The sequence below is a fragment of the Burkholderia sp. BCC0419 genome (assembly GCF_902830285.1).
Classification (GTDB): Bacteria; Pseudomonadota; Gammaproteobacteria; order Burkholderiales; family Burkholderiaceae; genus Burkholderia.
Map to the genome: position 1 here is coordinate 230,449 of NZ_CADESR010000003.1, position 112,957 is coordinate 343,405.

General features: G+C 67.1%; 104 protein-coding genes and 2 pseudogenes (2 of these 106 running past the window's edge). 48 read left to right on the forward strand and 58 right to left on the reverse strand.

The features are described 5' to 3' along the window. From HWW87_RS19280 to HWW87_RS19315, 8 genes are all read left to right on the forward strand, one after another. Window positions 1-1,160, forward strand: the 3' portion of a protein-coding gene (locus HWW87_RS19280) for an alpha/beta hydrolase (protein WP_175821680.1). The gene continues 124 nt to the left of window position 1, outside the view; only the last 1,160 of its 1,284 coding nucleotides appear in the window; the start codon falls outside the window, past its left edge; the stop codon is at window positions 1,158-1,160. A 63-nt stretch (window positions 1,161-1,223) separates the two neighbouring features. Continuing rightward, window positions 1,224-2,105: a VOC family protein gene (locus HWW87_RS19285; RefSeq protein ID WP_175821681.1), complete on the forward strand. Its 882-nt coding sequence runs from the start codon at window positions 1,224-1,226 to the stop codon at window positions 2,103-2,105. 21 nt (window positions 2,106-2,126) lie between these two features. Continuing rightward, window positions 2,127-3,794 carry an AMP-binding protein gene (locus tag HWW87_RS19290; RefSeq protein ID WP_175821682.1) on the forward strand — a complete coding sequence of 556 codons (1,668 nt, stop codon included), beginning with the start codon at window positions 2,127-2,129 and terminating at the stop codon, window positions 3,792-3,794. Beyond that, window positions 3,791-4,288 (forward strand): thioesterase family protein, encoded by a 498-nt coding sequence (locus tag HWW87_RS19295; RefSeq protein WP_175821683.1) that lies wholly within the window; start codon window positions 3,791-3,793, stop codon window positions 4,286-4,288. The genes HWW87_RS19290 and HWW87_RS19295 overlap by 4 nt, the downstream gene beginning before the upstream one ends. Continuing rightward, a complete protein-coding gene (locus HWW87_RS19300; RefSeq protein ID WP_175821684.1) occupies window positions 4,285-5,424 on the forward strand; it encodes an FAD-dependent monooxygenase in 1,140 nt (379 codons plus the stop codon). The genes HWW87_RS19295 and HWW87_RS19300 overlap by 4 nt, the downstream gene beginning before the upstream one ends. An 11-nt stretch (window positions 5,425-5,435) precedes the next feature. Further along, window positions 5,436-6,806, forward strand: a complete 1,371-nt coding sequence (locus HWW87_RS19305; protein WP_175821685.1) for an MFS transporter — start codon at window positions 5,436-5,438, stop codon at window positions 6,804-6,806. A 30-nt stretch (window positions 6,807-6,836) separates the two neighbouring features. Next, entirely contained in the window at window positions 6,837-7,589 is a 753-nt protein-coding gene (locus HWW87_RS19310) for an Asp/Glu racemase (protein ID WP_279608031.1), read from the forward strand. A 209-nt stretch (window positions 7,590-7,798) separates the two neighbouring features. Then, window positions 7,799-8,893, forward strand: a complete 1,095-nt coding sequence (locus HWW87_RS19315) for a porin (protein ID WP_175821686.1) — start codon at window positions 7,799-7,801, stop codon at window positions 8,891-8,893. Window positions 8,894-9,096: 203 nt separating this feature from the next. Here the strand turns inward: HWW87_RS19315 and HWW87_RS19320 are convergent, their stop codons facing one another. Genes HWW87_RS19320 through HWW87_RS19335 form a run of 4 tightly spaced genes read right to left on the reverse strand, consistent with a single transcriptional unit; the run spans window position 9,097 to window position 14,226 of the window. Then, the gene (locus HWW87_RS19320; protein WP_175821687.1) at window positions 9,097-11,370 is read right to left on the reverse strand and encodes a molybdopterin cofactor-binding domain-containing protein; all 2,274 of its coding nucleotides are present in this window, start codon (window positions 11,368-11,370) and stop codon (window positions 9,097-9,099) included. Continuing rightward, window positions 11,367-11,831, reverse strand: coding sequence for a (2Fe-2S)-binding protein (locus HWW87_RS19325; protein WP_175821688.1), 465 nt, complete (start codon window positions 11,829-11,831; stop codon window positions 11,367-11,369). The genes HWW87_RS19320 and HWW87_RS19325 overlap by 4 nt, the downstream gene beginning before the upstream one ends. A gap of 59 nt (window positions 11,832-11,890) precedes the next feature. Beyond that, entirely contained in the window at window positions 11,891-13,258 is a 1,368-nt protein-coding gene (locus HWW87_RS19330; RefSeq protein ID WP_175821689.1) for an MFS transporter, read from the reverse strand. Beyond that, window positions 13,255-14,226, reverse strand: a complete 972-nt coding sequence (locus HWW87_RS19335) for an amidohydrolase family protein (protein WP_175821690.1) — start codon at window positions 14,224-14,226, stop codon at window positions 13,255-13,257. Before HWW87_RS19335 ends, HWW87_RS19330 begins: the two co-directional genes overlap by 4 nt. Window positions 14,227-14,432: 206 nt before the next feature. On the opposite strand from HWW87_RS19335, the gene HWW87_RS19340 reads away from it, so the two are divergent. Then, a complete protein-coding gene (locus HWW87_RS19340) occupies window positions 14,433-14,942 on the forward strand; it encodes a MarR family transcriptional regulator (protein WP_174387530.1) in 510 nt (169 codons plus the stop codon). 432 nt (window positions 14,943-15,374) lie between these two features. On the opposite strand, the gene HWW87_RS19350 is transcribed toward HWW87_RS19340, so the two are convergent. The 4 genes from HWW87_RS19350 to HWW87_RS19365 form a co-directional block, all read right to left on the reverse strand. After that, window positions 15,375-16,565, reverse strand: a complete 1,191-nt coding sequence (locus tag HWW87_RS19350) for a M20 aminoacylase family protein (RefSeq protein ID WP_175821691.1) — start codon at window positions 16,563-16,565, stop codon at window positions 15,375-15,377. 84 nt (window positions 16,566-16,649) lie between these two features. Then, window positions 16,650-17,984 carry a DUF3100 domain-containing protein gene (locus HWW87_RS19355; protein WP_175821692.1) on the reverse strand — a complete coding sequence of 445 codons (1,335 nt, stop codon included), beginning with the start codon at window positions 17,982-17,984 and terminating at the stop codon, window positions 16,650-16,652. A gap of 48 nt (window positions 17,985-18,032) precedes the next feature. Then, window positions 18,033-19,550 (reverse strand): aldehyde dehydrogenase family protein, encoded by a 1,518-nt coding sequence (locus HWW87_RS19360; RefSeq protein WP_175821693.1) that lies wholly within the window; start codon window positions 19,548-19,550, stop codon window positions 18,033-18,035. A gap of 54 nt (window positions 19,551-19,604) precedes the next feature. Further along, the gene (locus HWW87_RS19365) at window positions 19,605-20,492 is read right to left on the reverse strand and encodes an NAD(P)-dependent oxidoreductase (protein WP_279608040.1); all 888 of its coding nucleotides are present in this window, start codon (window positions 20,490-20,492) and stop codon (window positions 19,605-19,607) included. 128 nt (window positions 20,493-20,620) lie between these two features. On the opposite strand from HWW87_RS19365, the gene HWW87_RS19370 reads away from it, so the two are divergent. Further along, on the forward strand, window positions 20,621-21,529 hold the full coding sequence (locus HWW87_RS19370) for a LysR family transcriptional regulator (protein ID WP_175821695.1): 909 nt from the start codon (window positions 20,621-20,623) through the stop codon (window positions 21,527-21,529). Between the two features lie 629 nt (window positions 21,530-22,158). Here HWW87_RS19370 and HWW87_RS19380 read toward each other — a convergent pair. The 5 genes from HWW87_RS19380 to HWW87_RS19400 form a co-directional block, all read right to left on the reverse strand. Continuing rightward, window positions 22,159-22,890 carry a DUF1963 domain-containing protein gene (locus tag HWW87_RS19380; protein ID WP_175821697.1) on the reverse strand — a complete coding sequence of 244 codons (732 nt, stop codon included), beginning with the start codon at window positions 22,888-22,890 and terminating at the stop codon, window positions 22,159-22,161. A gap of 93 nt (window positions 22,891-22,983) precedes the next feature. Further along, window positions 22,984-24,078: a potassium channel family protein gene (locus HWW87_RS19385; protein WP_175821698.1), complete on the reverse strand. Its 1,095-nt coding sequence runs from the start codon at window positions 24,076-24,078 to the stop codon at window positions 22,984-22,986. Window positions 24,079-24,139: 61 nt separating this feature from the next. Then, a complete protein-coding gene (locus tag HWW87_RS19390) occupies window positions 24,140-25,474 on the reverse strand; it encodes an FAD-binding oxidoreductase (RefSeq protein ID WP_175821699.1) in 1,335 nt (444 codons plus the stop codon). Window positions 25,475-26,107: 633 nt separating this feature from the next. Continuing rightward, the gene (locus HWW87_RS19395; RefSeq protein ID WP_175821700.1) at window positions 26,108-26,383 is read right to left on the reverse strand and encodes a hypothetical protein; all 276 of its coding nucleotides are present in this window, start codon (window positions 26,381-26,383) and stop codon (window positions 26,108-26,110) included. 174 nt (window positions 26,384-26,557) lie between these two features. Beyond that, window positions 26,558-26,767: a hypothetical protein gene (locus tag HWW87_RS19400; protein WP_174433832.1), complete on the reverse strand. Its 210-nt coding sequence runs from the start codon at window positions 26,765-26,767 to the stop codon at window positions 26,558-26,560. A 489-nt stretch (window positions 26,768-27,256) separates the two neighbouring features. On the opposite strand from HWW87_RS19400, the gene HWW87_RS19405 reads away from it, so the two are divergent. From HWW87_RS19405 to HWW87_RS19415, 3 genes are all read left to right on the forward strand, one after another. Continuing rightward, window positions 27,257-28,111, forward strand: coding sequence for a helix-turn-helix domain-containing protein (locus HWW87_RS19405; RefSeq protein WP_011547464.1), 855 nt, complete (start codon window positions 27,257-27,259; stop codon window positions 28,109-28,111). Between the two features lie 123 nt (window positions 28,112-28,234). Beyond that, window positions 28,235-29,902: an ATP-dependent helicase gene (locus HWW87_RS19410; RefSeq protein ID WP_175821701.1), complete on the forward strand. Its 1,668-nt coding sequence runs from the start codon at window positions 28,235-28,237 to the stop codon at window positions 29,900-29,902. A 374-nt stretch (window positions 29,903-30,276) separates the two neighbouring features. Continuing rightward, window positions 30,277-30,708 (forward strand): hypothetical protein, encoded by a 432-nt coding sequence (locus tag HWW87_RS19415; protein WP_244107308.1) that lies wholly within the window; start codon window positions 30,277-30,279, stop codon window positions 30,706-30,708. 161 nt (window positions 30,709-30,869) lie between these two features. Here the strand turns inward: HWW87_RS19415 and HWW87_RS19420 are convergent, their stop codons facing one another. Next, window positions 30,870-32,429 (reverse strand): methyl-accepting chemotaxis protein, encoded by a 1,560-nt coding sequence (locus tag HWW87_RS19420; RefSeq protein ID WP_175821702.1) that lies wholly within the window; start codon window positions 32,427-32,429, stop codon window positions 30,870-30,872. 231 nt (window positions 32,430-32,660) lie between these two features. Here HWW87_RS19420 and HWW87_RS19425 point away from each other — a divergent pair, with 231 nt between their 5' ends. Further along, window positions 32,661-34,187: an MDR family MFS transporter gene (locus HWW87_RS19425; protein WP_175821703.1), complete on the forward strand. Its 1,527-nt coding sequence runs from the start codon at window positions 32,661-32,663 to the stop codon at window positions 34,185-34,187. A 57-nt stretch (window positions 34,188-34,244) separates the two neighbouring features. On the opposite strand, the gene HWW87_RS19430 is transcribed toward HWW87_RS19425, so the two are convergent. Further along, window positions 34,245-35,243: a quinone oxidoreductase gene (locus HWW87_RS19430; protein ID WP_175821704.1), complete on the reverse strand. Its 999-nt coding sequence runs from the start codon at window positions 35,241-35,243 to the stop codon at window positions 34,245-34,247. Between the two features lie 131 nt (window positions 35,244-35,374). On the opposite strand from HWW87_RS19430, the gene HWW87_RS19435 reads away from it, so the two are divergent. The 5 genes from HWW87_RS19435 to HWW87_RS19455 all read left to right on the forward strand — a co-directional run bounded on the left by HWW87_RS19435 (window position 35,375) and on the right by HWW87_RS19455 (window position 38,888). After that, window positions 35,375-36,295 carry a LysR family transcriptional regulator gene (locus HWW87_RS19435; RefSeq protein WP_175821705.1) on the forward strand — a complete coding sequence of 307 codons (921 nt, stop codon included), beginning with the start codon at window positions 35,375-35,377 and terminating at the stop codon, window positions 36,293-36,295. Window positions 36,296-36,388: 93 nt separating this feature from the next. Continuing rightward, complete coding sequence (locus HWW87_RS19440) at window positions 36,389-36,949, forward strand: GNAT family N-acetyltransferase (protein ID WP_175821706.1); 561 nt, start codon at window positions 36,389-36,391, stop codon at window positions 36,947-36,949. Window positions 36,950-36,958: 9 nt separating this feature from the next. Further along, window positions 36,959-37,798, forward strand: a complete 840-nt coding sequence (locus HWW87_RS19445; RefSeq protein WP_175821707.1) for a MerR family transcriptional regulator — start codon at window positions 36,959-36,961, stop codon at window positions 37,796-37,798. 382 nt (window positions 37,799-38,180) lie between these two features. Then, the gene (locus HWW87_RS19450; RefSeq protein WP_011549079.1) at window positions 38,181-38,384 is read left to right on the forward strand and encodes a cold-shock protein; all 204 of its coding nucleotides are present in this window, start codon (window positions 38,181-38,183) and stop codon (window positions 38,382-38,384) included. Window positions 38,385-38,663: 279 nt separating this feature from the next. Next, complete coding sequence (locus HWW87_RS19455; protein ID WP_174390049.1) at window positions 38,664-38,888, forward strand: hypothetical protein; 225 nt, start codon at window positions 38,664-38,666, stop codon at window positions 38,886-38,888. Window positions 38,889-39,091: 203 nt separating this feature from the next. Here the strand turns inward: HWW87_RS19455 and speB are convergent, their stop codons facing one another. Next, window positions 39,092-40,060: an agmatinase gene (speB, locus tag HWW87_RS19460; protein ID WP_175821708.1), complete on the reverse strand. Its 969-nt coding sequence runs from the start codon at window positions 40,058-40,060 to the stop codon at window positions 39,092-39,094. 372 nt (window positions 40,061-40,432) lie between these two features. Between speB and HWW87_RS19465 the strand changes: the two genes are divergently transcribed. The 5 genes from HWW87_RS19465 (at window position 40,433) to HWW87_RS19485 (ending at window position 45,707) form a co-directional block, all read left to right on the forward strand. Beyond that, complete coding sequence (locus HWW87_RS19465) at window positions 40,433-41,104, forward strand: lysoplasmalogenase (RefSeq protein WP_175821709.1); 672 nt, start codon at window positions 40,433-40,435, stop codon at window positions 41,102-41,104. 247 nt (window positions 41,105-41,351) lie between these two features. Further along, window positions 41,352-42,935 (forward strand): NAD(P)/FAD-dependent oxidoreductase, encoded by a 1,584-nt coding sequence (locus HWW87_RS19470; protein ID WP_175821710.1) that lies wholly within the window; start codon window positions 41,352-41,354, stop codon window positions 42,933-42,935. A gap of 21 nt (window positions 42,936-42,956) precedes the next feature. Then, window positions 42,957-43,886 carry an SDR family oxidoreductase gene (locus HWW87_RS19475; protein WP_175821711.1) on the forward strand — a complete coding sequence of 310 codons (930 nt, stop codon included), beginning with the start codon at window positions 42,957-42,959 and terminating at the stop codon, window positions 43,884-43,886. Further along, entirely contained in the window at window positions 43,883-44,788 is a 906-nt protein-coding gene (locus HWW87_RS19480; protein WP_175821712.1) for a metal-dependent hydrolase, read from the forward strand. Before HWW87_RS19475 ends, HWW87_RS19480 begins: the two co-directional genes overlap by 4 nt. Before the next feature lie 4 nt (window positions 44,789-44,792). Further along, the gene (locus HWW87_RS19485) at window positions 44,793-45,707 is read left to right on the forward strand and encodes an alpha/beta fold hydrolase (RefSeq protein WP_175821713.1); all 915 of its coding nucleotides are present in this window, start codon (window positions 44,793-44,795) and stop codon (window positions 45,705-45,707) included. On the opposite strand, the gene HWW87_RS19490 is transcribed toward HWW87_RS19485, so the two are convergent. After that, entirely contained in the window at window positions 45,659-46,222 is a 564-nt protein-coding gene (locus HWW87_RS19490) for a putative glycolipid-binding domain-containing protein (protein ID WP_175821714.1), read from the reverse strand. The genes HWW87_RS19485 and HWW87_RS19490 overlap by 49 nt on opposite strands. Window positions 46,223-46,581: 359 nt before the next feature. On the opposite strand from HWW87_RS19490, the gene HWW87_RS19495 reads away from it, so the two are divergent. From HWW87_RS19495 to HWW87_RS19510, 4 genes are all read left to right on the forward strand, one after another. After that, entirely contained in the window at window positions 46,582-47,472 is an 891-nt protein-coding gene (locus HWW87_RS19495; RefSeq protein ID WP_175821715.1) for an urea transporter, read from the forward strand. After that, window positions 47,450-48,223, forward strand: a complete 774-nt coding sequence (locus HWW87_RS19500) for a class II aldolase/adducin family protein (RefSeq protein WP_175821716.1) — start codon at window positions 47,450-47,452, stop codon at window positions 48,221-48,223. The genes HWW87_RS19495 and HWW87_RS19500 overlap by 23 nt, the downstream gene beginning before the upstream one ends. Window positions 48,224-48,281: 58 nt before the next feature. Continuing rightward, entirely contained in the window at window positions 48,282-48,470 is a 189-nt protein-coding gene (locus HWW87_RS19505) for a 4-oxalocrotonate tautomerase (protein ID WP_006487223.1), read from the forward strand. Between the two features lie 189 nt (window positions 48,471-48,659). Next, window positions 48,660-53,507 carry an NAD-glutamate dehydrogenase gene (locus HWW87_RS19510; RefSeq protein ID WP_175821717.1) on the forward strand — a complete coding sequence of 1,616 codons (4,848 nt, stop codon included), beginning with the start codon at window positions 48,660-48,662 and terminating at the stop codon, window positions 53,505-53,507. Window positions 53,508-53,529: 22 nt separating this feature from the next. Here the strand turns inward: HWW87_RS19510 and HWW87_RS19515 are convergent. The 4 genes and pseudogenes from HWW87_RS19515 to HWW87_RS19530 all read right to left on the reverse strand — a co-directional run. Continuing rightward, window positions 53,530-53,760, reverse strand: a pseudogene (locus HWW87_RS19515) (SAM-dependent methyltransferase); the annotation flags it as partial. 64 nt (window positions 53,761-53,824) lie between these two features. After that, entirely contained in the window at window positions 53,825-54,655 is an 831-nt protein-coding gene (locus HWW87_RS19520; protein WP_175821718.1) for an arylamine N-acetyltransferase, read from the reverse strand. A gap of 126 nt (window positions 54,656-54,781) precedes the next feature. Further along, on the reverse strand, window positions 54,782-55,468 hold the full coding sequence (locus HWW87_RS19525; protein WP_174431546.1) for a hypothetical protein: 687 nt from the start codon (window positions 55,466-55,468) through the stop codon (window positions 54,782-54,784). A 357-nt stretch (window positions 55,469-55,825) separates the two neighbouring features. Further along, on the reverse strand, window positions 55,826-57,310 hold the full coding sequence (locus HWW87_RS19530) for an amidase (RefSeq protein WP_175821719.1): 1,485 nt from the start codon (window positions 57,308-57,310) through the stop codon (window positions 55,826-55,828). 349 nt (window positions 57,311-57,659) lie between these two features. On the opposite strand from HWW87_RS19530, the gene HWW87_RS19535 reads away from it, so the two are divergent. The 3 genes from HWW87_RS19535 to HWW87_RS19545 all read left to right on the forward strand — a co-directional run bounded on the left by HWW87_RS19535 (window position 57,660) and on the right by HWW87_RS19545 (window position 59,427). Next, entirely contained in the window at window positions 57,660-58,094 is a 435-nt protein-coding gene (locus HWW87_RS19535; RefSeq protein ID WP_175821720.1) for a universal stress protein, read from the forward strand. Window positions 58,095-58,568: 474 nt separating this feature from the next. Further along, entirely contained in the window at window positions 58,569-58,817 is a 249-nt protein-coding gene (locus HWW87_RS19540; RefSeq protein WP_006478739.1) for a hypothetical protein, read from the forward strand. A 136-nt stretch (window positions 58,818-58,953) separates the two neighbouring features. Then, window positions 58,954-59,427: a nuclear transport factor 2 family protein gene (locus tag HWW87_RS19545; RefSeq protein WP_175821721.1), complete on the forward strand. Its 474-nt coding sequence runs from the start codon at window positions 58,954-58,956 to the stop codon at window positions 59,425-59,427. Between the two features lie 22 nt (window positions 59,428-59,449). On the opposite strand, the gene HWW87_RS19550 is transcribed toward HWW87_RS19545, so the two are convergent. Then, window positions 59,450-59,692, reverse strand: coding sequence for a hypothetical protein (locus tag HWW87_RS19550; protein ID WP_244107309.1), 243 nt, complete (start codon window positions 59,690-59,692; stop codon window positions 59,450-59,452). A 262-nt stretch (window positions 59,693-59,954) separates the two neighbouring features. On the opposite strand from HWW87_RS19550, the gene acnB reads away from it, so the two are divergent. Beyond that, window positions 59,955-62,540, forward strand: a complete 2,586-nt coding sequence (acnB, locus tag HWW87_RS19555) for a bifunctional aconitate hydratase 2/2-methylisocitrate dehydratase (protein ID WP_175821722.1) — start codon at window positions 59,955-59,957, stop codon at window positions 62,538-62,540. A gap of 114 nt (window positions 62,541-62,654) precedes the next feature. On the opposite strand, the gene HWW87_RS19560 is transcribed toward acnB, so the two are convergent. The 18 genes from HWW87_RS19560 to HWW87_RS19645 form a co-directional block, all read right to left on the reverse strand. Beyond that, window positions 62,655-63,167: a DUF4274 domain-containing protein gene (locus HWW87_RS19560; RefSeq protein WP_175821723.1), complete on the reverse strand. Its 513-nt coding sequence runs from the start codon at window positions 63,165-63,167 to the stop codon at window positions 62,655-62,657. 75 nt (window positions 63,168-63,242) lie between these two features. Beyond that, complete coding sequence (locus HWW87_RS19565) at window positions 63,243-63,656, reverse strand: PPC domain-containing DNA-binding protein (protein WP_175821724.1); 414 nt, start codon at window positions 63,654-63,656, stop codon at window positions 63,243-63,245. 74 nt (window positions 63,657-63,730) lie between these two features. Beyond that, window positions 63,731-64,282, reverse strand: coding sequence for a GNAT family N-acetyltransferase (locus HWW87_RS19570; RefSeq protein WP_175821725.1), 552 nt, complete (start codon window positions 64,280-64,282; stop codon window positions 63,731-63,733). A gap of 173 nt (window positions 64,283-64,455) precedes the next feature. After that, a complete protein-coding gene (locus HWW87_RS19575; RefSeq protein ID WP_175821726.1) occupies window positions 64,456-65,856 on the reverse strand; it encodes an MFS transporter in 1,401 nt (466 codons plus the stop codon). Window positions 65,857-65,893: 37 nt separating this feature from the next. Continuing rightward, window positions 65,894-67,138, reverse strand: coding sequence for an FAD-dependent oxidoreductase (locus tag HWW87_RS19580; protein WP_175821727.1), 1,245 nt, complete (start codon window positions 67,136-67,138; stop codon window positions 65,894-65,896). After that, on the reverse strand, window positions 67,135-68,097 hold the full coding sequence (locus HWW87_RS19585; protein WP_174387913.1) for a VOC family protein: 963 nt from the start codon (window positions 68,095-68,097) through the stop codon (window positions 67,135-67,137). The genes HWW87_RS19580 and HWW87_RS19585 overlap by 4 nt, the downstream gene beginning before the upstream one ends. Before the next feature lie 18 nt (window positions 68,098-68,115). Then, window positions 68,116-69,606: an aldehyde dehydrogenase gene (locus HWW87_RS19590; RefSeq protein WP_175821728.1), complete on the reverse strand. Its 1,491-nt coding sequence runs from the start codon at window positions 69,604-69,606 to the stop codon at window positions 68,116-68,118. Between the two features lie 72 nt (window positions 69,607-69,678). Continuing rightward, window positions 69,679-70,494, reverse strand: a complete 816-nt coding sequence (locus HWW87_RS19595; RefSeq protein ID WP_175821729.1) for an aspartate dehydrogenase — start codon at window positions 70,492-70,494, stop codon at window positions 69,679-69,681. Beyond that, window positions 70,487-72,154, reverse strand: coding sequence for a thiamine pyrophosphate-binding protein (locus tag HWW87_RS19600; RefSeq protein ID WP_174387910.1), 1,668 nt, complete (start codon window positions 72,152-72,154; stop codon window positions 70,487-70,489). The genes HWW87_RS19595 and HWW87_RS19600 overlap by 8 nt, the downstream gene beginning before the upstream one ends. Further along, window positions 72,147-72,944 carry an SDR family oxidoreductase gene (locus HWW87_RS19605; RefSeq protein ID WP_175821730.1) on the reverse strand — a complete coding sequence of 266 codons (798 nt, stop codon included), beginning with the start codon at window positions 72,942-72,944 and terminating at the stop codon, window positions 72,147-72,149. Before HWW87_RS19605 ends, HWW87_RS19600 begins: the two co-directional genes overlap by 8 nt. Beyond that, window positions 72,941-73,798: an IclR family transcriptional regulator gene (locus tag HWW87_RS19610; protein ID WP_175821731.1), complete on the reverse strand. Its 858-nt coding sequence runs from the start codon at window positions 73,796-73,798 to the stop codon at window positions 72,941-72,943. Before HWW87_RS19610 ends, HWW87_RS19605 begins: the two co-directional genes overlap by 4 nt. After that, window positions 73,795-74,706, reverse strand: a complete 912-nt coding sequence (locus HWW87_RS19615; protein ID WP_175821732.1) for an alpha/beta fold hydrolase — start codon at window positions 74,704-74,706, stop codon at window positions 73,795-73,797. The genes HWW87_RS19610 and HWW87_RS19615 overlap by 4 nt, the downstream gene beginning before the upstream one ends. Window positions 74,707-74,724: 18 nt before the next feature. Beyond that, complete coding sequence (locus tag HWW87_RS19620) at window positions 74,725-75,252, reverse strand: cupin domain-containing protein (RefSeq protein WP_031399108.1); 528 nt, start codon at window positions 75,250-75,252, stop codon at window positions 74,725-74,727. Window positions 75,253-75,286: 34 nt separating this feature from the next. Further along, window positions 75,287-76,057: an SDR family oxidoreductase gene (locus tag HWW87_RS19625; RefSeq protein ID WP_175821733.1), complete on the reverse strand. Its 771-nt coding sequence runs from the start codon at window positions 76,055-76,057 to the stop codon at window positions 75,287-75,289. Continuing rightward, window positions 76,050-77,120: an aromatic ring-hydroxylating dioxygenase subunit alpha gene (locus tag HWW87_RS19630; RefSeq protein WP_175821734.1), complete on the reverse strand. Its 1,071-nt coding sequence runs from the start codon at window positions 77,118-77,120 to the stop codon at window positions 76,050-76,052. The genes HWW87_RS19625 and HWW87_RS19630 overlap by 8 nt, the downstream gene beginning before the upstream one ends. Before the next feature lie 60 nt (window positions 77,121-77,180). Next, window positions 77,181-77,492 carry a recombinase-like helix-turn-helix domain-containing protein gene (locus HWW87_RS19635; RefSeq protein ID WP_175821735.1) on the reverse strand — a complete coding sequence of 104 codons (312 nt, stop codon included), beginning with the start codon at window positions 77,490-77,492 and terminating at the stop codon, window positions 77,181-77,183. Window position 77,493: 1 nt separating this feature from the next. Next, complete coding sequence (locus HWW87_RS19640) at window positions 77,494-77,811, reverse strand: non-heme iron oxygenase ferredoxin subunit (RefSeq protein WP_174387903.1); 318 nt, start codon at window positions 77,809-77,811, stop codon at window positions 77,494-77,496. Then, on the reverse strand, window positions 77,804-78,136 hold the full coding sequence (locus HWW87_RS19645) for a hypothetical protein (protein ID WP_175821736.1): 333 nt from the start codon (window positions 78,134-78,136) through the stop codon (window positions 77,804-77,806). Before HWW87_RS19645 ends, HWW87_RS19640 begins: the two co-directional genes overlap by 8 nt. 119 nt (window positions 78,137-78,255) lie before the next feature. Between HWW87_RS19645 and HWW87_RS19650 the strand changes: the two genes are divergently transcribed. Next, window positions 78,256-79,335: a porin gene (locus tag HWW87_RS19650; protein ID WP_175821737.1), complete on the forward strand. Its 1,080-nt coding sequence runs from the start codon at window positions 78,256-78,258 to the stop codon at window positions 79,333-79,335. 123 nt (window positions 79,336-79,458) lie between these two features. Here HWW87_RS19650 and HWW87_RS19655 read toward each other — a convergent pair whose 3' ends face one another. From HWW87_RS19655 to HWW87_RS19675, 5 genes are all read right to left on the reverse strand, one after another. Further along, the gene (locus HWW87_RS19655) at window positions 79,459-80,352 is read right to left on the reverse strand and encodes an IclR family transcriptional regulator (protein WP_059836029.1); all 894 of its coding nucleotides are present in this window, start codon (window positions 80,350-80,352) and stop codon (window positions 79,459-79,461) included. Window positions 80,353-80,641: 289 nt separating this feature from the next. Further along, a complete protein-coding gene (gene tecA, locus HWW87_RS19660) occupies window positions 80,642-81,121 on the reverse strand; it encodes a type 6 secretion system effector deamidase TecA (protein WP_175821738.1) in 480 nt (159 codons plus the stop codon). A 345-nt stretch (window positions 81,122-81,466) separates the two neighbouring features. Next, window positions 81,467-81,673 (reverse strand): hypothetical protein, encoded by a 207-nt coding sequence (locus tag HWW87_RS19665; protein ID WP_175821739.1) that lies wholly within the window; start codon window positions 81,671-81,673, stop codon window positions 81,467-81,469. 305 nt (window positions 81,674-81,978) lie between these two features. Next, window positions 81,979-82,578, reverse strand: a complete 600-nt coding sequence (locus HWW87_RS19670) for an alpha-ketoglutarate-dependent dioxygenase AlkB (RefSeq protein ID WP_175821740.1) — start codon at window positions 82,576-82,578, stop codon at window positions 81,979-81,981. A gap of 236 nt (window positions 82,579-82,814) precedes the next feature. After that, window positions 82,815-83,960 (reverse strand): metallophosphoesterase, encoded by a 1,146-nt coding sequence (locus HWW87_RS19675; protein ID WP_175821741.1) that lies wholly within the window; start codon window positions 83,958-83,960, stop codon window positions 82,815-82,817. Window positions 83,961-84,147: 187 nt separating this feature from the next. On the opposite strand from HWW87_RS19675, the gene HWW87_RS19680 reads away from it, so the two are divergent. The 6 genes from HWW87_RS19680 (at window position 84,148) to HWW87_RS19705 (ending at window position 91,369) form a co-directional block, all read left to right on the forward strand. Beyond that, on the forward strand, window positions 84,148-85,050 hold the full coding sequence (locus HWW87_RS19680; protein ID WP_175821742.1) for a LysR substrate-binding domain-containing protein: 903 nt from the start codon (window positions 84,148-84,150) through the stop codon (window positions 85,048-85,050). 381 nt (window positions 85,051-85,431) lie between these two features. Continuing rightward, window positions 85,432-85,725 (forward strand): hypothetical protein, encoded by a 294-nt coding sequence (locus HWW87_RS19685; RefSeq protein WP_175821743.1) that lies wholly within the window; start codon window positions 85,432-85,434, stop codon window positions 85,723-85,725. Then, entirely contained in the window at window positions 85,722-86,771 is a 1,050-nt protein-coding gene (mdtN, locus tag HWW87_RS19690) for a multidrug transporter subunit MdtN (RefSeq protein WP_175821744.1), read from the forward strand. The genes HWW87_RS19685 and mdtN overlap by 4 nt, the downstream gene beginning before the upstream one ends. Beyond that, window positions 86,752-88,827 (forward strand): FUSC family protein, encoded by a 2,076-nt coding sequence (locus HWW87_RS19695; protein ID WP_175821745.1) that lies wholly within the window; start codon window positions 86,752-86,754, stop codon window positions 88,825-88,827. Before mdtN ends, HWW87_RS19695 begins: the two co-directional genes overlap by 20 nt. Next, the gene (locus HWW87_RS19700; RefSeq protein ID WP_175821746.1) at window positions 88,814-90,358 is read left to right on the forward strand and encodes a TolC family protein; all 1,545 of its coding nucleotides are present in this window, start codon (window positions 88,814-88,816) and stop codon (window positions 90,356-90,358) included. The genes HWW87_RS19695 and HWW87_RS19700 overlap by 14 nt, the downstream gene beginning before the upstream one ends. A 303-nt stretch (window positions 90,359-90,661) precedes the next feature. After that, window positions 90,662-91,369: an MgtC/SapB family protein gene (locus HWW87_RS19705; RefSeq protein ID WP_069619275.1), complete on the forward strand. Its 708-nt coding sequence runs from the start codon at window positions 90,662-90,664 to the stop codon at window positions 91,367-91,369. Window positions 91,370-91,418: 49 nt separating this feature from the next. On the opposite strand, the gene HWW87_RS19710 is transcribed toward HWW87_RS19705, so the two are convergent. Then, a complete protein-coding gene (locus tag HWW87_RS19710; protein WP_175821747.1) occupies window positions 91,419-92,138 on the reverse strand; it encodes an autoinducer binding domain-containing protein in 720 nt (239 codons plus the stop codon). Window positions 92,139-92,227: 89 nt separating this feature from the next. Here HWW87_RS19710 and HWW87_RS19715 point away from each other — a divergent pair, with 89 nt between their 5' ends. The 3 genes from HWW87_RS19715 to HWW87_RS19725 all read left to right on the forward strand — a co-directional run bounded on the left by HWW87_RS19715 (window position 92,228) and on the right by HWW87_RS19725 (window position 94,306). Further along, the gene (locus HWW87_RS19715) at window positions 92,228-92,671 is read left to right on the forward strand and encodes a DUF4902 domain-containing protein (RefSeq protein ID WP_175821748.1); all 444 of its coding nucleotides are present in this window, start codon (window positions 92,228-92,230) and stop codon (window positions 92,669-92,671) included. 210 nt (window positions 92,672-92,881) lie between these two features. Then, window positions 92,882-93,490: an acyl-homoserine-lactone synthase gene (locus HWW87_RS19720; RefSeq protein ID WP_175821749.1), complete on the forward strand. Its 609-nt coding sequence runs from the start codon at window positions 92,882-92,884 to the stop codon at window positions 93,488-93,490. Between the two features lie 51 nt (window positions 93,491-93,541). Further along, on the forward strand, window positions 93,542-94,306 hold the full coding sequence (locus HWW87_RS19725; protein WP_175821750.1) for a hypothetical protein: 765 nt from the start codon (window positions 93,542-93,544) through the stop codon (window positions 94,304-94,306). Window positions 94,307-94,509: 203 nt separating this feature from the next. On the opposite strand, the gene HWW87_RS19730 is transcribed toward HWW87_RS19725, so the two are convergent. Next, window positions 94,510-94,800: a hypothetical protein gene (locus tag HWW87_RS19730; RefSeq protein ID WP_175821751.1), complete on the reverse strand. Its 291-nt coding sequence runs from the start codon at window positions 94,798-94,800 to the stop codon at window positions 94,510-94,512. Between the two features lie 300 nt (window positions 94,801-95,100). Between HWW87_RS19730 and HWW87_RS19735 the strand changes: the two genes are divergently transcribed. Next, complete coding sequence (locus HWW87_RS19735; RefSeq protein ID WP_175821752.1) at window positions 95,101-95,487, forward strand: VOC family protein; 387 nt, start codon at window positions 95,101-95,103, stop codon at window positions 95,485-95,487. A gap of 274 nt (window positions 95,488-95,761) precedes the next feature. Here HWW87_RS19735 and ribA read toward each other — a convergent pair whose 3' ends face one another. Further along, window positions 95,762-96,412: a GTP cyclohydrolase II gene (gene ribA / locus HWW87_RS19740; RefSeq protein WP_175821753.1), complete on the reverse strand. Its 651-nt coding sequence runs from the start codon at window positions 96,410-96,412 to the stop codon at window positions 95,762-95,764. A gap of 177 nt (window positions 96,413-96,589) precedes the next feature. On the opposite strand from ribA, the gene HWW87_RS19745 reads away from it, so the two are divergent. Further along, window positions 96,590-97,051, forward strand: a complete 462-nt coding sequence (locus tag HWW87_RS19745) for a CBS domain-containing protein (protein WP_174431480.1) — start codon at window positions 96,590-96,592, stop codon at window positions 97,049-97,051. A gap of 159 nt (window positions 97,052-97,210) precedes the next feature. On the opposite strand, the gene HWW87_RS19750 is transcribed toward HWW87_RS19745, so the two are convergent. Then, complete coding sequence (locus HWW87_RS19750; RefSeq protein WP_174387856.1) at window positions 97,211-97,540, reverse strand: DUF4148 domain-containing protein; 330 nt, start codon at window positions 97,538-97,540, stop codon at window positions 97,211-97,213. A 514-nt stretch (window positions 97,541-98,054) separates the two neighbouring features. Between HWW87_RS19750 and HWW87_RS19755 the strand changes: the two genes are divergently transcribed. After that, complete coding sequence (locus HWW87_RS19755) at window positions 98,055-98,453, forward strand: GreA/GreB family elongation factor (protein ID WP_006486027.1); 399 nt, start codon at window positions 98,055-98,057, stop codon at window positions 98,451-98,453. Between the two features lie 176 nt (window positions 98,454-98,629). On the opposite strand, the gene HWW87_RS19760 is transcribed toward HWW87_RS19755, so the two are convergent. Next, complete coding sequence (locus tag HWW87_RS19760) at window positions 98,630-99,751, reverse strand: porin (RefSeq protein ID WP_175821754.1); 1,122 nt, start codon at window positions 99,749-99,751, stop codon at window positions 98,630-98,632. A gap of 584 nt (window positions 99,752-100,335) precedes the next feature. Here HWW87_RS19760 and HWW87_RS19765 point away from each other — a divergent pair. Continuing rightward, entirely contained in the window at window positions 100,336-100,707 is a 372-nt protein-coding gene (locus HWW87_RS19765; RefSeq protein ID WP_175821755.1) for a YXWGXW repeat-containing protein, read from the forward strand. A 235-nt stretch (window positions 100,708-100,942) separates the two neighbouring features. Here HWW87_RS19765 and HWW87_RS19770 read toward each other — a convergent pair whose 3' ends face one another. Continuing rightward, window positions 100,943-101,329 (reverse strand): helix-turn-helix domain-containing protein, encoded by a 387-nt coding sequence (locus HWW87_RS19770; RefSeq protein WP_175821756.1) that lies wholly within the window; start codon window positions 101,327-101,329, stop codon window positions 100,943-100,945. 330 nt (window positions 101,330-101,659) lie between these two features. Here HWW87_RS19770 and HWW87_RS19775 point away from each other — a divergent pair, with 330 nt between their 5' ends. Further along, window positions 101,660-102,136, forward strand: coding sequence for a nuclear transport factor 2 family protein (locus HWW87_RS19775; RefSeq protein WP_175821757.1), 477 nt, complete (start codon window positions 101,660-101,662; stop codon window positions 102,134-102,136). A gap of 113 nt (window positions 102,137-102,249) precedes the next feature. On the opposite strand, the pseudogene HWW87_RS19780 reads toward HWW87_RS19775, so the two are convergent. The 3 genes and pseudogenes from HWW87_RS19780 to HWW87_RS19790 form a co-directional block, all read right to left on the reverse strand. After that, window positions 102,250-102,859, reverse strand: a pseudogene (locus HWW87_RS19780) (cysteine hydrolase family protein). 177 nt (window positions 102,860-103,036) lie between these two features. Continuing rightward, window positions 103,037-104,287, reverse strand: coding sequence for an MFS transporter (locus tag HWW87_RS19785; protein ID WP_175821758.1), 1,251 nt, complete (start codon window positions 104,285-104,287; stop codon window positions 103,037-103,039). Between the two features lie 150 nt (window positions 104,288-104,437). Next, window positions 104,438-105,754, reverse strand: a complete 1,317-nt coding sequence (locus tag HWW87_RS19790) for an MFS transporter (RefSeq protein ID WP_175821759.1) — start codon at window positions 105,752-105,754, stop codon at window positions 104,438-104,440. A 315-nt stretch (window positions 105,755-106,069) separates the two neighbouring features. Between HWW87_RS19790 and HWW87_RS19795 the strand changes: the two genes are divergently transcribed. Further along, window positions 106,070-106,987 (forward strand): LysR family transcriptional regulator, encoded by a 918-nt coding sequence (locus HWW87_RS19795; RefSeq protein WP_175821760.1) that lies wholly within the window; start codon window positions 106,070-106,072, stop codon window positions 106,985-106,987. Window positions 106,988-107,151: 164 nt separating this feature from the next. Here HWW87_RS19795 and HWW87_RS19800 read toward each other — a convergent pair whose 3' ends face one another. The 4 genes from HWW87_RS19800 to HWW87_RS19815 all read right to left on the reverse strand — a co-directional run. Further along, window positions 107,152-107,799, reverse strand: coding sequence for a glutathione binding-like protein (locus tag HWW87_RS19800; RefSeq protein WP_175822115.1), 648 nt, complete (start codon window positions 107,797-107,799; stop codon window positions 107,152-107,154). 273 nt (window positions 107,800-108,072) lie between these two features. After that, window positions 108,073-108,528 carry a MarR family transcriptional regulator gene (locus HWW87_RS19805; RefSeq protein WP_175821761.1) on the reverse strand — a complete coding sequence of 152 codons (456 nt, stop codon included), beginning with the start codon at window positions 108,526-108,528 and terminating at the stop codon, window positions 108,073-108,075. A gap of 159 nt (window positions 108,529-108,687) precedes the next feature. Further along, entirely contained in the window at window positions 108,688-110,211 is a 1,524-nt protein-coding gene (locus HWW87_RS19810; protein ID WP_175821762.1) for an efflux transporter outer membrane subunit, read from the reverse strand. Beyond that, on the reverse strand, window positions 110,208-112,957 hold the 3' portion of the coding sequence (locus tag HWW87_RS19815; RefSeq protein ID WP_175821763.1) for a multidrug efflux RND transporter permease subunit. It continues 424 nt past the right edge of the window; only the last 2,750 of its 3,174 coding nucleotides appear in the window; the start codon falls outside the window, past its right edge — the gene reads right to left on this strand; it ends in the stop codon at window positions 110,208-110,210. Before HWW87_RS19815 ends, HWW87_RS19810 begins: the two co-directional genes overlap by 4 nt.

Sequence of the window (112,957 nt, forward strand, 5' to 3'; positions counted from 1 at the left end):
CCGACCAGGCGGCCACCGGCGGTTCCCTGTACCGCCCGTCGACGGCGACGGACACCGTGGTATGCGTGATGCATCCGCGCGAGTTCATGGCCTGCCATTACCTGATTCCGGATATCGTGGGCGCCGGCTACGCCGCGTGGTCGCAGTCGCCGCGCTCGGTCGGCAACGACCTGCGGCTGGAGCACGAATTCGCGCTGCACGACGTGGCCGCCGGGCTGCAATACCTGCGCGCGGCGGGCTTTCGGCGCATCGTGCTGCTCGGCAATTCGGGCGGCGCGGGACTGTATGCGCTGTACGTACAGCAGTCCGCGCTGCCCGGCGCGCAGCGCATCGCGCGCACGCCGGGCGGCCGCCCGACGCAACTGGCCGAGCTCGACATGCCTGCCGTCGACGGCTTCGTGCTGGTCGGTCCGCACCCCGGACAGGGCGCGCTACTGCTCAACTGCATCGATCCGAGCGTCACGGACGAGAACGATCCGCTGTCCGTCGATCCGTCGCTCGATCCGCTGTCGCCGGCCAACGGCTACGCGGGCAAAGGCAACACCCGCTATAGCGCCGAATTCGTCGAACGGTACCGTGCCGCCCAACGGGCACGCGTGGCGCGCCTCGACGCACACGCCCGAACGCTGATCGCGCGCCGGCAGGATGCTCGCCGGCGGGTGAAGGAAAACGGCGCAAACGGCATCGACGTCACGCCGGAAGACCGGCGCGTCGCCGCCCACACGCCGATCTTCAACGTCTGGCGCACGGACGCCGACCTGCGCTGCTTCGATCTCGGCCTCGATGCGTCGGACCGCAAATTCGGCTCGCTGTGGGGCGCCGACCCGTACGCGTCCAATTACGGCGCGGTCGGATTCGCGCGGCAGTGCACGCCGGAAAGCTGGCTGTCGACGTGGTCGGCGCTGTCGTCCAACGCATCGCTGGCCAGCACCGCGCCTTCGATCGTCCAGCCCGCGCTCGTCATTGAATACACCGGCGACCAGGCGTGCTTTCCGGGCGACGTGCAACGCATCGTCGATGCGATCGCGTCGCCGTCCAAACGCCACCACCGCGTACGCGGCGATCACCATGGCCGCGCATTGACCGCAGACGAAGCACCCGGGCGGCTCGAGGCCGGCCGCCTGCTCGCGCAATGGTTGCGCGAACAATTTTCGCGCTGACCGGGCCGCCTGCGTTCCCGGCCCCTTCATCGCCATCACGACCCTTCACGGACGACACGACTCATGCCTGCTCACCCCCTTCCCCCGCTGACGCTGCACGGCGTCGACCACACGGCGCGCCCCACCTGGCGACTGCGCGAAACCGTCGAGTTCTATCGCGACAAGCTCGGGCTGCCGCTCGTACACGTGATTTCCGCACGAGGCTGGGGACCGGCGACACACCCGGACTTCCTGCATTTCTTCTTCGACAGCGGCAACGGCAGCACCATCGCGTTTTTCTATTACCTCGGCAGCGACGAGCCGGCCGAGATGGCGGCGCGAGCATCCGCCCGCCCGCTGCCGGACGACCACGTCGCCGACGCCACGCATACCGCGTGGCTCGTCGACGGCCCGGACGCGCTGCGCGCCTGGAAACGGCATCTCGATGCGCAAGGGCTGGACGTGTCGGTGGAAACCCGGCACGAAGTGATCGAATCCGTCTACGTGCGCGACCCCAACGGCTACTTCGTCGAGTTCACGCACAAGCTGCGTCCGCTGGCGGCCGTCGATGCGACCGACGCGCAGCTCACACTCGAAGCGGCGATGACGCTGGAAGACGCAGCCCGCGCGGCCGGACGCCCGCTGGATAGCGTCGACGCGATCTGGAACCGCAAGGCGGAACTGGTGGCCGAACGCGGCGACGCCGCCACCGCACCGGTGCGTATCTCGGTTCCCCGCGTAGCGGAATTCGCGCCGCTGGTACGCGCCGCGCTGCAGCATCCCGATTGCCGCGTGCACGAAGGTAAGGAATACGATTCAATCGAAGCCGACGGCCCGATAGAATTCGAGCGCCGGGCGCTCGGCTTCAAGCCCGCGCTCTGGTACGGCATGCTGACCGGCGGCCTGCACGGGCGCATCGAGCGGTTCGACCGCGACGTCCTGCGCATCGCGCCGGTACGGTCCTGAGCCGCGACGGGAGGAGACATGATGGAGATTCGAATCGAACAGCCGATTACCGGTGTCGTCTACCCCGGCCGCGTCAGGGCGGAAGCCGCACTGGCCAACGGCGCGTGGATCGGCAGCACCGTCGGCGACGCGTTGCGCGCCACCGCGCAGCGCCACCCGGAACGCATCGCGTTTATCGGTCACGACCGCACGATCGGCTTCGCCGAACTCGACGAGGCCACCGAGCGCCTCGGCGCCGCGCTGCTCGCGCTGGGCCTCGCGCCCGGCGACCGCGCGATCTTTCAACTCGGCACCACGGTGGAGACCACGATCGCGCTGCTCGCCTGCTTCAAGGCCGGCATCGTGCCGGTATGCTCGCTGCCGCAGCATCGCGAGGTCGAAATCGGTCAGCTCGCGCAACTGTCCGGCGCACGCGGCTACTTCGTGCAGGCGGATTTCAGCACCCGCTTCGACTTGCCCGCCTTCGCCGAATCGATGGCGGCGCGTCATCCGTCGCTCGCGCATCGGGTGATCGTGCGCGGCGAACGCACCGGCGCGGCCGGCATGCAGGCGCTGATCGACGACATGCCGCTCGCCCAGGCCCGCGAACGTCTCGCACGCGTGTCGATCGGCCTGTCGGACGTACTCAGCTTCCAGCTCTCCGGCGGCACCACCGGCGTCCCCAAGATCATCCCGCGGTTTCACGCCGAGTATCTCGGTCACTCGGCAGGCTGGATGCGGCGCTATCGCGTCGACGCCAACAGCCGGCTGATCTGGTCGCTGCCGCTGATACACAACGCCGGCCAACTCTACGCGCTGATTCCGGCCGTGCTCATCGGCGTGCCGGTCGTCCTGATGCCGCAGGTCGACATTCCGCTGATGCTCGATCTGATCGGCAGGCACCGCATCACGCATGCGCTGTCGATCGGCCCGATCGCGCCGCAACTGATGGCCTACCCGGATATCGCGCGTCACGACCTGTCGTCGCTCGAGCTGTTCTCGACGCTGAGCCGCGCCGATACGCTCGAGGCTCATCTCGGCGTGCCGTGCTCGAACCTGTACGGCATCACGGAGGGTCTGCTGCTCGGCTCGCCGGCCGATGCGCCGGCCGAGGTGCGCCATCGGACACAAGGGCGCTCCGGTTGCGCCGACGACGAGATCCGTCTGCTGGAACCCGGCTCGGAGCAGCCCGTCGCGCCCGGCCAGATAGGCGAACTGTGCTTTCGCGGGCCGTCCACGCTGACCGGATACTTCGCGAACGACGAGGCCAACGAGCAATCCTTCACGTCCGACGGCTTCTACCGCACCGGGGACATGGCCACGGCGCACGCAATGGACGGCGCGCTGTACTACACGTTCGAAGGGCGCTTGCGCGACAACATCAACCGCGGCGGCGAAAAGATCGGCTGCGAGGAAGTCGAAAGCCACGTCAGCCAGCATCCGTCGGTCGCCGACGCCAAGCTGGTGCCGATGCCCGACCCGTTCTACGGCGAAAAAGGCTGCATCTTCATCATCCCCCGCCCGGGCATGCAGGCGCCCGACGTACAGGCGCTCGGGCAATTCCTCGTCGAACGCGGGCTGGCCCGGTACAAGTGCCCCGAGCGGGTCGAGGTGGTCGACGCATTTCCCGTCACGCGCGTCGGCAAGGTCGACAAGCCGGCGATGAAACGGCTCATCGGCGACATCCTCGCGCAGGAGGCCGGACAATGAGCGCGCCCGCACCGATCGAATACCTGCTCGGCGAACGACCGCTCACGGTGCGCCGGCGGGTGAAATGGGGCGAATGCGATCCGGCCGGCGTGGTGTATACCGCGACCTTCGCCGACTACGTGATCTGCGCGGCCGAACTGTTCTACGGGGCGCTGCTCGGCGGTACGCCGCAGCGTGCGAAGCGCGCACTCGGCTTCGGCACGCCGAGCCGGGCGCTGTCGTTCGATTTCATCGGTTCGCTGTGGCCCGACGACGAATTCGACATGACCGTGCAAGTGGCGGACGTACGCCACCGCTCGTACGTGCTGGACATCGTGGCCCGCACGCCGCAGGGCTCGGCCGTCTTCAACGCACGCCTGACGCCCGTATGCGTCGCGCACGACGAGCGCAGGTCGATCGATATCCCGCCCGCTTTCCGCCAGGCGTTGCTGGACTACCAGCGCGACTGTGCCGAAGCCGCTTCGAGTTCATTCATCCAGGACGACGCATCATGAAAATCGACATCGTCGGTGCCGGCCCGGCCGGCATGTATTTCGCACTGCTTATAAAAAAGCACGATCGCTCCCATCGAATCACGATTTACGAACAGAACCCGCAGGGCGCGACCTACGGCTGGGGCGTGGTGTTCTCCGATATCGGGCTGTCGTTCCTGAAGGAAGCCGATCCGGCGTTTTTCGACGAGTTCATCGCGCATCACGAACGTTGCAACTACATGGAAATCGTTCACCGTGGCACGCACGTGCAGGTCCACGGCAATCATTTCTCGCGCACGTCGCGCATCGACATGCTGCGGGTCCTGCAGCACGCCTGCGAACGCGAAGGGATCCGGATCGAATACGGCCAGCGCATCGAGGATGCGCGCGCTCTCGCGTCCGACTGCGACTTGCTGGTGGCGGCCGACGGCGGCAACAGCGCGATACGCACCCAGTTGGCCGAACACTTCCGCCCGCAGTTCGTCCGGCGCCGCAACAAGTTCGCGTGGTACGGCACGCACCAGCGCTTTCATCCGGTTTCGCTGATCTTTCGCGAAACCCCGCACGGCGTGTTCATCGCGCACTGCTACCAGTACGGCCCCGACCTGTCGACCTTCCTGATCGAAACGGACCCCGACACATGGCAGCGCGCCGGGCTCGACCACGCCAGCGAGGACGAAAGCCGCCGCTTCTGCGCCGATGTGTTCCGCCCCGAGCTCGGCAGCAACGAACTGCTGACCAACCGCTCGCTCTGGTTCGAAGCCAACATCGTCAGCAATGCGAACTGGCATCACGACAACATCGTGTTGCTCGGCGACGCATTGCGCACGGTGCACTTCTCGCTCGGCTCCGGCACCCGCATGGCGATGCAGGACGCGATCGCGCTGCACCGTGCCGTAGCGGCGACGCCCGGCGACCTGCCGGCTGCGTTCGCCGCTTTCGAGGCCGAGCGTCGGCCCGCGTCGTCCAGCTTCCAGGGCGCGGCGGCAAAGAGCCTCGACTGGTACGAGAACGTCGCCGGCAAGCTGCATCTCGACCCGGTCAGCTTCGCCTACGACTACATGTGCCGCACCGAAAAGGTCACTCACGACGACCTCAGGCAACGCGACCCGCTGTTCGTCGATGCCTACGACGCACTGCGGACCAGTGCCCTTTAAAGGACTGCACCATGACCACCACCACCGTCAATGTCGTCGACGTCATCGGCCGCAGCCGTCTCGGCGCCTTGCAGTATCTCGTACTCGGTCTGTGCACGCTGTGCCTCGTGATCGATGGTTACGACGTGCAGGCGATCGGCTATGTCGCGCCGGCCATCATCAAGCAGTGGGGCATCGCCCGGGCCGATCTCGGACAGGTGTTCGGCGCGGGCCTGGTCGGCATGACGATCGGCGCACTGCTGCTCGGCCCCGTCGCGGACCGCATCGGTCGCCGTCCGGTGCTGATCGGCGCGATGCTCTGTCTGGCCGCGTGCACGTATGCGACGGCGCAAGCCGGCTCGGTGCCGCAGTTGCTGCTGTTGCGCTTCGCGGCCGGGCTGAGCATGGGCGCGATCATTCCCAACGCGGTCGCGCTCGCGGGCGAGTTCAGCCCGGCGCGCATTCGCGTCACGACGATGATGATCATCTCGTCCGGATTCATCGTCGGCGGTGCGATCGGCGGCGCCATTGCCGCGGCGATGATTCCGGCGTTCGGCTGGCAGTCGGTGTTTATCGCCGGCGCGGCAGCCCCGCTGCTGGTGGCCCTCGTGATGATCGCGGGCATGCCGGAATCGCCGCAATTCATGGCGATGCAGCAGCGCGGCCGGGACCGCGTCCGGGCGCTGTTGCGGCGCATCGATCCCGCACTCGCGATCGATGCGCACGTCGAATTCGTCGTGCCCGACAAGAAGACGAGCGGCGTGCCGTTCGTGCATCTGTTCCGCCATGCGCTCGGCACCGGCACCGTGCTGCTGTGGATCCTGAATTTCACGAACCTGCTCGCCGCCTACTTTCTCGCGAACTGGCTGCCGATGATCATGAACGGCGCGGGCCACGCCACGTCGCAGGCCGTGCTCGCCGGCATGATCTTCTGGGTCGGCGGCATCGCCGGCAACCTGCTGCTCGGCTGGCTCGTCGACCGGTACGGCTTCGGACCGACGCTGGCGCTGACCTTCGTCGGCTCGGCGCTGGCCGTTGCCGCGATCGGTCAGGTGGCCGGTTCGCTGGCGACCGCATTCGTCGCGATCGCGATCGCCGGCTTCTGCGTGCTCGGCGGGCAAACCGCGCTGAATGCGCTGGCCGCCGTGTATTACCCGACCGCGCTGCGCTCCACCGGCATGAGCTGGGCGCTCGGCGTGGGCCGGCTCGGCTCGATCCTCGGCCCCGTGATCGGCGGCGAGCTGGTGCGATTGCACTGGCCGTCCTCCAGCCTGCTCGTCGCCGCGGCCGTGCCGTGCGTCGCGGCGCTACTCGCGATTCTCGCCTTCTGGCGCGCCGGCAACCTGCCGGCGCCGGCGCACGCGGTCGAACCGGCGCCGGGCGACGCCGCCTCCCGCATCTGATACCCCACACCGCAAGAAAAGGACTATGCCGTGACCAGACACTTCCGTATCGGGCAGATCGTGCCCAGCTCCAACACGACGATGGAAACCGAGATTCCCGCGATGCTCCGCGCTCGCGAGGCGGTCCGTCCCGACGCGCGTTTCACCTTCCATTCGAGCCGCATGCGCATGCACAAGGTCACGAAGGAGGAACTGGCCGCGATGAACAGAGAAGGCCTGCGCTGTGCCGCCGAACTGGCCGACGCGCGCGTGGACGTGATGAGCACCGCGTGCCTCGTCGCGATCATGGCGATGGGCCTCGGCTATCACCGCGAGACCGAGCGGGAACTGACCGAGGTCGCGCGAGCCAACCATTGCCTGGCCCCGGTCATGACGTCGGCCGGCGCGCTGGTGGACGGGCTGAAGACGCTGGGCGCCCGCCGCATCGCGCTGATGGCGCCATACATGAAGCCGCTGACCGACCTGGTCGTCCAGTACATCGAGCACGAGGGCATCGAGGTCGTCGATGCGATCTGTTTCGAGATTCCCGACAACCTCGAAGTCGGCAGGCGCGACCCGTTGCAATTGCTGGACGACGTCAAACGCCTGGATACCACCGGCGCCGACGTGATCGTCGCCTCCGCTTGCGTGCAGATGCCGTCGCTGCCCGCCGTGCAACGCATCGAGGATGCGACCGGGATTCCGACGGTCTCCACCGCGGTGTGTACCGTCCGCCGGATGCTCGACCATCTGGGCCTGGAACCCGCGATCCCCGGTGCGGGCGCCCTGCTGCAGGCACGCTGACCCGTCGCAAGCCGGCATTCCGGCCGGCATGAACCCGGGCGCGTCTCCCCGGTGAGTCACGATCGATCCGGACAGATCGTCCGGAACAAATTCAATTGTACTAATTTATTGACATGAGCAGCCACACGGAATGCGGGTGACGAACGCGCAGCCAAACCAGACATATTTCAAACAAGGCGTTGCAGCGCCGAAATGGAGACAGGACCGTCATGAAGATCAAATGGAGCGCCGCCGCGTTGGCCGCGGCGTCGGGGCTCGCATACGGGCAAAGCAGCGTCACGCTCTACGGTATCGTCGATACCGGCGTGTCGTATTACAACCACGCGACCGCGCACGGTGGATCGTGGGTCGGCATGCCCGTTCTGACCGGCGAATTACCGTCCCGCTTCGGCTTCAGGGGTAGCGAAGACCTCGGCGGCGGCTACCGTGCGTTCTTCGTGCTCGAATCGGGTTTCCAGCCCGGCACCGGCGCACTGAATTACGGCGGCCGCCTGTTCGGCCGGCAGGCGAACGTCGGGATCGGCAGCGATGTCGGTACACTGACGCTCGGCCGGCAGATGAACATGACCACGTACGCGCTGGCGAAGGCCGACGTGCTCGGGCCGTCGATTCATTCGCTGTACGTGTTCGACGGGTATCTGCCGAACGCGCGCAGCGACAATGCGATCGGCTATCTCGGCCGTTTCCGCGACATCACCGTCGGAGCGACATACAGCTTCGGGCGCGATGCGGCGGGCCCCGCCGGCCCGGGCGCGACGAATTGCGCCGGGCAGGTGGCGGGAGACATCCTGGCGTGCCGGCAATACACGGCGCTCGTCGCCTACGACACCGCGCGCTTCGGCGTGGCGGCGTCCTACGACGTGATGCGCGGCGGCACCGGCGCTTCCGCGCCATTGAACCGAAACACGTATACCGCGACGCGCAATATCGTCGACGGCTATCTGGTCGCGGGCCCGGTCAAGATCGGTCTCGGCTGGATACGCAACAACATGGCAGCCGCCACCCACCTGCAATCGGACATCTTCTTCGCCGGCGCAACGTATTCGATCACGCCGGCCTTCTCCGTCGATGCCCAGGGCGTCCGCTACCTTCAGCGCGGCCGGGACGAAGGGACCCACGGCGCGAACTCGACGCTGCTCGCCGCGCGTGCGAACTACGCGTTGTCGAAGCGCACGATCGCGTATACGTCGCTCGGCTACATGTTCAACAGCAAGCTCGCTGCCAACCCGGTTGCCGCAGGCGGAACGGTCGGGACCGGGATGAACCAGCTCGGCGCCATGGTCGGCCTTCAGCAGAAGTTCTGACGCCGATGCGCGCGCGAGCGCGTGTCGGCGGGCCAGCTTCGACAAGCCATCCGCGATCGTGGAGAAGCACTATCGGCGCCTGAGGCCGGCCCAATTTCCATCCCGATCTTAGTTGGAGAATTCCGACTCTTCGGGGCGGGCCGAATCGGCCCGATCGGTGCACTGGCGGGCGAATTCCGCCGTCGCAACGCGTGGCTGGCGACTCAAGCCGCGCCGAACGCCGCCTTGACGCGCTGTGGCGTCATCGGCAAATCACGCACGCGGCCGCCTGTCGCTGCGGCTACCGCATTAGCGAGCGCCGCCGCGGCGGGGCCCACCGAGAACTCTCCCGCACCTAGCGACGGCATCTCCGGTCTGTCGATCAGCACGATGTCGACCGGCGGCACGTCCTCGAACGTAAAGATCGGATAGTCGGCCCAGCCGCGCGTCGTGATCTCGCGCCGGTCGAAATTCACGCGCTCCTTGAGCGACCAGCTGAGCGCCTGCAGCGCACCGCCCTCGATCTGGTTTTTCGCGCCATCGGGGTTGATGACACGACCGAGATCGGCCGCAATGGTGACGCGCGTGATCTTCACCACACCGCTCTCGCGCTCCACGTCTACGTCGACGACCACCGCCGCATACGCCTGAATGCTCTTGTAGCGCGAATAGGCGAGACCGCGCCCGCGCCCCGGCGGCAACTTCTCGTCCACGCGCCAGTTCGCCTTCGCGAGCGCCGCATCGAGCACGGCGAGCGCGCGCGGATCGGTCAGATGCCTGCGTCGGAACGTCGCGGGATCGACATTCGCGATGAGCGCGAGTTCGTCCATGAACGACTCGATCGCGAAGATGTTGCCGAACGCGCCGAGTGTGCGCAGCGAACTCGTGCGAATCGGCGAATCGAGCAGCAGATGATTGACGACGCGCTGCCGTGGCAACGCATACACCGACACCGCATTGCGATCGCCGTTACCGTACGGTTGAGGAATGCGCAGGAACGGGGACGGCGTGAAAGGCTTGTACAGATGCCATGCCGCGAGCAGATTGATGCCGCCGTGCTGACCCGGACGCGCCGCATGCGTGTTGCTCCATACGTCGTACTGCCAGTCGGCGATGCGGCCTTGCGGCGTCAATGCGGCGCGGATGCGCATGGACATGGCCGGACTGATCGGCGCCCACGCAAACTCATCGTCGCGCATCCATTGCAGCTTCACGGGCCGGCCCGCGACCGCGCGGGCGAGGAGCGCCGCATCGAGCGCCACGTCGTCCGCGCCGTTGTGGCCGTAGCAGCCCGAACCCGGCACGTGCACCACATCGACAGAATCGACGGGCATGCCGAGCACCGTCGCAAGATCGCCGCGCAGCGGATACGCCCCCTGTGTGTGCGACCACACTGTCATGTGCGCGCCCTTGAACCAGGCGACCGCACAGGAAGGTCCGATCGACGCCTGCGACAGATAAGGCCGAGAATAATTTGCCTCGATCCAGCGAACATCCGAGGGAACCGGTACGTCCTGACCGGTTGCCGCCGCGACCATGTCTTCGCTGTGCCAGCTGCGCAGCGCAGCCGGCAATGCGTCGACATCGGGAAGATCGGCGTGGGCATCGCTCCAGCGGGCGGTATTCGCGAGCACTGCACGCGCGGCGATTGCCTGTTCTTCGCGTCCGGCGGCGAGCGCGAGAAAGTCCCCGTCGCGGACCACTACGACGACGCCCGGCATCGACCGCGCTCTCGCGAGATCGACATCGATCAGATTGGCGCCCGCGCGAGGCGGCCGCACGACGCGACCGAACAACATGCCGGGCAAGCGCATGTCCTGCACGAAGGCAGCCTCGCCCGTGAACTTTGCCGGCAGATCGATGCGCGCAATGGAACGGCCAATCAACCGGTAGTCGGCGGGCCGCTTGAGGGGCGCATCGGCTGTCACCGCGCCCTCCAGCAGCGATCTTGCGCCGCGCGCGAGATCGCCGTAGCGTACGGTGCGGCCATCAGGCGCGTAGATTACGCCGGCACGAACAGTGAGCCCGTCCGCTGGAACGCCGAGTTGCCGTGCCGCAGTGCCGACGAGCACCGCGCGCGCCTGCGCGCTGGCAGCCTGTAATGCCGCACCGCTTTGTTCGACGGACTGACTGCCATATGTATAGCCCTCGTTCGGGCCTCGCGACGTGTCGGCAGAAACGATCGATACGCTCGCAAAGTCGACGTCCATTTGTTCCGCGGCGATTTGCGCCAGCGCGGTCAGGATGCCCTGTCCGAGTTCAGCCTTGCCGGTGAACACGGTCACATGCCCTCGTTCGTCGACGCGAATCCAGCCGTCGAGTCGCGGGTTCTCACGAAAGCTGACCGGCAGGGGCGCCTTCTGCACGGTCTGCAGAGGCGTTTGCGCACGCGCAGCAAACGGCGCAAGGGAGAACAGCGCCACCAACGCGCCCGCCTGTTGACCGAAGCGGCGGCGCGGCGCTGAAAATTCCGGGGATCGCATTGTTCTAGCTTTCATGAACGCATCGCCTCCGCGGCGCGCAGCACGGCGCGCACGATCCGATTGTGCGCGCCGCAACGACACTTCTGGCCCGCCAGTGCGCTGCGCACGGCCGTCTCGTCTGCGTGCGGGTCCGCGTCCAGCAATGCCTTGGCCGCCATGAGCATGCCGCTCGAACAGTAGCCGCACTGCGCCGCCTGTTCGTCGAGGAAGGCCTGCTGCAACGGGTGCAAATGCCCTGGCGAACCGAGCCCCTCGACGGTCGTGACCGACTGCCCGCGCAACGCGCCGACCGGAAATACGCACGACCGCACCGGCGTCTCGCCGAGCATGACCGTACACGCGCCGCATTGCGCCTGTCCGCAGCCGAACTTGGCGCCGTTCAGCCCCAGATCATTGCGTAGTACATAAAGCAGAGGTGTGTCGGGCGACGCGGGGACGGTGCGCCGTTGCCGGTTCACCAGCAGCGAAATCGTCATCTGAATACTCCAGTGGTACAGCAGAAAACACGACGGCCGCGCCAGTGGCGCATTCGGGATCAGGCGGCTTCCGTCGATGGCTTGCGCGTCGGCGCGAGGCGGCGCTCGCGCGACATGGCGTACAACATCACGGCCGACAGGAGCGCCGGGACGGCCGCCGCGCAGAACAGTTGCTGCGCGCTCCAGTGCAGTTGCATCAGCGCGCCCGCCACGATCGGTCCGACGATCGACCCGGCGCGGCCGATGCCGAGGCTCCAGCCGACCCCGGTCGCGCGCAGCGTCACCGGATAGAGCGCCGCGGAAAGCGCGTTGTTCGCGGGTTGTCCGCCGACGATCGTGAAACCACTCGCCGCGACGACCGCCAGCAGCATCGCGAGCGAGACAGCGGCGACGTGGCTGATGGACAGGATCGTGACGGTCGCGACCAGATACGCCGGTACGAGCACGCGAAAGAAGCCCCAACGGTCGATCAGCGGCCCCATGACGAGCGTGCCGATCACGCCGCCGACCTGCAATGTCGTGCCGATGACAGCCGCCTCGGCGAGGCCGTAGCCGAAGTCGATTGCCAGGGTCGGCAGCCAGTTCGCCAGGAAGAACAGGTTCAGCAGGTTCATGAAGTTGACGCCCCACACAAGCACCGTGACGCGTGCTCGACCGTCGGCGAAGAGCGCGGCGACGGCGTTTCCGTCGTGGGTGCGCGCCGGCGCGATGAAGCGCGTGTGCGCAGCCACGTGTACGGCAGGCGCGACGCGTTGCAACAACACGCCGATACGTTCGGCATGTGCACCGCGCGCGATCAGGAATTGCATCGACTCGGGCAGTGCAAACATCATCGCCGCGGCGATCAGCAGCGGCACCGCACCGCCGAGCGCAAACACCGCGCGCCAGCCGGCAAGCGGAATCAATACCGCCGACACGACGCCGCCGAACGCCGCGCCGAGCGTGAAGCCGCACGACACCCACATCGTCAACGTCGCGCGCTTGCGCGCCGGGCTGTACTCGCTCACGAGCGCAACGGCGTTTCCCATGATTCCGCCGAGGCCGCAGCCGGTCAGGAAGCGCAATGCGAGCAGATGCGCGAGCGAGCCCGCGAACGCGGTTGTGATCATCATCGCGCCGACGAACGCCGTGCAGCCGAGCAGCACGGGGCGACGACCGACGCGATCAGCGAGGGGCCCCATCGCGAGCGCGCCGATCAGCATGCCGACGAGGCTCGCGCCGAATACCGGCCCCATCGCCGCGCGCGACACGTGCCACGATGCGATCAACGCCGGTGCGACGAAACCCATCGACTGCACGTCGTATCCGTCGATCACCACGCACAGTGCGATCAATGCCATCAGCCGCTTCTGGAAAGCGCCGATGGGCTGCGCGTCGATGGTGGCCGCGACGTCGATTGCGTCCGGCTTTTGCGCGTATATGCTCATGCAAGACCAAACAATCGGCGTGCGTTGTCCCGGCCGATCTTGCGCCGGTCGTTCTCGCTGATTTCGCAGCGATCGAACCAGCGCGCCGCGTCCTCGTGCTTCTCGAACGGGTAGTCGACCGAGTACATGATCCGGTCGCTGCCGACCTCGAGCATCGTCGAAAGAAGGGTCGGCGTACGGAAATTGCCGCTTGTCGTGATGTACACGTTCTCGCGCAGGTAGTCGCCGATCTCACGTTCGCACGGCATGCCGCGGCGGCCTTTGCGCAGGATGTGATCGACGCGCCAGACGTTGAACGGGATGCCTTCGCCGAAATGTCCGAGGATCATCTGCAACCGCGGATGACGGTCGAAGAGCCCGCTCGACAGCAAGCGCAGCGCATGCATGCTGGTTTCCGCCGCGAATGCCCACGTCGGCCCGGTCAACCAGTGCGCGCCGTCGAACACCTTCGCGTGCGCCAGAAGAGGATCGCGCGGATGCATGTAGAACGGCCGGTTCAGCGCAGCGGCGCGCGCCCAGAATCCATCGAAGCGCGGATCGTCGTAGTAGACGGCCGTGTCCGTGTCGCCGACCTGCGAAAAACCGTTGACGAGAAAGCCGTGAAACCCCAGCTCGTTCACGCAGCGTTCGAGTTCCCGAGCGGCGAGTTCGGGATCCTGCATCGGCAACGCGGCAAAGCCGCCGAAGCGCGTCGGGTGACGGCCGATCTGTTCGGCGAGAACGTCGTTGGCGCGGCGCGCGACATCGTTGGCGCGGCCGGCATCCGGAATCGCCTGCACCGCTGGCGAATTCAACGACAGGATCGAATACGCGGTGCCCCACTCTTCCATCTGCTCGAGGCGCTGCTGCTCGAAGTCGAGCAGGTTTGCGCGCAGCGTCGTCCATACCTCCGGACGCGCATAGACCTGCGAATCGCCGATGGTCTGCTCGATGGCGAAGTGTTCTTCCAGCGCGATCTTGTCTTTCATGGCATGCGTCCACGGAAATTTACTTGAAAAATCATCTAAACTGCTGGCGAGTATATACTTGATTTTTCAACTATGCACTGGGGACTACCCGAACGGCATCACGCTGGACCAGCTCATTTCTCGCTTAATCAAGACAGGATATCCGTGAGAACAGCCGCACCGGAGACGGCAGTATATACTTGAGCCTTCAACTATTAAGTCGCCTGATGGACATGAAGAAACCGAACCCGCCGCTCATCGAACACGATCTCGAACGCGCCATTCCGTACCTGGTCGCGCGCGCGGGCAGCCGGATGGGCAGTTCGTTCTCGAAAGTGCTGCGCGGCTACGGTCTGTCGCTTAGCGAATGGCGCGTGTGCGCGTCCCTCGGTCATCGCCCGCATCAACGCCTGTCGGAGCTGGTCGACCGTGCCTGCGTCGACATGTCGGCGCTGTCGCGGATCGTCGATCGCCTCATCGCGCAAGGCTTGGTGCTGCGCGAGAAAAGTTCGTCGGACGGGCGAGCCGTGCAGCTATCGCTCACCGCCGAGGGCGCGAAGCTGACACGCAAGATCGTGCCGCTCGCGAAGCACTTCGAGGTCACGGCGCTGAACTGCTTCAGTCAGGTGGAAATCGACTTTCTGCGCGATCTGCTGGAGCGCCTGTATGCGAACGCCGAGTCGCTCGAGCATTTCACCGAGGTTCCGATGGAAACGGCTGCAGAGTCGAACCGGTAGCCTCGACTTCCCCGCGAACGCCGCCCGCGCTCACTGCCCGCGTCTTCAGAAGCAGTGCGTGCGATATGACGATTGCCGTCGACGAATGTCCGGACAGGCGCTTGAACGCGTTACTGAATGCGCTTACGGACGAATAGCCGAGTGACGGCACTCATCGCATGCGTCATCGGCCGTCAGCATCGGCTGCGCCACGGGCCATCGCGCACGCCCGCAATCGGTACAGGCACTTTCGCATCAGGCTGACATGGCGCTCTATCGCGCGAAGCGCGAAAGGTCGAACTCGGGGTTGTTGCGCGGAAGCTGAACCGTTCGTAGGCTCGGCGTGATCGGCTCCGGTCGAATCAAGATTTTCCAACGAGCGCCACCCATACCGAGATCACCCCGGCGGCGCTCGTTCATCACGAACTGACACGAAAAGTCGGCGCCGCCTCCCTACCGCCCCAAAATCCGCTCCACCAACCTCACGAAATAACTCGCGCCCACCGGCAGCAACGCATCGTTGAAGTCATAACTGGCGTTATGCAGCAGGCAAGGCCCGCCGCCATGCCCATTCACGCGATGATCGCCCACTCCATTCCCGAGGAACGCATAGCAACCCGGCTTCTCGCGCAGCATGAACGAGAAATCCTCCGCCGCCATGGTCGGATCGACGGCCGCGTTCACATGCGCGTCGCCCACCAGCTCGCGCATCACCGCCACCGCCACCGCTGTCTGTTCGACGTCGTTCACGGTAGCCGGATACTGGCGCTGGAAATCCACCTCGCTGTCGCAGTCGAAGGCCGCGGCCGTCGCGGCCACCACGGCGCGCATGCGCGTCTCGATCAGGTCGAGCGTCGCATCGGAGAAGGTCCGCACCGTGCCGCCGAGCCAGGCATCGGTCGGCACCACGGTCATCGCCTCGCCCGCATGCACCTGCGTGACCGACAGCACCGCGCCGTCGATCGGATTACGGTTGCGCGTGACGATCCCCTGCAGGGCGCTCAGCACCTGCCCCGCCGCGAACACCGGATCGCGGCCCAGGTGCGGCATGGCCGCGTGGCAGCCGGCACCGCGCAAGTCGATCCGGAACAGGCTGGTCGAGGCCATCAGCGGCCCCGGCCGCACCGCGAAATCGCCGGCCGCGATGCCGGGCCAGTTGTGCAGCCCGAACACGGCATCCACCGGGAAACGCTCGAACAGGCCGTCCTCGATCATCGCGCGCGCGCCGCCGCCCGACTCCTCGGCCGGCTGGAAGAACAACTGCACGGTGCCGTCGAACTCGCCATGCCGCGCCAGATGGCGCGCGGCCCCCAGCAGCATGGCGGTGTGCCCGTCGTGGCCGCACGCGTGCATCGCACCGGCCACCGTCGAACGATGCGCGAAGGTGTTGGCCTCCTGCACGGGCAGCGCATCCATGTCGGCGCGCAGGCCGATCGCACGCGCGCTGCCGCCGCGCTTCAAGGTGCCGACCACGCCGGTGCGGCCGACGCCACGCGTGACGGCATAACCCCATTGCTCGAGCCGCTCGGCGACGAGTTCAGCGGTGCGGAACACGTCGTAGCCCACCTCGGGATGGGCATGGATATCACGGCGTATCGCCGTCAGTTCGTCGGCGTGCGCGACGATGGAATCGATCAGTTTCATGCGGATGGGAACGCGCTTGTCGGTCGTCGCGGCACGGCGGCGGGCCGGTCCATGCCGCCCGCCGCCGTGCCGCGAGAGGAGAGATCAGATATGGAACAGCTGCGCCACCAGGGTCGCGCCGATGAAGGTGCCGGCATTGGCCACGAAGGACACCAGCACGATGCGCCAGCCGAGCCGGCGGAAGGCCGGGATGTCCTTGGCGATCGACAGCCCCGCGAACACCAGCATCGGCGTGGTCACCCCGAGGAAATCGTTGTGCGAGCTGAGCGCGGCGATCTGCGACGCCCACGGGCACCACGGCGAGGTCAGGAACATCGCCACCACCGATACCCAGCAGACCGCCGGAATCCGCCGCCCCGTCACGCGCGCCAGCGCATCGCCGACGATCGTCGCGCACACCATGATCGCGATTCCCGGCAGTCCCGCCAGCGGTGTGGTGCCGTGGGCGATCCAGTCGCACACCAGCGCCATCGCGGCCGTCACGATCCAGGCCAGCAGCTTGCCGCTGTAGCCGAGCGCGGGCGCCTCGGTCCGCACTTCGCCCAGCGACGGGCTGGCCGCTTCGGGCTGCGCCGACGCCTTGGTGGTGCGGCCGATCAGCGGCTCCAGCACGCGATAGCCCCAGACCGCGAGCGGCAGCGAGATGAACAGCGTGAAGTAGGTACCGATGGTGGTGGTGATCAGGTTGCTGGCCGCGGCGAAGGCGAGCACCGATTTCGCCGTCTCTGGGTCCTGCTGCGCGGCGATCGCGCCCGAGGCGGCCGCCATCATGCTGCCCGAGCCGACGCCCGAACCCATCGCCAGCGCGAGCGGATCGAAGATGCCGAGGCTGCTCACGAAACCCGCGAACACGGCGATGAACACCGCACCGAACACGGTGCCGGTCAGGTACTCGGCCAGCACGCCGCGGCCCTCGGCCGAATCCATGCCGTACTTCTCGCCGATGATCGCCAGGCTCGGCTCGCGGCCCACCGAGAAGGTTGCGCCAATCGCCTCGCGCTTGATGCCGAGCAGCAACGCGAGCGGCAGGCCGAGCAGGATGGTGCCGACGAAATGGCCGAATTCCTGGAAGGCCAGTGCCCAGCCCGCCGATGCCAGCTTGGGCAGCGCGCTACCCACCATCAGCCCGAGCTTGGAGACGAACAGCAGCAGCGCCGGCTGCAGGATCGCGGCCGCGAAGAACTGGTCGGGCACGCTCAGGCGCGCGCTGCTGTTCCAGCGCGCGCTGGCCAGCCCCACCGCGGCGCCGAGCAGCAGCGCCCAGATCATCGGCAGCAGCACGACCTTGCCCGGTCCGAGCTTGAACGTGAACGAGCCGATCCATTCGGCGACCAGCAGGATGCCGGCCGCGTAAAGCAGGACCTTGGCGGTGGCTGCGCCGCCAAGCTCGCGGCGCTCGATACCCAGTGCGTGTTCCATGACGAGTCTCCCCTTGAAGCCCGGCTGCCGTCGAATGCGGGCCGGTAGTTACAGATAACCGAACGCGGTGGGCGGCGCTTCGGCCGTCTCGACCCACACGCTCTTGGTCTGCGTGTATTCGTACAGCGCCTCGACCCCGCTCGAGCGGCCGTAGCCGCTCATGCCGTAGCCGCCGAACGGGGAAGCCACGTTGATGGTCTTGTAGCCGTTGACCCAGAAGGTGCCGGCATTCACCTGCGCGGCCACGCGATGCGCGCGCGCCACGTCGGTGGTCCAGGCCGCGCCGGCCAGGCCGAAGTCGGTGTCGTTGGCGATCGCGATCGCCTCCTCCTCGGTGTCGAACGGGATGGCGGCCACCACCGGCCCGAAGATCTCGGTGCGCGCCACCTCCATCGCGTTCGACACGCCGGCCAGCACGGTGGGCGCCACGAAGTAGCCGCCGCGGCCCTCCCCGACGCGCTCGGCCGAGCCGCAGGCAAGCGTGGCGCCAGCCTCCACCCCGCGCGCGATCATCGACATCACGTGGTCGTACTGCTTGCGATTGTTGATCGGGCCCACCTCGGTCGCATCATCAAGGGGCGCGCCGACACGGATCTTCTTCGCCCCGGCAGCCACCATCGCGACGAATTCGTCGTAGACGGCGCGCTGCACCAGCAGACGCGAGCCGGCCACGCAGCTCTGGCCCGCGCCGGCGAAGATCGCCGCCTGGGCGGTCAGCGCGGCGCGCTTGAGGTCCGCATCGGCGAACACGATATTGGCCGACTTGCCGCCCAGCTCCAGCACGCAGGGCAGCACGCGGCGCGCGGCGGCCTCGGCGATGCGCGCGCCGGTGGCCGGCGAGCCGACGAACACCACCTTGCTCACCACGCGATGCGCGATCGCGGCCTGCCCGGCGGTGTGACCGAAGCCGGCCAGCACGTTGACCAGGCCGCGCGGCAGCCCGGCCCGCTCGCCGAGCCTGGCGACCGCCAGCGAGGTGAAGGGCGTCAGCTCCGAGGGCTTGAGCAGCACGCCGTTGCCCATCGCCACCGCGGGCGCCACCTGCCAGCCGCAGGTGAACACCGGCGCGTTCCAGGGCGTGATCTGCAGCACCACGCCGGCCGGCTCGCGGCGCGTGTAGTTGAGGTGCGAGGTCGGCACCGGGATCACGCTGCCGTAGAACTTGTCGGTCCAGCCCGCGTAGTACTCGAACATCTCGGCGACCTTGGCCACCTCGCCCCGGCAGTCGCGGATCGGCTTGCCCGAGCCCAGCGCCTCCAGCCGCGCGATCGCCTCGGCCTCGGCGCGGATCGCACGCGCCACCTCCTGCATCACGCGGCCGCGCGCGGCATGCGTGAGCGCCCACCATTCGCGCTGCGCGCGGCGCGCGCTTTCGGCGGCATGGTCGATCACGGCTGCGCCGGCGTCGCGATAGGCGAGCGTGGCCTCGCCCGTCGCCGCATCGTCAAGCTGGATCGTGTCGCCCTGGCCGGCGACGAGCTCGCCGTCGATATACGAGCCGATCGTGGCGGCACCGGGGAAGAAATGCGCGAAGGCGGCGAGCAACTGGTCTGCGTGCTGGGTCATGTCGGGTTTCCGTATAGGTGGGTCGAGCGGGATCGTGACGCGGGCTGCCCGGCCTCAGGCAGGGTCGACGAAGTCGACGATGCGGTTGAAGTCCTCGCCGTCGGCGACGGATACCTCGCTGGCGGCCCACACGCGCGCCGCCTCGCGCGCCACCGGCGCGATGCTGTCGAACTGGTCGAGCAGCCCCAGCGCGAGCCGCACGTCCTTGCGCATCAGCTTCATGGTGAAACCGGAATCGAACTTGCCGTTGAAGATCCAGGTCGGGTAGTTGGTCAGCGTCGCGCTGTTGCGGCCCGAGCCGCCGTTGAGCGCCTCGACCAGCTTTTCCGGATCGACGCCGGCCGCGCGCGCGGTGCGCACCGCCTCGCTGGCGGCCAGCAGGTGCACGCCGGTCAGCAGATTGTTGAGCAGCTTGGTGACGTGGCCGGCGCCCACCGGGCCCACATGCACGCGCTTGGCGCTGATCACCGCGAGGATCGGCTCGATGGCCGCGATATCGCTGCCCGAGCCGCCCAGCACCATGGTCATGGTGGCGGTGGCCGCGCCCTTCGGGCCGCCGCTCACCGGGCCGTCGACGAAGCCGATGCCGCGCTCGGCCAGGGCCGCCGCCACGCGTCGCGTGCTGTCCGGATCGGCCGTGGTGGTGTCGATCACGATGCTGCCCGGCCTCACGTTCTCGAGCACGCCGCCTGCGCCCAGCACCACCGCCTCCACCACCGCCGAGGTCGGCAGCGACAGCAGCAGCACGTCGGCGTCGCGCGCGATCTCGGCCACCGAATCGCGCGCCGACAGCACCGCCTGCCCGGCCAGCGCGAACGCCACGCCGGGCGCCGCGTCGTAGCCGAGCACCGTATAGCCGCCGCGCCGCAGCGAACCCGCCATGCCGCGCCCCATGTTGCCCAGACCGATCACGCCCACCGTTTTCATCCGACGACTCCTGATAGCAGTTGGTTCGAGGCCGGCGCGCCAGCTTGCGCCCACCTTGCATGGTCACGATGTTCGATCCGGCGATCCGTATAATCAATCAACGCCAATATTGAGATTGTTCTCTTTTTTAGAACACCAGAATCATGAGCGATACCCTTACCGACAGCCGGATCGTCTATTTCTACGAGGCCGTGCGCTGCGGCACGATCCGCGCCGCGGCCGACTGGCTCGACGTGGCGCCCTCGGCCGTGAGCCGCCAGATCGGGCTGCTGGAGAAGGAGCTCGACGCCACCCTGGTGGAGCGCCACGCGCGCGGCGTGACGCCCACCGAGGCGGGACGCTGCGTGATCGAGTATTTCCGCGAGCAGCTCGCGCACCGCGACGACCTGATCTCGCGTCTGCAGGAGCTGCGCGGGCTCAAGACCGGCCAGGTCAGCCTGGTGCTCGGCGAGGGTTTCGTCTCGGACCTGCTGGCCGGGCCAATGCAGCAGTTCTGCCGGCAGTTCCCCGGGATCCGCGTCAACCTCGACGTGGGCAGCACCAACGACGTGATCCGAAAAATCTCGAACGACGAGGGCGAGATCGGCCTGGTCTACAACCCGCCCGCCGAGCCCAAGCTGGTGTCGCGCGCCTCGAAGCGGCAGCCGATGATGGCGATCGTCGGCCCCGACTTCCCGCGCCGCAGCCACAAGGTGCTGACGGTGCAGCAGCTCGCCACCTACCCGATGGCGGCCACCCACCCGTCCTACGGCACGCGACAGATGATGGAGGCGGTGGAATACGCCGAGCGCGTACGGCTCGCGCCGATCATCACCACCAATTCCTTCGCGATCCTGAAGGAATTCGTGAAATCCGGGCTCGGCATCTCGGTGATGCCGGCCTTCGCGGTGACGGCCGAACTGCAGGCCAGGGAGTTGTTCGCGATCGAGATCGCGCATCCGATCCTCGAGAACGCCGAGGCGCACATGGTCACGCGCGTGGGCCGCAAGCTCTCGGTGGCTGCCAACAAGATGCTGCAGATGATGACGGGGCAGATGCGGGCGTTCCGCTAGCCGGGCCTGCCCAGGCCCTGGTCCTGGCCCGTGCTCCTGCCCGCGACGCGAGCTCACCTTCTAAGCAACGAGAAGGTTAACAGGGACGATCGAAAGTAAACAACCCCAAGCGTCATTTTGTTAAGGCTTCCTAGCCCTGACGTCCAGGTCATGGCCGGCCCCGTGACCGGACAGGGCCGGCCACGCTTCTTACCGCCTGCAGGGGTAAGCAGTCTTCAATGCCTGTGTGATCATGGTCGCAGCCGGGGCGTCCAGGTCGCGCGATGGAAGCTTGGTCAGATACCCGTAGGTCGCGACAACCAGCTCGGTTGTTGCCATCTTGGGCGGCGGGCACCATGCCTTACCGGCGGTCGTGTCGGCCACTCCGTAGATAAAACTCGTGGCCCTGTTCGTCGAGATGGTTCGTTGCCTCACCTCTCCTTCTTCGGCGCCTGCCAGCGTGCCATTGTCGATTCCGGAGAGCAGAGCCTCTGCCGTTAAAGGACGATAAACGTCTGCGGATGGCGTTGCCGCCCTTGCCTGCGTAATCGGAACGAATCCGCTGAACGTAGTTGCGGCCACCATTGCTACAGATAGTCGAGTGCACCAACGCATTGGATCTCCCTATTGGGTGAGGGGCGGATTTGGGGTCAGTCGCACTGATAGAGCGATTGCGCCTTGTCGAAGCGATGACTCAGCAGGTCGTCGCGTTGAATCATGAGGTAGGTGGTCCCGTCTCCACCGGAGGGCGCGTGCATCCGCCGGGTGCCTGCGTAGTATTCGCCGCCCCAGGAAAAGAGGTGACGAATCCTGTCGTCCGTCAGATCCTCGAACAGGCTGAGAACGCCGCGCCGGGGTAAATCGCGGTCGAAGCCCGATTCATTCGACAAAGCGCCGAGGTTGATCTGTGCAAGAAAAGCCAGCGGGAATTCGCGGCCCAAAGCAACTGCCATCAGGTCGTCGTAACGATCCTCTTGAGCGTGGATGGCCCTGAGCTTGTCTGGATCGGGGCGGCTGGCTTCTATCGAGCGAAGCCACGCATCCCGCTCGTGTTCCGACAGCAAGACCAGGATATCGTCACTGGGCCGTTGCGATCTGGACGAGGCCGAGCGCTCCCGATGGCGAATGCGCTGTTCGCGCAATGCACGAATCCGTGTATCGGCATCCGCCGGCGATTGCCGGTGTGGCCAGGCGAAGCCCGGAGGCAGATCGGGAAGGCCGCCGATCTTGCTCGTGCCAGGCGGCAGTGCGTCGTCGGGCTGCTGTCGGCGAACGAACTGAATGGCGGGACGCATCGTCGCGACGATCCGGTCCGCCAACGCGTCCAATCCGGCCTCGCTCAATGCGTGCCGAAGATCTTGTTCGGTGCGGAATGTGCTCATTCGGTAATCCTTTCTATAGCCGGCCAAAAGTTGAGTCAGCGGCCGCTCGTAGCCAGCGAGGCCGGATCTTTCGCTTCGAACAGGCTATCGCCCTCAAACATCCGGATCCGGAATCCGCGCAGACTGAATCACCACCAGCGTATCGCCCGCCTCGATCCTGCACGGCGGATCCTCGTAAAACGAATAGATCTTCCCGCATCGATCGAGCCCGACCACGATCGCGCCCGGCACGACGTTCGTCAGGCAGCCGATTTCATGCGGCAACGCCTCGCGCTCCAGCAGCGTCGCGCGACCGCGCGTCGACAGCATGTCGTTCACGAACGGCACGATGTAGCGGCTATAGACCGCATCCGCCAGCAACAGCGCGCCGATCTTCGTCGACGACACGATCACGTCCGCGCCGGCCTGCCGCAGTTGCCGCTGGTACAGGTTCTCCTGGATCCGCACGACGATCTTCGTATCGGGCGCGATGCTGCGCACCGACAGCGTCAGCAGGATCGCGGTCGGATCGTCGGTCACCGAAATGATCACGGCCTTCGCCGCGCGCACCTGCGCCTGCTGCAGCAGATCCTCGTGCGCCGGATCGCCGAGCAATCCCGTCACGCCGAGCGACGTCGCCGCCTCGAGGGCCTGCTGCTGCGAATCGATCACGATGATCGCCGCCGGATCGACGCCGCTCTCCAGCAACTCGCGCACCGCGATCGACCCCGACAGGCCATAACCGCACACGACGATGTGATCGGACAGTTGCTTCTGCAGGCGTTTCATGCGGAATTCCTCGACGACGCGCTGGATCACGAACTGATACGCCGTGCCCAGGAAAATGAACCAGATGCCGATGCGGATCGGCACGATGAAGAATGCATCGAGCAGGCGCGCCCGCGCCGTGACGGGCACGATATCGCCGTAGCCGACCGTCGCGACCGTGACCATCGTGAAGTACACGAGATCGGCCACGGTCATCGGCGTGCTCTTGGTCGAATCGCGCAGGCCGTCGCGGTCGAGATACAGCACGAGAAACGCAAGCGTGCACAACAGCACGACCGCGCCGAGACGGAACAACAGCGTGCGATGCGGCGATGTCGCGGGGCGCGTGAACAGCGTGCGCGTACGCGGCGCCTGCCACGGATTGCGGGCGCGACGCAGGCGCTGGCGCAACGAGCGGCGCTGATCGGATGGCGTTGCCAACGGAAAGTCTCCTGAAGGATGCGGGCTCGATTCTACGACGGGAACGCATGCACCCGGCCAGTCACAGCATGCTGCGCGGCCGCACCATCGTCCCGTCGACGAAACGCCGCGCGCGAAACGCCGACAGGTCGAGCGACGGCGCGCCCGTGTCGATCCATTCGGCGAGCAGCCGGCCGACGATCGGCCCCATCGCGAAACCGTGCCCGCAGAACCCTGTCGCAATCGCGAGCCCCGACGGCGTGCCGGGCGCATCGATCACCGGAATGCCGTCGGGCAGCACGTCGATCAGGCCGGCCCACGCCTCGACGACCTGCGCATCCTTCAGCGCGGGAAAGATCGCCTTGAGCTTCGCGAGCGCGCGCGGCGCATGCGCGCGATTCGGCTGCGGCTGCGGATCGCGCGGCTCGATCGGCCCGGTCGCGCCGTTGATGCGCGCGAGCACGTCGCGCCAGGCGGACGCATTCAGGTGCAGCCGGAATTTGTCGCGCTGCGACCAGAATTCCGGCCAGAAGAGGCTCAATCCACGCAGGTGGCCGAGCGTCAGATCGACGTCGACCTGCATGTCGTCGGCGAGATTGATCGCGCCGTTCTTGCGCTGCCGGATGCCTAGACCATGGCCCCACACCGTCGCCGCGGACACCGGCGGAACCACGTTGGTGCGCATGCAGGTGCCGCGCACGGCCTGCTGCGGCAGCCGGATGCCAACGCCGTCGAGCAGCCTGAAACTGGTCGCGCCGGCCGCGCAGATCACGCGCCGCGTGCGGATCGTGCCGCGTTCGGTCGCGACGCCGACGACCGCGCCGCCCGCCGTCTCGATCGCGGTCACGCCGCAGCCTTCGAAGAAACGCGCGCCGGCCTCGGTCGCGCGCGCCGCGAATGCGGCGGCCACGCGACGCGGCTCGGCCTGCCCGTCGGTCGCCGTATACAAGCCGCCGAGCGTACGCGCCTGCGTCGATAGCCCGCTCACGCGTTCGTCGATCTGCGCGCGCGTCAGCGTGCGCGTGTCGAGCCCATGCTCGCGCGCGACGGCGAGCCATGCCTGGAACGACGCCCAGTCGTCTTCGTTGTCCGCCATGTAGAGGCAGCCGCCCTGCCGCCATTCGAGATCGAAGCCGAGTTGTTGCTCCAGGCCTTCCCAGATCCGCATGCCGGCCATCATCAGCGGCACTTCGGCGGATTCGCGCCCCTGCTGTCGCACGAAGCCCCACGCGCGCGTCGATTGCTGGCCGGCGATGCGCGACTTGTCGAGCACGACGGCTTTCAGGCCGCGCAGGCCGAGGTAGTAAGCGGCCGCGCAGCCCATGATGCCGGCGCCGGCGATCACGACGTCGGCTTCGGGCGGAAACGCCGTATCGGCGTGGCTCAATGCGTCGTGCAGCGGATAGGTGGTGGTCATTGTTTTCTGTCGGGTGTCGATGCATGACCGGCAAAGCTTATCGCGGCCACGTCGCCACATGAAGCGATAAATTGCGGAAGCCGGTCATTCGGCCATCTCTTCCGGGTCCACCATCGCATTGACGCCGACTGCGGTGACGTGGCCTGCCGAAGCCACGGCGCCGGAACCGCGTGTTGCACCGACGGTTGCCGCCGCTTGCGCGTCGATACCGGCAGCGGTGGAATTGTCGGCCGATGCCGGCTCTCCGACACCCAACGCCGTTGCGGAAATTCCATTCGACGATGCGAGGTCGCAGAGCGCAACGCGAACTGCTGCGTCGAAATGGACTCGACGCCCGACGCGATCATCTCCTCGCGCATCCGGATTTTTTATCGATCAGGACTACAAATGTAATGACAGGCAATGCCCGATCGATGCCTGAGCTGTTCGCGCAGGATCAGCTCCGGCGGCTGTGGTCCGTCGAGCGAGACGACGGCGAGCCGTTCACGTATATACGGACGTAGCGCGAACGCGCAATCAATGCGTGTCGGCTCGACGGCGTCGACGGCGACATGTCGAACGCTCGATAAACCACGCGGCCATTCAGCCAGGACTTCGCGGTCTGCACGGGAGGCCGCCGCTACGCCAGCGTCCTCAGTGCGAATAGCGCGTTTGAGTACCTGCCGTGCGTTCGAACGGCTGCAGCCTCGCAAGCTGCTCGATCGACATCGAGACGACTTCGAGAACATGCCGCGCGATTTCGTCGTCGGCCATGCCGGCGTTGACGTACCGCTCGATGCTCATCGTGCGGGGCGGATAGCTGCCGGCTTCGTCACCGATGATGTCGATCCTGGCGGTACGCTGCTCGGGCGACAGCACGATCTGGACAGTTTTGCCGTGAACGACGGTCTGCATGCACAAAGTGGACATTCGCAGTCTCCAAATTGCGTTGCCTTCGGACGATCGATACCTCACAACAGGAGTCATCAATCTACAAATTTCCCGACGCATTCGCAATATCCAGGCAGGAATTCCAGTCGCTCGGGGCGCCGCACCGCCGGTCACCCCGATGTCTGCATTGCACGGGCGTGGGCACGCGCCGCGCTACGCATAGCGGCTCAGCCACTCTTCGGAGAATTGTTTCGCGTACGCGACCGCTTCGGCCTCAGTCTCGAATTCACCCAGCTTGCGGAACGCAGCCTCACGGCTGAAACCCACCTTCGTGACCTCGACCTGCGCGGCATATTTGCCGGCCTCCGTCACGCGTGGCTCGCAGTTCATTTCGTATCCGCGCATCAAGAATTTCTTCTGCATCGGTTCAACACTTTTTTGAGACGGCGAAATCGTAGCACGCAGCTGCGCTGGCTTAAAAAATGTATCTATGTTGGTTACACTAGAGGAAACCGTCGATCGATCGATCGTCCTGCAAGGGTCTCGGCCGGCCGTCGCGCGATATCCTGCAAAATGGGTCGGATACATCGGTCCGGGCGAGTACGCGCCCTGCGTTGGTGCATCGTGCGACGATTACCTGTCGCCCCGTGCGGAATCGCATCCCGGTCGTTGAAATCCCGACCTGAAGGTGTCGAACGTACGTTCGCGCACACGCGCCGAGGCGGGCCGAGCGTAACTTCATGACACACCTTTCACACAAACGCACCTTTCACAACACTGAATGACGACCATTTTGCGGTAAAGTTATCTTTTCCGTGCGTGGCCGGTCGGCTCGCCCCTGGACGTCATGAAGACTGTCCGCCGAGACTGCCGCAAGGCGTCGTTCTGAACGTCACGATCCGTTCCCGTAGCATGACCACTGAAGCAATCACCACGGATTCCCTCGCGGTTGCCGAGCGCGTGCGCGAGCTGATGACCCGCAACGGCATCGGCAAGCGCCAGCAGACTACCGAGCTGTGCCGCATCCTCGACCTGAGTTTCTCGCAAGGCCACCGCAAACTGCGCGGCAGCAGCCCCTGGACGCTCGCGCAGATCAAGAAAGTCGCCGAAGCGTACGGCGAACCCGCCGCGCAGTTGTTCGGCGCGCAAACGCTCGACCCCGGCATGGTCGGCGCCTATTCCCAGGAAGCCGTCCTGTATGCGGGCGTCGCCGAGATTCCGTGCACCGCCTGGATCGGCGCGCCGCTCGAAGCCGGCGCGCGTCCCGAGTTCGTCGCGTACGAACAGAACGGCCGCTGGCGCGTGCTGCGCCATACCGGCGTGCTGTACCAGAACGCGTACGACGTGCACAAGATCGAGATCTACCCGCGCCGCGCGGAGAGCGACAAGCTCGTCGTCGCGGTGATCGATCCCGATCGCGTCAGCGCGACCGAGCTGTGCCGCTATCTCGAACGGCAGGGTTTCGCGACGGCCGCGTTCGACGGGCTCGCAGCGTTCGTCGACGCGCTGCAGGGCCAGGCCTTCGACGCGGTCCTGACCGAATGGCTGTTCGACGACGGGACGGCCGCCACCGCGATCAAGGCCGTGCGCACGTCCGACAACCCGGGCGCGCCGATTTTCGTGCTGACGGGCGACCTGCTCACCGGCCGCGCGAGCGAAGCCGACATCAGCGAAGTGATTCGCGCGTTCGACGTGGTGTGCTACGAAAAACCCGCGCGCATGGCGATTCTCAGCGCCGATCTCGCGAAGCGGCTCACGCGCGGCTGACGTCCGCCGGGCCGGCCGCCCGTCGAATGGCCAACGCACGCGCGTCGCCGCGGGCATGAACCGGTTCCTCAGTACAATAGCCGTACCCGTTCACGCCCACGCCGACATCCGCCGCCCGACGCCATGGCCCGCCTCATCCCCGACGACTGGAAAAGCCTCGCCGCGACCGGCGCGGCCGAACGCGAGCGCGAAACGCTCGCCGCGCTCGAACACGCGCTGCCCGATAGCTACACCGTGTATCACGGCGTCCACTGGACGCGCGCCGACCAGGCGTTCTCGGTGTTCGGCGAAGCCGCGTTCGTCGTCGTGAGCCCGGCCGGCCGCGTGCTGCTGATCGAGCAGAAGGCCGGCTTCCTGCGCGAAACCCCGAAAGGGCTCGTGAAGGTCTACCTGCAGAAGGAGCGCAATGTCCCGATCCAGCTCGCGCGCACGCAGGAGACGCTGCACCGGCGCCTGACGGCCGCGCTCGGCGCGGGCGTCTACGGCGTCGAGGCGCTGCTGTACTGCCCCGACTACTCGATCCGCGACGCGTCGATCGCCGGCGTCGCGCCCGACCGCATCGTCGATGCGTCGAGCAAGGCGCAGCTCGCGCAAGTGATCCTGCAGATCCTGCCCGAAGACGACGAGCACTTTCCGAATGCGCCGAAGCTCCACCATTTCCTTGCGGACGAGCTCGCGCTCACGCCCGACACGAGCGCGCTCGTCGGACAGGCCGGCACGCTCGTCACCCGGCTGTCGGGTGGGCTCGCCGCATGGGCGCGCCAGCTCGAATTCACGCCGTTCCGGCTGCGCGTCACCGGCACCGCCGGCTCGGGCAAGACACAGCTTGCGGTGCAGGTGATGCGCGATGCCGTCGCGGCCGGCCAGCGCGTGCTCTACGTATGCTTCAACCGGCCGCTCGCCGATTACATCGCGCGCATCGCGCCGCCCGGCGCGAAGATCGCGAACTACCACCAGCTGTGCGACTGGGTCGCGCGCGACGGCGGCTATACGCCCGACTTCCAGGTGCCCGGCGAATTCGAACGGCTCGAGGCGCGCTTCGCGCAAGCGCCGATTCCCGAACGCTGGCGCTTCGACGTGCTGGTCGTCGACGAAGGGCAGGATTTCCATGCGCCGTGGGCGGCCGCGCTGGAGCGCTTGCTCACGCCGGACGGCGCATGGTGGTGGCTGGAAGATCCGCTGCAGAACCTGTACATGCGCGAACCCGTCGCGCTGCCCGGGTGGGTCACGCTCAAGGCGCTCACGAATTACCGCAGCCCGCGCGACCTGCTCGAATTCGTGCGCGACGTCGTGGGCCGGGCCGAGCCGCTCGCGGCCGAACTGCGCTCGGGCAGCCCGTTCGACGGCTCCGATCCGTCGGTGTCGGCATACGGGGACGATGGCGCGTCGGGCGACGCATTGGCGCAAGCCTGCATCGACGCGACCAAGCGTGCGATCACGCATGCGCTGTCGCTCGGCTTCCGCAAGCAGGACATCGCGGTGCTGTCGTACCGCGGCCGCGAAGGCTCGGTGCTCGCCCCGCTCGACCAGCTCGGCCCGCACCGGATCAAGCGCTTCACCGGCAAGTACGACCTGTTCGGCAACCCCGAGTATCGCGAAGGCGACGTGCTGCTCGATTCGATCTACCGCTTCAAGGGCCAGTCGGCGCCGTGCGTGATCCTGACCGAAGTCGACTTCGACACGCTCGACGCGCGTGCCGCGCGCAAGCTGTTCGTCGGCGCGACGCGCGCGACGATGAAGCTGCTGATCGTCGCGTCGTCGCGCGCGGCCGCGCAGCTCGCGGCGGGTTGACGCGGCGGGCGATGCGACCGGGCCGCAATCGAGCCGGGACGATCCCCGACATCATGGTCGTCGACACAATCGGGCACATTTCTCGATGCTCCGGGCCCTTGTCCACGCTCATTTCGACCTGTTTCGGCAACACCTGATGGTTTGTTCGTTTACAGCCGACTTTTACGATGCCAGGCCATTCGTTGCAAACGGAATAGTCCATGGCCGACGTAAAAAAGCTGCCTTACTACAAACCGAAAAAGGGATTGTTCGGATCGGAGTTGAGGGAATACAAGGGTTCCCAAGGTTGCATCCCGCTTGATACGCAAAGGAGCGTATCCAAGTCCAGTCTATTTGAAGCTGAAGAAGCCGATCGACCTGGATCTTGGTGAGATATGCAGAATAGAACCATCAGATACATTGGCTTAGCCATTGCCATTTACGTATGCGCAGGTTTTATCATTCATTTCAATCGCCCCGCCTACGCACGATGTGACTTCTATGATCGCCCGGATACATTAGATGGCGGCATAAAAAACATGAATGGCGTTTGGTATCGATTCAAGCTGTGTGGCACTGGCGGGAATGATCAGGACGCGACCGACGACAACATCGAACTAAGCGTGTTTAGTGAAAATGGCGAGCTTCTTGCGAGACGATATTTCTCCGTCAACTGGTATCACGGAGATAGCTCTCACCCGCCCCTGCGTTACGAGGGCAACCTGGTTCGCTATATCGACTTGACCGATGAATCGAATATAAAAAAACATCTGATGATCCCCCCCTCCAAGTGGGATTGGCTTCGCGCCAGATTGCCTTTGTTTTAAAGGTTACAACCTAAGTTTTTGATTTATAAAAAACAAAGCCCCGCTAGCGGGGCTTTGTTTCTCGACAGACTGCGCGCTCGGATCACCGACGAGAGCATCGACCAACCCGTAAAACAGGTCACATCAGCCGACAAATCCGCGGCGACTCACCTCGAACCCGCTCAAGCCACCCGAAACGCCCCCACCGTGCGACGCAGCCCATCCGCCTGTTCCTCGAGCGACGCGGCAGCCGCGGCCGCCTGCTCGACCAGCGCCGCGTTCTGCTGCGACACCTGATCCATCTGCGACACCGCGCGGTTCACCTGCTCGATCCCGTCGCGCTGCTCGCTCGAGGCGGCCGCGATCTCCGTCATGATGCCCGTCACGCGCCCGATCGCCTGCTGGATGTCCTGCATCGTCGCGCCGGCCGTACCGACGAGCCGCGAGCCGGTCGCGACACGTTCGACCGATTCGCCGATCAGCGTGCGGATTTCCTTCGCCGCGGACGCCGAGCGTTGTGCCAGCGTGCGCACCTCGCCCGCGACCACCGCGAAGCCGCGGCCCTGCTCGCCCGCGCGTGCGGCTTCGACCGCCGCATTCAGCGCGAGGATGTTGGTCTGGAACGCGATCCCCTCGATCGTGCCGATGATGTCGGCGACCTTCTGCGAGCTCCGGTCGATCTCGTTCATCGTGCCGATCACCTCGCCGACGACCGTCGCGCCGCGCGTCGCGATCTCGCTCGCGCTGTCCGCGCACGCCTGCGCCTCGAGCGCGTGGTCGGCGTTCTGCTTCACGGTTGCCGTCAATTGCTCCATGCTCGCGGCCGTCTCCTGCAGCGCCGACGCCTGTTCCTCGGTGCGCTGCGACAGATCGGTGTTGCCGGCCGCGATCTGGTGCGTCGCCGTCGAAATCGCTTCGGAACCCTGGCTCACCTGGCGCACCGTATCGGCGAGGCTGCGCTGCATGCCGGTCACGCCCTTGACCAGTTCGGCCATCTCGTCGCGCGACGCCCAGCGCAATTCCGACGTGAGGTCGCCGTCCGACAGCCGGCGGAAATGCGACAGCAGGCGATTCACCGGTTGCGTGATCGCGAAATGCAGGCCGATCGCGCAACCGAGGCACGCGGCCAGGCCAAATGCAATGCCCGCGATCGCGCCCATGCGCATCCAGCCGTAATAGGTCTGCGCGGTGTCGTACACGTCCTTGCCGCGGGCGGCCTGGTACGCATCGAGCGCATCGGTCGCCTGCGTGAGCGCGACCGACAGCGGTGGTGCAACCGTCATCAGCAACCGGTCGGCTTCGTCGCGCCGCCCTTCGCGGATCGCATCGATCATCGGCTTCAGCGCCTGTCCGATCAGCGCCTGGCGCGCGGCATCGAGGCGGCTCGCGAGCGGGCCTTCGTCGTCGCCGTGCGGCATCGCCGCGTAGTTGCGCCAGGCCGTGTCGGCCTTCGCGAGATAGCCGTCGGCCTTCTTCACGAGATCGGGCACCTCCGGCGCTTCCGGATGCAGCAGCGCACGGTCGAGCGTCGTGCGCACGATCGTCAGGTTCAGGCTCGCCGCGGACAACGCGGTCTTCGCCGCCAGTTGCCGCGTATAGGCCTCGTCGAGGGCGCGGTTCGAGCTCTGCATGCCCGCGAGGCCGATCAGCCCCGACACGACGAGCAGCGCGGCAACGAGGCCGAGCGTGGAGAAGATCCGCGTACGGATCGAGAAACGGGAAAACAGGGCGTTCAGGTTCATGACGGGACGTGAGCGATGAAAAATGCCGCGGCAATCGGTCCGCGGCACTCTGTATTACGGTTTGCCTGCGAAAAACTTGAGTCCGCCCCTGCTTTGCAGCTGATCGTGGTCAATTTTGCGGGCGGGCAATCTCCTGTTACGACTGCAACATATAGAGGCTGGGCAGAAATTGACTAGTCAATCATTCGTGGCTATATTTCGGCTCAATTCCCTGCCATGGCAGATATTTCGATGACAACGAACACCCTCCTCACTCCGCCGGCCGCCGACGCGGCCCGCCGCGACGCGCCGACCGGGCTGATCGTCGCCGCGCTGCTGCTCGTCATGCTGCTGTCCGCGCTCGACCAGACGATCGTGTCGACCGCGCTACCGACGATCGTCGGCGAACTCGGCGGGCTCGACCAGTTGTCGTGGGTCGTCACCGCGTACCTGCTGTCGTCCACCGTCGTGCTGCCGCTGTACGGCAAGCTCGGCGACCTGTATGGCCGCAAGATCGTGCTGCAGGCGGCGATCGTGCTGTTCCTCGCCGGCTCCGCGCTGTGCGGCATCGCGCTGGACATGACGCAACTGATCGTGCTGCGCGCGCTGCAGGGGCTCGGCGGCGGCGGCCTGATGGTCGTCACGATGGCCGCGATCGGCGATCTGGTCCCGCCCGATCGCCGGGCGCGCTACCAGGGGATGTTCGGCGGCATCTACGGCCTCGCGACGATCGTCGGCCCGCTGCTCGGCGGCTTCCTGGTCGAGCATCTTTCATGGCGCTGGATCTTCACGATCAACCTGCCGCTCGGCTTGCTCGCGCTCGCGGTGATCGGCATGGCGTTCCGGCCGCACACCGCGCACGTAAAGCACCGGATCGACTACATGGGCGCCGCGTTCCTCGCGACCGCCCTCACCTGCGTGATCCTGTTCACGAGCGAAGGCGGCTCGCTGCTGCCGTGGACGTCGCCGCAGCTGTGGATGACGCTCGCGCTCGGCCTCGTCGCGATCGGCGGCTTCATTTATGAAGAGCGCGTCGCGGCCGAGCCGATCATGCCGCTCGACCTGTTCCGTCATCGCACCTTCGTGCTGGTCAGCCTGATCGGCTTCGTGGTCGGCATCGCGCTGTTCGGTTCGGTCACGTTCATCCCGCTCTACCTGCAGGTCGTAAAAGGCTCGACGCCGTCGCAGGCCGGCATGCAGTTGCTGCCGATGATGGGCGGGATGCTCGTGACGTCGATCGCCAGCGGGCGGCTGATCTCGCGGCTCGGCTCGTACCGGCTGTTCCCGATCGCGGGGACGCTGACCGGCGGCGTCGCGATGGCGCTGCTGTCGACGCTGACGCTCGATACGCCGCTGCACACGATGTACGCGTACATGGCGTTGCTCGGGATCGGACTCGGGATGGTGATGCCCGTGCTGACGCTGGCCGTGCAGAACACGGTCGAATTCCGGCACATGGGGGTGGCGACGTCGGGCGCGACGCTGTTCCGCTCGATCGGCGGCTCGATCGGCGGCTCGCTCGGCGTCGCCGCGTTCGGCGCGCTGTTTTCGCACGGGCTGCAGTCGCGCATGATGCACGCGCTGCCGGCCGGCACCGAGCTGCCGCCCGCGCTCGGCCCGGCCGCCGTGCACCAGTTGCCGGATGCCGTGCGCGACGCGTACCTGCACGCGTTCGCCGGCTCGCTGCACGTCGTGTATCTGTCGGCCGCGACGGTCATTGCGATCGCGTTCGTGCTCGCGTGGTTCGTCGAGGATGCGCCGCTGCGCAAGCACAACTGAGCGCCCGCGGCTCGCGACACGACCGTGAGCCGCCTCGCGATCCGCCCGCGCCCGCCGTCACGCCAGCAGCACGACCCCGCCCGTCGTCGCGCGCGACTCCAGCAACCGGTGCGCGTCGGCCGCCTGCTCGAGCGGCAGCCGCGCGCCGATCTCGACGTGCATCCCGCCCGCCAGCCGGTCGAGCGTCACACGAGCGGCGTCCCGATACGCGCCGACGTCGCGCGCGATGAAACCGAGCACGCTCGGCCGTGCAAGCGCAATCGAACGGGCCGGGCCCAACTCGTCGAGGTCGAACGTCTGCCGCGCGCCGATCGCGGCCACCTGCCCGATGCTCGCGACCATGCCGAACAGACGAATCGCCCCGAGCGTGCGGGTCAGCACGTCGCCGCCGATTCCGTCGATCGCGTAATCGACGCCCGCCCCGCCGCCGAACGCACGCGCGGCCGCGACGAAATCCTCCTCGCGATAATCGACCACCGCTTCGGCGCCGTGCGTGCGCACGAGCGCGGCTTTCGCGGCCGAGCCGACCGTGCCGATCACCCGCGCGCCGAGCGCACGCGCCCACTGCGTCGCCAGCAGCCCGACGCCGCCGGCCGCCGCATGCACGAGCACCGTATCGCCGGCGCCGACCTGCCGGACACGATGCAGCAGCATGTAAACGGTGATCCCCTTCAGCAGCCCGGCGGCGGCGGCTTCGTCGCTCAGCCCGTCGGGAATCGGCAGCACGCGCTCGGCCGGCATCGTGCGCAGGCTCGCATAGCTGCCGGTCGGCATGCCGGCATACGCGACGCGCTGACCGGGCACGAGATCCGTCACGCCCGGCCCCACCGCGTCGATCACGCCGGCCGCCTCGACGCCGAGCGCCTCCGGCAGCGCGGGCAATGCGTGCGCGCCCGTCCTGAAATAGATGTCGACGAAATTCACGCCGATCGCGGTCTGGCGAATCCGCACTTCGCCGGCCCCCGGCGGCGCGACGGGCGCATCGACGCGGCGCAGCACGCCGGCGTCGCCGTAACGGTCGATCCCGATCCGGATGGCATGGGCAGTTTGGGTCATGACGTTCCTCGCTATCGAATGAAGTGACACGATCATCCCATCGTGCATAATCGAACGGAATTCACGTTGAACGCCCATCTACTGTGCAAAATTCGACCGATCACGATTCTGTCGCCGCCCCCGCGCTGCCGATGAGCTGGGACGACATCCGCTACTTTCTGGCGGTGATGCGCGGCGGCAGCCTGTCGGCCGCCGCCCGGGCACTGCAGGTCCAGCATTCGACGGTCGCGCGGCGCATCGACGCGCTTGAGTCGGCGCTCGGGATCCGGCTGTTCGACCGGCTGCCGCGCGGCTGGCCGCCGACCGACGAAGGGCTGCACCTCGCCGAACACGCCGCGCGCCTCGAAGCCGACGCGCATGCGTTCGCGCGCGCGGCGCAGGGCGCGGCCGCGCTCGACGGCGTGGTGCGGGTATCGGCGTCGCCGGTATTCGCCAGCCATTTCCTCGCGCCGCGCCTTGCCCGTGCGCAGCGCGCGTGGCCGGCGCTGCGGATCGACCTGATGGGCGAAATGCATGCGGCGAACCTGTATGCGCGCGAAGCCGATCTCGCGGTGCGGCTGTCGCGGCCGAGCGAACCGGGGCTTGCCGCGCGCCGGCTCGGCACGATGCGCTTCGCGCTGTGCGCGTCGCCCGACTGGGCCGCCGTGCCACCCGACACCTGGGCGTTTCTCGGCTACGACGACGCGCTCGCGCAAATGCCGCAACAGCAGTGGCTCGAACGCTTCGCGGCCGGGCGCCGGTTTGCGTTCATCGCCAACGATCTGGCCGCGCTGCATCGCGCGTGCGTGGCCGGCGCGGGGATCGCGTTGCTGCCGCGCTTTCTCGTCGACGATTTGGCGACGAGCGCAGATGGGGGCACGGGCGCGCCGGCCGCGGCCGCTGCGTCGTCGTCGGTGCCAACACCGCTCGTCGAGTTGACGTCCGCGCCCCGGTGCGATGTCGAGCGCGAGATCTGGCTCGTCGTCCACCCCGACGTGCGGCGCTCGCCGCGCGTGCAGCGCGTCGCGGACGCGATCGCCGACGCGGTGCGCGATGCGGACGGCCACCTGTAGGCCGAGCTCTGCAGGTACACAACGCGGTCGACGCCTTTACCGCGCCACCCGATGGCCGGCATAGTAACGGTTTCATCCGCCCACTCCGCCACCATGCCTACCGCTCCCGCCTGCGTCGTCCGCGACGCGACCGATGCCGATCTCGACGCCATTCACGCGATCTATGCGCACCACGTTCACCACAGCGTCGCGTCGTTCGAGGAAACGCCGCCCGACGTCGCCGAACTGCGCGCACGCCGCGACGCGGTGCTGCGCCACGGGTTGCCGTATCTCGTCGCCGAATGCGACGGCCGCGTGGCCGGCTACGCATACGCGACGCCGTACCGCACGCGCAGCGCGTACCGCTTCGCGATCGAGGATTCGATCTACATCGACGACGCGCAGCGTGGGCGCGGAATCGGCCGCGCGTTGCTCGCGGCGCTGATCGCGCGCTGCGAAGGCGGCCCGTGGCGACAGATGATCGCGGTGATCGCCGACGGCGGCACCGGCGGCTCGACGGCGCTGCATCGCGCGTTCGGCTTCGAACCGGCCGGCCTGCTGAAAGCGGTCGGTTTCAAGCACGGCCGCTGGATCGACACGGCGCTGCTGCAGCGCCCGCTCGGCGACGGCGCGGACACGCGCCCCGCCTCGCCCGAGCCTGCCGCGGCGCGCTAAAATGGCCGCATGTCAAAACAGACTCATTCCACGCCTGACGAGGCCGCGCCGGATTCCCGCAACGAGTACACGGTCGACGAACTCGCGCGCGTGTCCGATACCACCGTGCGCAACGTCCGCGCCTACCAGGATCGCGGGCTGCTCGCGCCGCCGGAGAAACGCGGACGCGTCGGTATCTACGACGACACGCACGTCGCGCGCCTGAAGCTGATCAACCATCTGCTCGCGCGCGGCTACACGCTGTCGAACATCCAGGACCTGATCAAGGCGATCGACGAAGGCCACGACCTGCGCTCGATCCTCGGCCTCGAAAACGCGATCGGCGGCCGCTGGTCGCACGAGCTGCCGAAAACCTATTCGCTCGCCGCGCTCGCGCAGATGTTCGGCCCGCAGGCGACCACGCAACTGTCGCGCGTGACCGAGCTCGGGCTGCTCGAACGGCGCGGCCTGTCGTTCGTCGCAAAAAGTCCCGCGCTGCTCGAGGCGGCGGCCGCGATGACGAAGGAAGGGATTCCGCCGCGCGAGCTGCTCGACGTGATCAGCCTCGCGCGCCCGCATTTCGACGCGATCGCGCGGCTGCTCGTCGATCTCGTCGTGAAACGGCTCGACCGCTACGACGCCGGCACCCTGCCGCCGGCCACCGACGTGCCCGAACTGGTCGACGCGATCTGGCGCCTGCGCCCGCTCGCGGCCGTGTTCGTCGAAGGCGAGACGAACCGCGCGCTCGAAACCGCGGCCAGCGCATATCTCGGCGGACGGGTCGCGACGATCCTCGACAAGAAGCTCAGCGACGAAGCGGCGCGGCAGTCCGGTACGAGCGATACGCAAGGCGACGGCGACAACTCCTGAGGCCACCGTCGTCATGCATGCGTCGGCTTGTCGCTACGACGCGTGCGCATCCGGTTCGCGGAAAAACCAACGACCGTTGCCGGTGACAACCGCCGCTCGCATGGGTCAGCGAATGGCCGGCAGCGCCGTTCGGCCCTCGTTCCAGCCAGACGACGCCGCATCGCTCCGCCCACAGTAACCGGCCGCGCCGCGAAACAGTTACAAGTTATCGGTTGACGCGAACCCGCCCGGCGGTTAATGTTTGCGCCGAAGTCCAAGAAGTTAGATTGCTGTTCATCAATTGCTCGCTCCTCCCAGCGGTATTCGTTGTCCTCTCCCTCCTTGACGCTTCAGGCGCTCTTCAACAGAGCAAATCTTCGTATATTTTTCTCAAGGAATCTTCATGGATACCGGTATCGTCAAGTGGTTCAACGACAGCAAAGGCTTTGGCTTCATCACTCCGGACAAGGGCGGCGACGACCTGTTCGCTCACTTCTCCGAAATTCGCGCCGACGGCTTCAAGACGCTGGCTGAGAATCAAAAAGTGAGCTTCGAAACGAAGCAGGGCCCGAAGGGTCTGCAAGCGGCCAACATCAAGCCGCTGTAAAGTTTGAAGGGCCCGGCCTCCCGCGACGGACGCCGGGTCGCAGCGACATCCCCACGGAGCTTCGTCTCCTAAAGTTGGCGCGATCGGCTTGAGCTGCATCTGTTTAGTTAGCAGCTTGCCAGACGCCACACGTCTCGTTGCACTTCATCCCCCCCTCTGGCCGCAACGCCTTATTTTCGCTTTCCGACTGCGTCAGATTCCGCTCGCAATGGCGTTGAATCGGCGTACCCGTGCGTATTTCGCACGGCACGCGCGCACTCGATCATCATTAAAATTAAAATGCATAACCAACGAATTCAACAGTACAACGGCTACGCCGTCCAACCCTCGGCGCATCGCCTGCCCGACGGGCGCTTTTCATCCAACCTGCTGCTCGAACGTGCCGATAGCACACGCGACGAAGGCCGCTACCAGTTCTATTCGCTCGATTACTTCGCGAGCGAAGCGCAGGCACTGGCGCATTCGGCACGCTGGGCACGCAACTGGGTCGATACGCGCGGTTAACGGCAGCGCCCCTATACCGGCACGCATCGCGTATGAGTCATCGGTGCGGTCGGTTCGAACTCCCGGATCGCCCCTCCGACGTCGTCGTCAAGCTGCGCCCTCTCCGCGTGGACGTTGACGACGTCCCTGCGATATCAGCGTAGCTGACAGGCATAAAAAACGGCGGGCAACCTGCCCGCCTTTTGCACTGCACGCCCGTTCACCTACTTCACTGCCCCCGCCACCTTCTTCTGCCGCCACAAGCACAGCAGATCGCAAGCTACATGCGCGGCCGCGATCGCCGTGATGTCCGCGTGATCGTACGCAGGCGCCACCTCCACCACATCCGCCCCGACCAGGTTCACCGCCCCGAGCCCCCGCACGATCGCCAGCGCCTGCGCTGACGACAACCCGCCCGCCACCGGCGTCCCCGTTCCCGGCGCGAATGCGGGATCGAGACAATCGATATCGAACGTCAGATACGCAGGCCGCGCGCCGACGATCTCGACGATCCGCTCGACCGCCGCCCGCGAACCATGGTCATGCACCCACGCGGCATCGAGCCGCTCGATCCCGAGAAAGTCGTCGTTCCACGTGCGGATCCCGACCTGCACCGACGTCGCGGGATCGATCAGCCCTTCCTTCACCGCCTTGTAGAACATCGTCCCGTGATTGAGGCTGTCCGGATCGTCGTCGGCCCACGTATCGCAGTGCGCGTCGAAATGGATCAGCGACAGCGGCTTGCCGTAGCGCTCCGCGTGCGCGACCAGCAGCGGATACGTGATGTAGTGGTCGCCGCCGAGCGTCAGCATCTTCGAGCCCGAGCGCAGGATCGTGCGCGCATGCTCGACGATCGCCGGCTTGATCGACAGCGGGTTGTGCGCGTCGAACCAGCAGTCGCCGTAGTCGACGGCCGCGAGATCGTCGAACGGATCGAAGCCCCACGGATACGGATTGAGTTCCGCGAGCTGCACGCTCGCCGCGCGGATCGCGGCCGGCCCGAGCCGCGCACCGGAACGATAGGTCGTCGCGAGATCGAGCGGCACGCCGGAGATCGCGACATCGACGCCGTCGAGCGCGCGCGAGTAATTGCGGCGCATGAACGACAGTACGCCCGCATAGGTATTTTCGATCGACGAACCGTACGGCGTCGTGCGACGGATCGCACCGTCGCCGTGGAGAAGTTCGGTCATGGTCGGACCTGTTTTCGTGGTGACCGGGCCGCCCCGCTTCGACTGAGCGCGCGGGCCGGGCACGGCGGGGATTCATCGGGCATGCACCGGCTCGCGCATCCAGTCGCGACGCGAGGCGGGACATCGACAGCGGCAACGGCAACGGCAACGGCAATACCGCGGCGATCATAGCAAGCCGATTCGCAGCCGTTGCCCCGGTTCAGCCGGGGCAACGCGCGGAAAAATCCGGTGGCGGCATCGCGGCCCGTCGCCGTCGTTTCCTAGAAGGATTCGCCGGTTTTCGCGCACCCGTTCTTCCGGATAATGGCCGGCAGCCGCGCCGTCGAGCGCGCGCCGTCCGCCGCCGACAACAACAAACCGGAGACACCCGCCTTGATCGCCACGCTTCCCGCCACCTACCGCCGGCTCTGGCCGCTCGCCATCGCCGCGGCGCTGCTCTACGGGCTGTCGCTCGCCGCCGCGCCCTATCCGGGCCAGGCCGCCGCGAAAGCCGCAATGGGCATCCTGCTGCTCGCGGCGGGCAGCACCTGCGGCGCGGCGCGCGAACGCGCGTGGCTGTGCGCGGCGCTCGCGACCGCCGTGCTCGGCGACGTGCTGCTCGCGCTGCCAGACTGGCCGCTGTCGTTCGTCCTCGGCCTCGGCGCATTCCTGCTCACGCACCTGTGTTATTGCGCGATCTTCTTCCGATGGCGCGCGCGGCCGCACGGCTGGCGCATCGTTGCGCTCGTCGGGCTGTGGATCGCCGCGCCGGCGTTCTACGTGGCGTTCTTCCCGCACCTCGGCGAGCTGCTGGCGCCGGTCGCCGTCTACATGCTCGTGCTGTGCGTGATGGCGAGCTTCGCGCTCGCCGCCCGCACGCATGGCCCGCTGGTCGCCGTCGGCAGCCTGATCTTCGTCGGCTCCGACACGCTGATCGGCGTCGGCCGGTTCCTCGGCGGCTTTCCGGGCATCGACTATCTGATCTGGGGCCTCTATGCGCTCGCGCAGGTCACGATCGTGGCCGGGGTTTTCCATGAGACGGCCACCCGATCGATCCATCCCTGATACCGTTTCAAACAGACCGTCGCGGGGCCGGCGGTCCTGCTTCTTTCCTGTCTCGCCCTGCCGACGGCCGGTTCCGCTCATCCCGCATCGCGGAAACCGGACCGTTCCAAACCCCGCTCAGCCTTTCCCCGCTTGGTTTCCGGCCCTTAGAGCGCCGCTTCTAGCCTCTTGCGGTTTCCGGGTTCAGCCACTATCGTTACATCAACCAATGTAACATTAAAAAATGAGCCAAATCGGAGACACCCGGATGAATGCTCGCACGTTGCCTTTCGGTCCACCCGGCCATGACGGTCTGGACGAAACCATCGACATCGCCATCATCGGCACCGGCTTCGCCGGTCTCGGGATGGCGATCCGCCTGAAACAAACCGGCGTGACCGACTTCGTCGTCCTCGAGAAGGCCGCGTCGGTCGGCGGCACATGGCGCGACAATCATTACCCCGGATGTGCATGCGACGTGCAATCGCACGTCTATTCGTTCTCGTTCGCACCGAACCCGCGCTGGACGCGCATGTTCGCGCCGCAGCCGGAGATCCGCGCGTATCTGGAAGACTGCGTGCAGCGCTTCGGCGTCGGCCCGCACCTGCGGCTGAATCACGAGCTGCAGCGCGCCGAGTACGACGAAGCCGCGCAGCGCTGGCGCCTCACGTTCGCGAACGGCAAGCGGCTGTCCGCACGCGTGCTGGTGTCGGGAATGGGCGGCCTGTCGCGCGCCGCGCTGCCGGCGATTCCCGGCGTCGAGAATTTCCAGGGCCGCGCATTCCATTCGCAGCAGTGGGATCACGACTACGCGCTCGAAGGCAAGCGCGTCGCTGTGATCGGCACCGGCGCGAGCGCGATCCAGTTCGTGCCGCAGATCGCCCCGCGCGTGAAGGCGCTCGCGCTGTTCCAGCGCACGCCGCCGTGGATCATGCCGAAGCCCGACCGCAACCTGACCGGCGTCGAGAAATGGCTGTTCCGCACGCTACCGTTCACGCAGAAGATCGTGCGCGGCGGCATCTACTGGATGCTCGAATCGCGCGTGCTCGGCTTCGCGATCCATCCGTCGCTGATGAAGAACGTGCAGAAGCTCGCGCTGCGCCACATCCGCAAGCAGATTCCCGATCCGGAACTGCGCAAGACGGTCACGCCGAACTACACGCTCGGCTGCAAGCGCGTGCTGATCTCGAACGACTACTACCCGGCGCTGTCGCGCAAGAACGTCGACGTGATCACGACCGGCATCGACCACATCGAAGCCGACGCGGTCGTGACGACCGACGGCAAGCGTCATGAAGTCGACTGCCTGATCTACGGCACCGGCTTCCAGGTGGCCGACCCGTATCCGCGCGGCGCGATCATCGGCCGCGGCGGCCTCGACATCGTCGACGCGTGGCGCGACGGCGCGCACGCGTATCTCGGCACGACGCTGCCCGGCTACCCGAACTTCTTCATGATCGTCGGCCCGAACACGGGCCTCGGCCACAACTCGATGGTGTTCATGATCGAGTCGCAAATCGAATACATCCTCGGCGCGCTGCAGGCGATGCATCGCGAACGCGCGGAGGCGATCGAGGTGCGCCCGCTCGTCGAGGCGCAGTTCAACAGCGACCTTCAGGGCAAGCTCAAGAAGGCGATCTGGTCGACGGGCGGCTGCAAGAGCTGGTACCTCGACCCGCGCACCGGCAAGAACACGACGCTGTGGCCGGGCTTCACATGGCGCTTCCGCCAGGCCACCGCGCGCTTCTCGATCGCCGATTACCACGCGTATCGCGCACCGCAACACGACACGACCGCGCGGCCCGTCGCCGCGCCGGCCGCTTCCGCTTCCACGTCCGCCGAAGCGGCCTGAGCCAGACAAGGAGCCACCGACATGAGAGATTTCGCCAACAAGGTCGCCGCGATCACGGGTGCCGGCTCGGGCATGGGCCGCGCGCTTGCGATCCAGCTCGCGCAGGCCGGCTGCCACGTGTCGCTCGCCGACAAGAACGGCGTCGGCCTCGCCGAAACCGAACGGATCGTCCGCGCGATCGCGCCGAACGTGCGCGTGTCGACACGCGTGCTCGACGTCGGCGATCGCGACGCGATGTTCGCGTGGGCCGACGACACCGCGCAGGAGCACGGCAAGGTCAACCTGATCTTCAACAATGCGGGCGTCGCGCTGTCGAGCACGATCGAAGGCATGGAATACAGCGATCTCGAGTGGATCGTGAACATCAACTTCTGGGGCGTCGTGCACGGCACGAAGGCGTTCCTGCCGCACCTGAAGGCATCGGGCGACGGCCACGTGATCAACACGTCGAGCATCTTCGGGATCTTCGCGCAGCCGGGCATGAGCGGCTACAACGCGACCAAGTTCGCGGTGCGCGGCTTCACCGAATCGCTGCGCCAGGAACTCGACATGATGAAGTGCGGCGTGTCGGCCACCTGCGTGCATCCGGGCGGCATCCGCACGAACATCGCGCAGTCGAGCCGCGTCGCGAAGAACATGGTCGGCTTCATCGTCGAGAGCGAGCAGCAAGGCAAGGACAGCTTCGAGAAGTTCTTCATCACGACCGCCGACGACGCCGCCCGCACGATCCTCGCCGGCGTGCGCAAGAACAAGCGCCGCGTGCTGATCGGCCGCGACGCAAAGGGCGCGGACTGGATGGCGCGCATCCTGCCGGCCGCCTACCAGGCGCTCGTCGTGCTCGCGACGCGCCGCGAGGCCGCGAAAGCCCGCCGTGCCGCACGCGGCAGACCGGCGCCGGCGCCGGTGCACGCCACCTACAACAATGCAGGCAATCAGGGAGAACAATCATGACGACACCGAACATGATGCCCGTACGGCGCGACATCCGTTTCGCGCTGCCGCCCGAACGCGCGAAGGACTGGCACGTGCAGGGCGTGCCGGTCACGCACTTCATGAACGCGCTGTCGCTGCTGTTCCCGGCCGGCGAACGCTTCTTCATGGATTCGGTGCGCCACTACCGCGACCGGATCGAGGATCCCGAGCTGAAGAAGCAGGTGCTCGGCTTCATCGGCCAGGAAGCGATGCACACGCGCGAGCACATCGAGTACAACGACCTGCTGCAGGCGTCTGGCCTGCCCGCGCACAAGCTCGACAAGCGCCTGTGGACGATCCTCGGCTGGTTCAAGAAGGTGCTGCCGCACTCGATGCAGCTGGCGATCACGATCGCGCTCGAGCACTACACGGCGATCCTCGCGAACCAGTTGCTGTCGGGCCACGAGCACCGGATCGACGGCTCGGTCGAAGGCTACCAGCAGATGTGGATGTGGCACGCGATGGAGGAAACCGAGCACAAGGCGGTGTCCTACGACGTGTGGCGCACCGTGATGAAGCCGGGCCTCGGCAGCTACCTGCTGCGCACCGGCACGATGCTGACGACGACGGTATTCTTCTGGGCCATCGTGTTCGACTTCCACGTGCGGCTGATGCGCGCGCACCGTCGCGAACATGGCAAGTTCGGCGGCATGTGGCGCCTCGTGAAGTATCTGTACAGCCCGAAGAACGGCGTGTTCCCGAGCATCGCGCGCGAATGGCTCGACTACTTCCGCCCGGGCTTCCACCCGTGGGATCACGACAACCATCAGTACCTGCAGGAGCTCGACACGCTGCTCGACAACATCGACGCGACCAACGCGCGCTATGCGGCGCAAGCCGCCCCGCGCCGCGTGCCGCTGCATTCGGTGGCGCAGGCATGACGCCATGGCGCGCGCTCACGAGATGCTGACCGTCCAGTCCGGCGACGTGAAACTCGCCGTCTACGTCAGCGGGTCGCGTCGCGCGCCGCCGCTGATCCTCGTGCATGGCTATCCGGACTCGGCGGCCGTGTGGGCGCCGATCCGCGCGCGGCTCGCGAAGCGCTATCGCGTGATCGCATACGACGTGCGCGGCGCCGGCGCATCGGATGCGCCGCGCCGCCGGGCCGACTACACGCTCGAACGGCTCGCCGGCGACCTGAAGGCGGTGGCCGATGCGACCTGCGGCGGCCGGCCGTTCCACCTCGTCGGCCACGACTGGGGCTCGATCCAGTGCTGGGAGGCCGTGACCGACCCCGCGTTCCGCGGCCGCATCGCGTCGTACACGTCGATCTCCGGCCCGTGCCTCGATCACGTGTTCCGCGCGAAGATGCGGCTCAAGCAGAGCCTGAAGTCGTGGTACATCGCGTTCTTCCACCTGCCGCTCGTGCCGTCGCTGGTATGGCGGCTCGGCGGCGCCGCGCTGTGGCCGCGCTGGCTGCAGTTCACCGAACGCGTGCGCGCCGAGCGCGATCCCGTGCAACTGAAGAACGCGCTGAACGGGATGCAGATGTACCGCGCGAACTTCGTCGCGCGCGCCCGCAAGCCGCGTGAACGGTACGCGCAGGCGCCGGTGCAGATCCTGGTTCCGGTGCGAGACCGCTACGTGACGCCCGAGATGTCGGCCGACCTCGATCGCTGGCTCGGCGAACACGTGCGCGAGGAAATCGACGGCACGCACTGGATCGTGCTGCGTCACCCGGACCTGATCGCGTCGCGAATCGACCGCTTCGCGTCCGCGCAGGAGCGGCCGGCAGTGACGAACGCCGCGGTTCAGCGCGCCGTCGGCGGCGCCGGCAGGCGTCTGAACAGCGTCTCGTAATCGACGACGAGCCCGTCGTCGTCGATGTCCATCTCCGCGGTGAAATTCCGGAAGATCCCTTCGTAGCGATAGCGGCGGCCCGGTTCGAGGCACGCATAAGCCTGCTTGACCGGCGTGACCGTCAGGTCCGGCGTCGAGATGTACGCGACGTCGATCGGCCGCCGCTCGCCGCGCGCGAGCCCGAGGCGGCCGATCGGCAGCGAATTCGTGAACGGCGTCGCGGCGATGTCGATGTCGATGCAGCCATCCAGTTCCGGCAGTGCACGGCCTGCACCGTCGCGCCAATGCCCAGCCCCGTCGCCGTGCAGTTCGAGCGTGCCGCCGCCCATCACCTTGAGCACCGCGTAGGTCACGCGCCATTGTGCATCGCACTCGACGCGATACGCGAGCCCGTATGCGCGACCGTACCGCTGGCCGACCACCGCGCTTTCGACGACGATCGCGCCGCCGCTCCGGTCGAACGTCAGATGCTCGACCCCGTCGCCTTCGAGCGACGCCCACCGCACTTCACGCACGTCCCGCCTCCTTGGTATCCCGCGTCGGGGCATCGTCACATAAATCCTCGTTATCCGGAATGCCCCAGTCGATGAGCACAGCGCTCAGTGTCCAGCCTCTCGAACGGCGATCGGTCGCTGGCGCTGTGAAACCGACGTGCATGGATGAGTTGCACACGAAAACAATAGCGATGGCCCGAATTTGGTATTGAATCGCCAAAATCTCGCGAAAACGCTAAAAAACATCTCGAATACGCGTGTTGGGCCTCTCCGCGCCTCAATTTGGGGCATCCACCCCAAATCCCGACTATCCAGAATTCCCTATTCCGGTGCATGGGATTGTGTCCTATGCTCGCGGCTCGTCCTGCTCCGCCGCGATCATGCCTACCGCCCGCCCCGCCTCGCCGTCGATCGACCTGCGCATTCTGCTGCGCGGCATCGGGCAGATCGTGCTGCAGGCGAACGCGCTCACCGGCGCGCTGCTGCTCGCCGCGCTGGCGCTGACCGATCTGCGGCTCGCGTGCGCGGCGCTGGTCGGCTCGGCCGCCGCGAGCATGACGGCGGTGCTGACGGGCGCCGAACGCCGCGACGTCGAACAGGGGCTGCATGGCTTCAACGGTGCGCTGGCCGCGCTGATCGCGGTGCTGTTCGCGCCCTATCCACTCGCCGCCGTCGCGCTGGTGCCGCTGGTGGCGGTCGGCGCGGCGCTCGTGCAACGCGCGATGCGGGTGTCGCTCGCCCGCTGGCGCCAGTGCCCGTATTCGAGCCCGTGCCTCGCTGTCACCGCGCTGTGGCTGCCGTTTGTCGCGTTGCAGCATGCGGACGGCGCGACTGCCGTCCCGCTGCTGACGCTCGCTTCCGCAGCCGACGCGCTGCTGTCGGGCGTCGCTCAGACCACCTTCGCGCAAGGCGCGTGGGCCGGCGCGCTGGTCGTCGCCGGCCTCGCCGTCGCGTCGCGCCGCGCGGCCGCGTTCTCGCTTGGCGGCGCGATCGTGTCGACCGTGCTGCTGGTCGCGCTCGGCGCAAGCGACGCGTCGTTCGCCGACGGCCTGCTCGGCTTCAACGGCGCGCTCGCCGCGCTCGCGCTGATGCCGCGCGGCCCGCGTGCGGCGCTCGCGGCCGCCGCACTCGCCGCGCTGATCCAGTGGCTCGCGATGCGCGCGGGCATCCCCGTGTTCACGGCCCCGTTCGCGCTCGCGTCGTGGATCACGGTGGCCGTCGCGCGCCGCCTCACCCTCGGAGAACCCGATGTCATTCGCACACCGTCCTGATGCCGTAAAGCCCGGCGGCCCGATCTCGGACGCCGAGCGCCGACTGCGCGTCGACCTCGCCGCCGCCTATCGCCTCGTCGCGCTGAACGGCTGGGACGACCTGATCTACACGCATCTGTCCGCGACCGTGCCCGGCGAGCCCGGCCACTTCCTGATCAACCCGTTCGGCCTCACGTTCGACGAGGTTTGCGCATCGAATCTCGTGAAAATCGACCTGGCCGGCCATCGGATCGGCGACGGCGAGCACGCGGTCAACGTGACCGGCTTCGCGCTGCATGCGGCCGTGCATGCCGCGCGCGCCGACGCCGTCTGCGTGATGCACCTGCACAATACGGCCGGCATCGCCGTGTCGATCCAGCGCGACGGGCTGTTACCCGCGTCGCAGCACGCGTTGCGCTTTCATGGCGATCTCGCGTACCACGACTACGAAGCGCTCGCGTTCTCGCCGGCCGAAGGCGCGCGGCTGACCGCGAGCCTCGGCGCGAAATCCGCGATGCTGCTGCGCAATCACGGCACGCTGACGGTCGGCCGGACCGTCGCCGAAGCCTACGTGCTGATGGATACGCTGATCAAGGCGTGCGACATCCAGTTGCGCGCGCAGGCAGGCGGCGGGCCGCTCGTGCTGCCGGAGCCGGCCGTCGCCGACCGCACCGCCGAACAACTGCGCGACGGCGGCGCGATCGAAGGCGAACTGGAATGGCCGGCGCTGCTGCGCCGGCTCGACCGGATCGATCCGTCGTATCGCGACTGACGCCGCCGCCGCACCCGACCGAATCGTCAATCGTTCAATCCCAACCGGAGCATGTGTCATGCCGACTTTCAATATCCAGCTGTTCGAAGGCCGCACCGTCGACCAGAAGCGCGCATTCGTCGAAGCAATCACGCGCGTCACGTGCGAGACGCTCGGCTGCGCGCCGGGCTCGGTCGACATCATCCTGACCGACGTAAAGAAGGAGAACTGGGCGACCGCTGGGAAGCTGTGGAGCGACGAGCGCTGAGCGCCGAGGGCAGCGTCGCTTCGGCGTCGCCTGCCCTGCGCTGAACCACACACCGCGGCGCGCGCGACGGGCGCTGCACGCGGGCGGCTCCGCCCGCCTCCGTTGTGCGCCCGCACATCGCTTTGTCACGCAATCGGCGCATAATGCCGGACAGACGCAGCAGCCAATGGCCACCCGACGGAGACCGCCATGGAAGCGAAGAACGAGGAAGTCGTCGCACACCTGCTCTCCGATGTCGTCGAATTCGCGCGCGCTCGCCTGCCCGAAGCCACGTTCCGGATCGTCGAACCCTTCCTGCGTCATTACTACGACTTCGTCGATGCCGACGATCTGCAGAACCGCGGCATCGCCGACCTGTACGGCGCCGCGATGGCGCACTGGCAGACCGCCCAGAAATACGTGCCGGGCAGCGAACGCCTGCGCGTGTACAACCCGATCCTCGAACAGCACGGCTGGCATTCCGACCACACGGTGATCGAGAGCGTCAACGACGACATGCCGTTCCTGGTCGACTCGGTGACGATGGCCATCAACCGTCTCGGGCTCGCGCTGCATTCGGCGCTGCATCCGGTGTTCCGCATCTGGCGCGGCGCCGGCGGCGGCATCGAGCGGGTCGACGCGGGCGGCGTGACATCCGGCTCCGGCGACGGCCAGTCGCAACTCGCGTCGTTCATCCATTTCGAAGTCGACCGCTGCGGCGACGCCGCATTGCTCGACACGCTGCGCGAGGACATCGCGCGCGTGCTCGGCGACGTGCGCGCGTCGGTCGAGGACTGGCCGAAGATCGTCGACATCGCCCGCGCGACGATCAAGGAGATGAAGGCGCGCGAATCGACCGCGGAGGACCTCGAGGCGCGCGCGTTCGTCGAATGGATGGCCGCCGATCACTTCACGTTCCTCGGTCAGCGCGACTACGCGCTCGTATCGGACGGCACGGGCTTCGGCCTGCGCGGCATCGAGGGCTCGGGCTTCGGCATCCTGCGCGAATCGCTGCGCACGTCCGGCGCGCCCGACGTGACGCCGCTGCCGCCCGCCGCCGCCGAAATCATCACCGGCCCCTGGCCAATCTTCCTGACCAAGGCGAATTCGCGCGCGACCGTGCACCGCCCCGGCTATCTCGACTACGTCGGCGTGAAACTCGTCGGCGCCGATGGCAAAGTGATCGGCGAGCGCCGCTTCATCGGGCTCTACACGTCGACCGCGTACATGGTGTCGAGCGCCGAGATCCCGATCGTGCGCCGCAAGTGCGCGAACATCGTGCGGCGCGCGGGCTTCTTGCCGAAGGGGCATCTCGGCAAGACGCTCGTGACGGTACTCGAAACCTATCCGCGCGACGAACTGTTCCAGGCCGACGAGGACCAGCTCTACGACATCGCGCTCGGCATCCTGCGCCTGCAGGAACATCAGCGCACGCGCCTGTTCGTGCGCCGCGACCGGTTCGACCGCTTCGTGTCGTGCCTCGTGTTCGTGCCACGCGACAAGTACAACACCGACCTGCGCCGCCGCATCGCGAAGCTGCTCGTCGACGCGTACAACGGCGTGAACGTCGAATTCACGCCGCTGCTGTCGGAATCGGCGATCGCGCGGATTCATTTCGTCGTCCATGCCGAACCGGGCACGATGCCCGACGTCGACACGCGCGAACTCGAAACGCGGCTCGTGCAGGTCGCGCGCCGCTGGCAGGACGATCTCGCCGACGCGCTGCTCGACGCATTCGGCGAAGAGCAAGGCAACCGGCTGCTGCAACGCTATGCCGATTCGTTCCCGGCCGGCTATCGCGACGACTATCCGGCGCGCACGGCCGTGCGCGACATCGAGCTGATCGAGCGCGTGAAGGATTCGGGCCAGCTCGCGATGAACCTGTACCGGCCGATCGAGGCCGAGCCGCGCGCGTTCCGCTTCAAGGTGTATCGCGCGGGCGACCCGATCGCGCTGTCGCGCAGCCTGCCGATGCTCGAACATCTCGGCGTGCGCGTCGACGAGGAACGGCCGTACCGGATCCAGACGCAGGACGCCGCGCACGCGTGGGTGCACGACTTCGGCCTCGAGCTCGCCGACGATACCGAATTCGACATCGAGCGCGTGAAAGGCCTGTTCGAGGATGCGTTCGACCGGATCTGGAGCGGCCGGATCGAGAACGACGACTTCAACCGTCTCGTGCTGCGCGCGCACCTGAGCGCACGCGAAGTGACGATCCTGCGCGCGTATGCGAAATACCTGCGGCAGGTCGGCTCGACCTTCAGCGACGCGTATATCGAACGCGCGCTCACCGGCAATCCGGCGATCGCGCGGCAACTCGTCGAGCTGTTCCTGCTGCGCTTCGACCCACGCATCGGCGACACGCGCGACGTGCAGGCCGAACGGCTGCTGAAGGCGATCGAAGGTGCGCTGGACCAGGTGCCGAACCTCGACGAGGACCGCATCCTGCGCCAGTTCCTCGGCGTGATCAACGCGACCGAGCGCACGAACTACTTCCTCGCCGACGCGAACGGCGAGCCGAAGCCGTACCTGTCGTTCAAGTTCAACCCGGCGAAGGTGCCCGGCCTGCCCGAACCGAAGCCGATGTTCGAGATCTGGGTGTATTCGCCGCGTGTCGAGGGCGTGCACCTGCGCGGCGGGCGCGTCGCGCGCGGCGGCCTGCGCTGGTCGGATCGCCGCGAGGATTTCCGCACCGAGGTGCTCGGGCTGATGAAGGCGCAGATGGTGAAGAACGTCGTGATCGTGCCGGTCGGCTCGAAAGGCGGCTTCGTCGTGAAGAACCCGCCTTCGCCGAGCGATCGCGAAGCATGGATGCGTGAAGGCATCGCGTGCTACCAGACGTTCCTGCGCGGGCTGCTCGACCTCACCGACAACCTCGCCGGCAACACGATCGTGCCGCCGCCCGACGTGGTGCGTCACGACCCCGACGATCCGTACCTGGTCGTCGCCGCCGACAAGGGCACGGCCACCTTCTCCGACTACGCGAACGCGATCTCGCACGAATACGGCTTCTGGCTCGACGATGCGTTCGCATCCGGCGGCTCGGTCGGCTACGACCACAAGAAGATGGCGATCACCGCGCGCGGCGCGTGGGAATCGGTGAAGCGGCACTTCCGCGAGATGGGCGTCGACACGCAGACCACCGACTTCACCGTGGTCGGCGTCGGCGACATGTCGGGCGACGTGTTCGGCAACGGGATGCTGCTGTCGCCGCATATCCGGCTCGTCGCCGCGTTCGATCACCGGCACGTGTTCCTCGATCCGAACCCCGATCCGGCGACGAGCTTCGCGGAGCGTGAGCGCATGTTCGCGCTCGAACGCTCGAGCTGGGCCGACTACGATACGTCGGTGATCTCGCCGGGCGGCGGCGTGTATCCGCGCACCGCGAAGACGATCCCGCTGTCGCCGGCCGTACAGGCCGTGCTCGGCATCGACGCGCACGCGCTGCCGCCGACCGAGCTGATCCGCGCGATCCTGCAGGCGCCGGTCGACCTGCTGTACAACGGCGGTATCGGCACCTACGTGAAGGCGGCGCGCGAAACTCACGCGCAGGTCGGCGACCGCGCGAACGACGCGGTGCGCGTGAACGGCGCGGACCTGCGCTGCAAGGTCGTCGGCGAAGGCGGCAACCTCGGCTGCACGCAGTTCGGCCGCATCGAATTCGCGCAGCGCGGCGGCCGCATCAACACCGATGCGATCGACAACTCGGCCGGCGTCGATTGTTCGGATCACGAAGTCAACATCAAGATCCTGCTCGGGCTCGTCGTATCCGACGGCGAGATGACCGAGAAGCAGCGCAACGCGCTGCTCGCCGAGATGACCGACGAAGTCGGGCTGCTCGTGCTGCGCGACAACTACTACCAGACGCAGGCGCTGTCGATCGCGGGCCGCTATGCGGTCGAATTGCTCGACGCCGAGGCACGCCTGATGCGCTGGCTCGAACGCGCGGGCCGCCTGAACCGCGTGATCGAATTCCTGCCGACCGACGATGAAGTCGCCGAGCGGCAGGCCGCGAAGCTCGGCCTCACGTCGCCGGAGCGCGCGGTGCTGCTCGCGTACAGCAAGATGTGGCTCTACGACGCGCTGCTCGAATCCGACGTGCCCGAGGATCCGCTGGTGGCCGCGATGCTCGTCGACTACTTCCCGAAGCCGCTGCAACAGCGCTTCAGCGAGCCGATGCGCCGCCATCCGCTGCGCCGCGAGATTCTCGCGACGCACCTGACCAACGCGCTCGTGAACCGCGTCGGCTGCGCGTTCGTGCACCGGCTGATGGAGGAAACCGACGCGAAGCCTGGCGACATCGTGCGCGCGTGCATCATGGCGCGCGACGTGTTCGACCTCGATGCGGTATGGCGCGACATCGACGCACTCGACAACCGCGTCGCCGACGACGTGCAGGCGCGCATGTTCGTCGACGTCGCGCGGCTGCTGGAGCGCGCGGCGCTGTGGTTCCTGCGGCATCTGCAGTCGGGTGCGGTGACCGACGGCGGCGTCACCGGATTGATCGCGCGCTGCCGCGACGCGGTGCAGCGCATCGCGCCGCAACTGCCGTCGCTGCTGCCGGCCGACGATCTCGATGCACTGTCCGAGCGGCAGCGCGTGCTGGTCGACGCCGGCGTCGACAGCGCGCTCGCGATACGCGTCGCGAGCGGCGACATCTCGGCCGCGCTGCTCGACATCGCCGAAGTGGCGGCGACCTGCAACCGCAGCCTCGAACTCGTCGCCGGCGTGTACTTCTCGCTCGGCACGCTGCTCAATTACGGGTGGATCGGCGAACGCGCTGCGACCCTGCCGACGCCGACGCACTGGGACATGCTCGCGCGCGCCGCCGCACTCGCGGAAGTCGCTCGGTTGAAGCGCACGCTCGCGACCAGCGCGCTCACGGAATCGCCGGATTCGACCACGCCGGATACGATCGTCGGCGCGTGGCGCGCGCGCCGCGAGGCCGCGCTTGAGCGCTACGAGCACCTGCTCGCGGACCTGCGCGCATCCGGCGGCGCGAGCCTCGCGGTGCTGCTGGTGGTCGTGCGGGAAATGGCCGTGCTCGAACGGGCGTGACGAGCGTGACGAGCGCGACGGGTCAGACCGTCGCGACGAGCAGTTCTTCCGCGCGGTTCGGCGGCCGCAGGCCGTCCGTACGATCGGCGAAATAACGGCGCGTCAGCTCGGCGGCCGACACGTGTTCGGCCTTCGCGAAGCCGGCCTCCAGTGCAAGCGCCTGGATCTCGTCCGGCATGAAGAAGCTGATGAACGGCGTGCCGCTCGCCCGCGCGCCCTTCGCGGCCATTTCCATCCCCGGGCGCACGTCCGGACGGAGGTGGCCGACTCGGGCGCGGCCCGTGTCCGGGCGCCCATCGGGGTTTCGTGCGTCCGCGTTACCTCGCGGGACGCGCCGCGAGCCGCGCGAACAGCGCGTCGAGATCGAATCCCGCCGTATTGATGCCGATCGTGTCGCGCAGGCACGCCGCCCAGTCGGCTGCATTGTCGAACGTGATCGTGCGCCCGGCCCCCGCCGCGTCGCGCAGCGTCAGCACGGTGTTGAGCAGCGCCGCGCGGCCGTCCGGCAGCACGCGGCACGCGATCAGGTCGTTCACGAAGATCGATTCGGGATACGTCGACGTGAACCAGTTCGCGGCCTCGTAATCGATCCATTCGGCCGGCTTCAGCGAGAAGCGGTAGGTCGTCTGCCAGCCGTCGGGAATCTCGAACTGCATGTCGAATTCGCCGTCGACCGGCGCGGCGATCACGCGAAACGCGCCGTGCGGCGTCAATTGCCGCTCGCCCGGCACGAAGCGCAGCGGCGCGGTCAGCGTCGCGCTGCCGAAGCCGATGTCCGCGAGCCACGCCGCGCCGTCGAGGTCGATGCGCAGCAGCATGTGCGTCTGCGCGGTGACGATCTCGGGCGGCCGCATCCAGCGCACGCGCGCGATCAGCGGCGTCACGCGAAAACCGATCGTCGTGAGCGCGGTGTAGAACAGCTTGTTGAGTTCGAAGCAGTAGCCGCCGCGGCGGCGTTCGATCACCTTGTCGACGATCGTGGGCAGGTCGAGCGCGACGCGCGCGCCGGTCAGCGGATTGAGGTTTTCGAACGGAATCGCCTGCGGATGCAGCAGATGCAGCCGGCGCAGCACGTCGAGCGTCGGCTCGGCCGGGCCGTCGTAGCCGATGCGGGAGAAATAGCGCGAGAGGTCGAACGAGTCAGTCATGAACCGGCACCGATAACAGGGACCCGTCACGATAGCATCGCGCGAAATCCCCATGTTGTGCGGGACCATGGTTCGTCGCAGGCGTGCGCGATGCCGGCCACGCATCGCGCACGCCTGCGCCCCGCGTTACGGCAGCAGCTTCAGCGCGGACGACGCAACCGACGGCACCGAAATACCCTGGCTCGTCGCGAACTGCACGGCCTGGCCGAGCGTCGCGGCAAGCGACTGCAACTGGCCCGGCGCGCTTTGCGCGATATACGACGCGGCCTGCATGTTCTGCGGATTCAGGCCCGATTGCAGCAGCGACGCGGCGCTCGTCGAGCCGAGATTGCCGAGCCCCGATTGCAGTTGCGAATACTGCGTGAGCCCCTGCCCCAGCGACGCGAGGCCGTTGCTGAACGCCTGCTTGTCGATCGGGCCGTGCGTGGCGCCGCCGCTCGCGAACGCCTGGCCGAGCGCCTGCGACACCGATTGCTGCGCGCCGCCCATCTGCGACAGCGTGGCCGGCGACAGCGCATCGCCGCCGGACAACTGGCTCGCGGCCTGCTGCGCCTGCCCGGCCGCCCCCGTCAGCCCCATCGCCGACGCGAGCGACGACTGGCCGTTCAGCACCTGCTGGTTCGCACCGACATAGGCCTGCAGCAACTGCGCGACACCGCCCTGCGCAGGCGCCGCCTGCTGCTGCCCGCCGCCGAGCAGCGACGCGCCGATCGACTGCAGGTCGAGCTGCGCGTGTGCGGCGCCGCTCACCAGGATGCCGAACGCGATACCTGCCGAGGCCAGATGCCGGCCCGTCGCGCGAATGTGCTTCATGTGTTTCCCTCGTGCCCGAATTGTCGAGGCGATATTGTCGAAGCGCGTCGCGCACCGCCGCAACGACTGAAACACCTCGAAACGAAATCGGGCCGCGCCGCCGCTTGCAATTCGGCGGCCGACGGGCCCCGTCGCGCAGATTCGCGTGCGTTTGCCGCGCGATGCCGCGCACGTACCGCGATTCTTTCTCCGGTTGCATCAATGGATGCCGGTTCCTGCCCGCGCCGGCGACGCGACGAAACGCATCCGCCGGCGCGCTTCGCGTCGAGCGATACAAAACGAAACGGGCAGCGCGTCGCTGCCCGTTTCGTCATCCGGCCGCTACCGGCTGCTACCGACTGCCTGCCGGCGACGCCGTTACGCTGCCATCCACGCCGGCACCCGCCGGGCCACCCAGTCGGCCGCCCGCTCATAGCCGCGCGCAAGCTGCAGCACGGCGAGATCGGCGCGCGGGCGCCCGATCAATTGCATCCCCATCGGCAACCCCGCGTCGTTGAAACCGACCGGCACGTTGATCACCGGGCAGCCGGCCAGCGTCCACGGCACGACCGTTTCCATCCAGCGGTGATACGTGTCCATCGCGCGGCCCGCGATCTCCTTCGGCCAGCGCTGGTCGACGTCGAACGGGAACACCTGCGCGGTCGGCGCCGCGATGAAGTCGTAACGGTCGAAGAAGCTCAACACCGCCTGATGCCACGCGGTCCGTTCGACGCTCGCGTCGAACACGGCCGCGCCCTGCATCGCGAGCAAGCCTTCGACCTCGTAGATCGCCTCGGGCTTCAGCAGCGCGCGGCGCGCCGGGTCGCGATAGTGCGCGAGCAGCCCGCCGCCCGACAGCAGGTGCCGGTGCGCGAGCCACAGGCGCCAGATCCGGTCGGGCGCGAACGCCGGCAGCGCGGCATCGACGTCGCAGCCGATCTCGCGCAGCGTCGCCAGCCCGTGCTCGCACTGCGCGAGCACGCCGGCCTCGGTCGCGAGATAGCCGTTCCAGTCGCCGACCCACGCGACGCGCTTGCCGCGCAGGTCCGCGTCGAGCGGCTGCGCAAACACGGCAGGATCTTCCGCGAGCGACAGCGGATCGTTGCGGTCGTAGCCGGCCTGGATCGCGAGCAGTTGCGCGACGTCGCCGACGGTGCGGCCCATCGGCCCTTCGATGCCGAGCTGCTGCACGAACACGTCGACGCCCGGCCAGCGCGGCACGCGGCCCTGCGACGGACGGAAGCCATAGATATTGCAGAACGCGGCCGGATTACGCAGCGAACCGCCGAAATCGCTGCCGTCCGCCACCGGCAGCATCCGCGACGCGAGCGCCGCCGCCGTGCCGCCGCTGCTGCCGCCCGCGCTCTTCGTCAGGTCGTACGGGTTGCGCGTCGCGCCGTAGACCTCGTTGAACGTGTGCGAACCGAGCCCGAACTCGGGCGTATTGGTCTTGCCGATGAAGATCGCGCCGGCCGCGCGCATCCGCGCGACGCCGACGGAATCGGCCTGCGGCACGTTCTCGCGGAAGATCGGCGAGCCGTAGGTCGTCCGCAGCCCGTTCGTCATCGCCAGATCCTTCGGCGCCTGCGGCATCCCGTGCAGCCAGCCGCGGTACTCGCCGCGCGCCAGCTCCGCATCCTTTTCCGCGGCTTCGGCCAGCAGCGCATCGCGGTCGCGCAGCGCGACGATCGCGTTGACCGCGCCGTTCACGCGCTCGATGTGATCGAGATACGCACGCATCGTCTCGACGCACGAAACCGCCTTGCTGCGGATCGCCGACGCGAGCTCGCCGGCCGACAGGCGCACGATCGGATCGACGGAAATGGAAGCGGGAGCGAGAAACTGCGGGGCGCCGTGCGGCATGCGGGGTCTCCTGGGAAGCGGTATCGGATGGCGCGCCGCCGGGTGGCGGCCGACGCTCTACTCTACGCGACGCCATCCGGGCGACCTCCGATATTTTGCGGCGCAATTCATTGCGGATCCGACTGAATCGCGATGGTGCGGACAGCCGGCGACGACCGGGCCGGGCCGGCGCCGCCGCTCGCTGCCGTTTATGCGCATAAACTTAAATTTCTTATATTTTTAGTCGGTACGTCACAGAACCAGACCCGCGCACGTTAACGACATTTTTATGCGGCCGGCCGATCTCTTTAGATCGTTTCGTCCGGCCGCCCGCTACGCTGGAAGCACTTCGTTTCCGGGTTTATCGTCCATGCTCAAGCTGCTGGTTCCGGTCGGCCATTCGCCGCGCTCGCTTCAGGCCGTCCGGCACGCGACGTTTCTGTATCGCGAGCGCTGCGCATCGGAGATCGTGCTGATCAACGTGCAGGCGCCGCTGGAATCGACGCGGCTCGAGGCCTATCACCCGCTGTCGCGGTTGCGCGCGATCGAGACACGATTCGCGGAGGACGATCTCGCGATGGCCGAGCGGATCCTGCGCGATGCGGACGTGAAGTTCAGCGTCGTGATGAAGGTCGGGCCGGTGGCCGATACGATCGCGGCCGCGGCGGCCGAAACCGGGTGCGACGAGATCGTCGTGGCCGGGCCGAGACGCGATCCGCTGCACGCATTGATGTCGGTGTTCCGGCGCAGCGTGATGGCCCGGCTGGTGCGGATTTCGAATGTGCCGGTGACAGCGGTGCAATGACCGGCACGGCACGTCGCGCGTGCGCACCGGGCGCACGCTGTCGCGCAGCGCTTAGTCGATGACCTTGCGCCAGAACACGAAATAGGCGGCCGCCGAAGAAGCCAGCAGCAGGATGGCCCACATCGGGGCAAGGCTGATCAGGACGGAAGAGACGTTCAACATTTGGATTCCTCACTATTTCGACAGCGATATTCAACACCTGCCTGCTTGCCGGACCCGGTGCGTTGACCCGCATCCCGCCCCGTCAAATCATGCATTCATGCTATCGCCTTGAACGGCCGCGCGACCGCCGCCGCCCGCCCGCACCCTGACATTCGTCAAACTCGCGCGCATTGCCCGCCCGTCGAGCGGGGACGGAAAAACAGGACAGGATCGTCCTGCCCGCCACGGCTTTCAGCAGACGTTTACCGGGGGAAGCCCCAAGTGCTTCGTCGAACGTGTCCGCGTTACGCTTGAGCAACGAGGAGACGAACCATGAGACGAGCCGTACATATCGCTGTTTTCGCCCTGCTGGCCTATCTCATCGGCGATCGCGCGATCCTGCACGCGCAGGGTCGCGACGCCAGCCCGCTCGCGTGCGAGCAAGGCGCCGCGCAGGTGAAGGCCGACGCGCTCGGTCGCGGCTTCGGCGAAGCCGCCGCCGGCAGCCAGAGCGAGGCCTTCATGTCGGGCTGCCTGGTGACGGGACGGGGCAATCAAGACGTCGCGATGGCGGCCCGCTGACGCGTATCATCCGGCGGCGAGCCAGCTACGCCCGAAGTCGCAAGCACGGGCGCCGGTTCGTGTTGCCTGCCGCCACGTCCCGATCGACGTTTCGACGGACGTCACCGTCCGCCCTCCCTTCCCCGTTACGCCCGACATGACTGATCCGAACACCGCGTTGATCCAGCGCTTCTACACGGCCTTCCAGCAGCGCGACATCGACGCGATGCTCGCGTGCTATGCCGACGACATCGTGTTCAGCGATCCCGCGTTCGGCGAACTGCGCGGCGAGCTCGCGCGCGACATGTGGCGGATGCTGGTCGCGCGGGCCCAGGAGTTCTCGCTGACGTTCGGCGAAGTCGCCGCGGACGAGCAGGCCGGTCGTGCGACGTGGAGCGCGCACTACCGGTTCGCCGCGACCGGACGAAGGGTGGTCAACCGGATCGATGCGCGCTTCCGGTTTCGCGACGGACGCATCGTCGAGCATCGCGACCATTTCGACCTGTGGCGCTGGGCGCGTCAGGCACTCGGGATGAAAGGCGCGCTGCTGGGCTGGACGCCGTTCATGCAGCGCGCGATCCGCGCGCAGGCCCGGAAAAATCTCGACGCGTATCGCGCCAAACGCAAATAAGCCGCGCGCCGCGGCACCCCCTCTACGGGTTCATCGTCGCGTCGATCAGATCGTAGGCCCTCTCCGGCAACACACCGTCCGGATTCTCTAGGCCGTTCTGGCGATACCCGTTTTCATCGACCTCCGGATGCGGGCCGGCGCGGCCGACGCGCCCCTTGCCGTCACGGTACGTGACGGCCGCGATGCCCTTGTTCGGATAGGTCGCCGGCACGACCCCGCCGGCGCCGGCCGGCGCGGCCGGCAGCATCGCGCCCCTGTGTACCATTTCCTGCGGGCTTGTGCAGATATGTGCGACGCCTGCCGCCTGAACCGACACCCTGCATCCGCGCGCCGCGCCATGCCCGACAAGGCCGGTTCCTCCATCCCGCCGCGCCTTCCGTCTTTCGCGCCATCAACTCTTATATAAGACATAAGACATTTGACGTTCCACACCATTGAGATTAGAATCCCGCTCAAAGCAGTGCCTGGAATAGCCCCGGAGTGCCGGCAAGGCCTTCCCCTCAAACGCAATATCAGCAGGTCTCCCCATGCTTGAAAACTTTCGTGCTCACGTGGCCGCCCGCGCCGCGCTCGGTATTCCTCCCCTGCCGCTGACGGCTCAGCAAACCGCCGAACTGGTGGAACTGCTGGCGAACCCGCCCGCCGGCGAAGAGCAGACGCTGCTCGACCTGATCACCTACCGCGTGCCTGCCGGCGTCGACGAAGCCGCCCGCGTGAAGGCCGGCTTCCTGGCCGCCGTCGCGAAGGGCGAGACCGCCTGCCCGCTGATCTCGCGCGAACGCGCGACCGAACTGCTCGGCACGATGCTCGGCGGCTACAACATCCAGCCGCTGATCGAGCTGCTGTCCGACGAAGCCGTCGCCGCGGTCGCCGCCGACGCGCTGAAGAAAACCCTGCTGATGTTCGACCAGTTCCATGACGTGAAGGAACTCGCCGACAAGGGCAACGCGCACGCGAAGGCCGTGCTGCAGAGCTGGGCCGATGCCGAATGGTTCACGAGCCGTCCGGAAGTGCCGCAAAGCCTGACCATCACCGTGTTCAAGGTCACGGGCGAAACCAACACCGACGACCTGTCGCCGGCGCCGGACGCCACCACCCGCCCGGACATCCCGATGCACGCGCTGGCGATGCTGAAGAACGCACGCCCGGGCATCACGCCGGAAGAAGACGGCAAGCGCGGCCCGGTCAAGTTCATCGAATCGCTGAAGGAAAAGGGCCACCTGGTCGCCTACGTGGGCGACGTGGTCGGCACCGGCTCCTCGCGCAAGTCGGCCACCAACTCGGTGCTGTGGTTCACCGGCGAAGACATCCCGTTCGTCCCGAACAAGCGCTTCGGCGGCGTGTGCCTCGGCGGCAAGATCGCCCCGATCTTCTACAACACGATGGAAGACGCCGGCGCGCTGCCGATCGAGCTCGACGTGTCGCAGATGGAAATGGGCGACGTGGTCGAACTGCGCCCGTACGAAGGCAAGGCGCTGAAGGACGGCAAGGTCATCGCCGAATTCCAGGTGAAGTCCGACGTGCTGTTCGACGAAGTGCGCGCCGGCGGCCGCATTCCGCTGATCATCGGCCGCGGCCTGACCGCGAAGGCGCGTGAAGCGCTCGGCCTCGCGCCGTCGACGCTGTTCCGCCTGCCGCACCAGCCGGCCGACAGCGGCAAGGGCTTCTCGCTCGCGCAGAAGATGGTCGGCCGCGCCTGCGGTCTGCCGGAAGGCCAGGGCGTGCGCCCGGGCACGTACTGCGAACCGAAGATGACCTCGGTCGGCTCGCAGGACACCACCGGCCCGATGACCCGCGACGAACTGAAGGACCTCGCGTGCCTCGGCTTCTCGGCCGACCTCGTGATGCAGTCGTTCTGCCACACCGCCGCGTATCCGAAGCCGGTCGACGTGAAGACGCACCAGACGCTGCCGAACTTCATCAGCACCCGTGGCGGCATCGCGCTGCGCCCGGGCGACGGCGTGATCCACTCGTGGCTGAACCGCATGCTGCTGCCCGACACCGTCGGCACCGGCGGCGATTCGCACACGCGCTTCCCGATCGGCATCAGCTTCCCGGCAGGCTCGGGCCTGGTCGCGTTCGCGGCCGCCACCGGCACGATGCCGCTGGACATGCCGGAATCGGTGCTGGTCCGCTTCAAGGGCAAGATGCAGCCGGGCGTCACGCTGCGTGACCTCGTCAACGCGATTCCGCTGTACGCGATCAAGCAAGGCATGCTGACGGTCGCCAAGCAGGGCAAGAAGAACATCTTCTCGGGCCGCATTCTCGAAATCGAAGGCCTGCCCGACCTGAAGGTCGAGCAAGCGTTCGAGCTGTCGGATGCGTCGGCCGAGCGTTCGGCAGCCGGTTGCACGGTGCACCTGAACAAGGAACCGATCATCGAATACCTGAACAGCAACGTCACGCTGCTCAAGTGGATGATCGCGCAGGGCTACCAGGATCCGCGCAGCCTGCAGCGCCGCATCGCGGCGATGGAACAGTGGCTGGCCGACCCGCAACTGCTGTCGCCGGATGCCGACGCCGAATACGCGGCCGTCATCGAGATCGACCTCGCCGATATCCACGAGCCGATCGTCGCCTGCCCGAACGACCCGGACGACGTGAAGACGCTGTCGGACGTCGCCGGTGCGAAGATCGACGAAGTGTTCATCGGCTCGTGCATGACCAACATCGGCCACTTCCGTGCCGCGTCGAAGCTGCTGGAAGGCAAGCGCGACATTCCGGTCAAGCTGTGGGTCGCGCCGCCGACCAAGATGGACCAGAAGCAGCTGACGGAAGAAGGTCACTACGGCGTGTTCGGCACGGCTGGCGCCCGCACCGAAATGCCGGGCTGCTCGCTGTGCATGGGTAACCAGGCACAGGTGCGCGAAGGCGCGACGGTGATGTCGACGTCGACCCGCAACTTCCCGAACCGCCTCGGCAAGAACACGAACGTGTATCTCGGCTCGGCGGAACTGGCGGCGATCTGCTCGCGTCTGGGCAAGATCCCGACCAAGGACGAGTACATGGCCGACATGGGCGTGCTCACCGCCAACGGCGACAAGATCTACCAATACATGAACTTCGACCAGATCGAGGATTTCAAGGAAGTGGCCGACACCGTGCAGATGTAAGCACGCAGTCGGGCTGCGGCGGGTGGTCGACGTCGCAGCGCACTGAAAGGCGCCGCGGGCCGAAAGGCCGCGGCGCTTTTTTTCATGCGTTCGCGAACGGAAGCGCCCGCCCGGTCAGTCGTACAGCGCGTGTAGCCGCTCGACCACGTCGAACGGCAAGCCTTCGTCATACCCGTCCGCTTCGTCGAGATCGACGTACTCGCGGCCGTCGGTCGGCTGCAGCATCAGTGCCGGCACGGGCCGCGCGACCGGTACGTCCGGATAATCGTTCGGCCCCGCGCCATCGAAGTCATGCGGATCGAACCAGATTCCGTGATTGGCGTAATAGCCATCGGCGTAACGTTGCTCGATTTCGCGAAGCAACCGGAACGTATCGAGTTGATACGACGCGTCGCCCAGATCGCTTTCGTTCGCATACTGCACGAACCACGCGGCGCCGAGATTCCAGTAGATCAGCAGCGCGGTCGCGCGATCGACGTTGCGGTTGTCGAGCAGCCAGCGCAACGCGCGGCCGTTGCCGTCGTAATTGGAACGTGCGGCGAACCGGTGCCACTGCTCGGGCGTCGCGCCTTCGAGCCAGGCCCGGACGATGTCCCACGCCTTCTGTTCGATTTCAGAGTCGTCCATGGATTGCGTCTTGCGGAATGAGCGGTAACGGGAAGGTCTTCGATGACCGGCGATTCTAGCGCCGCTACGCGACACTCATGCGACGTCGCCGCCCGGCTCGCGACGGATCACCAGTTCGTTGAAGCCGGTGCCTGCATCGGGTTCGCGCGAGAAACGATGCGCGGGCAGCAGCGCGAGCAGGATCTCGGCCGTCGTGCGCACCACGCAGCCGCTCGCGACATGGCCGCCCGTCACGCGGCCGGCTGCATCCGAGATCGACATATGCAGATGCGCGCCGTCCGGCGACACCGAGCCGGCCAGCGTCAGGATTTCGAGGTCGCCGCGCAGCTCGGTCGGCTGGTCGACGCCGGCGAAGCGCAACTGCGCGACGCTCAGGCTGCCGATGCCCTGGATCACGAAGGCCGCGTGCAAATCGTGGCGACGCAACGCTGCTTCGATCGCGCCGCGCAGATCGTCGCCGGGGGAAAGACGCAGAGGATGAGCTTGCATGGTCGAGAACCTGTTGATCGATCGTGGTGTCGACCAAGCGTACGTTCACTCGGCGAATCCGGCAAGTCGGCCACTTACGCGCCGCGATCGCTCGCCAGCAACCCGTACAGCGCGCTGTCCGACACTTCGTCGCCGACGATCCAGCGTTCGCGCAGCAGCCCTTCCCGCACGAAGCCGAGCCGTTCGAGCAGCCGCGCCGACGCGGCGTTGCGCGGATCGATATCGGCCTCGATCCGGTTCAGCCGCAGCGTGCCGAATGCATGCTCGATCACGGCCGACGCCGCTTCGCGCATGTATCCGCCGCGCCAGAACGTGCGCCGCAGGCTGAAGCCGATCTCGGCGCGCCGGCACTGCTCGTTCGCGTGGAACAGCGAGCACTCGCCGAGCGCTTCACCGGTTTCCCGCAGTTCGAGCACGCAGATCAGGCCCTGCCCGCTCGCGGACGTCTTCAGGTTGCGCGCGACGCGCTCCGCCGCCTGCTCGATCTGCGTCATCGGCGAGAATGAGAAATAGCGCATCGCTTCCGCATCCGACCAGATCTCGAAGAACGCCTGCGCATCTGCTTCGCGAAGCGGGCGCAGGACGAGGCGGGAGGTAGTCAGCGTGACGGGTTCGAACAGGGGCATGGCAATCGTCTGACGAAATCGGGATCGTGAATTAGAACACGTGAGCCGTGCGACAACAATCGCGCGACCACTCGGCACCCTGCACGCCACTGCGGGAGTGCCCCGAAACAAAAAGACCCGGCGCACATCGCCCGGGCCTTTCCGTTCACTTCATCCACCGCTGCGGAATACGCTTACGCCTCGAGCGCTTCCAGCACCTTCCCCTTCGTCTCGATCCCGACGAAGTGCACGGTCAGCGCCGCGATCAGCGGCACGATGCCGATCAGGTAGAACGCCGGCGCGAGATTCCCGCCGATGATCGCGTGCGGGACGATCATCGGCGCGGCGAACGACGCGATCTTCAGCCACGCGCTGCCGAGCCCGCAGCCGGACGCGCGGATGCTCGTCGGATACTGTTCCGGCGTGTAGACGTACGCGGTAATGAAACCCGATGCCATCAGCCCGAGCGACAGCGAGCAGAAGATCGCGACCACATACACCGACGACGCGTGATAGATGCCGGCGAGCGCCAGCGACAACGCGCACAGCACGAACGACCACACGATCACCGGCTTGCGGCCGAGCTTGTCGACCAGCAGCGCGGAGGCCAGCGACCCGAGCACGCCCATCACCGAGCCGATCACCGCGAGGTTCAGCGCGAGCTGCAGCGGCGCGTGATAGAAGTTCTTGTAGATCGTCGGCAGCCACGTCGACAGCCCGTACTGGATGAATCCGCAGGTCGCCCACAGCGTCGCCACCGCGAGCGTGCGCTTGCGGTACGCGGCGCTGAACAGGTCGCTCATCCGGCGCTTCGGATGCTGGCGCACCATCTCGTCGAACGCGGCCACCTGCGTGACCGGCGGCAGCTCGCCGCGCACCGACCCTTCGAACACGCCGACCGCGCGCCCGGCTTCCGCGAACCGACCACGCGACGCGAGCCAGCGCGGCGATTCCGGCACGAGGCGCGTGAGCACGAGCGACAGGATCAGCGGCAGCCCGCCGACGAAGTACATGATCTCCCAGCCGAAGCGCGGCACGAGCCACGCGCCGAGCGCCATCGACACGAGCAGGCCGATCGGGAACACGATCTCGTACAGCAGCACGAAGCGGCCGCGGCCATGTGCGCGCGTGATCTCGTTGATGTACGTCGCGGCAACCGGTAACTCGCCGCCGAGCCCGAGCCCCTGCAGGATCCGCAGCAGCACGAACACCTCGAACGTCGGCGCGAACCCGCACGCGATGCTCGTGATGCCGATCACCGCCGAACTCCACGCGATCGCCTTCACGCGGCCATGCTTTTCCGCGAGCGCGGGAAACAGGAACGCGCCGATCAGCTGGCCGATCGCGCCGGACGCGATCAGCATGCCGATCTGTGTCGGCGACAGCCCCCATTTGTGAATCAGCAGCGGCAGCGTCGCCGCGATCGTGATCACGTCGAAGCCGTCGAAGAACGTCGCGGTGCCGATCAGCACGCGTGCGCGGATCTGCATCGCGTTGGCCGGAAGCCGCTCGAGCCGCGCGATGATCGCGCCGGGCGTGGAGGCGGCAGCTTCCATCGTGGCCCTGCCGGCCACGACGTTGTCGAAAGTGCTCATGCGGGGTGTCTCCTGGATCTCTTTCCGGTTGGGCCGGTCAGGCAAGCGCTCGGGTCGTGTCTGCCAGGGCTTCCGTATCCACTGCCCGGCCCTGGTTCATCCACTTGCGCGCGAGCTTCAGCTCGCGTGCGTTGTTGACGGCGATGACACCTCTCACATGCCCATCGCCCAAGAAAAACAGCGTCGCGCGGCGCGCGGCGAGATCGCCGCGCACGACGAGCTGCGCATCGGCCGGCAGATCACCGAGGATCTGCAGGTTCACGTCGTATTGATCGGACCAGAACCATGGAATCTCCGCGTACGGTGCGCGCACGCCGAGCACGGCTTTCGCCGCCGCGATCGCCTGGTTCTGCGCGTTCGCCCACGATTCGAGCCGCACGCGCCGCTTCAGCCAGCCGTTGTGATGGTTCGCGACGTCGCCGCACGCGAAGATCGCCGGGTCGCTGGTCGCGCCGTATTCGTCGACGACGATGCCGTCGTCGAGCGCCAGCCCCGCATCGCTCGCGAGCGACGCGTTCAGCGCGAGACCGATGCCGGCCACCGCGAAATCGGCGTCGATCGTCGTGCCGTCGGCGAGCGTCGCGCGCACCTTCGACGCGTCGTTCGGCTGCGGGTCGAGCGACGCGAGCGCCGCGCCCGTCCGCACGTCGACACCGTTCGAACGATGCAGGTCGAGCAGGAAGTCGGACACGATCTGCGGCACCGAGCGGCCGCACAGCCGCGGTGCGCCTTCGACCACGACGGCTTCGACGCCGAGCTTGCGCGCGGTCGCCGCGACCTCGAGGCCGATCCAGCCGCCGCCGATCACGAGCACGCGCCGGCTCGCGCGCAGCTTCTCGCCGAGCGCGGCCGCTTCGTCGAGCGTGCGCAGGTAATGCAGGTTCGGCGTGTTGACGATCGCATCGGGCAAGCGGCGCGACGTGCCGCCGGTCGCGATCACGAGCCGGTCGTATTCGATCTGGCGGCCGCTTTCGGTTTTCACCACGCGGCGTGCGCGATCGATCGAGGCCGCGCGTTCCGGCTGCCACGCTTCGACGTTCAGCGCGTCGAATTCGTCGGAGCGCACGACGCGCACGGTTTCGATGTCGGCGTCGCCAGCCAGCACGGCCTTCGACAGCGGCGGGCGCTCGTACGGCAGGTGCGGCTCGTCGGCGATCATCACGAGGCGGCCCGCGAAACCTTCCGCGCGCAACGTCTTCAGCACCCAGCCAGCGGCCTGGCCGCCGCCGATCACGACGACCGTGCTCGGCGCGGGTTGCGCGGGCGTATTCGCTTCGGTCATGATTTCCGCTCCGTCATGAACTTGCCTTCCGGCGCCTTCGCGTTCTTCTGCCGGCGCGTATTGCCGTCGAGGCCGCCGTCGACGGCCCACTCGGCGAACACGGTCGGGCCCGGCTCGAATTCGCGCGGCTGCCATTCGGGCGTCAGCACGTCTTCATCCGCGTAGTACTCGATCAGCGCGCCGGCCGGATTCTGGAAGTACCAGAAGTACGCGGACGACACCGGGTGACGCCCCGGGCCGAGCTGCGTTTCCCAGCCGCAGCGGTCGATGTGCATGCCGCCGCCGAACACTTCGTGGATGTCGCGCACGGTGAACGCGACGTGGTTCAGGCCGCGTTTGCCATTCGGCAGCGCGAGCAGGAACAGGTCGTGATGGCCGCCGTGCGGCGCGCAACGCATGAACGCACCGCGGCCCGGATAACGGTCTGACGTCTCGAAGCCGAGCAGCGCGTGATAGAACTTTTCCTGCGCGTCGAGGCAGTTCGTGAAGAACACGACATGCCCGACCTCGACCGGCTCCGCACGTGCATAGATCGGGCTCGGCTGGTCGACGCGCAGCGTCTGGCCCCACACGTTCGACGGCGAGCCGGTGATGTCGAGTGCGCGCTTGCGCGTCACTTCGATGCGAATCGCCATCCCGTTCGGATCGATGCAGCCGACCGCATCGTCCTGCGCGTAATAGCCGGGCTGGCCGGCCAGCTTCGTGCGCAGCGCGTCGAGTTCGCCCTGCGTCGCGACGCCCCACGTGACTTCCCGCAGCGTCGGGCCCGCTTCGAATGCGGGCGGCAGCGACGGATCGTCGGCTTTCACGACCAGCACGGTGCAACCGTTCAGCGTCTCGAAACGCGCACGCGTGTCGTCGTGCGCGACTTCCTTCATCCCCCAGTCGGCGAAAAAGCGCCGGCAGGTGGCGAGATCGTCGACACCGTACGTGATCTGCTCGATTCCCAAGATGCTCATTGCGTCATTCCCCTTCGCTCAGTTCGCCCACGGCAGCGGCGCGTCGTTCAAGCCCCAGTAGAGGCTCTTTTGCTGCATGTACTCGCGGATGCCGAGACGCCCCTTCTCGCGCCCCATCCCGCTCTCCTTCCAGCCCGAGAACGGCGTGGAGATCGAGAACAGCTTGTACGTGTTGATCCAGACGGTGCCCGTCTCGAGCGCGCGCGCGATGCGCCACGCGCGCTTGTAGTCGCGCGTCCAGATGCCGGCGGCGAGACCGAACACGCTGTCGTTCGCCTGCGCGATCAGCGACGCTTCGTCGTCGAACGGCATCGCGACCAGCACCGGCCCGAAGATTTCTTCCTGACAGATACGCGCACTGTTCGGCAAGCCTTCGAGGATCGTCGGCTGATAGAAGAAACCGTCCTCGCGCCCGTCGCCCGACGGCCGCTCGCCGCCGCACAACAGGCGGCCGCCTTCTTCCAGCCCGAGCGCGACGTAGCGTTCGACCGACTCGCGATGCTTCGCGGTGATCAGCGGGCCCATCTGCGTGTCGGGCCGCGTCGGGTCGCCCACGCGCAGCTTGCGGGCGCCGGCCACCAGCCGCTGCATGAATGCGTCGTACACCGCGCGCTGCACGAACAGCCGCGAACCGGCGATGCATGCTTCGCCCGACGAGCTGAAGATGCCGTACAGCACGCCGTTGACCGCGTGATCGAGATCGGCGTCGTCGCACACGATCGTCGGCGACTTGCCGCCGAGTTCGAGCGACACGGGCATCAGCTTCTCGGCCGCGATGCGGGCGATGCCGCGGCCCACTTCGGTGCCGCCCGTGAACGACACCTTCTTCACCAGCGGATGACGCACCAGCACGTCGCCGATCACCGAGCCCTTGCCCGGCAGCACGCTCAACACGCCCTTCGGCACGCCGGCTTCCTCGCAGATGCGCGCCAGCGCGAGCGACACGAGCGGCGTGACTTCGGCCGGCTTGAGCACCACCGCGTTGCCGCCGGCCAGCGCCGGCGCAAGCTTCTGCGCATCGGATGCGATCGGCGAATTCCACGGCGTGATCGCCGCGATCACGCCAATCGGCTCGTACACGCTCATCGTCAGGTAGTCGCCACGCGACGGCGTCAGCTCTTCGTCGAGCGTTTCGAGGCACGCCGCGAAATAGCGGAACGTGTTGGCCGCGCTGGCCACCAGCACGCGCGTCTCGCCGATCGGCTTGCCGTTGTCGCGGCGCTGCAGGTTGGCGAGCGCCTCATGGCGCTGCATGATCAGGTCGGCGATGCGGTACAGCACCTGCGAACGCTGGTGCGGCTTCAGGCCGGCCCAGTCGGCGCGGCGCCACGCGGCATCGGCCGCCACGACGGCGTCTGCCGCGTCTTCCGCGCTCGCCGTCGACACTTCCATGTTCACCGACTGGTCGGCCGGATAGATGCTCGTGTAAGGCGCGCCACGGCCGCGCCGCCACTCGCCGCCGATCAGGATGTTGCCGTCGGGTACGAGGCTCGTATCGAAAGGAGTCATGTCACAAGTCCCACAAATCTGTCTCTGCACATCCGCCCTCGCCGTGGCGCGGTCGGACGCTCGATGGTCCGGTCAGATCACGCAGCAGGCCGCGCGGTTGCGCAGCGCGCGGATCGCGCTGTACGCCGTCAGCGCGGACGTCTTCGGGTTGTCGGGCAGCGGCTTGCCGCTCATTTCCAGCGACATCTCGCCGAATGCGCCACGCGCGGTGATGCGGTGCACGTTACGCTCGACCGCCGGATCGGCGATCAGGCGCACGTGCGTCGCGTCGAGGCCGAGGCCCGCGAGCGCAACCGTCGCCGCGACGTTCGCGTTCTTCGGGTACAGCCGCGCGGCGTCGCGCGCGGTGCCTTCGAAGATCACCTTTTCCTCGGTCATCGCGCGCAGGTCGCACTGCTCCTCGGCCGGCGTGCCGAGCCAGCCGAGCGGCGGCTTGCGGCCGACGTACAGCACTTCGTCGAGGCCGCCCTGCTTCGCGGACGCCAGCGCGTCGATGCCGCCGATCGCGCCGGACAGCAACGTCACCGTCGTGCCGCCCTCATCGGCCGCTTGCGACAGCATGTCGAGCAGCACGAGATCGGACAGCGCGCCGATCGACGCGACCGCGCAGTCGGTGCCGGCCTTCAGCAGCGGCACGACGTGATCGACGAGCGCGCCGTGGCCCGCGCATTCGAGCGCGAACTCGGGGCGGCGGGCCAGCGCGTCGACCGACGACACGACCTCCACCGCGCCGCCGAGCACGCTTTGCACCGCCGCGCGCTGGTGTTCCGGTACGATCACGTGCGCGACGCGCAGCGACGCATCGTGCTCGACCGCGCGGTACACGGCCGCGCCGATCGCGCCGAAGCCGATCATCGCGACGTCGATGGGGGCGTGCGTGTTACGCATACTGGCGCTCCGTCGGCGCTTCCTTCTTCACCGGCGGGCCCGCGAATGCCGACGCGAACGAGCCGACCGACAGCATGTCGACCTCGACCATCACCGGCCCCTCCTTCGCGATCCCTTCGCGCACGATCGCTTCGGCCTGGTCGAGCGACGTGATCCGGTAGTGCGTGAGGCCGAAGCTCGCGCAGAACTGCGCGAAATCGGGCTGATGCAGCTGCACGAAACAGCGGCGGCCGCCGTAGTGCGCGTCCTGGATGTTGCGGATCACGCCGTAGCACTGGTCGTTCATCAGCACGATCATCACGTTCGCGTTTTCCTGCACGGCCGTCACGAGCTCGCCGACGTTGACCATCAGGCCGCCGTCGCCGACCAGGCACACCGTCTTCGCCGCCGCGCCCGCGAGCGCCGCGCCGATGCCCATCTGGATACCCTGGCCGATGCCGCCGCCGAGCGCATGCACGCCCGAGCGCGGCTCGAAGATCTTCAGCAGGCGGTTGCCCCACGTGCTGTTCGAGATCGTCACATCGCGCACCCAGTTGTAGTCGCGGCCGACGGCACCCTGCAGCGTGTCGACGAGCTTCTTGTACGGCCCGAGGCCCTTCGCCACGTCGGCCACCGCGTCCTCGCGGGCCGCCGCGAGGTCGGCGGCGAATTGCGGATCGACCGACAGGCGGCCTTCGAGACGGTCGGCCAGCTCGGCCAGCACGCGCTTCGAATCGCCATGCACGAACAGCGCGTTGCGATAGCCGCGGTTGTCGGCGAGCGCATCGGCATCGACGCGGAACAGCGGCTGCGGCAGCGCGAGCTTGTATTTCAGCGTTTCGTTGCCGCGCAGGCGCGAGCCGACCACGACGAGTGCGTCGCAGGTCTTGTAGAACGCCTCGACCGACGCGTGCACGTTGAACGCGCCGAGCGTCGCCGGATGATCCTCGGGCAGCACGCCGCGGCCCTGCACGCTCGTCACGACGCCGAAGCCGAGCTTCACCAGGCGTTCGACTTCCGCGCGGGCATGACGCGCGCCGCCGCCGAGCCACAGCAGCGGGCGGCGCTTGGCCGCGAGTGCGTCGGCGAGCTTCGCGACGCGTGCTTCGTCGTGCTCGCACACCGCGACGTGTGCCGGTGCGAGGTCTTCCGGCCATTCGATTTCGGCCGCCTGGATGTCGATCGGAATCTCGACGGACACGGGGCCCGTCGGCGCGGTCTGCGCGATGCGCACGGCTTCGCGGATCGTCGGCAGCACGGTTTCGACGGTGCGTACGCGGAACGCGGCCTTCGAGATCGAGTCGAGCATCGACAACTGGTCGGGCGCTTCGTGGATGTACGCGAGATCCTGGTCGAGGTACGGCGTCTCGATCTGCCCGGTGATGTGCAGCAGCGCGGTGCCGGCCGTCAGCGCCTCGACCATCGCGCCGGCCGCATTGCCCGCCGCCGTGCCCGTGCTCGTGAACGCGACGCCGAGGCCGCCCGACACGCGGGCCAGCCCGTCGGCCATGTTCAGCGCACCCGCTTCACCGCGTGCACCGACATACCGGATGTTGCCGCGCGAGTTGATCGCGTCGAGGATCGGCATGTTGTGGATCGAGATGACACCGAATGCGGTTTTCACGCCGCACTGCTCGAGAAAGGCGGCAATCAGCTCGCCAACCGTGGTTTTTTCAGACATGGCGTGCAAAGCCTCCAGAAACGTCGATATGGCTGCCCGTCGTGTAGGACGACAGATGGGTTGCGAGATAAAAAAGTGCCCAGGCGGCCTCGTCGGGCTTGCCGAAGCGATTCAGCGGAATGTTCTTCTTGCGGGCGAGCGCGCCCGCCCAGTCCTCCCAGCTTTCGCCGGCCTGCGCCTGCGCTTCGTAGCGGCGACGCCACTGCCCCGACTCGACGATGCCGATCAGGATCGAGTTCACGCGGATCCGCTGCGGCGCCAGTTCGGTTGCGAGCGACTTCACGAGGCTCAGCACGCCGGCACGCGCCGACGACGTCGCGACCATGTGCGGCTCCGGCTGCAGCGCGAGCAGCGAGTTCACGCAGGTGATCGTCGGCGCCTGCGCGTCGCGCAGCAGCGGCAGGAACGCGCGCGTCGGGCGGATGATGCTGAAGTACTTCAGTTCGAGCTCGTCGCGCCATGCGTCGTCGGTCGTGTCGGCGAAGGTCGACACGCGGCCCTGGCCGGCGTTGTTGACGAGCATGTCGGCGCGGCCGAAGCGGTCGGACACGGCTTGCGCGAATGCGGTCAAGTCGGCTTCGTCGAGCACGTTGCAGCGCGCGGCCAGCAGTTGTGCGCCTGCGTACTTGTCGCGCAGCATCGCTTCGGCGCGTGCGAGGCGGTCGCCGTCGCGGCCGCAGATCGCGACCGACGCGCCGGCCTGCAGGAACCGTTCGGCCGTCGCGAGGCCAATGCCGGACGAGCCGCCCGTCACCACCGCCACCTGCCCGGTCAGATCGATCTCAATCATCGGAGTCCTAACGCCTTCATAAACGTGTGCTCGTCATCCGAGCGGTAATTGAGCCGCCGCGACAATTCCGCCGCTGCGCGCTGCACCTTGTCGATCAGCCCGTCCGCGATCAGCGCCGCATCGATCTCCGGGCGCGGCACCGTCACCGTGATGCACGCGACGATCCGCTGCGTCTCGTTGCGCACCGGCGCCGTGACGACCGAGATCCCGCGCTCGAACGACGAATTGCTGACGCCGTAGCCGCGCAGCGCATCCTCGCGGATCACGTCGTACAGCGCGTCGACCGTTTCCGGCGTCGCGCTCGTCATCCGGTTCAGCGCGCCTTCCGGATACAGCGCATGCAGCTCCTTCAGCGACAGGTCGCCCATCAGCACGTGGCCGTGGGTCGTCGCATAGGCGGGCAGCCGCGTGCCGACGTTCACGCGGATCGAGCTGAACACCGGCGACTGGCTCTGCGCCTTCGCGACGAACACCACGTCGCGGCCGTCGCGGATCACGATGTGCGTCGTGAAGCCGGTCGCGTCGCGCAGGCTCTCGATCACCGGCAGGCCGAGATCGGTCAGTTCCAGCGAGCTCAGGTATTCGAAGCCGAGCCGCAGCACGGCAATGCCGAGCTTGTAGTTGCGATCCTTGTCCGCGCGCTCGAGAAAGCCGAGCGATTCGAGCGTCTGCAGCAGGCGGAACACCGTCGTGCGCGGAATGCCGAGCCGCTTCGACAACTCGGGCGCGCCGAGCACGGGCTCGCGCGGCGAGAATTCGGCGAGGATGCGCAGCCCGCGCTCGAGGCCCGGCACCACGTAGCTGGCTTCGGCCTTCGCGTTGTCTGCGTCCTGCTGTTGCAACGGTTCGCTCATACCAGCCCCCGCTGTTGATCGCATTGGCGACAGAAACTGTCGATCAGCGCGGAATAAGCGGCCGGCGCTTCCACATAACCCGCATGCCCCGCCTGCGGAATCACCTGCAGCCCGACGTGCGCGACCGCGGCGATCCGCTCGCAAGCAGCCGGCGGCGTGATCGCATCGTTCGCGCCGACCGCCACCGCCGTGCGGCCCCTAAAACCGGCGAGATCCGATGCAAGATCGGCGTTCGCGAGCAGATGCGTGGCCTGCGCATAACCGGCCGGCACGATGCGCGCCATGTTCCAGCGCACCCACGCCCGTGCCTCCTCGTTCGCGAACCCCGACAGCATGTTGCCGCTGCGCTGCTCGGCGAGCCCGGCCGGGCCGAGTTCCGCGAGCATCGCGAGCCGCGCGTCGCGGCGCGTGTCGCGCGTTTCGGCCGGTGCGCTGCCGTAGCCGCCCGCGGGCGAGATCAGCAGCAGGCCGGCAATGCGCGCGGGCATCATGCGGGCCAGCCCACCCGCGATGATCGCGCCGAGCGAATGACCGACCAGCACGCAGCGTTCGATGCCGAGTGCCTCGAGCCACGCGTTCAGCGACGCCGCGTAATCGGCGGCGGCCGGCGACGCGCCGTGCACGGGCGTCGACACGCCGTAACCGGGCGCATCCCACGCAAGCACGCGGCGCGATGCGCCGAGCGTGTCGAGCTGGCGGACCCACGATGCGGCGCCCGAGCCGATCCCGTGCAGCAGCACGACGGGCAGCGTGCGGCCCGCATGATGCGCGCCGGCTTCGCCTGCGCCAGCCTCACGGTAGCCGATCGTGCCCGCCGCGCCGGCTTCGCAACGCTGCTCGGGAAACTGCGCGAGCAGCGCGGCGAACGCCGCGGTGCGGCCGCGTTCACGTTTGTCGATGACACTCATTGCTTTACCCGCTCCGTCTCAACGCTTGATCTTCGCGAGCGGCGAATCGGGCGGATACGTCGGCGTGATCGGCTTCGACGAACCGAGCATCACGCACATCAGCGCGTCTTCCTCGCCGATGTTGATTTCCGTGCGATACACGCCCGGCGGCACCGAGATCAGGTCGCGCTCGCCGAGGATCGCTTCCCAGGTCTCGCCGTCGCGCTCGCAGATCACCTTCATCTTGCCGCGCAGCACGAAGAAGATTTCCTCGACGTCGATATGGATGTGGCTCGGGCCGATGTTGCCGGCCGGGATCACCATCGTCGAGAACGTGAAGTTGCCGGCCGGCACCGTGTTGACGTCCTTCGCGACGCCCGTGCCGCCCGTGCCGACGTAGCGCATCTGCGCACGGCGGTACTTCGGGTCGTAGTCGGCCTGGAACTTCAGCGCGTCCCAGTCGTAGCGCCGCGTCGCGTAGCGCGCGACGCGCCCTTCCATCCAGTCGCCGAAGCTTGCGTCTTCCGGCTGGTCCCACGACTTGCGTTCGAGATCTGCATCCGCCATCGTCCTCTCCTTCATTCAGAGTGAAAACTTCAATTCAGTTCATTACGAAGCCGCCGTTGACCGGCAGCAGTTGGCCCGTCACGAAGCGCGCGCCGTCCGACAGCAGGAACAGCACCGGGCCCGTCACATCCTCGGGCACCTGCGCGCGCGTCAGCGCACGGCCCTCCATGTAGAACGCGTGACGCTCGGCCGGTACGTAGGCGGTCGCCTCGACTTCGGTCAGCCCCGGCGCGATCGCGTTGACCGTCACGCCGTGCGCGCCGAACTCGCGCGCCTGCGCATGCGTCATCGCGATCACCGCGCCCTTGCTCGCGACGTACGCGAGCAGCTTCGGCGCGCCCCACAGCGCGGTGTCCGACGCAAGGTTCACGATCGCGCCGCGGCCCGACTGCGCAAGGTGCGGCAACGCCGCATTGCTGACGAGCCACACGCCGCGCACGTTCACGTTCATCACGGCGTCCCAGGTCGACACGTCGAGCTCCGTCGACAGCTTGCCGCCCGAGTTCGTGATCGCCGCGTTGTTGATCAGCGCGTCGATACCGCCGAGCGCCGCCGCGCCCTGCGCGACGAACGCGTCGATGCTGGCCGGATCGGCGAGATCGAGTGCGAAGAAATGCGCGGTGTGGCCGGCTTGCGCGAGCTGCACGGCCAGCGCGTGGCCCTCTTCCGCGAGCACGTCGCCGAACGCGACCTGCGCGCCTGCTTCGACCAGCGCCTTCACGAAGGCGGCGCCGAGACCGCGCGCGCCGCCCGTGACGAGCACGCGGCGACCGGGCAGCGCCACGACCGGAGCGAACTCAGCCATTCGCGGGCTCCGAAGCGGCATGCGCCGCGCGATGCGCGTCGAGCGCGGACAGGTGCTCCTGCGCACGCTGGCGCAACATCCGGCGCACGCGCGTGATGCCGACGTCGTGCTGGTACAGGTATTCGTGATCGCGCGCATGCGGCGCGAGGCTTTCGAGGACGTAGCGGTCCTGCTCGAGCACGTCCCAGTGCAGGCCTTCGAGACGGTTTCGGTACATGAAGCGCCACACGTCGCGCTGCCAGCCGCTGACCTTGCGGGTACGCCAGAAGTAGACCTGGCAGTGGTCGCCGTCGACCGGCGTCGCGAAGCCGATGATCCCGAAGTTGCCGCCCGGGCCGAACTTCTGCTTGTACGGAATCGCGAGGCGCATCCACAGGCAGCCGGTTTCGCCGAGTTCGACCCAGTCGAAGTTCACGTCGCGCTGGCCGACCTTCTCGAACATCAGGCCCGTTTCCGTCTTGCGCACGCGCATGTCGGCCTGCTTGTCGCCTTCGGCCATCGAGTGCGACGTCGCGTGCAGATATGCGCCGTGCATCGGGTCCATCACGTTGTCGATCGCGTACTGGTAATTGCACGTCCAGTTCGACACGCACAGGAAGTGGCCGTACTCGTCGGCGACCAGTTCTTCCGGCAGGTTCAGCGGCGCCGGCTCGCCGTGCGCTTCGTCGCCGAACCACAGGAAGATCGCGCCGGCCTTCTCTTCGACCGGATACGACTTCACGCAAGTCGTGCCTTCGAGCGGACAGTTCGACACGGCCGGTACACGGTTGACCGTGCCGCCGCCGTCGATCTCGATGCCGTGATACCAGCACGCGATGTTGCCGCCGAGATTCCAGCCGAGCGACAGGCGCGCGCCGCGATGCGGGCAGCGATCTTCCAGCGCATGGACTTTGCCGTCGTGATCGCGCCACAGCACGATCTGCTCGGACAGGCGCGTGAGGCCGACGGGTGCGTTCGACACCTGCCAGCTCGGCGCGACGGGATACCAGTAGTTCTTGATGCCGCGATCGAGATAGTCGCGGACCGGGTCGTGTTGGGCTTCGTGTTGTACAGGGGACGTCATCAGTGTGCTCCGGATGCGGTTGTCGGGTCGGCGCTCAGGCGCGCGGCGCGGTCGGCGCGCTCATTCCGCCAGCGAGGCCATTTCGGCGCGGAAACGCTCAGGTGTCCAAACCGTGCCGTCCGGCGCGCGGAAGCCGATGCGGTTCAGGCCCGCGACGACATCGTTCAGCTCGGTCGCGCCGCTCTCGAACACGCGTTCGAGCGCATCGCCGAGGTCGTTCTCGTAATGGGTCGGTTCGGCCTTGCGGTTCTGCCAGACCTGGTTCTCGGCCTGGCCGGGGATCTCGATCTGCCCCTTGCCCGCGATGTTGTTCGGCTGCGGTGCCACCCACGGCTTCAGGAAGGGATTGAAGTTGACGGTCGCTTCTTTCATGTCATTCCACCTTTACTTGGATTTCCTCGCCGGCCAGGCGCACCGCGTACTGCTTCAGCGCACGTCCGCCCGGCCCCTTCAGGCATTCGCCCGTCTTGATGTCGAACACGGCCTCGTGCAGCGGGCATTCGACCGTGCCTTCGTCGACGAACCCCTGCGTCAGCAGCGCGTACGCATGCGGGCACACGTTCTCGAGCGCATACACGTCGTCGCCGACGCGGTAGATCCCGATTTCCACGCCGTCGGTCCGCTTGAACTCGATCGGCGTGTCTTCCGACAGCGCGCCGGCATGACCGGCGCAAACCCATTGTTCAGACATCTCGCACCCTTCCTTCTGATCGACTTTCGGCCTGCTCCGATTTGTTCCATATCCGGAACAGCAGTTTATGGATGGTGATTATAGAAGTGACTTTCCACGAGTAAAACAAAAAGCTGCATGTCCTAGGGAAAACACCGACCAGCAGGTCGACGATCGCCGCCGCCGCTCTCGTCGAATGTAATTTTTTGTTTTCCTGCGGGGATTTAAGTCTGTTTTTCTGGATTCTCGAACCCTTGTTGCGGATCATCGAGCGCCCCATCCGGCCCGATAAATTTATTTTTGACCACGCGCGCGACGCCTCTATACTCCATTCCATCAGAGGCACGTTGTTCCTTATATGGAACACACGAATGCCCGCTCGGTGATGAACGTGCGCGACGGCCGGCCGTCCCCGCGCAAGCCGTCACAACACGTTTTCATCAGGTTGGAGAGTCAGGAGACAAAATGGTCAAGCATGCGGTAGCAGCGGCAGTCATCGGAATGGGCGCCGCGTCGGGCGCGTGGGCGCAGAGCAGCGTGGTGCTGTACGGCAGCCTGGATGCGGGTGTCGCGTACGTGAACAACGTCGGCGGCCACGCGAAGTGGGCGATGATCCAGGGCAATACGCAGCCCGATCGCTGGGGCCTGAAGGGCAAGGAAGATCTCGGCAGCGGGCTGTCGGCAATCTTCCAGCTGGAAAACGGCTTCTATACGAACAACGGCCAGTTCGCGACCGCGAACACGATCTGGAACCGCGCGGCGTTCGTCGGCCTCGGTTCGGATCGTTACGGCACGCTGACGCTCGGCCGCCAGACGCCGCTGGCGTTCGACTATCTCGATCCGCTCAGCACCGCGTACCTCGCGATGAGCTGGTATGCGTTCCACCCGGGCAACATCGACGGGCTCGCCGCGACCGGCAACGTGCCGTACAACAACGCGGTCAAGTACCGTTCACCGAGCTTCGCGGGCTTCTCGGCCGCGGCGACGCTCGCGCTCGGCAACACGACGAACTTCTCGACCGGCAAATCGGTCGGCGTCGCGCTGAACTATGCGAACGGGCCGTTCAAGGCGTCGGCCGTCTACTCGAACGAGCACGACCGCTCGATCCTGATCAGCCAGGCCGGCATCACGTCGTTCCAGGGGCAAAACACCGCGAACGGCTACCTCGCGAACAAGGTCGAGAACATCGGCGCGGGCGCGTCGTACCAGATCGGCGACTTCCTCGTGCACGGCCTCTACACGCGCGTGAAGATGCAGTCGAACGGGTTTTCCGACACGTTCCAGAGCTACGACGCGGGCGTGAACTACCGCAGCAGCGCGTTCAACACGATCGCGGGCGGCGCGGCGACCACGACGCTGGCCGGCCGCCGCTGGACGCAGGTCGAACTCGGCGACATCTACGCGTTGTCGAAGCGCACGCAGCTGTATGCGAACGTGCTTTACGAACACGGTTCGGGAGGCGCAAAGGCCGCGTTCTTCACGGCCGGCACGTCGAGCACCGCGAACCAGGTGATCGTGCTGACCGGTATTCATCACTCGTTCTGAGCGACGGCGAGCGCCATAGCCCGATGCCGGAAACGAAAAGAGCAGCCCGCGGGCTGCTCTTTTCTCATTGGCGACGGGTTGCCGGCGATCGGCGAAGCCGCACGATGCGGCGCGTTCGACGGATCAGAACATCGCGACGCGATGGCGCGCATGCGCGAACGTCGGGTCGCTTTCGAGCGGCCGATAGTTCAGCCGTTGCGACAGGTCGACCGCCGCGCCGCACACGGCTTCGACGAGCCGCTCCTTCTCGCCGGCGTCGCCGATCTCCGAGCGCGGCACCGTCGCGGTGATCGCCGCGACGATCGAGCCCGAATGATCGCGCACGGGTGCGGTCACGGCCGAAATGCCGCTCTCGAACGCCGCCTCGCTGACCGCATAGCCGAGCCGTGCGTAATGCCGCACGCGTTCGTACAGTTCGTCGACGGTGCCGGGCGTGCGCTCGGTGAACTGTTCGAGTTTCTTCTCCGGATAGAGCTGCCGCAACGCATCGCGCGTCAGGTCGCCCATCAGCACGTGGCCGTGCACCGTCGCATGCGCGGGCAGGCGCGTGCCGACGTGCACCTTCACCGAACCGAACATCGACGCATTGCTCTGCGCCTTCGCGACGAACACCACGTCACGCTGGTCGCGGATCAGCAGGTGCGTCGACAGGCCGGTCGAATCGCGCAGCCGTTCGAGCACAGGCGCGCCGAGATCGGTCAGTTCGAGCGAATTCAGGTATTCGAAGCCGAGCCGCAGCACGCCGACGCCGAGCCGGAAATAGCGGTCGCCGTTCACGCGTTCGAGGAAACCGAGCGCCTCGAGCGTCTGCAGCAGGCGGAACGTGGTCGTGCGCGGAATGCCGATGCGTTTCGACAACTCGGGCGCGCCGAGCACAGGCTCGCGCGCGGAGAATTCGGCGAGGATCCGCAGCCCGCGTTCGAGCCCCGGCACCAGATAGGACGAAGCGCCGCCCGACGGCTCGTCGTCGCCGGGCGCCGCCGGATCAGGTGCATCGCTCATCGTTGTCTTGACCATGTGGACATGGACGGAAGGAAGTCGGTCACGAAACAGGTCATCGATCGTCGTGGATATTCAGTCATGCTACCTCAGTGCGCGCGTGGGCTCGCACCGGCGCGCGGCGCCGCGATGCAGCATGCGCGTCCACGCCCCCATGACGCGTCATTCAAGGTCGAGAGGATAGCAGCGTTGGACGGCGCGACGCCATGCGGATATCGCCGAACGGCGGGCAGGCGGCCGCGCGGCGCTTGGGCGCGGCCGCCATCGGCTGGCGGGGGAGACAGCGTGAAATTTAACGCCGGACAGCCTACAGACGCGACAGATAGACGCGAATGGTCGTGCGATCGTACGTAAAGCCGCCGGCCGGATCCGGCTGCAGCACGCGTGCCAGATCGACCGGATGCAGCCATCCGGCGCCCAGCAGGCCGCCGTTGATCCCGCGGATCCGGGTGCCGCCGACGGCGATCGCGGCGTGAAAGACATTGGCGCCGCGGGCGAAGCCCACCGCGGTGCCCGCCGGAATGCTCGCGCGCCCGTCCCACTGATCGCCGGTCTCGAAGTTGAAGCGCGTCTTCCACGACTGGCCGATCGTATCGAGCAGCGCGGCGGGCGCGATCATCGCGTCGGCGCGCAGCAGATACCGGACATACGCCGCGGCGTCGTAGCAGACGCCGCCGGACATGTACTCGTCGATGTTCGCCATCCCGAACATCAGCGCCTGCGCGTGTTTTTGCCGTTCGGCGATGCCGGATTGGGCGACATGCCCGCCTAACTGGGTCAGTTGCACGGATAGCTCCTTTCAGGAATGCGGGACGTCATCGTCCCGCCGATGCGATAACGTCATATCTTATTACGATATCGCTCGGCATTTTCCAGACTCGCTGGCGCCAGATGTGGTTCGTACTTTCTCGAGAGGTCGTGAGCCCGCGCGCAGACTTCGCGACGCGTATCGCCTCGTCGGCGCGATGCTGGGTCATCGAAGGGCACGGAGCATTTGGCGCGGCAAACGCCGGTGGAAGGTCGCATCTCGCGACCAGCGAAAAAACGGAAAATGAAAGGCAGTCAGGAAAGCACCGCCCCGCAACGGGCGGTACAGAGGAAGGCGATCCTCGGGCGGGACGCCGCGACGGCGTCAGGCCGTCACGGCGGCGTCATATTCGGCGCGGGCGAGCTGGCCGGCGGCGTATGCGTCGGCTTCGCCGCGAAAGCCTTCCGGGCTGAACGCCACGACTTTCACGCCGACGCCGGTCGCCCGCTTCACCGTCAGCGCCCATTGCCATCCGCCGTCTTGCTCGAAGACGTGCAGCGAGGGTGCGAAGGAAGGGTCGAGTACGGTCACGCGTTTTGCTCCTGCCCCCGTGGCGCGCTGCGTCGGCAACGCACGGAGGCATGTCGAAAAGGTCGCGCCGGGATGCCGACGCGTTTCTGTCATTCGACAGTTTATTCAAGAATTGTTGCGTCGCACCATCAGAGGTTTCACTCACCTATCGAAACCGGCCGGTCGATCGAATCTACCTGAAATCCTTGCGGGACGGGCCTCGGCGCCACATCGGATCGCCGGCATCGCATTCATGCGGCAACGTGCCGCACGCGTGGCCGATTGCTTGCATGGATCTTTCGTGGATCAAGGAAACGGGGCGCGATCTATTCCGACACCATCGACACACGTCGGAAAGTCAGGTTGATGCGTTCGCCCTGTACGCCCGGCGCCTTCGGCACGCGGTGCTGCCATTCGGCCTGCGTGCGTCCACGCATCACGAGCAGGCTGCCATGCACGAGGCGGTATGCATGCGTGACGCCGGTCGCGCGATGACGAAGATCGAACACGCGCATCGCGCCGAGGCTCACCGACGCGATCACCGGCGCGTCGCCGAGTTCGGGTTCGTTGTCCGCGTGCCAGCCGAGGCTGTCCAGTCCGTTGCGATAGCGATTGAGCAGCACGCTGTTGAAACGCACGCCGCACGTCGTCTCGACCGCATGCTTGAGCCCGAGCACGGCCGGCGTCCATGGCTCGGGCACGTTGCGGATACCCGAGTACACGTACACGGCATCCGGTTCGCCCTGCCATGCGGTGAGCCGCGGCAACGGAATGCGTCCGCGCGGCGTGCGAATCGTGTCCTGCCGCCACGCGACCTCGTCGATCAGCGCGGCCAGCGCGCGGTCGGCCGCGGGCGGCGCCAGCCAGTCCGGGTGCCAGTCCACGTCGGGCACGGGCGTATCAGCGAAGAGATCGGACGTCGACATGTCGGCAGGAACGGGCAAGGAACGGAGCGAACGAGGCATGTCTGCATACTAGCCAACGGCGCCGTGCGCCGCCATGCGCTGTCATTCGACGATCAAGGGAAACCGCCGTGCGCTGCGGTGAAGCGCAACCGGGTCGCGATTCCCGGCCACGGCGAGCCGCCCTGTTCCCGCGCACCCCAAGCGACGGCTTCGACGCTATCGCACGCATCGAACAACAGCCGCCTTCCGGCCTCCCGCTAGCCGCGCGCCAGCCGGATCAGCGTGATCTCCGACGGCACGCCGAAGCGGTTCGGCGGCCCCCAGTAGCCGGTTCCTCGGCTGGTATACAGCCACATGTCGCCGAAGCGGTTCAGCCCGCCGATCACCGGCTGCTGCAACCGCACGAACGGCGGCCACGGCAGGAACTGGCCGCCATGCGTGTGCCCCGACAGCTGCACGGTGAAGCCCGCGCGGTTCGCCGCTTCCGCGCTGCGCGGCTGGTGCGCGAGCAGGATCTTCGTGCCGACGTCGCGCGGCGCACCCGCCAGCGCCTGCGCGGGGTCGCTGCGATGGGCGGGATCGAATCCGCCCGCCGTGAAGTCGGTCACGCCCGCGAGCACCGCCCGCGCGCCGCCGCGCTCGATCAGCACGTGCTCGTTCAGCAGCACCGTCAGCCCGATACGACGAAACTCGTCGATCCACGCATGCGCACCCGCGTAGTACTCGTGGTTGCCCGTCACGAGGAAGGTGCCGTGCCGCGAACGCATCTCGCCGAGCGGCGCCGTGTGTTCGCGCAGGCGCTTGACCGAACCGTCCACCACGTCGCCCGTCACGACCACCAGGTCGGCGTCGAGCGCATTGACCGCGCGCACGATCCGTTCGATGTAGGGCCGCTTGATCGTCGGCCCGACGTGGATGTCGGACAGCTGCACGATCGTCAGCCCGTCGAGCGCGGCCGGCAGCCCCGCGACCGGAATCGACACCCGCTTGACCGCCGCCGTGCGGCGCGCGCCGACGAACCCGATCGCGGTCGCAAGCACCGCCGCCGCCAGCACGCCGAGCGCCGTGTCGGGCGCGGCGCCGCTCCACGCGCCGTCATGCCCGAGATGCCGCCACGCGAGCACGCCGAGCAGCACGATTTCACGCAGGAACGTCAGCACCAGCAGCGACGAAAAGAAGCCCATCGCGAGCGCGCCGGCCCAGCCGACCAGCGTCGCCGCCCACCCTTCGTCGAAGCGGCGCGAGAACATGCCGACCGGAATCAAGATGACGAAACTCGCCAGCACGAGCGCCGCGATCGTGCGCGCGAGCGGCGACGCGAACGCATCGGGAATGATCCGCATCCCGACGTACAGATGGAACAGCACGCCGATTGCAATGAACCGGACAAAGAAACTTCGCATGGAACGTTCACCTTCGTTGCACTACCGCTTCCGCGACGCGCGTCGCACGGGCCATGATGCCCGGCGCCGCGCGTCGTGCCATACGCACGATGGTACACAGATCCCGACCGCGACGACGGGTCGCGGCCGGCGGTGCAGCGCCGTGCGGCTTCGCGCGATAATCGGCCATCCTCCCGCCGCCACGTCCATGCGCTTCGATCTCGTCGACCTCAAACTTTTCACGCATATCGCGGAAGCGAACAGCCTGACGCGCGGCGCCAAACGCGCGCACCTGTCGGTGCCGGCCGCCAGCACGCGCATCAAGCACCTCGAGGAGCAGGTCGGCGTGAAACTGCTGAGCCGCACGAGCCAGGGCGTCACGCTGACCGCGCCGGGCAACACGCTGCTCGCGCATGCGCGCCGCGTGCTGCGCCAGCTCGAGCAGCTGACCGGCGACCTGCAGGAATATGCGTCGGGTGTGAAAGGCCACGTGCGCGTGTTCGCGAACACCACGGCGATGAGCGAGTTCCTGCCGGGCGTGCTGCGCCACTATCTCGTCGATCATCCGGACGTGACGATCGACATGCAGGAGCGGCTGAGCCCCGACATCGTGCGCGCGGTGCAGGAAGGCATGATCGACATCGGCATCGTCGCCGGCGACGTGCGCACCGACGGGCTGCAGGCGATGCCATACCGGCGCGACCGCCTCGTGCTCGCGACCGCGCTCGGCCACCCGCTCGCCGGTCTGTCATCGACGCCGTTCGTCGCGACGCTCGACCACGACTTCATCGGCCTGCCCGAGGCGAGCGCGATCCACGCCTTCCTGAAACGCGCGGCCGCCGACGTGCAGCGCGCGCTGCGCTGGCGCATCCAGGTCAGCAACTTCGAGACGGCCTGCCGGATGATCGAGGCGAACGTCGGCGTCGGCGTGCTGCCCGAAGGCACCGCGCGCCGTCATGCGAAGACGATGGCGCTGCGCCTCGTCGCGCTCGAGGACGACTGGGCCGAGCGCCAGTTGCAGATCTGCGTCGCCGATCTCGATGCGCTGCCGCGCTTCGCACGCGATCTCGTCGACCTGCTCGTCGAGGATGCGTGCGGGCAGCCGGACTGATCGGATTCGCATGCGTTCGAGCGGCAATCCGAGATTTGCGTGCCGATTCCACAGCGTCGGCATGGCAAAATCCGCTGCGTGATTTCGTCTGACGATCCTTTACAGTCCGTTAGCAACCCTACGCGAGCGGGTGCTGGCAGAATCGCGGCGCTCCGGCCATCGCTGCCGACTCGCACGGCCGGGCCGTCCGGCGTGACCGGCGGCGCGGCCGCGGCCAGCCTCGGCCCGCGCCGCGAACGCGTGCCGGATCGCTAGCGATCCGCATCGCGCTGATTTATGATCGGCTCCGTATCCTGGAATCGTCGTCGCGGCCCGGCCGGTCGCGACGATCCGCATTGCGCCGCGCCCGGCATCCACCCCCAACGTCGAGCTCGTCACACCATGAGAAAAACAACGCCGCGCGCGCCCCTGCGCGTCGCCGCCGTCCTGGCGCCCGCCCTGCCGCTCGCGGGCTGCGCATCGCGCGGTGCACCGTCCTACGTGCTGTTCGGCGCGTATTTCCCGCTGTGGCTCGTCAGCGCGATCGTCGGCGTCGTCGGTGCGATCGTCGCGCACCGCGTGTTCGTCGCGACCGGCTGGGCCGCGACGGTGCCCTACCAGCTCGCCGTCTGCACCGCGATCGGGCTCGTGGTCGCCGTGATCGTCTGGCTCGCCGGCACGGGGCCGTTCGCATGAAGGCTGCCGGCATCGCCCGCCCCTCCGTCAAAGGCCGCGTGATCGCGCTCGCGATCGTCGCGCTCGGCATCGCGGCGCTCGCGTACGCGTACCACCGCACGACGGCCTACCCGTCCACCGACGACGCGTCGATCGACGCGGATGTCGTGCACGTCGCGTCGCCGGTCGGCGGCCGCATCGTGCAGCTCGCCGTGCATGAAAACCAGCGCGTCGCGAAAGGCGACCTGCTGTACGTGATCGACCCCGTGCCGTACCGGCTGACCGTCGCGCAGGCGCAGGCCGACCTCGAACTCGCGCGCGCATCGCTCGACACGCGCCGCCGTTCGCTGATCGGCGAGCGCTCGAATGCGTCCGTGGCCGCCGAGCAGGTCAAGCGCGCGACGCAGAACTACGATCTCGCGACGCGCGACGTGAACCGGCTTGCCCCGCTCGCCGCGCAGGGCTACGTCAGCGCGCAGCAGTTCGACCAGGCGAAGGTGCGCCAGCGCGACGCGTCCGTCTCGCTCGCGCAGGCGCAGGAGCAGCAGCGCGCATCTGCGCAGACGATCGGCGACGACGCCGATGCGATCGCAACGCTCCACGCGCGCGAAGCCGCGCTGGCCCGCGCGCAGCATGCGCTCGACGATACAGTCGTGCGCGCGCCGCACAACGGGCTCGTGACGGGCCTGAGCGTGCTTCCCGGCGAAACCCTCGCGCCGAACCAGTCGATCTTCACGCTGATCGACGCGAGCGAATGGTTCGCGGTCGGCAATTTCCGCGAGACGTCGCTCAATCGCATCGCGGTCGGCGACTGCGCGACCGTCTATTCGATGATCGACCGCGACCGCCCGATGACGGGCAAGGTCGTCGGCATCGGCGCCGGCATCGCGGACAGCGCGCGCATCAACCTGCCGCGCTCGCTGCCGATCGTGCAGAACTCGGTGAACTGGGTGCACGTCGCGCAGCGCTTCCCCGTGCGCGTGAAGCTCGACGAACCCGACGGCAAGCTCGTGCGTGTCGGCGCGAGCGCGATCGTCGAGGTCCGGCATGGCTCAGCCTGCCGCTGACGTCCGCTCGCCGGGCCCGCGCGAAGTCCTGCGGCTGCTCGCGCCGTTTCCGGGGCGCACGGCCATGGCCGTGCGCGTCGCGCTGATCTGTGCGCTAACCGCGCTCGTGACGGCCGCGTACGGCACGCCCGAAGCCGCGTTGTCCGCGTACGTCGTGTTCTTCATGATCCGCGCCGACCGCGTGACGAGCGTCGTGCTCGCGGCCGCGCTGCTGCTGATCGTCACGATCGTGATCGGGCTCGTGCTCGGCATCGCGATCTTCAGCATCGATTATTCGATCCTGCGGGTCGCGTGCATGGCCGTGCTGTCGGTCGCCCTCCTGTACCTGACTTCCGCCAGCAAGCTGCGCCCGGTGGGCGCGATCCTCGCGATGATCGTCGGCTTCGGGCTCGACCAGCTCGGCCTCGCGCCGTTCGGCGAAGCCGCCACCCGCGCGCTGCTGTACATCTGGCTGACGATCGCGATCCCCGTCGGCGTGGCGATCGTCGTCAACCTGCTGATCGCGCCGTCGCCGCGCAAGCTTGCGCATGCGCAGCTCGCGAAGCGGCTGCGGCTCGCCGCACGGCGACTGCGCGGCGACGACGATGCCCGTGCCGCGTTCGACGCGAGCCTGCGCGAAGGCGACAAGCCGTTGCTCACGTGGCTCAAGCTGTCGAAGCTCGAAGGCTCGTCGACCGCCGCCGACGTCGCGGCGCTGCGACAGGCCATCGCGTCGAGCACCGCGCTGATGGTCGGCGTCGCGCTGGCCGATCGCGAGCCGGACGCGCGGCTGCCCGATGGGTTCGCCACGCCGATCGCCGCGACGCTCGACGACATGGCCGCCATTCTCGAATGCGGCGGCTACCCGGTCGACGTGACACTCGCGCTGCCGCCCGCCGACGCGCTGCCGCCGCTCGCGCGCATCGCCGCGACCGATCTCCAGGCAGCGATCACGCATTTCGCGGAGGCGGGCGCGACGGTGCCGACGGCCCCGACGGCCGATGCGGCGACGCAGGCTTCGGCCAACGCAACGCCCGCCGCCGCTGCAGCCACGCCTGAAGCACCCGTTGCCGCGCCAGTACCGGCCCCACGCGGCGGCTTCTTCCTGCCCGACGCACGCACCAATCCCGACCACATCCGCTATGCGCTGAAGACGACCGCCGCGGCGATCTTCTGCTACCTGCTGTACTCGCAGCTCGACTGGTCGGGCATTCATACCTGCGTCGTCACCTGCTACATCGTGTCGCTCGGCTCGACGGCCGAAACGGTCGAGAAGCTCACGCTGCGGATCTTCGGCTGCATCATCGGCGCATTGCTCGGCACCGCCGCGCTCGTGTTCGTCGTGCCGGCGCTGTCGTCGGTCGGCCACCTGATGGCGCTGGTGTTCGCCGGCGCGTGGCTGTCCGCGTGGATCGCCTTCGGCTCGCCACGCATCGCGTATGCGGGCTTCCAGGTCGCGTTCGCGTTTTTCCTGTGCGTGATCCAGGGCGCCGGCCCCGGCTTCGACCTGACGATCGCCCGCGACCGTACGATCGGCATCCTGCTCGGCAACGTCGTCGTGTATCTCGTGTTCACACGCATCTGGCCCGTCAGCATCGGCAAGCAGATCGACGTCGCGTTCGCCGCGCTGCTCGACCAGTGGCGACGCATCGCGCAGATTGCGCAGCCGGCCGAACGGCGCACGCTCGCGGCCGACGCGTTCGCGCGTCACGGGGCGATCTCGCAGGAACTCGGCCTGGTCCATTACGAACCGTCGTGGGTGCGGCCGGCCGCGACGTGGCTCGCCACGCGACGGCGCGCACTCGCGGAACTCGGTGCGCTCGAAGGCCCGCTGTTCCTGCTCGCCGAACGCACACCCGGCGACGCGGCGATCGGCGCACAGCTTGCGCGCGTGACTGCGCCGGGCGATGACGACACCACGCCCCGCACGAATGCCCCGGCGGCGCCGTCGAGCGCCGCCCCCACCGACCCCGCGCGCGATGCGCTGCTGAACCTGATCGACACGCGGCTCGCGCATATCGCCGACGACGCCCGTCAAGCCACCCCGAAGGAGCCTGCCCCCCATGCGTCGACCTGAACCGCCGGCCGCCTCGATCGCCGTAGCTGCCCTCGCGACCGCCGTCGCGCTGGCCGGCTGCGCGACGTCGTCGATCGATCTGGCGCCGGAGGCATCCGACCGCCCGTGGCAGCCGCAAACGTCGGCTGCGGGCGACATCGTGGCGGCGCCGCCGCGCGCGTCCGCGCAAGGTGCGCACGACTACACGCTGCCTGCATCGCCGGCGCTCGCGTCGATTTCGGCGCCGGCCGCACTCGATGCCGCGCACGCGTACACGCTGCCCGAACTGATCGATCTCGCGGAATCTGCGAACCCGCTGACCCGCATCGCATGGAACGACGCGCGCAACGCGGCGCTCGCGGTCGGCCTCGCCAAATCCGCCTATCTGCCGCGCCTGTCGGCCACCGCAATGGGCGCGTACCAGGCGAACCACGGCTCGACGTCGACGATCCTCGGCGATTCATCGAGCAACACCACCGTGCACGGCACGATTTCGGCGCTGTCGCTGCAATGGCTGCTGTTCGATTTCGGCGGCCGCGCGGCGCGCGTCGAAGCGGCCGAACAGGCGTCGATCGCATCGAACGTCGCGTTCACGGCCGTGCACCAGCAGGTGATCCACGACGTGACGGTCTCGTACTACCGCTACGAAGCCGCACGCTCGCGCGCGCTGAGCGCGCAACAGGGACTCACGAACGCGGATGCGATCCTCGCCGCGTCCCGCGCGCGGCTCAAGCACGGCGTCGGCACGGTCGTCGAGCTCGCGCAGGCGACGCAGAACCGCGCGCAGGCGAACCTCGCGCTCGTGCAGGCGAACGGCGCCGAGAGCGACAGCTACCTCGCCCTCGTCTCCGCGCTCGGCATCTCGCCGCTGTCGAAGCCGACGATCGCCGCGCTGCCGAAGCGGCCGCTGCCGCCCGCGCTCGGTTCGTCGGTCGACGCAATCGTGTCGGACGCGATCGCGCGCCGCCCCGACCTGCAGGGCGCGTTCGCGGTCGAAAAGGCCAATCGCGCGAAGATCAAGGCGGCTCAAGCCGCGTTCATGCCGAAGATTTTCCTGTCCGCGTCGACGTCGTATGCGAGCGGCGGCACGGCCATCTCCGCGCTGCCCGCGATCGGCGACCAGGCGCCGACCGTCAACCTGAACGGCAGCCGCTACGGCGGCGGCGTGTTCCTCGGCGTGACGATCCCGCTGTACGACGGCGGCCTGCGCTCGGCCATATTGATGCAGGCACGCAACGACGCGGAAAGCGCCTCCGCGCGCCTCACGCGGACCAAGGAGGAAGCCGTGCGCCAGGTCGTCGCCGCGCAGAACGCGGTGCAGACGAGCCTGGCGTCGCACGACGCCGCGAAGGCGCTCGTCGATGCCGCGCAAACCAGCTACGACGCAGCGCTGACCGCGTACCGGAACGGCGTCGGCTCGGTCACCGATGCGACGATCGCGCAAAGCCAGTTGCTCGCCGCGCGCAACGCGGAAGTCGACAGCTATGCCGGCGCCTTGTCGGCCGCCGCCGCGCTCGCGCTCGCGACGGGGACGATCGGCTCGGCGCAGTAGCGCCGCCGCAAGGCGGTTGACGCGGGCGCGCGCCGCCCACTAGAATGCCGCCCATTCTTCCTTCAGGAACCATCGTGGACAGTTGCAGCACTCCGTTGCGTGCGCCGCTTGCCGCCTGAACGCCTGTCCGCCGCAGTTCTCCTGCCCCGGCTCGCGTTCCGCGAGCCGCACGCCATCCGTTTCACATTGAATGACGCATTCGCGCAGTACAGTACCGCGCGATGACGGCTATCGCCGCGTCGCCTTCGGCCTTGCGCCGCGGCGACGCGAGCCGGCATGCGCTTCTCGTACGGCAGGACAACCATGACTTTCGATTTCGCACTCCGTCTTTTCACCGCGTTCGCCTGCGGCGTCGCCATCGGCCTCGAGCGCCAGATGCGCCAGCGCACGGCCGGCCTGCGCACCATCACGCTCGTCGCGAGCGGCGCGTGCCTGTTCGTCACGCTCGGCGTGCTGACCGGCAACGGCGTCGCGGGCGTCACGCAGATCGCCGCGTACGTCGTGTCGGGCGTCGGCTTTCTCGGCGGCGGCGTGATCATGCGCGACAAGGGTTCGATCCAGGGCATCAACACGGCCGCGACGCTATGGTGCTCGGCCGCCGTCGGCGTACTGGCCGGCTCCGGCCACTACGTGCCCGCGCTCGCCGGCACGGGCGTCGTGCTGCTCACCAATACGGTGCTGCGCGGCGTCAGCCAGGCCATCAACGCGACGCCCGTCTCGAATGCCGATCTCGTGCGCGAATACCAGATCACCGTGATCTGCCTCGCCGCCGACGAAGTACACATCCGCACGCTGCTGTCGAACGCGATGTATGCGAAGCCGCTGTCGTTCCAGAGCCTCACGAGCGAGGACGTGCCCGAGCAGCCGGACCGGCTGAAGGTGACCGCGACGCTGAAGCTGCATCCGAAGGATCAGCAGAAGCTCGAGCAGATCGCGAGCCGGATGAGCATGGAGAAAAGCATTTCCAGCGTGAGCTGGACCGCGAAGGAAGCGGAGCCGATGATGGAGTGAGCCGCGTGGCGGCCGCCGCATCCGGCGACGGCGCCGCCGTCGCGTGATGTCAGGGTGCCTCGATGAGCCCGGCCGAGATCGCCTTGACGACCGCCTGGACCTTGTTGGTCGCGCCGAGCTTCTCGAGGATGTTGTTCACGTGGAAGTTGACCGTCCGCTCCGAGATGCTGAGGATCTGGCCGATTTCGCACGCGGTCTTGCCCTCGGCCGTCCAGCACAGCACCTCGCGCTCGCGCGCGGTCAGCGTGACGCCCGCCGCGGGCGACAGCTTCGGCACCATGAAGCGGCTCATCAGCGAATGCGACAGGTTCGCGAGCCAGTTCGTCTGCAGCGTCAGCATGTTGATCTCGGCCGGCGTCAGCCGGTCGGCATGACGGGCAATGCTCAGCAGGCCGAACGCGCCGCGCGACGCCCAGCTCGACTGCGCGACGCCCACCGACAGCCCGAAATCGCGCGCGTCCTGCCACAGCGGGCATGGGTCGATGTTATCGACGTCCGGCCAGACGATCATGTTGGTGCTGAGCGCGCCGTCGCGAACCGTCGAGTCGATCTCGATATAGTTCTGCGCCTGATAGTGCGCCATCCAGCCGTCCGGATAGGTATTGAAGATGGCGACCGCCGGCTTCGAAACGGGCAGCGGTACGCGAATGCCGTAACAGCAATATTCGAATCCCAGCCGCCTGGAATAGGCGGCGATCCGCTGGAAGAGCTGCTGCTCGTCTTCCGCGGCGCTGAATTGTTGGTAGGCATCCTGCCAGCGCAGTTCCATTCTTTCTCCGACAACGTCACGCTGTCATACTTTCACGCTGTCATACTTGTCAGGTTCCAGCACCCATTCGAGGCTGATACATTCCGCGCATGACTTCACCCTTGCTGCACCCTGTCCCCGGCCCGTCCCCGGACGGCTACGTACGCCTGTCAGAAGGCGCACTGGCCGCACTCGTGCTCGACCATGTCGCGAGCGGCCTCGACCCCTCGCTGCTGGCCGAACTGCGCGACAACGCGATCGATGCCCGCCTCGCCGGCTATACCGAATGGCATCGCGCGGCCGGTGCCGGCGTCGCCTACGTGACGGTCGGCTGGGACTGGTACCTCGAACGCGCGACGGGCACGTTCGTGATCGCGGGCGGCGACGTCCGCAGCAACGTGATGGCCATCGACGCCAAGGGCGCCGACATCGGCATGTTCCGCACCGCCGCCGCGCTCGCCGCGCGGCTCGCCGCGATCGACTGGCCTGCCGCGGTCGCGTCCGCCCTGCTCGGGCACAACGACGCCTATCATGCCGGTCCCACGCTCCAGTGACAACTGGCCGCGCATTCCTCTGACGATTTTGCAAGACTGGCGCTCTTTATAAGCAAAAGCGGCCCGGTTTTCAATCCCGTCGATCAAGAAACCGTTACCACCACGCAAATGGCGTCTTTACGACGTCACCCTGTAAGAGTTACCAGTTACAGGCTCCTCGTGCCGCGCGCTGTAATGCGTGCATACAAAAGCACAGATCCGAGGACATCCATGCAGACCTTCGTTCACGAGGAAGGGCGGTTGCCACACGCACTCGCGGCGGATATCGGGCGCTATCGGCGCCGTGTGTTCGTCGAGCAGCTCGGTTGGGCGCTCCCATCGGCGAACGAAAGTTTCGAGCGTGACCAGTTCGATCGCGACGATACCGTCTACGTGTTCGCGCGAAACGCCGCCGGCGACATGTGCGGATGTGCGCGCCTGCTGCCGACGACGCGCCCGTATCTGCTGAAGTCGCTGTTCGCCGACCTGGTCGCCGAGGACATGCCGCTGCCGCAATCGGCCGCCGTCTGGGAGTTGTCCCGATTCGCGGCGACCGACGACGAAGGCGGGGCGGGCAACGCCGAATGGGCGGTGCGCCCGATGCTCGCGGCCGTCGTCGAATGCGCGGCGCAGCTCGGCGCGCGGCAGTTGATCGGCGTGACGTTCGCGAGCATGGAGCGGCTGTTCCGCCGGATCGGCATACACGCGCACCGCGCAGGCCCGCCGAAGCAGGTAGACGGACGTCTGGTGGTCGCGTGCTGGATCGACATCGATCCGCAAACGTTTGCTGCGCTAGGAATCGAGCCGGGGCAGGCCACCCGGCAAGCTATCGCCGCCTGAGCCGGAACGCACGTTTCCGTCCGGGTGGAATCGTAACGAAGGAGAACCAACGTGGACCAGTCCCAGGTCTTTCGCGCGATGATGCCCGGGTTGACGAGCGCCGGCGGCGCCCGCATCGCGGTCGCCTATCCGTCGTTTCCCAGGCCGTTGCCGCTCGTGCGGCTCGATCGCCGCGGGCTCGTGTTTCGTGCCGCCGGCGCCGCGCCGCTCGTGTGCGGGCTGCCGCGCCCGGCCACCCTGCTGGTCGCGGACGAGCCGCTGTGCTCGCTGCGCCTCGTGATCCGCGATATCGCCGCGATCGGCGACGGCCGGCACGACCTGACGATGCAGCCGTCCGGCGCCGCCGGCGACGAATTGCTGTGGCACGCATTGCGCGATCGAGAGCCGTACCGGCGGATTCGGCATCCGCTCGCGCCGGTCGATCTGCCCGTCGCCATCGACCGCGAACCGCATGCGGCGGCCGGCGAAACCCCCGCGCGCCCGTCGCGCAGCGCGGCTTTCCGCCTGCCCTGCCACAGCGACGCGCTGTTCTTCGCGGACTGGCTCGAATATCACTTCGACGAACTGCGCGCACTGTCGCAACAGCACGGGCCGCAACTGCAGCTCAATCAGCTCGAACGACAGGTTGACGATGACGAGGTCGGCGTGCGTTTCGTCTACGACATCGACGGGCATGCGACGCGGCACGCATTGACCGACTGCGCGCGCGAGGCGTGTGCATGGATCGAGACGGAGATGCGCAGCAAATATGCGCTGCCGGTCGCGCAAGAGCGGTTCGGCGGGTTCGCGGCGCATGCACGGGCCGCCTGCATGTAAATGAGGCCAGGCCGCGCGCGGCCACCAGGCGGGCTGCGCGGCGGCAAGTTGTGCGGATACAACGAGGGCTTGCAAGCGTCCGGGTTTTCCCTTAAATTTACGTCTGTCTCCTCCATGTCTCCAAACATGGATTCAGCCCGCTCAAGCAGCGGGCTTTTTTATTGCCGGCGCGGATTTCGGGGCCATATCATTTTCCGCTCCCGCTAGCCTGCCGGACGCACGCCGGCCGGGCGTAGCCAGTAGTGATGCACCGCAAATATCAGCGCGACCGCCACGACCACTATCAGCAGCAGGTACAACCAGCCCTTCCTGGTCGACGGCAGGTCCGCCAGGGCGCCGACGTCGCCCGTCAGCGCCGCCAACGCGACCATTGCCAGCCCGGCCAGTACCAACGTCCCCTTTGCCACCCATCCGAAAGCGGCCTCCAGTCCGGCCGCCCATCGCGACTGACGATAAGGTCCGGCAACCGGCCGACGCAGATCGGGCTTACCCATTCGTCACCTCCCGCCCGGCATGCGCGTATCCGCGCGTCGTGCGGCAGGCGCTGCCGAACGCATGCATTCGAAGGTCTTGCTGACGAGTGGCCGCTGCGACGCGGGGTGCCCACACAGGATCGAGAAGTGTCATGTTTTTTCTTTCGCGAAACGAGGCTCGACAATTCGATCCGTTTGGCCGAGCCGAATCGATATCGTTCGATACGGCGAGTATCGCCGGAAACACGATTCGCTTGCCTCGCTCAATCCGGATCGGCCGGCTTATCATTGACCGGCCCGCCACTTCCCGCCGAGGCCATCTTGCACGCCCATCTGCGCATTGCCCGCCCGGTCAGCAACCTCGCCCGCACCGAGCGCATGTATCGCGACGCCCTCGACTTGTCGGTCCTCGCGCGCTTCGAGGATCACGACGGCTTTTCCGGCGTGATCCTCGGACGCGAAGGCCTCGACCATCACTTCGAGTTCACGCACTGCCCCGACCATCCGATCGCGCCGTCACCGACGCCCGAGGACCTGATCGTGTTCTACCTGCCCGATCGTCCGGAATGGGAAGCGGCCTGCGAGCGCGCGACCGCACACGGCTTCATGCCGGTGACGTCGTTCAATCCGTACTGGGAAATATCAGGCCAGACCTTCGAGGATGCCGACGGCTACCGGATCGTGTTGCAGAACGGCACGTGGCGCTGACAGGCAGATACGCGTGAGCCGTTGCACGCCGGCGTGGCTACCCGGGCGATAGCGCATCCGCCGATCGCCGACGATGCAGCGTCAGGCGGTCGATATCGATTCGACGGCGTGATCGTCACGGGAGTACGGAACGGACGGACGCGGGTGCAACGCAGCTGACGTCACGAACCCGGAACCGGAACGAATGAGAGGGAGGAAATCGCGATCGTCGCTTGTACCCGCAACGATCGGAAGAACAGATGACGAGAAACGGGCGCCGGCGCGCCCACTCCAGTTACTCGTTTTCTTCGAAGTAATGCCCGAACTTCGTCTGCTTCGTGCGGATATAACGCTCGTTTTCCTCGCGCACGGGCACCGCGAGCGCCACGCGCTCGCAGACGGGAATACCGTGCTTCACGAGCGTATCGAACTTCTTCGGATTGTTGCTCATCAGCCGCACCGACGTCACGCCGAGGATGCGCAGGATCGCGGCGGCCGAATCGTATTCGCGAGCATCATCGGGCAGCCCGAGATCGAGGTTCGCCTCGACGGTATCGCGCCCCTGCTCCTGCAACGCGTAGGCGCGGATCTTGTTGCTCAGGCCGATGCCGCGGCCTTCGTGGCCGCGCAGATACAGCAGCACGCCGCGGTCTTCGGCCGCGATGTAACGCAATGCGAGATCGAGTTGCTCGCCGCAATCGCAGCGGTACGAGCCGAACACGTCACCGGTCAGGCATTCGGAATGCAGCCGGGTCAGCACGGACTGCTCGCCTGTCATGTCGCCCATCACGAGCGCGAGATGTTCGGCATCGCTGCCCGATACGCGAAATGCGTATGACGTGAACGTACCGTAGCGCGTAGGCAGCGACGCTGTGGCGACGAGCGTCACGCACTCGTCGGCCTGGCCATTGCCCGGCGTGGGCGATTGGGGACGCGAAGACATCATGAATTCAATCGAAACGTTCAGGAATGTAGGAGTTGTGTGGATGGTGCGTGACGGGAGTTTACCGCTAATCTGGAAACGTCACGCGACTGCCGCCGCCCGCCCGGCTATACTGGGCTCACCGGGTGACGCGCATCACGTCCCGCCTGCCCTGCATCGACCTGCATACGGAGAAAGCGAATGAGCACGACTGTCGCGCAGATTCTCAAGGCCAAGCCGGATTCGGGCCGCACCATCTACACCGTCACGAAGACCGATCTCGTCTACGACGCCATCAAGCTGATGGCGGAAAAGGGCATCGGTGCACTACTCGTCGTGGACGGCGACGACATCGCGGGCATCGTCACCGAGCGCGACTACGCGCGCAAGATCGTCCTGCAGGACCGCTCGTCGAAAGCCACCCGCGTCGAGGAAATCATGACGGCGAAGGTCCGCTACGTCGAACCGTCGCAATCCACCGACGAGTGCATGGCGCTGATGACCGAGCACCGGATGCGCCACTTGCCCGTGCTCGACGACGGCAAGCTGGTCGGCCTCATCTCGATCGGCGACCTCGTGAAGAGCGTGATTGCCGATCAGCAATTCACGATCAGCCAGCTCGAACACTATATCCACGGCACGCCTAACGTCACGTCCGTCTGATCCGCCCCAGCGAAAAAGGCCCAAACGCATCAGCGTCTGGGCGGAAAGCCGCCGGCGTGCGGCGACGGAGGTTCTGCTCCTGCGGGCGAACGGCGCGCGCGACTGGCGCGCGTCTCGTCAATTCAGCGGTGCACTCGGGCAGACCCGCGGGGTGTTCAATCAGTTACCGAAGTAGACCGAATTCACGGGATTCGGCGCTTCGCGCGTCACGCGGCGGCCGCCTTGCGCGGCACCCGTCGCCACGGCACCGTAGCCGCTCGTATCGGCTTGCGCGAGCATCGGCTGGTTCGGCTGGATACGCTGCTCGGCGGCCTGGATGTCGCTCGGATATTGCGAATCGCTCGCCAGCGGCTTGTAGCCGTTCTGCTCGAGTTGCACGAGGTCGGCCTTGACCTGAGCGCGGGTCAACCCCTGCTCGGACTGCGCGAACGATGCAATCGGAGCGGCAAGGACGGATGCGGCAATGGCTGCGTAGATGATCGACTTCATGATTTACCTCCGGAATATGTTCTCTTTTGACGTCGCCTCGGCACGACTTGTCTGAAGCGATTGAATTCAGTGTAGTGCCCGCCATTCCAAGGGGAAACCCTTAGTTTGAATATACAGCGTTGCATTTTTGGAAAATATCGCCCACTGTTTCCGGACAGGGTCGCTGCCACTTGCTTCATCTACACAACAATCGCTGACGAAACGCCAACAGTCGGATCACATGTCCGGAAGGTTGTGTTGTAGAATCGTAAGGTTTTATTCGCCAGTCGATATTCCATCCACCATGTACGCGCTCACGCCCCTTTCGGTTTCGCCGTCCGGCCCGGCCGGCGTGCGCGCGCGCGCCGGCCAGCCGGCGCATCCCCTCGTTCGACGCACGGCCCAGGCGCCGCTCGCCCCTGCCCGGCGCCTGATCTGACCGCTCGGTCTCCACCCGGAGCCAGGTTAGACAGGCTCCGGGCGATCCTCATAGGCACGCCACGCCTGCCCCCTGCCGATCATTTGGAGAACCACCATGAAACAACGCCTTTACCAGCTGACCGAACTCGACGTCGCTCGCCTCGAAAAGCACGCCGAGCACAACCCGCGCTTCCAGACGATGCTCGACACGCTGCTCGAACGCGCCGATATCGTCCAGCCCGACGCCATCAAGGCGAACGTCGTCACGATGAACTCGCAAATCACGCTGCTCGACGAAGCGACCCAGGAACAGGCCACCTGGACGATTGTTTATCCGGATGCCGCCAACCTCGAACTCGGACGCCTGAACGTCTTCTCGCCCGTCGGCATGGCGCTGCTGGGCACGCAACGCGGCCAGATGGTCAAGGTGATGCAGCCGAGCGGCGCCGAAAAGCTGATGAAGGTCGCCGCGATCGTGTTCCAGCCGGAAGCCAACGGCGAATACACGCGCTGAGCCACCGGCCGGCCAGCGCCGCGCCATACGGACGCAAAACGAAAAAAGCGAGGCACAGGCCTCGCTTTTTTGCATCCGGACGATCCGGATTATCGTCATCGCCTTCTGCACACGAAAAAAAGGCGCCCGAAGGCGCCTTTTCGATGCTGCGGAGCGGGTTACCCCGCCCGTCACGCTTAGAAGCGGTGACGCAGACCAACCGTTGCTGCGGTTTGGTTGATCGACGAGCTCGGCAGGTTGTCGTTGAAGCTGTTGCCGTTGTAGATCGACGCGCCGATGCCGTTCTTCGCTGCACGCTGGTACACAGCTTGTGCGTAGACGTCCGTGCGCTTCGACAGTGCGTAGTCAGCTTGCAGGCCGAACTGGTTCCAGTGCGTGCTGCCGTTGTTGATCTTCGCGTTCGTGTACGTGTAAGCAGCACCCAGGCCGAGAGCCGGCGTCAGGTTGTACTTTGCGTTGACTTCGTAGTTGTCGGTGCGCAGCGTGCCCAGACCAACTGCGTTGTTGTCGAGACGTGCTTGCGTCCATGCAGCGCCGACTTGTGCCGGGCCGAATGCGTAGCCAGCAGCAGCACCGTACGTGCGGACACGGCCTTGGTTAGCGATGCCACCGATCGCCGACGACGTTGCGCCGTTTGCGTTCGTACCGTCACCCAGGTTCGCTTGCGAGTATGCAGCAGCCAGCTTCAGACCTTGGAACTGGTATGCAGCACCTGCGCTGTACGCACGGTTGTTGCCGAAGTTCGTGTTGTTCGAGAACGAGTACGTGCCGCCGAATTGCAGGCCAGCGTAGTTCGCGCTCGTGAACTTGATGGTGTTGTTCTGTGCGACATCACCGTTCGTGCTCAGACGGTCGAGGTTCAGCGGGTGCGCGAAGTACGTGCCGCCCCACGAGCCCGTTGCCGTCAGCGGCGCCAGGTAGTCTTGCGTTGCGTCATACTGCTTACCCAGCGTGACCGTGCCGTACTGGCTCGACAGGCCAACGAAAGCCTGGCGGTTGAACATGCCGCCGTTGCCGTTTGCGAAGCGGCCGTTACCGATGTTGAAGCCGCTTTCCAACGTGAAGATTGCCTTCAGGCCGCCACCCAGGTCTTCCGAGCCACGCAGGCCGAAACGGCTCTGGTCAATGCCCGAACCCATCGCCCAACGCGACTTGCCAGCTTGGCCGAGTGCCGGCTGGACGTTGCTCGTGTAGGTGATGCCTGCGTCCAGCACGCCGTACAGCGTGACGCTGCTTTGCGCGTGAGCGACGGTAGCGAACGATGCTGCAGCTGCTGCAACGATCAGAGTCTTGTTCATTCGTGGAGCTCCCTTCTAAAAAGAGGCAGGTCTCGCGACCTTGTTCATAAACGGTCTTCAACCGCCCGGGAGCGCCATCGGTCCTGCTGGCGGCGCCCGGATAGTTGCCCGTTTGGGAACCGTGAGTTTAGGGGTGTACCCTAGGGGAGCGATCCGCAAATAAAGAAATAAGCTTTTCCAGAACTAGAAATAATGAAAGTGGGGCCGCGTCATAAGTATTTGTTTTAACGTTTGTTTTTGACTTCTTGACGAGGTCTTTTTGAAGGCTTTCATCGCACCATTCTTACATGTCATCGTCTTGACGGTTGCATAGAAACAACAAACGGATTCGGTTCGGCACCCCAAATCGGTAATTCCTACCCGATTCGATCTCAAATATTGGCCGTCCCGCATCTACAACGTCCCCGTCGACCGTAAACAGCAAGCGACGCCCGTGCCCCGGCGAGATCCCGTCAGCCGCCAGAAAGGGAAAGGCGGCTCGCGCCTGCCGTGACACTCGGTAACAGCCTTGACCGTCCGCGTAACCCGGCGGGCGTCCCGGCAGGCTAATGTAAGGCGGCCTCGAATCCAGAACAGGAACCGCCATGAATCGACGCTCGCTGCTGCGCGCCATCGGATTGACCGCCGCCTTCGTCGGCACCGGCTGGCTGCGCGCCGCCTCGGCCCAGCCCACCCCGCCCGTGTACCGGCCGTCCGGCCCGAACCGCGTTCCCGGCGGGCCGCCCTATGCGGATCGCCCCGGCTTCGCGCCGCCGGCGGCACGCCACGACCGTCGCCCGCCCCCACCCCGGCCGCACGGCTATATATGGACGGACGGCTACTGGCGCTGGCAGCGCGGCCGCTATATCTGGGTGTCCGGCCGCTGGGTCGCACGGCGCCCCGGACGCCGCTGGGTGCCCGGCTACTGGCGCCGCCAAGGGCCGGTGTGGGTCTACGTCGACGGTTCGTGGCGGTGAGCAGCGACTCGGCTCCGGCCGATGAAGGTCCGGAGCCGAGCCGCGCGCGAGAGCCGGCGCCGTCCGCGCCACGGCAGCCGTGCTGCGGTCAACATATCGTCCGGTCGCAGTTCCAATGACATCGTTCGGATAACGAAGTCACGCGATGGCGATGCGAATGCATCCGGCCATGTCTCAACCCGTCGCGCTCGTCTGCCGCATACCGTCAGCCAACGGATCGATGCGCGCACCACGCTCAGCGCTCGCCCGCATCCAGCTCCCGCGCACAACGGCGCGCCGCGCAGATCGCGCGATGGTGTTCGTCGGCCCACCGGATCATCGCCTGCATCGGCGTCAGGAACGAACGCCCGAGGTCGGTCAACGCGTATTCGACACGCGGCGGCACTTCGGCGAACAGCGTGCGACTGACGAAGCCGTCCTGTTCGAGCCGCTTCAGCGTACGCGACAGCATCTGGTTCGACACATCGCCGATCGTACGGCCGAGCTCGTTGAAGCGCATCGTTCTGCCGGCCAGCGCCTCGAGCACGAGCAGGCTCCACTGGTCGCCGATGCGGTCGAGCACATCGCGGATCGGGCATGGCTGATCGAGTTCGACGGATTCGTCGGCGGGCGGGAGCGACATGGCGGGATTCTCTTTCACGGGCGATGCACGGTCACCGCGGCGTGACCTGTTCACACCGCGCTGACTTCTTGTGACGGGTTCGCGGCAACTGTACCATTCGACCGGCCCGACAGCCGCCCGGATTCGCCAGTTCAACGAAGCATGACGATGCCGCGCGGCCTCGCGCTATCGGTAGCGGCAAACTCATCGTCTCGTCGGCGAATCCTTCATGCCGATACGGCGTGCATGTCGCGGCTACGCCTCCACCCGCGCGCCGGTCGGCGCGACCCGCGCAACCCGCAGTCGCGCTCGCATATCCATCCACGACTCGTCAGACAAGGAAAACGCTACATGTCATCGTCCCGCTCCCCCGTTCGCGCCGTTGCTGCATTCGTTTTGCTGGCCGCATCGACGACTGCGCTGGCCGCCGGCCCGGCTACGCGCAACCTGGCCGCCGAGGAAGCCAACCGCCAGCTCGTGCTGACGTTCTACGACCGCTTCTTCAACCGGCACGAAGCAGTCGAGGCCGCCGCCGTCGTCGCGGACGACTACAAACAGCACAACCCGCGCGTGCCGGACGGCAAGAAGCCGTTCGTGTCGTACTTCGTCGGCGCGTTCCAGAAGAACCCGGCGTCGCGCGCGCGCATCGTCCGCAGCACGGCCGACGGCGATCTCGTCTATCTGCACGTGCATGCGACCGAGCGTCCAGGCGATCGCGGCGAAGCGGTGGTCGACATCTTCCGCGTGAAGGACGGCAAGATCGTCGAACACTGGGACGTGATCCAGCCGGTACCCGAAACGTCCGCGAATCGAAACACGATGTTCTGATGCACGCGGCCGGCGCGCGGCACGTTCGCGCCAACCCGCGTGATCGAAACGTGCTGCCGCGGCGAAACCGTGTACGCCGGGCCGGGCCGACTGATGCGCGAACCCGGCCGCCGTCACGCGACGCCGAGCGCCAGCACCTGCTCGGTCGTCAGCACGTCGCCGAACGTGTCCGACAGCGCGGCCAGCGTCGCACGATGGAGGTCGCGATGCGGCACCGTGCCGCCGTCCGCGACGTCGAGGTCGCGCGTCGCACAGGCATCGTCGACGACGATCACCGCATAGCCGAGCGGCACCGCATCGCGGGCCGCGCCGGCCACGCACGCATGCGTCATCAGGCCGGTGACGATCAGCGTGTCGATGCCGGCCGCCTTCAGCCGCGCATCGAGGTCCGTCGTCGGGAATACGCTCACCGACGTTTTCTTCACGACCGCGTGATGGAGCGCCGGCTGCAGGTCCGCATGAAAGCGGAAGCCGTCGCTGCCGTCGGCGAAGATCGGGCTGTCGGCCGTATCGACGTGCTGGACGTGAAACACCGGAATGCCCGCGCGGTCGGCAAGCGCGATCACGCGCTGCGCATTGCCCAGCGCACGCGGCCCGTCCGGAATCGGCAGGCGGCCGCTGAAGTATTCGTTCTGGAAATCGATCACCAGCAGCGGTGCGGCCGGCGGCGATCGACGTCGGCGCGCGCGCGCCGGCCAGGGTACGGATGGTCGGATGTTGCATGGAATGCTCTCTCGGTTGGCACATTGACGGAACGGCGCGCCGGGTCTGCCGGCGCCGCCGCACGCGGCCCGGAACCTCCCCGGCCGCGACGCGCCAGTGTCGGGCCGCGCGGCATGACGCGACAGCGGCGCGCGGGACAACGTCCGACAGGATCGGGCCAACGTGCGTGTGCGCCGCCTACGACAGCACGGCCGTTCGCGCGCCCGGCCGCGTGCGGCCGTACGCGACCATCATCGCGAAGCTGAGCAGGAAACCCGCGCCGCCGATCAGCAACAGTCCAATTTCGCCGAATACGGGCAGCAGGTTCGTCAGCGCGCCCGTCACGACCCACGCGACCGCCATCACCGAGCCCGCGACGCCGAGCGCCCAGCCCTGCCGATCGTCGCTGACGGCATCGGAGAACGCCGTATACATCGTCGTGTACGCAACCATGTCGAAGCAGCCGACGACCATCGCGAGCGCCCACAGCACCGGTTCGTGCGGAAACAGCGCGGACAGGATCTGGCCAACGCCGGCCACGAGCAGGCCCGTCTTCGCGATATCGATCACGCGCCACACGCGCAGCATCAGCCGCACGACGCACAACAGGCCGAACACGAAGCAGATGCCGATCACGCCGCTGAACAGCCCGAGCCGCGCGCTCGTATAGCCGAATTTCGCCTGCAACAGCAGCATGATGGTCTGCAGGTAGAGCCCGTAGCCGACCTGCATCAGGAAGAACACCACCGACAGGAACGCGACATTGCGCTGCCGCGCGGCCTCCAGGATGATCCGCAGCGGCAGCAGCGGATCGATGCGCGTATCGCCGCGCGGCGCGGCGGAATCGCGATACGACGCCCAGGTCCAGCACGCGCAGATCAGCGACAGCGCGGCGACCAGCACGAACGGCGTGCCGTAGTCGAACAGCGGCGAGATCGTCCGGTCGGACGTGACGCCGCCGAGCACCGGGCCGACGATCACGCCCGCGCTGAACGCGAGCGACATGATGCTCATGTTGTACGCCTTCGTGTCGGGCGTGCTGAGATCGGTGATGGCCGCCTGCGCGATGCCCTGGCAGCCGGCCATCAGGCCGGTGAGCCCGCGGCCGGCCAGCAGCAGCGCGACGCTGGCATGCCACGCGCCGGCCGCCATCATCGCGTAGCCGACCGCGAGGCCGAGCACGCACAGCAGCAGGATCCGGCGGCGGCCGTAGCGATCGGACAGCTCGCCCATCAGCGACGAGCCGAAGAACATGCACAGCGGGTAGATTCCGTAGCCGAGGCCGAGATAGAAATTGCGCGCGTGCGCGCCGGCGTCGGTCGGCAGGATGCCCGCATGCGGATCGCTGAAGATCGCGGACATCATCGGATAAACGAGCCCGAACCCCATCGCGTCGAGCGCGATGGCGAGCAGGCAGGGGCCGAGCAGTTTGTAGTCGAGCCGGGACATGGCGACCTTCCGGACAGAGTGGATGATCGCCCAAGCGTAATGACCGGGCGGCCGCCGCGGTAGGCCGCCGGCCGCGATGCTAAGCATCGGCTCGCGCAATACCCTGCATGCGGCCCGCGCCGATGGATCGCCGTCCCGGCCGTGCGGCCGCTACTTGGCGCTCAGCGGCTCGCGCTGAAACTGTCGGCGCGCGACCACGCACGGCGCGCCGTCGTGCATGAACACGCTGGCGAGCAGCCCGAACGACGCCGCGAACAGCACGTACCACGCGGGCGCGACGGGCGACCCGCTCGCACGCGTCAGCCACGTGACGATGAACGGCGCGAAGCCGCCGAACACCATCACCGCGACGTTGTAGGCCAGCGCGATGCCGGTCGAGCGCGAACGGGTCGCGAACTGCTCGGCCAGCGTGGTCGGCGCGGGGCCGTAGCAGATGCCGATGATCGCGCAGATCACGAGTTGCATCATAAGCAGGCGCCCGATGCCTGGCGCCGCGGCCAGCCACGAGAACAGCGGATACGTGACCGTCAGCAGCGCGAACGTGCCCGCGATCAGGACCGGCCGTCGGCCGACGCGATCGGAGACGATCGCCGCGACGGGTATCGTCACCGTCAGCAGCGCGACTGCCGCCATCTGCACCTTGAACACCTGGTCGAGCGGCAGCCCGAAGGTCTTGTGCACGAACGTCGGCATGTTCACCAGCATCACGTAGAACACGGCCGTGCCGGTGATCGTCTGCCCCATCGACACCAGCACGCCGCGCAGGTTGTCGCGCAGCACGCGCGACACGCTCGCCGGCGGCTCGAGCGTCGACTTGCTCGCGTCGAGAAATGCCTCCGTCTCCTCCATGTGCCGGCGGATCCACAGCCCCACCGGACCGATCAGCAACCCGAGCGCGAACGGCACGCGCCAGCCCCAGCTGTGCAGCGCCGCATCCGACAGCGACTGCGTGGCCCACGCGCCCATCGCGGCGCCCGAGAACACCGCGAGGCACTGGCCGATCAGTTGCCACGATCCGTACAGCCCGCGCCGGTTCGCGGGTGCGCTTTCGACGAGAAACGCGGTCGCGCTCGCGTATTCGCCGCCGGTGGCGAAACCCTGCAGCAGCCGCGCGACGACGATCACGACCGGCGCCGCCGGGCCGATCGCCGCGTACGGTGGCGCGAACGTGATCAGCGCGATCGACAGCGTCATCAGCAGGATGATGAGCTGCATCGCAGCCTTGCGACCCTTGCGGTCCGCATAGAGGCCGAGCAGGATGCCGCCTACCGGACGCATGAAGAAGCCGACGCCGAACGTCGCGAGCGACATCAGCAGCGACGCATACTGGCTCTCGGCGGGAAAGAACAGCCGCGCGATGATACCGGAGAAGAAACCGTAGACGATGAAGTCGTACCACTCGAGGGTATTGCCGACGACGGCGGCGATCACCTGCCGCTGTCGCGAATTCCGACGTGAGTCGCGCATGCTTGTCTCCTGCAGTCTCGTGGTGCCGCGCCGCATGCGTGCCGTCTTCGGTCGCGGGCATGGGCGACCGGGCCGTTCGCATCGCCGCCGATACGGGACAAGTACGACGGACCCTCCCGGCCCATGCACGATCGGCGTGAATCGATCATAGGGATGCCGCAAACCCGCATCAATCAATGCCCACGGCAGATGATTAGCCTGAGATTAAATGTTGTTTCCGCAGGCTTCGCCGCGCGAAAACCCCGGCAATCCGCGCATTGTTGCGGCCGCGGTTCTGCGGCAGAATCGTCGGCCGCCCTTCCCGTCTTCCGCATCATGCGCAACCGCATCAACGAAGAGATCACGTTCCGCAAGCTCGAAGTGCTGCTCGCGTTCATGGAAGCCGGCAGCCTCGCGAAGGCGGCCGAGGCGCTGGGCATCAGCACGGTCAGCGTGCATCGTGCGCTGCATACGCTCGAGGAAGGGATGCACTGCGCGCTGTTCCGCCACGAAGGGCGGAACCTGATGCCGACCGACGCCGCACAGGTGCTCGCCGAAGTCGCGGGCGAAGTGCTCAAGACGATGACGGACGGGATCCGTTCGACGCGCGAGGCGGCCGGCTACGGCGCGGGCCAGTTGAAGATCGGCTCGCTGTATTCGCTGACGATCCGCACCGTGCCCGAGGTCGTAATCGCGCTGAAGGCGCGCCGCCCCGATTTGCAGGCCGAACTCGTGCTCGGCTCGAACGCCGACCTGCTCGACAAGCTCAGGCACGGCGCGATCGACGCCACGCTGATGGCGTTGCCCGAACCGGACGCCGAGATCGAATCGATCGCGCTGTTCGAGGACGAGATGTTCTTCGCCGCGCCGATTGATTCGCCGTATGCGCAATGCGATGCGGTCGATCTCCACGCGTGCGGCGCCGAGCCGTTCGTGTCGCTCGGCGAAGGCTTCGCGACGCACCACGGTTTCACGGAGGCGTTCCGCGCGGCCGGCGTCACGCCGAACGTCGTGATGCGGGTGGGCGACATCTTCTCGCTGATCAACCTCGTGTCGGGCGGCGTCGGCTGCTCGCTGCTGCCCGGCCGCGTGCGCGACCTGTTCGCGCACCGGATCGCGCTCGTGCCGCTCGCCGGAGCAACGATCCGTCAGACCTTCGGCCTGAGCTTCCTGCATCGCCGCGAGCGAGACCCGAACCTGCTCGCGCTCGCGACCGTCTGCCGGCTGACGGTCAAGGGGCCGAACGCGCGGTAACGCGTCGAGCGCTTCGCCCGCTTTTCAGCTCGCGCGCGCATCGCGTCGGGGCACCGCACCACACGACTCCGCACGCCGCCGCATGCGGCGTTCTCGTCCGTTTCGGTGGCACGAAGCGCGCGCTTTGTTGCGATCATGGGCCATGCGGCGCGGGCGATGCGATGTCAGTGCGCCGCCTCGGCCGTCGGCGTGCGGCACGCGATCAGGCCCCGCTGAACGGCCGGCCGCGCGGCGATCTCGGCAAGCCAGCGCTCGACGTGCGGAAAGCCGGCAATGTCGAGATCGAGCTCGGCCGCCGTGCGCAGCCACGCAAACGCCGCAATGACGGCGATCGAATATCGCGACGACGCGAGATACGCCGATTCCGACAAGCGGCCGTTCACGACCCCGTAGAGACGCAGCGCCTCCTTCCGGTAGCGGTCGATCGCTTCCGCATTGCCCGTCTTCGAGGCGCGCAGGAACCACCACAGCTGGCCGAGCATCGGCCCGATCCCGCCAATCTGGAAATGCAGCCATTGCTGGACCGCCGTGCGCTCGGCCTGCGTTTCAGGCTGCAGGCAGCCCGTCTTCGCGGCGAGATAGCCGAGGATCGCGCCGGATTCGAAGACGGCGAGCCCCGTGTCGTGGTCGACGATAGCCGGGATCTTGCCGTTCGGATTGATCGCGAGATACGCCGGGCTGCGCTGCTCGCCGGCGGACAGGTTCACCTGCACGCGATCGTGGGCAAGCCCGGCCTCTTCCAGGTAGATCGCGATCTTGTGTCCGTTCGGCGTGTCGGCCGTATAGAACGTGAGGGAGTGCGTCGAGGTCATGTCGGTCCTTGTCATCGGGTTATCGTTGCAACTGCAATCGTTGCAATTGCAATCCTATGCCGAAAACGATAGCGCCTGCGACATGTCAGTACTCGAAGGAGGGATATGCAGACTGCGCGACCCGGTTCGCCCGTGCGGACGCCCGATACCCGCCGGGCCGCAGCAGCCCGCCTCGAACGGCCGACGACGCGTCGGCTCACGCCGCAAGGCCGCGCGGCGTTTCCGCTCGACGTTCGACGCGCGGCGCGCGGCCGCTCCGTGTGCCGGATACCGTTACTTCGCGTCGGCCGCCGCGTCGCGCGCTGCGGCGGTCGCGCGGTCGAGCCCGGCGGTCATCGCCGCCCGCTCCTTGCCGGTGAACTGGTCGAGAAACAGCTCGGCGACCGTCGACTGGTACACCTTCCACATCTTTTTGCGCAGCGTCCGGCCCTTGTCGGTGATGCTCGCGAACGCGGCGCGGCCGTCATCCGCCGAACGCGTGCGCGTGACGAGCCCCTCCTGTTCGAGCCGGTCGACGAGCCGCGTCAGGTTGTAACGCTCGAGCGCGAGCACGTCGGCCAGTTCGTGCATGCGGCGCGTGCCGTCGGGTCCGCTTTCGAGCCCCCACAGCGCGTCGTACCACGCGTACGCGGGCAGGCGGGCCGCCGCGAGGCGACGCTCGATCTCGCGAATCATCGTCCGGTGTGCGCGGACGAACGAGAACCACAGATCGGGTTCGGTTGCATTCATGTCAGGTCGTTCCTCTCGCTTAATTGCAGTTGCAATTAAATTTTACCGCGAGAGCGATGGCCTGTTCATGCGATTGCAATTACCGCCATCTTGCCCGCCGATCGGCGAGCATTTCGTCGCGCGACGCGGCGCCACGACCGCCGCGCCGCACGGCTCGCACTACTTCCCCGACTGCGCGAGCGAGCCTTCCATGCCCTGCCCCGTGCCCGACGGCCAGCCGCCCGCGAGCGCCTTGTACAGCGCGACCGTCGACGCCGCGCTGCGCATCCGCCCGTCCGCCGCCGCATCCTGCGCCTGCAGCAGCGTCCGCTGCGCGTCGAGCACTTCGTAGTAGTCGATCGCGCCGGCCGAGAAGCGGGCCTGCGCGAGCTGCGCGGCGCGTGCGCTGTCGTCGGCCGCGCGCACGAGGTGCGCGGTCTCGTCTCGCGTGCGGGCAACACGCAGCAGCGCGCTCTCGGTTTCCTCCAGCGCGCCGAGTACGGTCTGCCGGTACTGCGCAAGCTGGCCGGCCGCTTCCGCGTCGCTCGCGGCGATCCGTGCACGCACACGGCCGACGTCGAGGAACGACCAGTCGATGCCGAGCGCGATCAGGTTCGTGTCGCTGCCCGCGCGGAAGAACCCGTAGCTGCTCGTCGCGCTGCCGAGCAGCCCCGACAGCGTGAAGCGCGGGAACAGGTCGGCGGTCGCGACGCCGACACGCGCGGTCGCCGCATGCAGCCGCGCTTCGGCGGCCGCGACATCGGGGCGGCGGCGCAGCAGGTCACCCGGCGTGCCGGGATCGATGTCGGTCGCGAGCGCCGGCAGCGGGACAGGCGTGCCCGTCGGCGCGGCCGTCTTCGGCAGGTCGAACCGGCCGATCAGCGCATCCGGCGTCTGCCCGGTCAACACCGCGAGCCGATGCTCGTCGACACCGATCGCGGCTTCGTACACGGCGATCCGCGATGTCGTCGATTCGTACTGCGCGCGTGCTCGCGCCGCATCGAGTTCGGAGCCTCGTCCCGCGCCGACGCGCGCATTGATCAGCGCGAGCGTCTGCTTCTGGTTGTCGGCGTTCTCGCGGGCGATCCGCAACCGCTCCTGAGAACCGCGCAGATCGACGTACGTACTCGCGACCTCCCCCGCGATCGCGACGCGCACCGCGCGTACGTCGGCCGCGCTGGCCGCCGTTTCCGCGCGCTGCGACTCGATCGAGCGGCGCACGCGGCCGAACAGGTCGAGTTCCCACGCGGCATTGATGCCGACGCTCGACGTCGGCGCATCGCGCTGGCTGCGCGGCGCGCCGAACGCCTGATCCTTGCTCATCAACTGATGGCCGATCTGGCCGCTCGCGGTGATCGTCGGATAGCGGTCGAAAGTCGCCTGCGACAGCAGCGCGTTCGACACGTCGTAGCGCGACACGGCGACCTGTAAATCCTGGTTTGCTGCGAGCGCCGCATCGATCAACTGCGTCAGCGCCGGATCGCCGAACCCGCGCCAGAACGTGGCATCGGCGTCGGCCGACGCGTCGGGCGGCGTATCGGGCTGTGTATCGGCCGGCACCGCATCGCGCTGCGTCGCCGGGTGGGCGTCGCGTGCGAACCGCGCGGCGGTGGCCGAGTCGGGCCGCTTGAAATCGGGGCCGACCGCGCATGCAGCGAGCGTCACCGACATCGCGAGCGCGGAAAGACGGAAAGCGGCGCTCATCGGTTTTCTCCTTCGAGGGTGCCGTGCTGTTCGCTCCAGACGGCCGGCGTGCCGCCCGCGAGCTTGCGGATCGCCACGTAGAACACGGGCGTCAGGAACAGCCCGAACAGCGTGACGCCCAGCATCCCGGCGAACACGGTGACGCCGGTGGCCGCCCGCACTTCGCTGCCCGCGCCGCTGCCGATCAGCAGCGGCACCGAGCCCGCGATGAACGCGACCGACGTCATCACGATCGGACGCAGCCGCAGCTTGCACGCTTCGAGCGCCGCTTCGACCGCGCCCTTGCCCTGGATCTCGAGCTCGCGCGCGAATTCGACGATCAGGATTGCGTTCTTGCATGCGAGCCCCATCAGCACGACCAGGCCGACCTGCACGAACACGTTGTTGTCGCCGCCGGACAGCCACACGCCGAACAGCGCCGCACACATGCACACGGGCACGATCAGGATCACCGCGAGCGGCAGCGTCCAGCTCTCGTACAGCGACGCGAGCACCAGGAACACGAGCATCACGGCCAGCGGGAATACGACGATCGCCGCGTTGCTCTGCGTGACCTGCTGGTAGCTGAGGTCGGTCCATTCGAGCGTGATGCCGGGCGGCAGCACGTCCTTCGCGATCTGCTGGAGCTTCGCGATCGCCTGCGACGACGACATCATCTTCGGATCGGCGTCGCCGATCAGGTCCGCTGCCGGATAGCCGTTGTAGCGGACGACCGGGTCGGGGCCGTACGCAGGCCCGACCGTCACCATCGAGCCGATCGGCACCATCTCGCCCTTCGCGTTGCGCGTGCGCAGGTTCGCGATGTCGGCGGCCGTCTGCCGATGGCCGGCATCCGCTTGCGCCATCACGCGATACACGCGGCCGAACACGTTGAAGTCGTTCACGTACATCGAGCCGAGATAGACCTGCAACGTATTGAACAGATCGGTCAGCGCGACGCCCTGCGCCTTCGCCTTCAGCCGGTCGACCTTCACCTCGAGCTGCGGGATGTTCGCCTGGTACGAGCTGACGGGATAGCTCATCCCCGGCGTCTTCGCGACCGCGGCCTGGAACGCGGCGAGCGCCTTCTGCAATTCGCCGTAGCCGAGCCCGCCGCGATCCTCGAGGTACAGCGAGTAGCCGGAGCCATTGCCGAGGCCCTGGATCGGCGGCGGCATCAGCGCATAAGTGATGCCGCCGCCGATCGCCGCGAAGCGCGCGTTCAGGTCCGCGTTGATCTGCGCGGCGCTGCGATGACGCTGGTCGAACGGCTTCAGGATCACGTACGAGTTCGTGATGTTCGGCGTGTTCACACCCTGCAGCGCATTCAGCCCCGCGAACGCCGGCACCATCTCGACGCCGTCGGTGCCGAGCGCGATCTTCGTCATCTGCTCGGTCACCGCGCTGGTGCGTGCGAGCGACGCGCCTTCCGGCAGCTTCGCGCCCGCGAACAGGTACAGCTTGTCCTGCACGGGGATGAAGCCGCCCGGCACCGCGTTGAACAGCAGCGCGGTCGCCGCGAGCAGCGCCGCATAGACCGCGAACACCACGCCGCGCCGCTTCAGCGTGCGACCGACGATGCCATGATAGCGATCGGAACTGCGCTCGAAGAAGCGGTTGAACGGATGGAACAGCCAGCCGAATGCGCGATCGAGCGCACGCGTCAACGCATCCTTCGGCGCGCCGTGCGGACGCAGCAGCTTCGCGGCGAGCGCGGGCGACAGGGTCAACGAATTGATCGCGGAGATCACCGTCGAGATCGCGATCGTCACCGCGAACTGCCGGTAGAACTGGCCCGTGACGCCCGACATGAACGCCATCGGCACGAATACCGCGCACAGCACGAGCGCGATCGCGACGATCGGCCCCGACACCTCGCGCATCGCCTGGTGCGCGGCATCGCGCGGGCTCAGCCCCCGAGCGATGTTGCGCTCGACGTTCTCGACGACGACGATCGCATCGTCGACGACGATCCCGATCGCGAGCACGAGCCCGAACAGCGTCAGCGTGTTGATCGAGTAACCGAGCAGATGGAGGAACGCGAACGTGCCGACCACCGACACCGGCACCGCGACGAGCGGAATGATCGACGCGCGCCACGTTTGCAGGAACAGGATCACGACGAGCACGACCAGCACGACGGCCTCGATCAGCGTGTGCTGCACCGCGCGGATCGATTCGCGCACGAACACCGTCGGGTCCCACACGGGACGGTACGCGACGCCGGGCGGGAAGCGCTTCGACAGCTCGTCGAGCTTCGCATACACGGCCTTCGCGACGTCGAGCGCATTCGCGCCCGGCGACAGGAAGATGCCGACCACGGCCGAATGCTTGTCGTTGAAATACGAGCGCAGCGTGTAGTCGCCCGCGCCGAGCTCGATGCGCGCGACGTCGGACAGCTTCACGACCTGCCCGTCATCGCCGTTGCGCAGCACGATGTCGCTGAATTCCTGCACCGTGCGCAGGCGGCCGCGCACGTTGATCGACACGAGGAAGTCGTTTTTCTTCGGCGACGGTTCCGCGCCGAGCTGACCGGCCGATACCTGCACGTTCTGCTCGCGCACGGCCGCGATCACGTCGCTCGCGGTCAGCCCGCGCGACGCGAGCCGGTTCGGGTCGAGCCACAGCCGCATCGCGTAGTCGCCGGAGCCGTACACGCCGACGTCCCCGATGCCGGTGAGCCGCGACAATTCGTCCTTCACGTGCAGCGTCAGGTAGTTGCGCAGGTACAGCGAATCGCGGCTGTTGTCCGGCGAATAGAGGCTCA

What these genes read in the sequence shown, in the direction of transcription:
- HWW87_RS19410 (WP_175821701.1), top strand. Translation starts at nt 28,235, where the DNA reads ATGGCCCGCCTCATCCCCGACGACTGGAAAAGCCTCGCCGCGACCGGC.
- HWW87_RS19585 (WP_174387913.1), bottom strand. Translation starts at nt 68,097, where the DNA reads ATGAGCATCTTGGGAATCGAGCAGATCACGTACGGTGTCGACGATCTC.
- HWW87_RS19590 (WP_175821728.1), bottom strand. Translation starts at nt 69,606, where the DNA reads ATGACTCCTTTCGATACGAGCCTCGTACCCGACGGCAACATCCTGATC.
- HWW87_RS19360 (WP_175821693.1), bottom strand. Translation starts at nt 19,550, where the DNA reads ATGACCCAGCACGCAGACCAGTTGCTCGCCGCCTTCGCGCATTTCTTC.
- HWW87_RS19575 (WP_175821726.1), bottom strand. Translation starts at nt 65,856, where the DNA reads ATGAGCACTTTCGACAACGTCGTGGCCGGCAGGGCCACGATGGAAGCT.
- HWW87_RS19295 (WP_175821683.1), top strand. Translation starts at nt 3,791, where the DNA reads ATGAGCGCGCCCGCACCGATCGAATACCTGCTCGGCGAACGACCGCTC.
- HWW87_RS19470 (WP_175821710.1), top strand. Translation starts at nt 41,352, where the DNA reads ATGAATGCTCGCACGTTGCCTTTCGGTCCACCCGGCCATGACGGTCTG.
- HWW87_RS19805 (WP_175821761.1), bottom strand. Translation starts at nt 108,528, where the DNA reads ATGAATGCAACCGAACCCGATCTGTGGTTCTCGTTCGTCCGCGCACAC.
- HWW87_RS19610 (WP_175821731.1), bottom strand. Translation starts at nt 73,798, where the DNA reads ATGAGCGAACCGTTGCAACAGCAGGACGCAGACAACGCGAAGGCCGAA.
- HWW87_RS19675 (WP_175821741.1), bottom strand. Translation starts at nt 83,960, where the DNA reads ATGCGAAGTTTCTTTGTCCGGTTCATTGCAATCGGCGTGCTGTTCCAT.
- HWW87_RS19435 (WP_175821705.1), top strand. Translation starts at nt 35,375, where the DNA reads ATGAGCTGGGACGACATCCGCTACTTTCTGGCGGTGATGCGCGGCGGC.
- HWW87_RS19450 (WP_011549079.1), top strand. Translation starts at nt 38,181, where the DNA reads ATGGATACCGGTATCGTCAAGTGGTTCAACGACAGCAAAGGCTTTGGC.
- HWW87_RS19500 (WP_175821716.1), top strand. Translation starts at nt 47,450, where the DNA reads ATGTCATTCGCACACCGTCCTGATGCCGTAAAGCCCGGCGGCCCGATC.
- HWW87_RS19800 (WP_175822115.1), bottom strand. Translation starts at nt 107,799, where the DNA reads ATGACCTCGACGCACTCCCTCACGTTCTATACGGCCGACACGCCGAAC.
- HWW87_RS19580 (WP_175821727.1), bottom strand. Translation starts at nt 67,138, where the DNA reads ATGACCGAAGCGAATACGCCCGCGCAACCCGCGCCGAGCACGGTCGTC.
- HWW87_RS19705 (WP_069619275.1), top strand. Translation starts at nt 90,662, where the DNA reads ATGACTTTCGATTTCGCACTCCGTCTTTTCACCGCGTTCGCCTGCGGC.
- HWW87_RS19570 (WP_175821725.1), bottom strand. Translation starts at nt 64,282, where the DNA reads ATGCCCCTGTTCGAACCCGTCACGCTGACTACCTCCCGCCTCGTCCTG.
- speB (WP_175821708.1), bottom strand. Translation starts at nt 40,060, where the DNA reads ATGACCGAACTTCTCCACGGCGACGGTGCGATCCGTCGCACGACGCCG.
- HWW87_RS19550 (WP_244107309.1), bottom strand. Translation starts at nt 59,692, where the DNA reads ATGGTACACAGGGGCGCGATGCTGCCGGCCGCGCCGGCCGGCGCCGGC.
- HWW87_RS19760 (WP_175821754.1), bottom strand. Translation starts at nt 99,751, where the DNA reads ATGAACAAGACTCTGATCGTTGCAGCAGCTGCAGCATCGTTCGCTACC.
- HWW87_RS19400 (WP_174433832.1), bottom strand. Translation starts at nt 26,767, where the DNA reads ATGCAGAAGAAATTCTTGATGCGCGGATACGAAATGAACTGCGAGCCA.
- HWW87_RS19305 (WP_175821685.1), top strand. Translation starts at nt 5,436, where the DNA reads ATGACCACCACCACCGTCAATGTCGTCGACGTCATCGGCCGCAGCCGT.
- HWW87_RS19640 (WP_174387903.1), bottom strand. Translation starts at nt 77,811, where the DNA reads ATGTCTGAACAATGGGTTTGCGCCGGTCATGCCGGCGCGCTGTCGGAA.
- HWW87_RS19495 (WP_175821715.1), top strand. Translation starts at nt 46,582, where the DNA reads ATGCCTACCGCCCGCCCCGCCTCGCCGTCGATCGACCTGCGCATTCTG.
- HWW87_RS19325 (WP_175821688.1), bottom strand. Translation starts at nt 11,831, where the DNA reads ATGACGATTTCGCTGCTGGTGAACCGGCAACGGCGCACCGTCCCCGCG.
- HWW87_RS19695 (WP_175821745.1), top strand. Translation starts at nt 86,752, where the DNA reads ATGGCTCAGCCTGCCGCTGACGTCCGCTCGCCGGGCCCGCGCGAAGTC.
- HWW87_RS19710 (WP_175821747.1), bottom strand. Translation starts at nt 92,138, where the DNA reads ATGGAACTGCGCTGGCAGGATGCCTACCAACAATTCAGCGCCGCGGAA.
- HWW87_RS19530 (WP_175821719.1), bottom strand. Translation starts at nt 57,310, where the DNA reads ATGCCGCACGGCGCCCCGCAGTTTCTCGCTCCCGCTTCCATTTCCGTC.
- HWW87_RS19505 (WP_006487223.1), top strand. Translation starts at nt 48,282, where the DNA reads ATGCCGACTTTCAATATCCAGCTGTTCGAAGGCCGCACCGTCGACCAG.
- acnB (WP_175821722.1), top strand. Translation starts at nt 59,955, where the DNA reads ATGCTTGAAAACTTTCGTGCTCACGTGGCCGCCCGCGCCGCGCTCGGT.
- HWW87_RS19475 (WP_175821711.1), top strand. Translation starts at nt 42,957, where the DNA reads ATGAGAGATTTCGCCAACAAGGTCGCCGCGATCACGGGTGCCGGCTCG.
- HWW87_RS19420 (WP_175821702.1), bottom strand. Translation starts at nt 32,429, where the DNA reads ATGAACCTGAACGCCCTGTTTTCCCGTTTCTCGATCCGTACGCGGATC.
- mdtN (WP_175821744.1), top strand. Translation starts at nt 85,722, where the DNA reads ATGAAGGCTGCCGGCATCGCCCGCCCCTCCGTCAAAGGCCGCGTGATC.
- HWW87_RS19330 (WP_175821689.1), bottom strand. Translation starts at nt 13,258, where the DNA reads ATGAGCATATACGCGCAAAAGCCGGACGCAATCGACGTCGCGGCCACC.
- HWW87_RS19520 (WP_175821718.1), bottom strand. Translation starts at nt 54,655, where the DNA reads ATGACTGACTCGTTCGACCTCTCGCGCTATTTCTCCCGCATCGGCTAC.
- HWW87_RS19535 (WP_175821720.1), top strand. Translation starts at nt 57,660, where the DNA reads ATGCTCAAGCTGCTGGTTCCGGTCGGCCATTCGCCGCGCTCGCTTCAG.
- HWW87_RS19630 (WP_175821734.1), bottom strand. Translation starts at nt 77,120, where the DNA reads ATGACGTCCCCTGTACAACACGAAGCCCAACACGACCCGGTCCGCGAC.
- HWW87_RS19650 (WP_175821737.1), top strand. Translation starts at nt 78,256, where the DNA reads ATGGTCAAGCATGCGGTAGCAGCGGCAGTCATCGGAATGGGCGCCGCG.
- HWW87_RS19510 (WP_175821717.1), top strand. Translation starts at nt 48,660, where the DNA reads ATGGAAGCGAAGAACGAGGAAGTCGTCGCACACCTGCTCTCCGATGTC.
- HWW87_RS19390 (WP_175821699.1), bottom strand. Translation starts at nt 25,474, where the DNA reads ATGACCACCACCTATCCGCTGCACGACGCATTGAGCCACGCCGATACG.
- HWW87_RS19600 (WP_174387910.1), bottom strand. Translation starts at nt 72,154, where the DNA reads ATGTCTGAAAAAACCACGGTTGGCGAGCTGATTGCCGCCTTTCTCGAG.
- HWW87_RS19350 (WP_175821691.1), bottom strand. Translation starts at nt 16,565, where the DNA reads ATGAAACTGATCGATTCCATCGTCGCGCACGCCGACGAACTGACGGCG.
- HWW87_RS19290 (WP_175821682.1), top strand. Translation starts at nt 2,127, where the DNA reads ATGGAGATTCGAATCGAACAGCCGATTACCGGTGTCGTCTACCCCGGC.
- HWW87_RS19440 (WP_175821706.1), top strand. Translation starts at nt 36,389, where the DNA reads ATGCCTACCGCTCCCGCCTGCGTCGTCCGCGACGCGACCGATGCCGAT.
- HWW87_RS19430 (WP_175821704.1), bottom strand. Translation starts at nt 35,243, where the DNA reads ATGACCCAAACTGCCCATGCCATCCGGATCGGGATCGACCGTTACGGC.
- HWW87_RS19545 (WP_175821721.1), top strand. Translation starts at nt 58,954, where the DNA reads ATGACTGATCCGAACACCGCGTTGATCCAGCGCTTCTACACGGCCTTC.
- HWW87_RS19485 (WP_175821713.1), top strand. Translation starts at nt 44,793, where the DNA reads ATGGCGCGCGCTCACGAGATGCTGACCGTCCAGTCCGGCGACGTGAAA.
- HWW87_RS19355 (WP_175821692.1), bottom strand. Translation starts at nt 17,984, where the DNA reads ATGGAACACGCACTGGGTATCGAGCGCCGCGAGCTTGGCGGCGCAGCC.
- HWW87_RS19380 (WP_175821697.1), bottom strand. Translation starts at nt 22,890, where the DNA reads ATGAGCACATTCCGCACCGAACAAGATCTTCGGCACGCATTGAGCGAG.
- HWW87_RS19525 (WP_174431546.1), bottom strand. Translation starts at nt 55,468, where the DNA reads ATGAAGCACATTCGCGCGACGGGCCGGCATCTGGCCTCGGCAGGTATC.
- HWW87_RS19680 (WP_175821742.1), top strand. Translation starts at nt 84,148, where the DNA reads ATGCGCTTCGATCTCGTCGACCTCAAACTTTTCACGCATATCGCGGAA.
- HWW87_RS19770 (WP_175821756.1), bottom strand. Translation starts at nt 101,329, where the DNA reads ATGTCGCTCCCGCCCGCCGACGAATCCGTCGAACTCGATCAGCCATGC.
- HWW87_RS19315 (WP_175821686.1), top strand. Translation starts at nt 7,799, where the DNA reads ATGAAGATCAAATGGAGCGCCGCCGCGTTGGCCGCGGCGTCGGGGCTC.
- HWW87_RS19395 (WP_175821700.1), bottom strand. Translation starts at nt 26,383, where the DNA reads ATGTCCACTTTGTGCATGCAGACCGTCGTTCACGGCAAAACTGTCCAG.
- HWW87_RS19285 (WP_175821681.1), top strand. Translation starts at nt 1,224, where the DNA reads ATGCCTGCTCACCCCCTTCCCCCGCTGACGCTGCACGGCGTCGACCAC.
- HWW87_RS19775 (WP_175821757.1), top strand. Translation starts at nt 101,660, where the DNA reads ATGTCATCGTCCCGCTCCCCCGTTCGCGCCGTTGCTGCATTCGTTTTG.
- HWW87_RS19635 (WP_175821735.1), bottom strand. Translation starts at nt 77,492, where the DNA reads ATGAAAGAAGCGACCGTCAACTTCAATCCCTTCCTGAAGCCGTGGGTG.
- HWW87_RS19565 (WP_175821724.1), bottom strand. Translation starts at nt 63,656, where the DNA reads ATGCAAGCTCATCCTCTGCGTCTTTCCCCCGGCGACGATCTGCGCGGC.
- HWW87_RS19480 (WP_175821712.1), top strand. Translation starts at nt 43,883, where the DNA reads ATGACGACACCGAACATGATGCCCGTACGGCGCGACATCCGTTTCGCG.
- HWW87_RS19685 (WP_175821743.1), top strand. Translation starts at nt 85,432, where the DNA reads ATGAGAAAAACAACGCCGCGCGCGCCCCTGCGCGTCGCCGCCGTCCTG.
- HWW87_RS19700 (WP_175821746.1), top strand. Translation starts at nt 88,814, where the DNA reads ATGCGTCGACCTGAACCGCCGGCCGCCTCGATCGCCGTAGCTGCCCTC.
- HWW87_RS19715 (WP_175821748.1), top strand. Translation starts at nt 92,228, where the DNA reads ATGACTTCACCCTTGCTGCACCCTGTCCCCGGCCCGTCCCCGGACGGC.
- HWW87_RS19370 (WP_175821695.1), top strand. Translation starts at nt 20,621, where the DNA reads ATGAGCGATACCCTTACCGACAGCCGGATCGTCTATTTCTACGAGGCC.
- HWW87_RS19445 (WP_175821707.1), top strand. Translation starts at nt 36,959, where the DNA reads ATGTCAAAACAGACTCATTCCACGCCTGACGAGGCCGCGCCGGATTCC.
- HWW87_RS19625 (WP_175821733.1), bottom strand. Translation starts at nt 76,057, where the DNA reads ATGGCTGAGTTCGCTCCGGTCGTGGCGCTGCCCGGTCGCCGCGTGCTC.
- HWW87_RS19790 (WP_175821759.1), bottom strand. Translation starts at nt 105,754, where the DNA reads ATGCGCGACTCACGTCGGAATTCGCGACAGCGGCAGGTGATCGCCGCC.
- HWW87_RS19605 (WP_175821730.1), bottom strand. Translation starts at nt 72,944, where the DNA reads ATGATTGAGATCGATCTGACCGGGCAGGTGGCGGTGGTGACGGGCGGC.
- HWW87_RS19415 (WP_244107308.1), top strand. Translation starts at nt 30,277, where the DNA reads ATGCAGAATAGAACCATCAGATACATTGGCTTAGCCATTGCCATTTAC.
- HWW87_RS19405 (WP_011547464.1), top strand. Translation starts at nt 27,257, where the DNA reads ATGACCACTGAAGCAATCACCACGGATTCCCTCGCGGTTGCCGAGCGC.
- HWW87_RS19595 (WP_175821729.1), bottom strand. Translation starts at nt 70,494, where the DNA reads ATGCGTAACACGCACGCCCCCATCGACGTCGCGATGATCGGCTTCGGC.
- HWW87_RS19765 (WP_175821755.1), top strand. Translation starts at nt 100,336, where the DNA reads ATGAATCGACGCTCGCTGCTGCGCGCCATCGGATTGACCGCCGCCTTC.
- HWW87_RS19335 (WP_175821690.1), bottom strand. Translation starts at nt 14,226, where the DNA reads ATGAAAGACAAGATCGCGCTGGAAGAACACTTCGCCATCGAGCAGACC.
- HWW87_RS19615 (WP_175821732.1), bottom strand. Translation starts at nt 74,706, where the DNA reads ATGAGTGTCATCGACAAACGTGAACGCGGCCGCACCGCGGCGTTCGCC.
- HWW87_RS19720 (WP_175821749.1), top strand. Translation starts at nt 92,882, where the DNA reads ATGCAGACCTTCGTTCACGAGGAAGGGCGGTTGCCACACGCACTCGCG.
- HWW87_RS19540 (WP_006478739.1), top strand. Translation starts at nt 58,569, where the DNA reads ATGAGACGAGCCGTACATATCGCTGTTTTCGCCCTGCTGGCCTATCTC.
- HWW87_RS19620 (WP_031399108.1), bottom strand. Translation starts at nt 75,252, where the DNA reads ATGGCGGATGCAGATCTCGAACGCAAGTCGTGGGACCAGCCGGAAGAC.
- HWW87_RS19300 (WP_175821684.1), top strand. Translation starts at nt 4,285, where the DNA reads ATGAAAATCGACATCGTCGGTGCCGGCCCGGCCGGCATGTATTTCGCA.
- HWW87_RS19785 (WP_175821758.1), bottom strand. Translation starts at nt 104,287, where the DNA reads ATGTCCCGGCTCGACTACAAACTGCTCGGCCCCTGCCTGCTCGCCATC.
- HWW87_RS19730 (WP_175821751.1), bottom strand. Translation starts at nt 94,800, where the DNA reads ATGGGTAAGCCCGATCTGCGTCGGCCGGTTGCCGGACCTTATCGTCAG.
- HWW87_RS19560 (WP_175821723.1), bottom strand. Translation starts at nt 63,167, where the DNA reads ATGGACGACTCTGAAATCGAACAGAAGGCGTGGGACATCGTCCGGGCC.
- ribA (WP_175821753.1), bottom strand. Translation starts at nt 96,412, where the DNA reads ATGATGTCTTCGCGTCCCCAATCGCCCACGCCGGGCAATGGCCAGGCC.
- HWW87_RS19425 (WP_175821703.1), top strand. Translation starts at nt 32,661, where the DNA reads ATGACAACGAACACCCTCCTCACTCCGCCGGCCGCCGACGCGGCCCGC.
- HWW87_RS19810 (WP_175821762.1), bottom strand. Translation starts at nt 110,211, where the DNA reads ATGAGCGCCGCTTTCCGTCTTTCCGCGCTCGCGATGTCGGTGACGCTC.
- HWW87_RS19455 (WP_174390049.1), top strand. Translation starts at nt 38,664, where the DNA reads ATGCATAACCAACGAATTCAACAGTACAACGGCTACGCCGTCCAACCC.
- HWW87_RS19745 (WP_174431480.1), top strand. Translation starts at nt 96,590, where the DNA reads ATGAGCACGACTGTCGCGCAGATTCTCAAGGCCAAGCCGGATTCGGGC.
- HWW87_RS19320 (WP_175821687.1), bottom strand. Translation starts at nt 11,370, where the DNA reads ATGAAAGCTAGAACAATGCGATCCCCGGAATTTTCAGCGCCGCGCCGC.
- HWW87_RS19795 (WP_175821760.1), top strand. Translation starts at nt 106,070, where the DNA reads ATGCGCAACCGCATCAACGAAGAGATCACGTTCCGCAAGCTCGAAGTG.
- HWW87_RS19750 (WP_174387856.1), bottom strand. Translation starts at nt 97,540, where the DNA reads ATGAAGTCGATCATCTACGCAGCCATTGCCGCATCCGTCCTTGCCGCT.
- HWW87_RS19340 (WP_174387530.1), top strand. Translation starts at nt 14,433, where the DNA reads ATGGACATGAAGAAACCGAACCCGCCGCTCATCGAACACGATCTCGAA.
- HWW87_RS19655 (WP_059836029.1), bottom strand. Translation starts at nt 80,352, where the DNA reads ATGGTCAAGACAACGATGAGCGATGCACCTGATCCGGCGGCGCCCGGC.
- HWW87_RS19755 (WP_006486027.1), top strand. Translation starts at nt 98,055, where the DNA reads ATGAAACAACGCCTTTACCAGCTGACCGAACTCGACGTCGCTCGCCTC.
- HWW87_RS19670 (WP_175821740.1), bottom strand. Translation starts at nt 82,578, where the DNA reads ATGTCGACGTCCGATCTCTTCGCTGATACGCCCGTGCCCGACGTGGAC.